Source organism: Streptomyces sp. NPDC002328 (assembly GCF_042890065.1).
Classification (GTDB): domain Bacteria; phylum Actinomycetota; class Actinomycetes; order Streptomycetales; family Streptomycetaceae; genus Streptomyces.
In genome coordinates this window covers 57,672-172,039 of record NZ_JBIARQ010000010.1, presented here as the reverse complement: position 1 = coordinate 172,039, position 114,368 = coordinate 57,672, and the positions used below count along the sequence as shown (strand labels likewise).

General features: G+C 72.0%; 96 protein-coding genes, 5 tRNA genes and 3 pseudogenes (2 of these 104 cut by a window edge). 31 read left to right on the top strand and 73 right to left on the bottom strand.

What is annotated here, in order from left to right; genetic code table 11:
• The 4 genes from ACFYX4_RS24765 to ACFYX4_RS24750 form a co-directional block, all read right to left on the bottom strand.
• A protein-coding gene (locus tag ACFYX4_RS24765; protein ID WP_389337282.1) for a sugar porter family MFS transporter crosses the window boundary here: on the bottom strand, window positions 1–664 show its 5' portion. Its footprint begins 755 nt before the window's first position; only the first 664 of its 1,419 coding nucleotides appear in the window; it begins with the start codon at window positions 662–664; its stop codon lies off the left edge, out of view.
• Between the two features lie 206 nt (window positions 665–870).
• On the bottom strand, window positions 871–4,473 hold the full coding sequence (gene smc, locus ACFYX4_RS24760) for a chromosome segregation protein SMC (RefSeq protein WP_389337279.1): 3,603 nt from the start codon (window positions 4,471–4,473) through the stop codon (window positions 871–873).
• Window positions 4,474–4,725: 252 nt separating this feature from the next.
• Complete coding sequence (locus tag ACFYX4_RS24755; RefSeq protein WP_073491170.1) at window positions 4,726–4,929, bottom strand: hypothetical protein; 204 nt, start codon at window positions 4,927–4,929, stop codon at window positions 4,726–4,728.
• A 379-nt stretch (window positions 4,930–5,308) separates the two neighbouring features.
• The gene (locus ACFYX4_RS24750) at window positions 5,309–5,590 is read right to left on the bottom strand and encodes an acylphosphatase (RefSeq protein WP_389337276.1); all 282 of its coding nucleotides are present in this window, start codon (window positions 5,588–5,590) and stop codon (window positions 5,309–5,311) included.
• A 186-nt stretch (window positions 5,591–5,776) separates the two neighbouring features.
• On the opposite strand from ACFYX4_RS24750, the gene ACFYX4_RS24745 reads away from it, so the two are divergent.
• A complete protein-coding gene (locus ACFYX4_RS24745) occupies window positions 5,777–6,928 on the top strand; it encodes a CAP domain-containing protein (protein ID WP_389337273.1) in 1,152 nt (383 codons plus the stop codon).
• 66 nt (window positions 6,929–6,994) lie between these two features.
• The gene (locus tag ACFYX4_RS24740) at window positions 6,995–7,396 is read left to right on the top strand and encodes a winged helix-turn-helix transcriptional regulator (RefSeq protein WP_389337270.1); all 402 of its coding nucleotides are present in this window, start codon (window positions 6,995–6,997) and stop codon (window positions 7,394–7,396) included.
• Here ACFYX4_RS24740 and mutM read toward each other — a convergent pair.
• From mutM to recG, 8 genes are all read right to left on the bottom strand, one after another.
• Window positions 7,369–8,229, bottom strand: coding sequence for a bifunctional DNA-formamidopyrimidine glycosylase/DNA-(apurinic or apyrimidinic site) lyase (gene mutM / locus ACFYX4_RS24735; RefSeq protein WP_389337267.1), 861 nt, complete (start codon window positions 8,227–8,229; stop codon window positions 7,369–7,371). The genes ACFYX4_RS24740 and mutM overlap by 28 nt on opposite strands.
• A gap of 78 nt (window positions 8,230–8,307) precedes the next feature.
• Complete coding sequence (gene rnc, locus ACFYX4_RS24730) at window positions 8,308–9,135, bottom strand: ribonuclease III (protein ID WP_389337264.1); 828 nt, start codon at window positions 9,133–9,135, stop codon at window positions 8,308–8,310.
• A gap of 19 nt (window positions 9,136–9,154) precedes the next feature.
• Window positions 9,155–9,328, bottom strand: coding sequence for a 50S ribosomal protein L32 (rpmF, locus tag ACFYX4_RS24725; RefSeq protein WP_003951102.1), 174 nt, complete (start codon window positions 9,326–9,328; stop codon window positions 9,155–9,157).
• Window positions 9,329–9,330: 2 nt separating this feature from the next.
• Window positions 9,331–9,993 carry a YceD family protein gene (locus ACFYX4_RS24720; protein ID WP_389337261.1) on the bottom strand — a complete coding sequence of 221 codons (663 nt, stop codon included), beginning with the start codon at window positions 9,991–9,993 and terminating at the stop codon, window positions 9,331–9,333.
• A 164-nt stretch (window positions 9,994–10,157) separates the two neighbouring features.
• Window positions 10,158–11,306, bottom strand: coding sequence for a cell division initiation protein (locus ACFYX4_RS24715; protein WP_389337258.1), 1,149 nt, complete (start codon window positions 11,304–11,306; stop codon window positions 10,158–10,160).
• A 99-nt stretch (window positions 11,307–11,405) separates the two neighbouring features.
• Window positions 11,406–11,885, bottom strand: a complete 480-nt coding sequence (gene coaD, locus ACFYX4_RS24710) for a pantetheine-phosphate adenylyltransferase (protein ID WP_389337608.1) — start codon at window positions 11,883–11,885, stop codon at window positions 11,406–11,408.
• A gap of 26 nt (window positions 11,886–11,911) precedes the next feature.
• Window positions 11,912–12,568, bottom strand: a complete 657-nt coding sequence (rsmD, locus tag ACFYX4_RS24705; protein WP_389337605.1) for a 16S rRNA (guanine(966)-N(2))-methyltransferase RsmD — start codon at window positions 12,566–12,568, stop codon at window positions 11,912–11,914.
• Complete coding sequence (recG, locus tag ACFYX4_RS24700; protein WP_389337255.1) at window positions 12,565–14,766, bottom strand: ATP-dependent DNA helicase RecG; 2,202 nt, start codon at window positions 14,764–14,766, stop codon at window positions 12,565–12,567. Before recG ends, rsmD begins: the two co-directional genes overlap by 4 nt.
• Before the next feature lie 167 nt (window positions 14,767–14,933).
• Here recG and ACFYX4_RS24695 point away from each other — a divergent pair, with 167 nt between their 5' ends.
• Together ACFYX4_RS24695 and ACFYX4_RS24690 are read left to right on the top strand one after the other, a co-directional pair.
• Complete coding sequence (locus ACFYX4_RS24695) at window positions 14,934–16,805, top strand: HSP90 family protein (RefSeq protein ID WP_389337252.1); 1,872 nt, start codon at window positions 14,934–14,936, stop codon at window positions 16,803–16,805.
• Window positions 16,805–19,867 (top strand): tetratricopeptide repeat protein, encoded by a 3,063-nt coding sequence (locus tag ACFYX4_RS24690; RefSeq protein WP_389337249.1) that lies wholly within the window; start codon window positions 16,805–16,807, stop codon window positions 19,865–19,867. Before ACFYX4_RS24695 ends, ACFYX4_RS24690 begins: the two co-directional genes overlap by 1 nt.
• Before the next feature lie 27 nt (window positions 19,868–19,894).
• Here the strand turns inward: ACFYX4_RS24690 and ACFYX4_RS24685 are convergent, their stop codons facing one another.
• Window positions 19,895–21,655 carry a DAK2 domain-containing protein gene (locus ACFYX4_RS24685; protein WP_389337246.1) on the bottom strand — a complete coding sequence of 587 codons (1,761 nt, stop codon included), beginning with the start codon at window positions 21,653–21,655 and terminating at the stop codon, window positions 19,895–19,897.
• A gap of 256 nt (window positions 21,656–21,911) precedes the next feature.
• On the opposite strand from ACFYX4_RS24685, the gene rpmB reads away from it, so the two are divergent.
• Window positions 21,912–22,097 carry a 50S ribosomal protein L28 gene (gene rpmB, locus ACFYX4_RS24680; RefSeq protein WP_003993230.1) on the top strand — a complete coding sequence of 62 codons (186 nt, stop codon included), beginning with the start codon at window positions 21,912–21,914 and terminating at the stop codon, window positions 22,095–22,097.
• Window positions 22,098–22,218: 121 nt separating this feature from the next.
• Here rpmB and thiD read toward each other — a convergent pair whose 3' ends face one another.
• A complete protein-coding gene (gene thiD / locus ACFYX4_RS24675) occupies window positions 22,219–23,025 on the bottom strand; it encodes a bifunctional hydroxymethylpyrimidine kinase/phosphomethylpyrimidine kinase (protein ID WP_389337243.1) in 807 nt (268 codons plus the stop codon).
• Entirely contained in the window at window positions 23,022–23,987 is a 966-nt protein-coding gene (locus tag ACFYX4_RS24670) for a thiamine-phosphate kinase (protein WP_389337240.1), read from the bottom strand. The genes thiD and ACFYX4_RS24670 overlap by 4 nt, the downstream gene beginning before the upstream one ends.
• Before the next feature lie 229 nt (window positions 23,988–24,216).
• Between ACFYX4_RS24670 and ACFYX4_RS24665 the strand changes: the two genes are divergently transcribed.
• Together ACFYX4_RS24665 and ACFYX4_RS24660 are read left to right on the top strand one after the other, a co-directional pair.
• Complete coding sequence (locus tag ACFYX4_RS24665) at window positions 24,217–24,450, top strand: Lrp/AsnC family transcriptional regulator (protein ID WP_389337237.1); 234 nt, start codon at window positions 24,217–24,219, stop codon at window positions 24,448–24,450.
• Between the two features lie 20 nt (window positions 24,451–24,470).
• Complete coding sequence (locus ACFYX4_RS24660; protein WP_389337234.1) at window positions 24,471–24,953, top strand: DUF3515 domain-containing protein; 483 nt, start codon at window positions 24,471–24,473, stop codon at window positions 24,951–24,953.
• A 16-nt stretch (window positions 24,954–24,969) separates the two neighbouring features.
• Here the strand turns inward: ACFYX4_RS24660 and ACFYX4_RS24655 are convergent, their stop codons facing one another.
• The 3 genes and pseudogenes from ACFYX4_RS24655 to ACFYX4_RS24645 all read right to left on the bottom strand — a co-directional run.
• Complete coding sequence (locus ACFYX4_RS24655) at window positions 24,970–26,127, bottom strand: D-alanine--D-alanine ligase family protein (protein WP_389337230.1); 1,158 nt, start codon at window positions 26,125–26,127, stop codon at window positions 24,970–24,972.
• 58 nt (window positions 26,128–26,185) lie between these two features.
• Window positions 26,186–27,196, bottom strand: coding sequence for an NAD(P)H-dependent glycerol-3-phosphate dehydrogenase (locus ACFYX4_RS24650; RefSeq protein ID WP_389337227.1), 1,011 nt, complete (start codon window positions 27,194–27,196; stop codon window positions 26,186–26,188).
• A 191-nt stretch (window positions 27,197–27,387) separates the two neighbouring features.
• Window positions 27,388–28,158: pseudogene (locus ACFYX4_RS24645) on the bottom strand (lysophospholipid acyltransferase family protein); the annotation flags it as partial.
• Between the two features lie 156 nt (window positions 28,159–28,314).
• Between ACFYX4_RS24645 and cofC the strand changes: the two are divergent.
• Window positions 28,315–28,953 (top strand): 2-phospho-L-lactate guanylyltransferase, encoded by a 639-nt coding sequence (gene cofC / locus ACFYX4_RS24640; RefSeq protein WP_389337224.1) that lies wholly within the window; start codon window positions 28,315–28,317, stop codon window positions 28,951–28,953.
• A gap of 9 nt (window positions 28,954–28,962) precedes the next feature.
• Entirely contained in the window at window positions 28,963–29,166 is a 204-nt protein-coding gene (locus ACFYX4_RS24635) for a hypothetical protein (protein ID WP_389337221.1), read from the top strand.
• A 130-nt stretch (window positions 29,167–29,296) separates the two neighbouring features.
• On the opposite strand, the gene ACFYX4_RS24630 is transcribed toward ACFYX4_RS24635, so the two are convergent.
• The 4 genes from ACFYX4_RS24630 to leuC all read right to left on the bottom strand — a co-directional run bounded on the left by ACFYX4_RS24630 (window position 29,297) and on the right by leuC (window position 32,625).
• Entirely contained in the window at window positions 29,297–29,950 is a 654-nt protein-coding gene (locus ACFYX4_RS24630; RefSeq protein WP_389337218.1) for an HU family DNA-binding protein, read from the bottom strand.
• A 137-nt stretch (window positions 29,951–30,087) separates the two neighbouring features.
• A complete protein-coding gene (locus tag ACFYX4_RS24625; protein WP_389337215.1) occupies window positions 30,088–30,318 on the bottom strand; it encodes a hypothetical protein in 231 nt (76 codons plus the stop codon).
• Window positions 30,319–30,594: 276 nt separating this feature from the next.
• Window positions 30,595–31,188 carry a 3-isopropylmalate dehydratase small subunit gene (gene leuD, locus ACFYX4_RS24620; RefSeq protein WP_389337212.1) on the bottom strand — a complete coding sequence of 198 codons (594 nt, stop codon included), beginning with the start codon at window positions 31,186–31,188 and terminating at the stop codon, window positions 30,595–30,597.
• A gap of 6 nt (window positions 31,189–31,194) precedes the next feature.
• Complete coding sequence (gene leuC / locus ACFYX4_RS24615) at window positions 31,195–32,625, bottom strand: 3-isopropylmalate dehydratase large subunit (protein ID WP_389337209.1); 1,431 nt, start codon at window positions 32,623–32,625, stop codon at window positions 31,195–31,197.
• Between the two features lie 189 nt (window positions 32,626–32,814).
• Between leuC and ndgR the strand changes: the two genes are divergently transcribed.
• Window positions 32,815–33,531 (top strand): IclR family transcriptional regulator NdgR, encoded by a 717-nt coding sequence (gene ndgR, locus ACFYX4_RS24610; protein WP_015036427.1) that lies wholly within the window; start codon window positions 32,815–32,817, stop codon window positions 33,529–33,531.
• Between the two features lie 198 nt (window positions 33,532–33,729).
• Here the strand turns inward: ndgR and ACFYX4_RS24605 are convergent.
• From ACFYX4_RS24605 to ACFYX4_RS24565, 9 genes are all read right to left on the bottom strand, one after another.
• Window positions 33,730–33,802 (bottom strand) — tRNA-Glu (locus tag ACFYX4_RS24605).
• Window positions 33,803–33,830: 28 nt separating this feature from the next.
• Window positions 33,831–33,902, bottom strand: a tRNA-Gln gene (locus tag ACFYX4_RS24600).
• A 20-nt stretch (window positions 33,903–33,922) separates the two neighbouring features.
• A tRNA-Glu gene (locus ACFYX4_RS24595) sits at window positions 33,923–33,995 on the bottom strand.
• A gap of 62 nt (window positions 33,996–34,057) precedes the next feature.
• Window positions 34,058–34,130: transfer RNA gene (locus tag ACFYX4_RS24590), tRNA-Glu, on the bottom strand.
• Between the two features lie 42 nt (window positions 34,131–34,172).
• Window positions 34,173–34,244 (bottom strand) — tRNA-Gln (locus ACFYX4_RS24585).
• Window positions 34,245–34,334: 90 nt separating this feature from the next.
• The gene (locus tag ACFYX4_RS24580) at window positions 34,335–35,066 is read right to left on the bottom strand and encodes an HAD family hydrolase (RefSeq protein ID WP_389337205.1); all 732 of its coding nucleotides are present in this window, start codon (window positions 35,064–35,066) and stop codon (window positions 34,335–34,337) included.
• A 97-nt stretch (window positions 35,067–35,163) separates the two neighbouring features.
• Window positions 35,164–36,648: a glutamate--tRNA ligase gene (gltX, locus tag ACFYX4_RS24575; RefSeq protein ID WP_389337202.1), complete on the bottom strand. Its 1,485-nt coding sequence runs from the start codon at window positions 36,646–36,648 to the stop codon at window positions 35,164–35,166.
• Window positions 36,641–37,426, bottom strand: coding sequence for a fumarylacetoacetate hydrolase family protein (locus tag ACFYX4_RS24570; RefSeq protein ID WP_389337199.1), 786 nt, complete (start codon window positions 37,424–37,426; stop codon window positions 36,641–36,643). The genes gltX and ACFYX4_RS24570 overlap by 8 nt, the downstream gene beginning before the upstream one ends.
• Window positions 37,427–37,567: 141 nt before the next feature.
• Window positions 37,568–37,747 (bottom strand): hypothetical protein, encoded by a 180-nt coding sequence (locus ACFYX4_RS24565; protein WP_389337196.1) that lies wholly within the window; start codon window positions 37,745–37,747, stop codon window positions 37,568–37,570.
• A gap of 626 nt (window positions 37,748–38,373) precedes the next feature.
• Between ACFYX4_RS24565 and ACFYX4_RS24560 the strand changes: the two genes are divergently transcribed.
• The 8 genes from ACFYX4_RS24560 (at window position 38,374) to ACFYX4_RS24525 (ending at window position 49,045) form a co-directional block, all read left to right on the top strand.
• Entirely contained in the window at window positions 38,374–42,183 is a 3,810-nt protein-coding gene (locus tag ACFYX4_RS24560; protein ID WP_389337193.1) for a nitrate- and nitrite sensing domain-containing protein, read from the top strand.
• Window positions 42,184–42,192: 9 nt separating this feature from the next.
• Window positions 42,193–42,606 carry a roadblock/LC7 domain-containing protein gene (locus tag ACFYX4_RS24555; RefSeq protein WP_130443512.1) on the top strand — a complete coding sequence of 138 codons (414 nt, stop codon included), beginning with the start codon at window positions 42,193–42,195 and terminating at the stop codon, window positions 42,604–42,606.
• A gap of 113 nt (window positions 42,607–42,719) precedes the next feature.
• Complete coding sequence (locus ACFYX4_RS24550; RefSeq protein ID WP_358797525.1) at window positions 42,720–43,118, top strand: DUF742 domain-containing protein; 399 nt, start codon at window positions 42,720–42,722, stop codon at window positions 43,116–43,118.
• The gene (locus tag ACFYX4_RS24545; protein ID WP_132855910.1) at window positions 43,099–43,674 is read left to right on the top strand and encodes an ATP/GTP-binding protein; all 576 of its coding nucleotides are present in this window, start codon (window positions 43,099–43,101) and stop codon (window positions 43,672–43,674) included. Before ACFYX4_RS24550 ends, ACFYX4_RS24545 begins: the two co-directional genes overlap by 20 nt.
• 374 nt (window positions 43,675–44,048) lie before the next feature.
• Entirely contained in the window at window positions 44,049–47,378 is a 3,330-nt protein-coding gene (locus ACFYX4_RS24540; protein WP_389337188.1) for a nitrate- and nitrite sensing domain-containing protein, read from the top strand.
• Between the two features lie 10 nt (window positions 47,379–47,388).
• Window positions 47,389–47,802 (top strand): roadblock/LC7 domain-containing protein, encoded by a 414-nt coding sequence (locus ACFYX4_RS24535; protein ID WP_030948713.1) that lies wholly within the window; start codon window positions 47,389–47,391, stop codon window positions 47,800–47,802.
• Window positions 47,803–47,898: 96 nt separating this feature from the next.
• Window positions 47,899–48,483, top strand: a complete 585-nt coding sequence (locus ACFYX4_RS24530; RefSeq protein ID WP_389337184.1) for a DUF742 domain-containing protein — start codon at window positions 47,899–47,901, stop codon at window positions 48,481–48,483.
• Window positions 48,464–49,045, top strand: a complete 582-nt coding sequence (locus tag ACFYX4_RS24525; protein ID WP_026248371.1) for an ATP/GTP-binding protein — start codon at window positions 48,464–48,466, stop codon at window positions 49,043–49,045. Before ACFYX4_RS24530 ends, ACFYX4_RS24525 begins: the two co-directional genes overlap by 20 nt.
• A gap of 147 nt (window positions 49,046–49,192) precedes the next feature.
• Here the strand turns inward: ACFYX4_RS24525 and ACFYX4_RS24520 are convergent, their stop codons facing one another.
• Window positions 49,193–49,387: an acyl-CoA carboxylase subunit epsilon gene (locus ACFYX4_RS24520; RefSeq protein WP_389337181.1), complete on the bottom strand. Its 195-nt coding sequence runs from the start codon at window positions 49,385–49,387 to the stop codon at window positions 49,193–49,195.
• Window positions 49,388–49,444: 57 nt separating this feature from the next.
• Window positions 49,445–51,037: an acyl-CoA carboxylase subunit beta gene (locus ACFYX4_RS24515; RefSeq protein WP_389337178.1), complete on the bottom strand. Its 1,593-nt coding sequence runs from the start codon at window positions 51,035–51,037 to the stop codon at window positions 49,445–49,447.
• 306 nt (window positions 51,038–51,343) lie between these two features.
• Between ACFYX4_RS24515 and ACFYX4_RS24510 the strand changes: the two genes are divergently transcribed.
• Both ACFYX4_RS24510 and ACFYX4_RS24505 read left to right on the top strand, forming a co-directional pair.
• Window positions 51,344–51,895, top strand: coding sequence for a YceI family protein (locus ACFYX4_RS24510; RefSeq protein ID WP_389337175.1), 552 nt, complete (start codon window positions 51,344–51,346; stop codon window positions 51,893–51,895).
• Between the two features lie 235 nt (window positions 51,896–52,130).
• Window positions 52,131–52,913, top strand: coding sequence for a S1 family peptidase (locus ACFYX4_RS24505; RefSeq protein WP_389337172.1), 783 nt, complete (start codon window positions 52,131–52,133; stop codon window positions 52,911–52,913).
• Between the two features lie 119 nt (window positions 52,914–53,032).
• Here the strand turns inward: ACFYX4_RS24505 and ACFYX4_RS24500 are convergent, their stop codons facing one another.
• The 5 genes from ACFYX4_RS24500 to ACFYX4_RS24480 all read right to left on the bottom strand — a co-directional run bounded on the left by ACFYX4_RS24500 (window position 53,033) and on the right by ACFYX4_RS24480 (window position 62,279).
• A complete protein-coding gene (locus tag ACFYX4_RS24500; RefSeq protein ID WP_389337169.1) occupies window positions 53,033–54,409 on the bottom strand; it encodes a hypothetical protein in 1,377 nt (458 codons plus the stop codon).
• 88 nt (window positions 54,410–54,497) lie between these two features.
• Window positions 54,498–57,524, bottom strand: a complete 3,027-nt coding sequence (locus tag ACFYX4_RS24495) for a glycoside hydrolase family 3 N-terminal domain-containing protein (protein WP_389337166.1) — start codon at window positions 57,522–57,524, stop codon at window positions 54,498–54,500.
• 379 nt (window positions 57,525–57,903) lie between these two features.
• Window positions 57,904–59,538: a citramalate synthase gene (gene cimA, locus ACFYX4_RS24490; RefSeq protein ID WP_389337163.1), complete on the bottom strand. Its 1,635-nt coding sequence runs from the start codon at window positions 59,536–59,538 to the stop codon at window positions 57,904–57,906.
• A gap of 352 nt (window positions 59,539–59,890) precedes the next feature.
• Window positions 59,891–60,979 (bottom strand): branched-chain amino acid aminotransferase, encoded by a 1,089-nt coding sequence (locus ACFYX4_RS24485; protein ID WP_389337158.1) that lies wholly within the window; start codon window positions 60,977–60,979, stop codon window positions 59,891–59,893.
• A gap of 256 nt (window positions 60,980–61,235) precedes the next feature.
• Complete coding sequence (locus ACFYX4_RS24480; protein ID WP_389337155.1) at window positions 61,236–62,279, bottom strand: 3-isopropylmalate dehydrogenase; 1,044 nt, start codon at window positions 62,277–62,279, stop codon at window positions 61,236–61,238.
• 129 nt (window positions 62,280–62,408) lie between these two features.
• Between ACFYX4_RS24480 and ACFYX4_RS24475 the strand changes: the two genes are divergently transcribed.
• Complete coding sequence (locus tag ACFYX4_RS24475) at window positions 62,409–64,010, top strand: purple acid phosphatase family protein (RefSeq protein WP_389337152.1); 1,602 nt, start codon at window positions 62,409–62,411, stop codon at window positions 64,008–64,010.
• An 80-nt stretch (window positions 64,011–64,090) separates the two neighbouring features.
• On the opposite strand, the gene ACFYX4_RS24470 is transcribed toward ACFYX4_RS24475, so the two are convergent.
• Complete coding sequence (locus ACFYX4_RS24470; RefSeq protein WP_015493350.1) at window positions 64,091–64,222, bottom strand: hypothetical protein; 132 nt, start codon at window positions 64,220–64,222, stop codon at window positions 64,091–64,093.
• Between the two features lie 224 nt (window positions 64,223–64,446).
• On the bottom strand, window positions 64,447–65,352 hold the full coding sequence (locus tag ACFYX4_RS24465; RefSeq protein ID WP_389337148.1) for a LysR family transcriptional regulator: 906 nt from the start codon (window positions 65,350–65,352) through the stop codon (window positions 64,447–64,449).
• Between the two features lie 102 nt (window positions 65,353–65,454).
• Here ACFYX4_RS24465 and ACFYX4_RS24460 point away from each other — a divergent pair, with 102 nt between their 5' ends.
• Complete coding sequence (locus tag ACFYX4_RS24460; RefSeq protein ID WP_389337145.1) at window positions 65,455–66,450, top strand: zinc-binding dehydrogenase; 996 nt, start codon at window positions 65,455–65,457, stop codon at window positions 66,448–66,450.
• Between the two features lie 73 nt (window positions 66,451–66,523).
• Here ACFYX4_RS24460 and pruA read toward each other — a convergent pair whose 3' ends face one another.
• Together pruA and ACFYX4_RS24450 are read right to left on the bottom strand one after the other, a co-directional pair.
• Window positions 66,524–68,155 carry an L-glutamate gamma-semialdehyde dehydrogenase gene (pruA, locus tag ACFYX4_RS24455; RefSeq protein WP_389337142.1) on the bottom strand — a complete coding sequence of 544 codons (1,632 nt, stop codon included), beginning with the start codon at window positions 68,153–68,155 and terminating at the stop codon, window positions 66,524–66,526.
• A 49-nt stretch (window positions 68,156–68,204) separates the two neighbouring features.
• Window positions 68,205–69,131, bottom strand: a complete 927-nt coding sequence (locus ACFYX4_RS24450) for a proline dehydrogenase family protein (RefSeq protein ID WP_389337139.1) — start codon at window positions 69,129–69,131, stop codon at window positions 68,205–68,207.
• Window positions 69,132–69,273: 142 nt separating this feature from the next.
• Between ACFYX4_RS24450 and ACFYX4_RS24445 the strand changes: the two are divergent.
• Together ACFYX4_RS24445 and ACFYX4_RS24440 are read left to right on the top strand one after the other, a co-directional pair.
• Window positions 69,274–70,239, top strand: a pseudogene (locus ACFYX4_RS24445) (PucR family transcriptional regulator); the annotation flags it as partial.
• A 474-nt stretch (window positions 70,240–70,713) separates the two neighbouring features.
• Window positions 70,714–71,127 (top strand): annotated as a pseudogene (locus ACFYX4_RS24440) (PucR family transcriptional regulator); the annotation flags it as partial.
• 4 nt (window positions 71,128–71,131) lie between these two features.
• Here the strand turns inward: ACFYX4_RS24440 and ACFYX4_RS24435 are convergent.
• Window positions 71,132–71,740, bottom strand: a complete 609-nt coding sequence (locus ACFYX4_RS24435) for a TetR/AcrR family transcriptional regulator (RefSeq protein WP_389337136.1) — start codon at window positions 71,738–71,740, stop codon at window positions 71,132–71,134.
• 124 nt (window positions 71,741–71,864) lie between these two features.
• Here ACFYX4_RS24435 and ACFYX4_RS24430 point away from each other — a divergent pair, with 124 nt between their 5' ends.
• A complete protein-coding gene (locus ACFYX4_RS24430; protein ID WP_389337133.1) occupies window positions 71,865–73,388 on the top strand; it encodes an MFS transporter in 1,524 nt (507 codons plus the stop codon).
• Between the two features lie 107 nt (window positions 73,389–73,495).
• On the opposite strand, the gene serA is transcribed toward ACFYX4_RS24430, so the two are convergent.
• From serA to ACFYX4_RS24400, 6 genes are all read right to left on the bottom strand, one after another.
• Window positions 73,496–75,085 carry a phosphoglycerate dehydrogenase gene (gene serA, locus ACFYX4_RS24425; protein WP_389337130.1) on the bottom strand — a complete coding sequence of 530 codons (1,590 nt, stop codon included), beginning with the start codon at window positions 75,083–75,085 and terminating at the stop codon, window positions 73,496–73,498.
• Between the two features lie 286 nt (window positions 75,086–75,371).
• A complete protein-coding gene (gene ilvC / locus ACFYX4_RS24420; RefSeq protein ID WP_389337127.1) occupies window positions 75,372–76,370 on the bottom strand; it encodes a ketol-acid reductoisomerase in 999 nt (332 codons plus the stop codon).
• A 116-nt stretch (window positions 76,371–76,486) separates the two neighbouring features.
• On the bottom strand, window positions 76,487–77,011 hold the full coding sequence (gene ilvN, locus ACFYX4_RS24415) for an acetolactate synthase small subunit (protein ID WP_389337124.1): 525 nt from the start codon (window positions 77,009–77,011) through the stop codon (window positions 76,487–76,489).
• A 20-nt stretch (window positions 77,012–77,031) separates the two neighbouring features.
• A complete protein-coding gene (locus ACFYX4_RS24410) occupies window positions 77,032–78,879 on the bottom strand; it encodes an acetolactate synthase large subunit (RefSeq protein ID WP_389337121.1) in 1,848 nt (615 codons plus the stop codon).
• Window positions 78,880–79,112: 233 nt separating this feature from the next.
• The gene (locus tag ACFYX4_RS24405) at window positions 79,113–82,211 is read right to left on the bottom strand and encodes a putative bifunctional diguanylate cyclase/phosphodiesterase (protein ID WP_389337118.1); all 3,099 of its coding nucleotides are present in this window, start codon (window positions 82,209–82,211) and stop codon (window positions 79,113–79,115) included.
• A gap of 482 nt (window positions 82,212–82,693) precedes the next feature.
• Complete coding sequence (locus ACFYX4_RS24400) at window positions 82,694–83,671, bottom strand: 2-hydroxyacid dehydrogenase (protein WP_389337115.1); 978 nt, start codon at window positions 83,669–83,671, stop codon at window positions 82,694–82,696.
• Between the two features lie 76 nt (window positions 83,672–83,747).
• On the opposite strand from ACFYX4_RS24400, the gene ACFYX4_RS24395 reads away from it, so the two are divergent.
• Window positions 83,748–84,746 (top strand): aldo/keto reductase, encoded by a 999-nt coding sequence (locus ACFYX4_RS24395; RefSeq protein ID WP_389337112.1) that lies wholly within the window; start codon window positions 83,748–83,750, stop codon window positions 84,744–84,746.
• 143 nt (window positions 84,747–84,889) lie between these two features.
• A complete protein-coding gene (locus tag ACFYX4_RS24390; RefSeq protein WP_389337602.1) occupies window positions 84,890–86,029 on the top strand; it encodes a PQQ-dependent sugar dehydrogenase in 1,140 nt (379 codons plus the stop codon).
• Window positions 86,030–86,039: 10 nt separating this feature from the next.
• Here the strand turns inward: ACFYX4_RS24390 and ACFYX4_RS24385 are convergent, their stop codons facing one another.
• The 16 genes from ACFYX4_RS24385 to ACFYX4_RS24310 all read right to left on the bottom strand — a co-directional run bounded on the left by ACFYX4_RS24385 (window position 86,040) and on the right by ACFYX4_RS24310 (window position 105,002).
• Window positions 86,040–86,291: a DUF6191 domain-containing protein gene (locus ACFYX4_RS24385; protein WP_389337109.1), complete on the bottom strand. Its 252-nt coding sequence runs from the start codon at window positions 86,289–86,291 to the stop codon at window positions 86,040–86,042.
• 59 nt (window positions 86,292–86,350) lie between these two features.
• Window positions 86,351–89,404: an AAA family ATPase gene (locus ACFYX4_RS24380; protein ID WP_389337106.1), complete on the bottom strand. Its 3,054-nt coding sequence runs from the start codon at window positions 89,402–89,404 to the stop codon at window positions 86,351–86,353.
• A 101-nt stretch (window positions 89,405–89,505) separates the two neighbouring features.
• Window positions 89,506–89,748, bottom strand: coding sequence for a hypothetical protein (locus ACFYX4_RS24375; RefSeq protein ID WP_389337103.1), 243 nt, complete (start codon window positions 89,746–89,748; stop codon window positions 89,506–89,508).
• Between the two features lie 216 nt (window positions 89,749–89,964).
• On the bottom strand, window positions 89,965–90,540 hold the full coding sequence (locus ACFYX4_RS24370) for a hypothetical protein (RefSeq protein ID WP_389337100.1): 576 nt from the start codon (window positions 90,538–90,540) through the stop codon (window positions 89,965–89,967).
• A 35-nt stretch (window positions 90,541–90,575) separates the two neighbouring features.
• Window positions 90,576–91,151 (bottom strand): GNAT family N-acetyltransferase, encoded by a 576-nt coding sequence (locus tag ACFYX4_RS24365; RefSeq protein ID WP_389337097.1) that lies wholly within the window; start codon window positions 91,149–91,151, stop codon window positions 90,576–90,578.
• Entirely contained in the window at window positions 91,129–93,357 is a 2,229-nt protein-coding gene (locus ACFYX4_RS24360) for an MMPL family transporter (protein ID WP_389337093.1), read from the bottom strand. Before ACFYX4_RS24360 ends, ACFYX4_RS24365 begins: the two co-directional genes overlap by 23 nt.
• 207 nt (window positions 93,358–93,564) lie before the next feature.
• Entirely contained in the window at window positions 93,565–93,891 is a 327-nt protein-coding gene (locus tag ACFYX4_RS24355; RefSeq protein ID WP_389337090.1) for a hypothetical protein, read from the bottom strand.
• 134 nt (window positions 93,892–94,025) lie between these two features.
• Window positions 94,026–95,540 (bottom strand): Asp-tRNA(Asn)/Glu-tRNA(Gln) amidotransferase subunit GatB, encoded by a 1,515-nt coding sequence (gene gatB, locus ACFYX4_RS24350; protein WP_389337087.1) that lies wholly within the window; start codon window positions 95,538–95,540, stop codon window positions 94,026–94,028.
• A 15-nt stretch (window positions 95,541–95,555) separates the two neighbouring features.
• Window positions 95,556–95,795, bottom strand: coding sequence for a hypothetical protein (locus tag ACFYX4_RS24345; protein WP_389337084.1), 240 nt, complete (start codon window positions 95,793–95,795; stop codon window positions 95,556–95,558).
• Window positions 95,792–97,294, bottom strand: coding sequence for an Asp-tRNA(Asn)/Glu-tRNA(Gln) amidotransferase subunit GatA (gatA, locus tag ACFYX4_RS24340; protein WP_389337081.1), 1,503 nt, complete (start codon window positions 97,292–97,294; stop codon window positions 95,792–95,794). The genes ACFYX4_RS24345 and gatA overlap by 4 nt, the downstream gene beginning before the upstream one ends.
• Window positions 97,295–97,299: 5 nt before the next feature.
• Window positions 97,300–97,596, bottom strand: coding sequence for an Asp-tRNA(Asn)/Glu-tRNA(Gln) amidotransferase subunit GatC (gene gatC / locus ACFYX4_RS24335; RefSeq protein WP_018531282.1), 297 nt, complete (start codon window positions 97,594–97,596; stop codon window positions 97,300–97,302).
• A gap of 287 nt (window positions 97,597–97,883) precedes the next feature.
• Window positions 97,884–100,181: a putative bifunctional diguanylate cyclase/phosphodiesterase gene (locus ACFYX4_RS24330; protein WP_389337078.1), complete on the bottom strand. Its 2,298-nt coding sequence runs from the start codon at window positions 100,179–100,181 to the stop codon at window positions 97,884–97,886.
• Between the two features lie 293 nt (window positions 100,182–100,474).
• A complete protein-coding gene (gene ligA / locus ACFYX4_RS24325) occupies window positions 100,475–102,667 on the bottom strand; it encodes an NAD-dependent DNA ligase LigA (RefSeq protein WP_389337075.1) in 2,193 nt (730 codons plus the stop codon).
• A gap of 15 nt (window positions 102,668–102,682) precedes the next feature.
• Window positions 102,683–103,684, bottom strand: a complete 1,002-nt coding sequence (locus tag ACFYX4_RS24320) for a methionine synthase (protein ID WP_389337072.1) — start codon at window positions 103,682–103,684, stop codon at window positions 102,683–102,685.
• 61 nt (window positions 103,685–103,745) lie between these two features.
• Window positions 103,746–104,444, bottom strand: coding sequence for an SDR family oxidoreductase (locus tag ACFYX4_RS24315; RefSeq protein ID WP_389337069.1), 699 nt, complete (start codon window positions 104,442–104,444; stop codon window positions 103,746–103,748).
• 18 nt (window positions 104,445–104,462) lie between these two features.
• On the bottom strand, window positions 104,463–105,002 hold the full coding sequence (locus ACFYX4_RS24310; protein ID WP_389337066.1) for a TIGR00730 family Rossman fold protein: 540 nt from the start codon (window positions 105,000–105,002) through the stop codon (window positions 104,463–104,465).
• Between the two features lie 50 nt (window positions 105,003–105,052).
• Between ACFYX4_RS24310 and ACFYX4_RS24305 the strand changes: the two genes are divergently transcribed.
• Together ACFYX4_RS24305 and ACFYX4_RS24300 are read left to right on the top strand one after the other, a co-directional pair.
• The gene (locus ACFYX4_RS24305) at window positions 105,053–105,385 is read left to right on the top strand and encodes a DUF427 domain-containing protein (RefSeq protein WP_389337063.1); all 333 of its coding nucleotides are present in this window, start codon (window positions 105,053–105,055) and stop codon (window positions 105,383–105,385) included.
• A 38-nt stretch (window positions 105,386–105,423) separates the two neighbouring features.
• Window positions 105,424–106,206: an alpha/beta fold hydrolase gene (locus tag ACFYX4_RS24300; RefSeq protein WP_389337060.1), complete on the top strand. Its 783-nt coding sequence runs from the start codon at window positions 105,424–105,426 to the stop codon at window positions 106,204–106,206.
• A 32-nt stretch (window positions 106,207–106,238) separates the two neighbouring features.
• Here the strand turns inward: ACFYX4_RS24300 and mnmA are convergent, their stop codons facing one another.
• Window positions 106,239–107,366: a tRNA 2-thiouridine(34) synthase MnmA gene (gene mnmA, locus ACFYX4_RS24295; protein WP_389337057.1), complete on the bottom strand. Its 1,128-nt coding sequence runs from the start codon at window positions 107,364–107,366 to the stop codon at window positions 106,239–106,241.
• A gap of 143 nt (window positions 107,367–107,509) precedes the next feature.
• On the opposite strand from mnmA, the gene ACFYX4_RS24290 reads away from it, so the two are divergent.
• A complete protein-coding gene (locus ACFYX4_RS24290) occupies window positions 107,510–108,169 on the top strand; it encodes an N-acetylmuramoyl-L-alanine amidase (RefSeq protein ID WP_389337054.1) in 660 nt (219 codons plus the stop codon).
• Between the two features lie 24 nt (window positions 108,170–108,193).
• Here ACFYX4_RS24290 and ACFYX4_RS24285 read toward each other — a convergent pair whose 3' ends face one another.
• The 3 genes from ACFYX4_RS24285 to ACFYX4_RS24275 form a co-directional block, all read right to left on the bottom strand.
• The gene (locus ACFYX4_RS24285; protein ID WP_389337051.1) at window positions 108,194–109,363 is read right to left on the bottom strand and encodes a cysteine desulfurase family protein; all 1,170 of its coding nucleotides are present in this window, start codon (window positions 109,361–109,363) and stop codon (window positions 108,194–108,196) included.
• A gap of 218 nt (window positions 109,364–109,581) precedes the next feature.
• Window positions 109,582–109,848: a DUF4190 domain-containing protein gene (locus ACFYX4_RS24280; protein ID WP_389337048.1), complete on the bottom strand. Its 267-nt coding sequence runs from the start codon at window positions 109,846–109,848 to the stop codon at window positions 109,582–109,584.
• A 21-nt stretch (window positions 109,849–109,869) separates the two neighbouring features.
• Complete coding sequence (locus ACFYX4_RS24275) at window positions 109,870–110,037, bottom strand: hypothetical protein (RefSeq protein ID WP_389337045.1); 168 nt, start codon at window positions 110,035–110,037, stop codon at window positions 109,870–109,872.
• A gap of 121 nt (window positions 110,038–110,158) precedes the next feature.
• Between ACFYX4_RS24275 and ACFYX4_RS24270 the strand changes: the two genes are divergently transcribed.
• Window positions 110,159–110,845, top strand: coding sequence for a TetR family transcriptional regulator (locus ACFYX4_RS24270; RefSeq protein WP_389337042.1), 687 nt, complete (start codon window positions 110,159–110,161; stop codon window positions 110,843–110,845).
• A gap of 93 nt (window positions 110,846–110,938) precedes the next feature.
• On the opposite strand, the gene ACFYX4_RS24265 is transcribed toward ACFYX4_RS24270, so the two are convergent.
• From ACFYX4_RS24265 to ACFYX4_RS24250, 4 genes are all read right to left on the bottom strand, one after another.
• Window positions 110,939–111,364 carry a hypothetical protein gene (locus tag ACFYX4_RS24265; protein ID WP_389337039.1) on the bottom strand — a complete coding sequence of 142 codons (426 nt, stop codon included), beginning with the start codon at window positions 111,362–111,364 and terminating at the stop codon, window positions 110,939–110,941.
• A 247-nt stretch (window positions 111,365–111,611) separates the two neighbouring features.
• Window positions 111,612–112,469 carry a thioesterase family protein gene (locus ACFYX4_RS24260; protein ID WP_389337036.1) on the bottom strand — a complete coding sequence of 286 codons (858 nt, stop codon included), beginning with the start codon at window positions 112,467–112,469 and terminating at the stop codon, window positions 111,612–111,614.
• Window positions 112,470–112,589: 120 nt separating this feature from the next.
• Window positions 112,590–113,246, bottom strand: a complete 657-nt coding sequence (locus ACFYX4_RS24255) for a trimeric intracellular cation channel family protein (protein ID WP_389337033.1) — start codon at window positions 113,244–113,246, stop codon at window positions 112,590–112,592.
• A gap of 63 nt (window positions 113,247–113,309) precedes the next feature.
• Window positions 113,310–114,368 carry the 3' portion of an ABC transporter ATP-binding protein gene (locus ACFYX4_RS24250; RefSeq protein ID WP_389337030.1) on the bottom strand. 216 nt of this gene lie beyond the right edge of the window, so only the last 1,059 of its 1,275 coding nucleotides appear in the window; the start codon falls outside the window, past its right edge; the stop codon is at window positions 113,310–113,312.

Sequence of the window (114,368 nt, the reverse complement as noted above, 5' to 3'; positions counted from 1 at the left end):
CGACGGAGATCAGGAAGCGCGGGGACTCGGGGATGGCGAAGGAGAGCAGGCCGTACAGGACGGCCGGGACGACCATGACGCCGAGCATGACCTGCCAGGCCTCCAGGCCCATCAGCTCACCGCGCTGGTCGCCGCCGGCAGCGTTCAGCAGACCCCAGTTGACCAGCTGCGACACGGCGATGCCGACGACGATCGCGGCCTGCTGGAAGGAGCCGAGCCGGCCGCGGTAGGCGGGCGGGGCGACCTCGGCGATGTAGGCCGGGCCGATGACGGAGGCCATGCCGATGGCGAAGCCGCCGACGACGCGCCAGAAGGCGAGGTCCCACAGCGAGAAGGGCAGGGCCGAGCCGACGGCGCTCACCGTGAACAGGGCGGCGGCGATCTGCATGCAGCGGATGCGGCCGATGCGGTCGGCTATGCGGCCGGCGGTCGCTGCGCCGACGGCGCAGCCGATCAGGGCGACGGCGATGACCTGGGCCAGAGCCGCGGAGCCGATGTCGTAGCGGTCGCGGACGGCTTCGACGGCGCCGTTGATCACGGAGCTGTCGTAGCCGAAGAGGAAGCCGCCCATGGCGGCCGCCGCGGCGATGAAGATGACGTGCCCGAGATGATCGGGATGAGCCGTTGCGGCTCCTGACTTGGGTGCCTGCGCTGTGCTGGTCACGTTCAACTCCTCGGGCCACCAGCAACGCTGCCGGTGTGGGTCAGCCCTTCGAGGTAGGCGGTACCTGAAGGTAAAAGCAACGTTGCCGAGACTATGCCTTCAAGTATCGAAGTCAACACCTGCACGTGTGTGAGAAAAGAGGCACGAGTGAAGGAGGTATGTTCAATACTTGAAGGGGAAGGGGGTGGCCGCCTTCGATCTTTCGATCAGCGGAGCCGCTGCGAGATCACCTTGGACACGCCGTCACCCTGCATGGAGACGCCGTAGAGCGCGTCGGCGACCTCCATCGTGCGCTTCTGATGCGTGATCACGATCAGCTGCGAGGACTCCTGGAGCTCCTCCATGATCCGGATCAGCCGCTGGAGGTTGGTGTCGTCGAGCGCGGCCTCGACCTCGTCCATGACATAGAACGGACTGGGCCGTGCCTTGAAGATCGACACCAGCATCGCGACGGCCGTCAGCGACCGCTCCCCGCCGGACAGCAGCGACAGCCGCTTGACCTTCTTGCCCGGCGGCCGGGCCTCGACGTCCACGCCCGTGGTGAGCATGTTGTCGGGGTCGGTCAGGATCAGCCGCCCCTCGCCACCGGGGAACAGCCGGCTGAACACGCCCTCGAACTCACGGGCGGTGTCGCGGAACGCCTCGGTGAAGACCTGCTCGACCCGCTCGTCGACCTCCTTCACCACCTGAAGCAGGTCGGCCCGGGTCTTCTTCAGGTCCTCCAGCTGCTCACTGAGGAACTGGTGGCGCTCCTCCAGCGCGGCGAACTCCTCCAGGGCCAGCGGGTTCACCTTGCCGAGCTGCTGGTACGCCCGTTCCGCGGCCTTCAGCCGCTTCTCCTGCTCGGCCCGTGCGAAGGGGCGGGGCCGGTTGCGCGGGTGCTCGGGGTCCTCGGGCAGCTGCTCGCCCTCGGCGGGGGGCGAGGGCGGGACGAGCTGATGCGGTCCGTACTCGGACACGAGCCCTGCCGGTTCGACACCGAGCTCCTCCAGCGCCTTGGTCTCCAGCTGCTCGATCCGCAGCCGCTTCTCCGCTCCTAGTACCTCGCCTCGGTGGACTGAATCCGTCAACTTGTCGAGTTCCGCCTTGAGATCGCGTCCGGCGGTACGGGCGGCGGCCAGTTCCCGCTCGCGCAGCGCCTTGGCGGCCTCGGCCGCGACGCGCTCCTCGTCGGCCCGCCGCAGCGACACCTCGACGTGCGCCAGCAGTTGCCGGGCACCGGAGGCGACGGCCTCCGCGACGGCGGCCTCGTGCCGCAGCCGCGCCCGCCGCTGCTCGGCACGCGCGCGTGCCTCACGCTCCGCGCGGGCCGCCCGGTCCAGCGAGTCGGCCCGCCCGGCCAGCCCCTTGACCCGCTCCTCGTGCGTACGGACCTGGAGGCGCGCCTCCATCTCGGTCTGCCGCGCGTTGGCCCCGTCGGCGGCGAGCCGGTCCCGGGCGTAGGTGTCCGGCTCCTCCTCCACGGGCATCTCCTCGGCCACGGCCAGCCGCTCGGCCAGTTCCTCGGCCTCCTCCACGGCCCGGTCGAGCGCCTCCTGCGCGCGGGCCGCCGCCGCGGTGGACCGCTCGGCCTCCCCCGCGGCGCCCCGCGCCTGTCCCGCGAGCCGGCCCAACTGCTGGGCCACGCCCGACTTCTCCCGTTCGGCGGCCCGCCGCCGCTCCCCCGCCTCCTCGACGAGTGCCGCGCACCGCCCGCGCCGCTCCGCGGCCGTGTGCTGCGCCTCGGTCAGCTCCTCGCACCGCACCGCCAGCTCCTCCAGCTCGGCGGCGGCCTCGTCCACGGAGGCCTGCACCTCCAGCAGACTGGGCGCCCCGGCCGACCCGCCGTGCGCGAAGTACGCCCCGAGCAGGTCGCCTTCGGCGGTGACGGCGGTCAGGCCGGGCCGCGACGCGACCAGATCCTCGGCGTCCTCGAGCGTCCCGACGACCACGATCCCCTTCAGCAGCCGCCGCACGGCGGGCATCAGCTCGAGCGGCGCCCGGACGAGATCGGCGGCGAAGGAAAGCCCGCTGCCGGAGCCGGCGGATCCGGAGGTGACGACGCCGGCCGATTCCGACGCGTCCCCGGCCTCTCCCGGCAGGTCCTCCGGTGCGCCCGTCAGCAGCAGGGACGCTCGGCCGGCGTCCTGTTTGCGCAGGAGGCGGATGGCGTCGGCCGCCGCGGACGGGGTGGTGACGGCGAGGGCGTCGGCGGCGGCGCCGAAGGCCGCGGCGAGGGCGACCTCGTGGCCGGGGGTGACGGTGAGGAGTTCCGCTGCGGGGCCGAGCAGACCGGTGAGGCGGTCCCGCGCGTCGAGCAGCGCGCCCGTGCCGTCCTTGCGGCGCAGGCCCATCGCGAGGGCCTCGTGGCGGGCCTGGGTCGCGGCCCGTCTGCGTTCGGCGGCGGTGGACGCCTCGCGGGCGGCGGTCAGGGCGGCCTCCGCCTCGGCGAGCTGTCTTCTCGCCGCCTCGTGCCGCTCGGCGAGTTCGGCGTCCTCGGCGTCGAGGCCGTCGACCTCGGCCTTCAGCGCCTCGTACTCCTCCTGGGCGGCGACGGCCCGGTCGCGGGCCTCGTCCCGGGCGGAGGCCAGGCGGTCGATCTCGGCCTGGGCGGAGGCGGCGCGCGAGCGGGCCGCGTTGACCTGGCCGTGCAGCCGGGCGAGGCCCTCACGCCGGTCGGCGATCGCGCGGGCGGCGTCCTTCAGCCGCCGTTCCTCGACGGCGAGCTCGCGCTCCAGGTCGGCACGGTGGGCGACGGTGTCGTCGAGTGCCCGCTGGGCCGCTTCCAGGGCGGCCTCCAGTTCGGCTTCCTGTTCGCGGACGCGGGCGGCCTCGCGCTCCATGTCCTCGGGGTCGCGGCCGCGCCGCTCCTCGGGGGGAGCTGAGGTGGCGCTCTTCACGCGCGCGTCGGCCAGCGAGATCGTGCCGCGGACGCGTTCGGCGAGCTGGGACAGCTCGTACCAGGTCTGCTGGGCGCGCTGGAGGCGGGGGGTGAGCCGGCGGACCTCGTCCTCGAGGAGCGCCTCCCGCTGGAGGGCCTTCCTCAGCTCCTGCTCTGCCGCTTCCTTGCGTTCCTTCAGCGCGGCCTCGTCGGCGACCTCGGCGCTCAGGGCCTCCCGCAGCCGGACGAGGTCGTCGGCGAGGAGGCGGAGGCGGGCGTCGCGCAGGTCGGCCTGGATGACGGCGGCCCTGCGCGCGACCGCGGCCTGCCGGCCGAGCGGCTTGAGCTGGCGGCGCAGTTCGTCCGTCAGGTCCTGCACGCGCGCGAGGTTGGCCTGCATGGCGTCCAGTTTCCTGAGCGCCTTCTCCTTGCGCTTGCGGTGCTTGAGGACGCCCGCCGCCTCCTCGATGAAGGCGCGGCGGCCCATGGGGTCGGCGTGCAGGACGGAGTCGAGCTGGCCCTGGCCGACGATGACGTGCATCTCGCGGCCGATGCCGGAGTCGGACAGCAGGTCCTGGATGTCGAGGAGCCGGCAGGTGTCGCCGTTGATCTGGTATTCGCTGCCGCCGTTGCGGAACATGATCCGCGTGATGGTGACCTCGGCGTACTCGATGGGCAGGGCCCCGTCGGAGTTGTCGATGGTCAGGGACACCTCGGCGCGGCCCAGCGGGGGGCGGCCGGTGGTGCCGGCGAAGATGACGTCCTCCATCTTGCCGCCGCGCAGCGACTTGGCGCCCTGCTCGCCCATGACCCAGCTGAGCGCGTCCACGACGTTGGACTTGCCCGAGCCGTTCGGTCCGACGACGCACGTGATGCCCGGCTCGAAGCGGAGTGTGGTCGCCGAGGCGAAAGACTTGAACCCTCGGAGGGTCAGGGCCTTGAGGTGCACGGCGCTGGACTCTACCTTCCGGGGGTGTCCCGCTCGATGAACCCGCGGTTTCACCCATGAACGCGCAGGGCACACCATTCGTTAAAGAGACTGAAAGGATGCGCGGGGGAACGAAACGGGCGGGGCGGGGAGCGGGGGAAGAAAGAAGGGACGCCGAGGCGTCCCTTGCAACTTCTGACAACTTTAGCGGTCCGACGCGGTTGGAATGTGCCGCCCAACCACTGCGCCTGCTGTCGTGGAGCGGTGCAGTGATCAGGTGAGCGCAGGCTCCGCCTGGTGTGCGTCGATGCTCTCCATGAACCTGTCGTGAGAAGCGGCAGCCGTGAGTGCGTCGTTCTCGGCCTGGATTCGTCCGAGTTCGTTTTCCAGGTCCTGGACGCGCTGCTGGAGCCGTCGCATCTCGGCGAGGAGTCGCGGGTCGGAGCCGCCGACGTAACCGAGAAGCGCCTTTGCCATGATGGATGGTCCTCCACACTGAGTGACCGACCGAAGCGGTGGTGGGTCGTGAGGGATTCGCACCCGCGGTGTTGACCGGATCTTGTTCTTACTGCCGTTCATCCATGCCAAACAGCTAGGTGCGCGGGGTGCTTTCAGCGTCTCACCAAAAAGTTTGACGGTCAACACGATCACGCCCCGTATTGGCGGGCAACCCTGGGGTGCGCGGCCGGAAACGGCGGCGCAGCGACTCCCGCGGGCCCTCAGGGCGTGGCGATCATCCTTGCGTGCGGAGCCTGCCAGAGCAAGCGATTCTTGGCAACCACCTGCTTCTTTTCACTTCGGGCAGATGCCGGTGGCACCTCCTCGCGCTTTCCGCGGCCGTCCGGGCGCGGAGACGTCAGCGGATCGCGAAGCCGTCGTAGCCGCCGCGAGGTGTGTCCCATATCTCTGTGACTCCGTCCACGCGCCCGGGCGTGTCGTCACTCAGAAGCCACTCCAGCAACCCTTCGCAGCGTTCGCGTGTCCCCTCCGCGACGACTTGAACCCGTCCGTCGGCCAAATTGAGAGCAAAGCCACTCACGCTCCCGATCTCCAGGGCCTTGGCCCGGGTGAACCAGCGGAAACCCACGCCCTGGACGTGTCCGCGCACCCAGGCGACCAGCCGTACATCCTCGCTCATGGGGCCATCTAACCGGGCAATGTCACTCGGGACACTCCCTCCCCATGCGTCATGCGGTACCGTCCCCACCCAACGAATCTCATAGGAAACTCACTCGTTCGAGTGAGTGAGGTTGACCAAGAGGAGTCATGCGCCACCGGGCGCGGGTCGACCGAGGGACACCGTTCGGATGAGGAAGGCCAGGACATGGGACGCCACCGACGCTCCGCCGCCGGCCGCGCCGCCACGGGCCGCGCCACGGGGGTCGCTCACACCGACGGCTCGCACCCGGCCGGCCGCGACGCGCAGGATCGTTACGCCGACGACGACGCCACGCTGGGCATCGCGCCGTACCTGAACCCGGCGGCGTACGCCGACTCCGTCGCCAGGAGCCAGGACTACCTGTTCGCGACGGACGACGACCACGGCCGGTCGGCCGACGACACCGCGGTCCTCACGGCGGACGGCTTCACCCCCGACGGTTCCGGCTCGACCGGACCGGGGCGGGGCGGTTCGGGCCGGCGCCGCAAGCGCAGGGCCGTGACACCGGTCAAGACGGGCCTGCTGGGCGTGTCCGCGGCGGTCGCCCTCGGCACGGTCGCGGTGGCGACGGGCGTCGTGCCCGGCCTCGACAACTACAAGCTGGGCGGGGGCGGCGGCGCCTCGGACAAGGTGACGGCCGCGGACACGCCGACCAACTCGGCCTCGGAGCTCGGCGGCACGTCCGGCTCCGCCGACGCCGACCGCGGCAACTCCTCGACCAGCCGCGATTCCGGCCGCTCGACCTCTCCTTCGGCGTCGGCATCGGCCCCGGCCTCGCCGTCCGCCTCGCCCACCCCGTCGGCCTCGAAGACGTCGCCGAGCACGGCGCCCACCACCGAGAAGCCGAAGGTCACCCCGACGAAGGAGGCCGAGCGGGCCCCGTCGAGGACGGCCACCTCGTCCCCGGGCAGGAAGAGCGCCGCGGTGACCGTGTCCGCGGAGGCGCAGGCGGCGGCCGAGGTGGTGCGGCTCGTCAACGAGGAGCGCTCTAAGGTCGGGTGCAGCCCCGTCTCCTCGAACAGCTCCCTGGCCGCCCTCGCCCAGGCCTACAGCGAGGACATGGCCGCGCGCGGCTTCTTCGACCACACCGACCCGGACGGCGCCAGCCCCTGGGACCGCGCCGCGAAGGCGGGCATAACCGACCTCGGCGGCGAGAACATAGCCCGCGGCCAGGCCGACGCCGCGGCGGTCATGGAGGCCTGGATGAACAGCACCGGCCACCGCGCGAACATACTGAACTGCGACTTCAAGACCCTGGGCGTCGGCGTCCACTTCGGTTCCGGCGGCCCCTGGTGGACGCAGAACTTCGGCTACTAGTCCGGGACACTAACTCAAGGTTAGTGCAATCTGTAGGTTAGCGCTGTGTTCGCGTACGCTTGAGGGATGGACGGCATCCCGGAGCGCACCCCCGAGCAGGAGCTCCCGTACGACGTGTTCGCCAAGGCCTGCCCCTCGCGGGGCACGCTGGAACACATCACGGGCCGCTGGGGCGCGCTCACGCTCGGGGCGCTGCGGGAGGGATCCCTGCGGTTCAACGCGCTGCGCCGCCGGGTGGACGGCGTGAGCGAGAAGATGCTGTCCCAGACCCTGCACGCGCTGGAGCGCGACGGCCTGGTCCACCGCGAGGCGCAGCCCACCAACCCGCCCCGCGTCGACTACGAACTGACCCCCCTGGGCCACGAGGTCGCCGAACGGCTGCTGGGCCTCATCCACCTGGTGGAGGGGCGGATGGACGACGTCCTCGCGGCCCGCGAGCGCTACGACACCACGCGCGGCGGCCTCTGACACCTGGGGCAGAAGTAGCTGGACCGGTTCATCCACGGCCGCCGGCTCATCGGCGTGCCGCAGTGCCGGCACGGCAGCCCCTCCCGCCCGTAGGCGTCGAGCGACCGGTCGAAGTAGCCCGACTCCCCGTTGACGTTGACGTACAGGCTGTCGAAGCTGGTGCCGCCGACGGCCAGAGCGGCGTTCATCACGTCCCGGACATGGCCGAGGAGTTCGGCGGTGCGGGGGCGGGTGAGGGCCGCGGTCGGGCGGTCGTAGTGGATGCGGGAGCGCCACAGGGCCTCGTCCGCGTAGATGTTGCCGACGCCGCTGATCAGCGACTGGTCGAGCAGGGCCCGTTTCACGGTGGTCCGCTTGCGGCGCAGCGCCTGCTGGAAGGCCTCGTCGTCGAACAGCGGGTCGAGGGGGTCGCGGGCGATGTGCGCGATGACGTCGGGCAGCCCGTCGGGGGTCGTCTCGTGCAGCGACAGACCGCCGAAGGTGCGCTGGTCGACGAAGCGGAGTTCGGTGGCCTGGGCGTCGCCGAAGCGGACGCGGACGCGCAGGTGCTTCTCGTCGGGCGAGCCCTGCGGCTGCACCAGCAGCTGACCGCTCATCCCGAGGTGCGCCAGGATCGCCTGGGGCGTGTCCTCCAGCGGCAGCCACAGATACTTGCCGCGCCGGCTCGGCACACCGAGGCGGTGGCCCTTCAGCCGGTGCGCGAAGTCGTCGGCGCCGGCCATGTGACGGCGTACGGCGCGTGGATGCAGCACCTCGGTCTCGGCGACGGTCCGGTGGGCGACCCACCGTTCCAGGCCGCGCCGGACGACCTCGACCTCGGGCAACTCGGGCATGACAACCCCCGTAGAACCGGTGTACGAGCCGAGCGCCCGCCCCCTCGCCGGGGGCGGGCGCTCGTTCTCGGTGATGGGTCAGGCGGAGGCGGATTCGGCGTCCGCGCTGCCGTCGACGGCCTGAACGGCCTGGACGGCGGCCTGGGCCGCTTTGGCTCGCTCGTCCGCGGCGGCCCGGATGGACCGCCAGGCGGACTCGGCGGCCTGCTGCTCCGCCTCCTTCTTGCTGCGGCCGGTGCCGGTGCCGTACGAGACGCCTCCGACGCGGGCGGCAGCAGTGAAGGTCTTCTCGTGGTCGGGGCCGGTCTCCGTGACCAGGTACTCGGGCACGCCGAGTCCTTCGGTCGCGGTGAGCTCCTGGAGGCTGGTCTTCCAGTCCAGGCCGGCTCCGAGGTTCGAGGACTTCTCGATGAGCGGGTCGAACAGGCGGTGCACCAGTTCGGAGGCCGCTTCGAGGCCCCGGTCGAGATAGACCGCGCCGATCACCGCTTCCAGGGTGTCGGCGAGGATGGACGCCTTGTCCCGGCCGCCCGTGCCCTCTTCACCGCGGCCCAGCCGGATGAAGGAGCCCAGGTCGAGACCGCGACCGACCTCCGCCAGCGCACGTGAGTTGACCACCGCGGCCCGCAGCTTGGCCAGTTGGCCTTCGGGCAGGTCGGGGTGGGTGCGGTACAGCGTGTCCGTGACGACGAGGCCGAGCACGGAGTCCCCGAGGAACTCCAGCCGCTCGTTCGTCGGCAGGCCGCCGTTCTCGTACGCGTAGGAACGGTGGGTCAGCGCTCGCACCAGAAGGGCGGACTCGACGTGGTAGCCGAGCCGCCCTTCCAGAAGCGTGTGGGACGAGGCCGTGGTGTCCGCCGGACCACCCCCGCGCTGGCGGGGACTCGTTGTCTTGGCGTCAGACATGAAGCCTCTCACCAGCCGCTCAGACCTCGAGGACCTGGCGCTTGTTGTAGGTGCCGCAAGACGGGCACGCGATGTGCTGCTGCTTGGGCTCGTGGCAGCGCTCGCACGCAACCAGGGTGGGGACCGCAGCCTTCCACTGCGACCGGCGGTGGCGCGTGTTGCTGCGCGACATCTTCCGCTTCGGAACAGCCACGGCTACTTCTCCTGCTTCTCGGCGGCGCGCGCGGAAACGTGCGCTTCGCCGCTCATCTCGTCCTTCTCGCCGTCTTCGAGTGAACCGGCGAGTCCCTGCAATGCCGCCCAACGGATGTCGACGGCGTCATGGTGGTGGTCCGGGTCGTCCGCCAGCCGGGCTCCGCAGTCGGAGCACAGGCCGGGGCAGTCGTCCTGGCACACCGGCTGCATCGGCAGTGCGAGCACCACCGCGTCACGCAGCACGGGTTCGAGGTCGAACAGGCCGTCCTCGAGGAAGAGCCTGTCCTCGTCTTCTGCGGATCCCTCGGCGTCGTCGGCCGGTTCCGCCTTCACGCGGCCCCGGTCGTCGGCGTCAGGGTACGAGAACATCTCCTGGAAGTCCGTGTCGAGCTCCAGCTCGGCCGGCTCCAGACACCTTACGCACTCCCCCTCGGCCCGCGCACGGGCGGTGCCCGTGACGAGCACCCCCTCCATGACGGATTCGAGGCGGAGCTCCAGCTCCACCGGCGCGCCTTCCGGCACTCCGATGACCCCCTGGATCCCGAGGTCCTTGGGGGCGTCGATCTCGCGGGTCAGGCGCTGGAGCGCGCCAGGACGCCGCCCCAGCTCGTGCGTGTCGAACACGAGAGGGTTGCGGTGGTCGAGGCGGGCGTTGGAAGCCATTCCTGCTTTCGATCTTTCCGAGCTGTGGGGTGTGCCGCCCTCCGGTGTTCCGGGCAGCGGTGATCGCGGACGGATACGCAGTCAGTGACGCGCACACGCGACCGAAGAGCCAGGATACTGGAGCTTTCGCCCACAGCCCAATCGGGTGCTCTTCGCCCCTCGCGTCACAGGCCGCGGCCCTGTTCGTAGGCGCGCAACTGCTCGGCGCTGATCATGCCGGTGTCGAACAGGCTGGTCTCGTCGAGGGCGTACGCCTGGGAGTCCTGCCCGGACTGCTGGGGCTGCTGCTGCGGGGCCTGCTGGGGCTGGTGCTGTTGCTGGGCGGCCTGGTTCGGGTCGTACGACGGCTGGTGGGACTGGTGGGGCTGGTGGGCGTCGTAGCCCTGGTACGCGTAGGGGTCGGCCTGCTGGTAGCCGTAGGGGTCCTGCTGGTCGCCGCCGTAGGCCGGCTGGGGCTGGTAGCCGCCGTAGGGGTCCTGCTGCGCGTAGCCGTACGCCGGCTGCGGCTCCTGCTGGTCGTACTGCGGCTGCTGCGGCTGCTGCGGCTGCTGTGACTGCTGCTGCTGTGCGCGCAGCTCGGCCGGGGCGTCCTGCGCCGCGAGGGCGGCGAGGTCGGCGAGGTAGTCCGCGTCGGAGGAGTGCTGGAAGGTCGTGGTGTCGTCGGCGAGGGCGCCGAGGTCGTCGGAGGCGATCCGGCCGTGCAGCTTCTGCCGGCCGCGCCCGACCGCCTGCAAGGTCTTGGCCAGGACCGCTTCGAACGCGCCCAGCTTGACGTCCACGTAGGCGTCGGCGTCGCGGCGCAGGGTCTCCGGGTCGTGGCTGCGCTCGGGTGCGTCTTCGTCCTCGTAGCCGTTTTCGTCCGTGCCCGGACCGGTGCCGAGCAGCTTCTCCCGGCCGCGGCCGACGGAGCCGAGGGTCTTGGTGAGGACGACCTCGAAGTTGGCGAGCTTGGAGTCGACGTAGTCGTCGGCCTCCGCGCGGATGTCCTCGGCGTCCTTGCGTGCCTCGGCGAGGATGCGGTCGGCCTCGGCCTGGGAGCGGCGGGCGATCTCGGTGTCGGAGACCAGGGAGCCGCGTTCGGCGTGCGCGGTCTCGATGATCCGCTCGGCCTCCCGGCGGGCCTGCTCGACCATCTGCTCGCGCCCGCCGATCAGCTCCTGGGCCTGGGCGAGGGAGTCGGGCAGCGCCGCGCGCACCTCTTCCAGCAGGGCGAGCAGGTCCGCGCGGTTGACCACGCACGAGGCCGACATCGGCATCGACCGGGCACTGGAGACCGCCGTGACGATCTCGTCGAGCTTCTTCTGCACGTCCACCGGTTGCTCGCCACTCTCTACAGCTGTGTTGGAGACGGACGGGACGACTGTACGGCCATGGGGTGGCCGCCGGACACCGAGTGACGGGCCGTCAGGCTCTCAGTCCTTGCGCAGGCGCTCGGTGAGCGCCTCGTAGACGATCGGCGGGACCAGGTGGGAGACGTCGCCGCCCCAGGTCGCGACCTCCTTGACCAGGGAGGACGACAGGAAGCTGTAGGTGGGGTTGGTGGGGACGAAGAGGGTCTCGACACCGGAGAGGCCGATGTTCATCTGGGCCATCTGCAACTCGTAGTCGAAGTCGCTGACCGCGCGCAGGCCCTTGACGATGGCGGGGATCTCGCGCTGCTTGCAGAAGTCGACGAGGAGGCCGTGGAACGCCTCCACCCTGACGTTCGCGTACTCGGCGGTGACGCGGCGGATCAGGTCGATCCGCTCATCGATCTCGAACAGGCCCTTCTTGGACTTGTTGATCATCACCGCGACGTACACCTCGTCGTACAGACGGGAGGCACGGGAGATGATGTCGAGATGTCCGTTGGTGATCGGGTCGAACGACCCGGGACAGACGGCGCGGCGCACTTGTGATCCCTCGCTCTCCGGTCCGGTCATCGTGCGTCTTCGCACGTAGAGGCGGCGCGACCGTACCAAAACGTTCCCTCGCCGTAACGACGGGACCGGAGTGCTTCGAAGCCGTCCGGCCAGTCGAAAGTACCGCCCCTGGTGCTGCGCTCCACGGTGACCAGCGCTTCGGCCGCGAGCCAGCCCCGCGTGCGGAGTGTGAGCAGGATCTCCCGAAGATCGTCGTCGGTGACGGCGTACGGGGGGTCCAGGAAGACGAGTTCGTACGGCGCGGAGGGCTCCGCCTGGATGACCTGGTGGGCCTTGCCCGCGCGGACCTCGGCGCCAGGGAGGGCGAGGTTCCGCACGTTCTCCCTGATGATGCGGGCGGCTTTCGCGTCGGCCTCGACGAGGAGGGTGTGGCCGGCGCCGCGGGAGAGGGCCTCCAGGCCCACGGCGCCCGATCCGGCGTAGAGGTCGAGGACGCGTTCGCCGGCCAGGGGGCCGCCGAGCAGGGACTGCCAGGTGGAGAAGAGACCTTCGCGTGCGCGGTCGGAAGTGGGGCGGGTGCCGGTCCCTGGCGGGACGGCCAGGCGACGTCCGCCGGCCGTGCCGGCGATCACGCGGGTCATCTTCGGTCCTTGTTCGAGGGTGGTTACGGAACCAGTCTGGCAGCAGGTTCCTGACGGGGCGCTTCCGTTCAGCCCTTTTCCAGGTACTGCTCCCTCTCCTCGTCCAGAAGGGCGTCCAGCGCCGTCCGCAGAGCCGGAAGCCGTTTCAGCTCCGGATCCGCCGCAACCACCGTCACCGCCTCCTGTCTGGCCTCGGCGATGACCTCCTCGTCCTCGATCACGGCCAGGACGCGCAGCGAGCTGCGGGCGCCGGACTGGGCCTGGCCGAGGACGTCGCCCTCGCGGCGCTGTTCGAGGTCGATGCGGGAGAGCTCGAAGCCGTCGAGGGTGGAGGCGACGGCGTTCAGGCGCTGGCGGGCGGCGCTGGCCTCGGGCATCTCGGTGACCAGGAGGCAGAGACCGGCGGCGGAGCCGCGGCCGACGCGCCCGCGCAGCTGGTGCAGCTGGGAGACGCCGAAGCGGTCGGCGTCCATGATCACCATCGCGGTGGCGTTCGGGACGTTGACGCCGACCTCGATGACGGTGGTGGCGACCAGGACGTGGGTCTCGCCGGCGGCGAAGCGGCGCATGACCGCGTCCTTGTCGTCGGGATGCATCCGGCCGTGCAGGACCTCGACCCGGAGTCCCTGGAGCGGGCCCTTGGCGAGCTGGTCGGCCACGTCGAGGACGGCGAGCGGGGGCCGTTTCTCGGCCTCGTCCTCGGCGGACTTCTTCTGCTTCTTCGGGTCGTCCTCCTCGTCGCCGATGCGGGGGCAGACGACGTACGCCTGATGGCCGTTGCCGACCTCTTCGCGGACCCGCTCCCACGCGCGGGCGAGGAAGTGGGGCTTGTCGGCGGCCGGGACGACATGGCTGGCGATGGGCGAGCGGCCGGCCGGGAGCTGGTCGAGGACGGACGTCTCCAGGTCGCCGAAGACCGTCATGGCCACCGTGCGCGGGATGGGCGTGGCGGTCATGACGAGGAGATGCGGGGGCTGCTTGCCCTTGCCGCGCAGGGCGTCGCGCTGTTCGACGCCGAAGCGGTGCTGTTCGTCGACCACGACCAGCCCGAGGTCGTGGAACTGGACCCGGTCCTCGATCAACGCGTGGGTGCCGATGACGATCCCGGCCTCGCCGGTGACCAGGTCGAGCAGCGCCTGCCGGCGCGCGGCCGCGCCCATGGAGCCGGTGAGCAGCACGACCTTGGTGGCGTCCTCGGCTCCGCCGAGCATTCCGCCCTCGGCGAGTTCGCCCATCATCTCGACGACGGAGCGGTGGTGCTGCTGGGCGAGGACCTCGGTGGGCGCGAGCATGGCGGCCTGTCCTCCGGCGTCGACGACGGCGAGCATGGCGCGCAGGGCCACCATCGTCTTGCCCGATCCGACCTCGCCCTGGAGGAGCCGGTGCATCGGATGCTCGGTCGCCAGGTCGTCGAAGATCTCCTTGGAGACCTTCTGCTGGCCCTCGGTGAGGGTGAAGGGCAGGCGGGCGTCGAAGGCGGTCAGGAGGCCGTCCGGCCCGGGCCTGCGGGCGATGGCCGGGAGTTGGGCGTCGGCGTGCCGGCGGCGGGCCAGGGCCACCTGGAGGACGAAGGCCTCGTCCCACTTCAGGCGGGTGTGGGCGGCGGCGATGTCCGCCTTGGTGTGCGGGCGGTGGATCTTGAGGAGGGCCTCGGGCAGGGAGACCAGCTCGCGGCCCTCGCGGAGGGTGTCCGGCAGGGGGTCGACGGCTTCCTGGGCGCTGGGCAGCACCGTCTGGATCGCCTTGCCGATCTTCCAGGACTCCAGTTTGGCGGTGGCCGGGTAGATCGGAATCAGGGCGCCCGCCCAGGTCTCCACCGACTCGTCGCTGTCCGCGCGCAGCAGTTCGTAGGCCGGGTGGGCGAGTTGGAGGCGGCGGTTGAACAGGGAGACCTTGCCCGCGAACATCGCGCGGGTGCCCGGCAGGAGATCCTTGTGGGGCTTGTGGACGCCGTTGCCGAAGAAGACCAGCTGGAGCCGTCCGCTGCCGTCCGTGATGGTGACTTCGAGGCGCTGGCCCTTGCCGCGGGGGGCCTTGGCGGAGGCGAAGGTGTGCAGCCGGGCGTCGGCGACCTGCGCGACCACCGTGACGTGCTCGTCCATGGGGAGGTCGGCGAGGTGCGTGAGCTGGCCGCGCTCCTCGTACCGGCGGGGGTAGTGGTGCAGGAGATCGCCGACGGTGTGCAGGCCGAGGTGCTCGGCCATCACCTTCGCGGTCGGTGGGCCGAGCACCTTTTTCAGTGGTTCGTCGAGTGCGGGCACGAGATCCATTGCACACCACCGCACTGACATTGACGTATACGTGTCCCGAAACCCCTGGTCAGACGGCTCGTTCGGGCTCTAGGATGGCGCGCTCCGGCCATCTCCCCGCGGTCACCGCCCCACCGGGACCGCCCGACCCCGCGCCGTCGACGTCCCCCACCCGCGGCGCAGCAGCGATGGACTCCCAGACCTCACAGTCATCCCAGGCATCCCCGTCACCTCACACGTTCCAGGTCGACCTGCGCGGTCTGGTGGACCTGCTCTCCCATCACCTCTACTCCAGTCCCAGGGTCTATCTGCGCGAGCTGCTCCAGAACGCCGTGGACGCCATCACCGCCCGGCGGGCCGAGGAGCCCGACGCACCGGCGCGGGTGCGGCTGTTCGCGTCGGACGGGACTCTGCGCGTGGAGGATTCGGGCGTCGGGCTCACCGAGGCCGACGTGCACGACCTGCTGGCCACCATCGGCCGCAGCTCCAAGCGGGCGGAGGGGCTCCAGGAGGCCCGCTCCGACTTCCTCGGGCAGTTCGGCATCGGGCTGCTCGCCTGTTTCGTGGTCGCCGAGCGGATCCGCGTGGTCAGCCGCAGCTCCCGTACGCCCGGCGCGCCGCCGGTGGAGTGGACGGCCCGCGACGACGGTTCGTACACCGTGCGGACGCTGCCCGACGAGGAGCGTCCGGAGCCCGGCACCACCGTGCACCTGGTGGCGCGGGCCGGTGCCGCGGAGTGGCTCTCCGAGCAGCGGGTGCTCCAACTGGCGCGGGACTTCGGCTCGCTGCTGCCCTACGACGTGCGGGTCGGCGAGGAGGCGGTCACCGATCTGCCGGCGCCCTGGGACCGGCCGTACCCCTCCCCCGCCAACCGGCGGGTGGCGCTGGCCCGGCACTGCCATGAGCTGTTCGGTTTCACGCCGCTCGACTCGATCGAGCTGAACGTGCCGCTGGCGGGGATCCGCGGGGTGGCGTACGTGCTGCCGGCGGCGGTCAGTCCGGCCCAGCGGGCCGGTCACCGTGTGCACCTGAAGGGCATGCTGCTGACCGAGCGGGCCGAACAGCTGCTGCCCGACTGGGCGTTCTTCGTGCGCTGTGTGCTGGACACGGACAGTCTGCGGCCGACGGCCTCGCGCGAGTCGCTGTACGAGGACGAGACGCTGGCGGCCGTGCGGGACGCGCTGGGCGAGCGGATCCGCGCGTGGCTGACGGGTCTCGCCGCCGGCGATCCGGAGCGCCTCGCGGCCTTCCTGGCCGTGCACCACCTGGGCGTGAAGTCCCTCGCGCGGCACGACCGGGAGATGCTGCGCACGATGCTGCCGTGGCTGCCCTTCGAGACGTCCGACGGGCGGCTGTCGCTGGAGGAGTTCGCGCAGCGGCACCCGGTCGTGCACTTCACGCGGACGGTGGAGGAGTACCGGCAGGTCGCGCCGATCGCGTCCGCGCAGGGCGTCGGAGTGATCAACGGCGGTTACACGTACGACGCCGAGCTGGTCGAGGCGCTGCCGTCGGTGCGGCCGGGGACGGTCGTCGCCGAGCTGGACGCGGACACCGTGACCGCGCATCTGGACGCGGTGGATTCGGCGGAGGAGCTGGCCCTGTCGGGCTTCCTGGCGGCCGCGCGGGCCAAGCTCGACCCGCTCGGCTGTGACGTCGTCCTGCGGGCCTTCCATCCGCTGTCCGTACCCGCGCTGCACCTGGACGACCGGTCGGCGCGGCACGAGCAGGCGCGGGCGGAGGCCGAGTCGCAGGCCGACGACCTGTGGGCGGGGATCCTGGGCTCGCTGCGGGGCAGCGCCCCCCGCGCGCGTCTGGTGCTGAACCATCTCAACCCGCTGGTGCGGCGCATCAGTTCGCTGCGGGACGCCGAGCTGATCGGGACGGCGACGGAGTCGCTGTACGGGCAGGCGCTGCTGATGGCGCAGCGCCCGCTCAGGCCCGCGGACTCCGCGCTGTTGAACCGTGCGTTCATCGGGCTGCTGGAGTGGGCCACACATGGGGAGTCCGCGCGCGGGGATTCCGCGCGCGGGGAGTCGGCTCAGGGGGAGGACGGCTGCTGATGACCGGGATCACGGACTTCGACTCGCTCCGCCGGGCGATGGCGGAGAACTCGGAGCAGCCGGAGGGTCCGGCGCGCAACGCGCGCGCGGAGCAGCTGCTCGTGGAGGCCGAGAGGCTGAACGTCCCGCTCGCCGTGATCGAGGCGCTCGGACACCAGTTGAAGGTCTACAACTACAGCTCCGAGAAGGACAAGATGTTCGTCCCGTTCGCGCGGCTGCTGCGCATGTGGGACGAGCGGCCCGGGGACTTCGACGAGTACGAGGCGCACTCGCTGCACTGGGTCTTCAAGTGGGTGTCGGCCGGCATGCTCGACCAGCCGCACGTGCCGCTGGCGTCGGTGGAGAAGTGGCTGGGCGAGATGGAGCACCGCTACCGGCTCGCCGGGCACTCCGAGCGGGCCGTGCGCGGCGCGGAGTTCAGCGTGGCCGCGCATGTCGGGGACGTGCCGCGGGCGGAGCGGGCGTTCGCCGCCTGGCTGGCCGCCGACCGGGACAGCATGGCCGACTGCCACGCGTGCGAGCTGCACGGGCAGGGCTGGTGGCAGGCGGAGCGGGGCCGGGACGAGGAGGCGCTGGAGCTGTGGGCTCCGGTGCTGGAGGGCGCGTACACGTGCGCGCACGAGCCGCACACGGTGCTGGCCTCGTCATTGGTGCCGCTGCTGCGGCTGGGCCGGCCGGAGGAGGCGCGCGCCCACCATCTGCGGGGTTTCCGGCTGGTGCGGGCGATGGAGAGCATGCGGGGCGCGTACGCGGACCACGTGGAGTTCTGCGCGCTGACCGGGAACGAGGCGCGGGGCCTGGAGCTGCTCGCGGAGCGGCCGGCGTACTTCACCGACGCGGGGCATCCGCGCAGCAGGCTGGAGTTCCTGAGCGTGGTGGCGCTGCTCATGGAGCGGCTGTCCGGGCGGGGCCTGGGCGGTCAGCAGGTGCCCGGTCCGGCCGGGCGGGCGTGGACGGCGGCGGCTCTCGCGGCCCACGCGCGCGAGGAGGCGCTGGCGCTGGCCGCGCGTTTCGACGAGCGCAACGGCACGTCGTACGTGAGTGAGCGGGCACGCGCGCGTATGGCGCAGGAATCGCTCCTGGAGCGGCTGCCGTTGGGCGTGCGGACGGTACGCCCGCCGACGGCGACGGTCGCGCCCGCGGCGGCTGCTCCGGCCCCGGCTGCGGACGCTGCTGCGGGCGGCGGTCCGGAGGGCGTCGAGGCGGACCTGTCCGCGCTGCTCGCCGAGGCGCGGCGGCTGTCGGACTCGCTCCGGCCGCACGCCATGGAGGCGTGGGCGGCGGTGGCGCGGGCCGCGGAGGGGGCCGCGCTGGAACCGCGCGACCGCGCGGAGATCGCCGACCACGAGGCGATGGCGCTCGGCCCGGAGGGCGCGGAGACGTTCGAGCGGGCCGCGGAGCTGTACGCGGAGGCGGGCGACCCCGGGGAGTCCCTGGCGGCACGCGCGCGTGCGGCGTACGTCCGCGCGCTCGCCGGGAACGTCGACGCGGCGCTCGCGGCCGTCGCCGACCCCTACGACCGGGTCCTCGCGCTGTACGCCGACGGCGGCACGGAGGTGCCGCAGGCGGCGGGCGTGCTGATGGGCCGCGCGCGCATCCTGATGCGGCTGGTCCAGGAGGCGGACGAGGCGGACGCGGACGTCCTGACGGAGGCCGAGGCGGCCGTACGGGAGCTGCTGGCGCTCGTCGACGGGCGGGCCGGCGACGACGTGCGGCTCGCCGCGCGGGTCGCCGAGGGGCACGCGATGCTCGCGGAGCTGGCCGCCCGGTCGGGGGACGCGCGCACGGGCGCGGAGCTGTTCGCGCGGGCGGCGGCGGAGTTCACCGAGGCGGGCCTGCCCTGGTTCGCCGTGGAGTACGAGGCCCGGCTCGCCGGTCTCGCGCACCACCTGGGCGACCTGGTGGAGGCGGAGCGGGCGCTGCGGGCGGCGCTGGAGCACGGCGGCGCGTATCTGGAGCCGGTCGGGCGGGCGCAGCTGCATCTCCAGCTCGCCGAGGTCGTCGGGGGCCGGGGAGAGGCCGCGGAGGCCGCCGCACACGCCCTGGAGGCGGCGCACTGGGCCGACGAGGCGGGCGAGGGCCCGACGCTCGGGGCGTGGGCGCGGCACCAGCTGGGCGGGTTCCTGGTCCGGCAGGGCAGCTGGGCCGAGGCGGCGGAGGTGCTGGAGTCGGCGCTCGCGGACCTGAGCCCCGAGACGCACGGCGACGGCGCGGTCGTCCAGACGCAGTGGTGGCTCGGCGACTGCCTGAGCGAGCTCGGCGAGCACCGGTCCAGCGCCGAACGCCGGCTCCAGGCGGCCGAGATCGCCCGGCACTGGCCCGAGCAGCACGACCACGCCACCCTCGCGCACCTGGCGGCCGAGTCCCTCGGTCACGCGGGGCTGCCCGAGGAGGCGGACCGGTCCTACGCGCGCGCGGGCGAGCTGTGGCGCTCCCTGGGCAACGTCCACGGCCTCGTCCGCTCCTTGCGCGCACGCGCGTGGCTGGCGCTGCGCACCGAGCGGGGCGTCGACGCGGCGCGGGAGCTGATGACGAGGGCCATCGAGGAGTGCGCGGACGCGCTGGAGGCGCTGGACCCGCCCGCCGGCCTCGGCACGGCGGACGGGGCGAACGGGGCGGACGGGGCGGACGGGGCGGACGGGGCGGGCACGGTGGACGACGAGGAGGAGGCGCGGCTGCGGCTCGTCTTCGAACTCGGCCACACCCACCGCCAGTTCGGTGATCTGCTGGCCCGCTCGGTCTCCGAGGACGCCGACGACGACTCCATCCGGGACGCGCTGGAGGAGGCCCTGTCGCACATGGCGAAGGCGGTCGCCGTGTTCGTCCCCCTGGGGGAGGACGCCCGGCACGCCCGCACCGGCGCCGAACTGGCCGCGGGCTGGCTGGAGAACGACCTCGGCCGCCCGCGGCAGGCGGCGGCACGCGCGCGTGCGGTGCTGCGGACCTACGCCGGGGACGACCTCGACGGGCGGGAGGACGGGGCCGACGGCGACGAGACGGTACGCGCGCGTCGGGCCGAGGCGGAGCAGCTGATCCAGGTCACGACGGAGCAGGCCGGCTGAGGGGACCCCTGAACCGCCGGCAGGGGCTCACTCCACGCCGATCAGCAGCAGCGCGCCTTGCCGTCCGCCCCGGTACACCACCGTGTCGACGGCGAGGTACGCCTCCCGCACCCGTGCCTCCAGGCGCTCGGCGACGCCGTCGGGCGCCTCGTCGCCGAGCACGAGGGTGACCAGCTCCCCGCCCGCGGCCAGCATGCGGTTCAGGACGGTCTCGGCGGTGGCGGTGACGTCGGCGCCGATGACGGCCACGTCGCCGTCGATCAGGCCGAGCACGTCGCCGGCCTGGCAGATGCCGGCCATGGTCCACGACTGGCGTTCGGCGACGGCGACCTCGGCGTAGCGGGTGGCGCCGGCCGCCGACGTCATCGAGACGACGTCCTCGTCGAAGCGGCGCTCCGGCTGGTGGACGGCGAGCGCGGCGATCCCCTGGACCGCGGAGCGGGTCGGGATGAGGGCGACCCTGATGCCCTCCGTGCGGGCCTGCTCGGCCGCCGCCGCCGCGGTGTGGCGCAGGTCGGCGTCGTTGGGCAGCAGCACGACCTCGCGCGCGTGGGCCCGCCGTACGGCGTCGACGAGCTCTCCGCTGGCGGGCGGCTCCCCGGGGCGGGCGAGGACCGTCGTCGCGCCCGCCTCGGCGTACAGCCCGGCCAGGCCCTCGCCGGGCACGACCGCGACGACCGCCCGCTCGACGCGCTCACGGGGCGGACGCTCGCCTCCGCGCGCGTGGACGTCGTCGACGCCGAAGTGCGTGATGCGGATCCGGTAGGGGCGGCCGGCCTCCACGCCCGCCTCCACGGCCGCGCCGGCGTCGTCCACGTGCACGTGGACGTTCCACAGCCCGTCGCCGCCGACGACGACGAGGGAGTCCCCCAGGGCGTCGAGCCGCCGCCGCAGCCGGTCCACGGCCGCGTCCTCGGCCTCCAGCAGGTAGATGACCTCGAAGGCGGGGCCGCCGCTGTCGCTGCCGTCCGCGCAGATCTCGGAGCCCGGGGAGTGCGCGGCCTCCGGAGCATCTGTGACGGACGCGACCCCGCCCGGAGCGTCCTGCGCCGCCACGCGCGTGTGCGGGGCGAGCCCGTTGCGCGTGGGCGGCGCCGGGGCCTCGCCCGTGAGCGTCTCCACCAGGGCCGCGAGCACCGCGACCAGTCCCCGGCCGCCCGCGTCGACCACCCCGGCGCGCTCCAGGACGGCCAGCTGGCCCGGGGTCACGGCGAGTGACGCGCACGCCCCCCGGTAGGCCGCCCTGGCCACGGCCCCGCAGTCCCCCTCGGCCGCTCCGGCCGCGTCGGCCGCCCCCGCCGCCACGGACAGGACCGTGCCCTCGACCGGGTGGGCCACGGCCCGGCGGGCGGAGTCGGCGGCGTGCCGCAGCGCCAGGCGCAGCCCGTCGGCGTCCGTGTGAGGCCGCTCACCCTCGACGGCGAGCACCTGCGCCATGCCGCGCAGCAGCTGCGCCAGGATCGTCCCGGAGTTCCCGCGCGCGCCTATGAGCGCGCCGTGCGCCATCGCGCGCACCGCGTCCGCGAGCGAGGGACCGCCGTCGGACGTCCCGCTCCCGCCGCCGACCTCGTGCCCGGCGCCGACCTCGTGCCCGGCGAACACCGCCTCCACGGCGGTCACCGCGGACTCGACGGTCAGATAGAGGTTGGTGCCGGTGTCCCCGTCCGCGACCGGGTAGACGTTGATCGCGTCGATCTCCTCACGCGCCCGCCCCAGCGCGCCCAGCGCCAGGCCGCACCAGGTGCGGACCGCGAGAGCATCGAGGAATGTCTGCGGCACCTGCGGCACCTGGGCCTCCTTGAGCTGCTGGACTGGGACGCAGCGTAGACCTTGGACGGGTGTCCGCCGGAAGCAGGCCGGGGCGGGGCCCCTGAGCAGCCATGGTAGTTTCGTTGTACTGGCGCAGTCGTTGTATGCTGCTCCGGTTGCCCGATCCGTATCGGGCCATCCCCTGGCACCGCCACTCAGATCTCTGATCCCACCGATCTTGATCCCGGCATGCCGGGATCAACCGTAAGTGCATCTGAAGTCTTTGGAGTGACCCGTGGCTGCCAACTGCGACGTCTGCGGCAAGGGGCCGGGCTTCGGCAACAACATCTCGCACTCGCACCGCCGTACGTCCCGTCGCTGGAACCCGAACATCCAGCGTGTGCGTACCGTGGTCGGCGGGACGCCGAAGCGCGTGAACGCTTGCACCTCGTGCATCAAGGCCGGCAAGGTCTCGCGCTGACGCTCAGCTGAGCGCGCGGCCACTGCCGGTTCGCTGCATGAAGCCGGTCCACCTCCGGGTGGACCGGCTTCTTGCTGTACGCGCTCAGATCCCCCGGGACGCGCTCAGATCCCCCGGGCGCTCAGATCCCCCGGGCGAGACCCCAGCCGTGGTCCACCGGCCCGATCCCCCCGCCCAGCGCGAACCCGGCGGCGATCGCCCCGGTGACGTACTCCTTGGCCGCCGCCACCGCCTCCGGGACGGACTGCCCCTTGGCGAGCTGTGACGCGATCGCGGAGGCGAGGGTGCACCCCGTGCCGTGCGTGTGCCGGTTGTCGTAGCGAGGTGCGCGCAGCCAGTGCTCGACGCTCCCGTCGGTGAGCAAGTCGACCGCCGCGCCCGGAAGATGGCCGCCCTTGACGAGCACCCACCGCGGCCCGTACGCCAGCACGGCGTCCGCCGCCTCACGCAACTGCTCCTCCGACTCGACCCGTACGCCCGTCAGTTGGGCCACCTCGTCGAGGTTGGGCGTGGCGACGGTCGCGACCGGCAGCAGCTTCGTGCGGACGGAGTCCAGCGCCGAGGCCGCCAGCAGCGGGTCCCCGTGCTTGGAGACGCCGACCGGGTCGACGACGGCCGGAGCGTCCGTGCCGGCGAGCAACTCGGCGACCGTCTCGACGAGTTCGGCGGAGGCGAGCATCCCCGTCTTCACGGCCTGGACGCCGATGTCGTCCACCACGCTGCGGTACTGGGCCCGCACCGCCTCCACCGGCAGCTCCCAAGCGCCCTGCACGCCCAGGGAGTTCTGGGCGGTGACGGCGGTGAGCACGCTCATGCCGTGCACGCCGAGCGCGAGCATCGTCTTCAGGTCGGCCTGGATTCCCGCCCCGCCCCCGGAGTCGGAGCCGGCGACCGTCAGCACCCGGGCGGGCGCGGCGGGCGCGCTCATGACTCCAGGTCCCCGAAGTGGTCCCAGCCGCCCTTGCTGGTCCAGGGCGCCCCGTCGACCGTCACCTGGGGCAGGGCCGACGGGTTGAGGACCTCGCCGATCACCTTCCAGCGGGCCGGCAGCTTCACGTCCGGCGGGAAGGTCGCCACGATCGCGTGGTCCTCTCCCCCGGTCAGCACCCACTGGATGGGGTCGACGCCGACGGCCTGGCCGATGTCGTTCATCTGCGAGGGGATGTCGATCGCGCCGGAGCGGATGTCGATGCGGACCTTGCTGGCCTCCGCGATGTGCCCGAGGTCGGCGATCAGTCCGTCGCTCACGTCGCACATCGCGGTCGCGCCCAGTCCGGCCGCCGCCGGGCCCGCGTGGTACGGCGGCTCGGGACGGCGGTGCGCCTCGACGAAGGCGCGGGGCGAGCGGAAGCCCCGGGAGAGGATCGCGTACCCGGCGGCGGACCAGCCCAGCCAGCCGGTCACCGCGACCAGGTCGCCGGGCTGCGCGCCGGCCCGCGTGATGGGCTCCTGGTTGCGCAGATCGCCGAGCGCGGTGATCGACACCATGATGGTGTCGCCGCGGACGACGTCGCCGCCGACCACGGAGGCGCCGGCGACCTGGCACTCGTCGCGCAGGCCGTCCATCAGCTCGGTGGGCCAGGTGACGGGCAGTTCGGCGGGCACGACGAGGCCGAGCAGCAGGGCCGTCGGGACGGCGCCCATCGCCGCGATGTCGGCGAGGTTCTGCGCGGCGGCCTTGCGGCCGACGTCGTAGGCGGTGGACCAGTCCCGCCGGAAGTGCCGCCCCTCCAGCAGGATGTCCGTGCTGGCCACGACCCGCCGGTCGGGGGCGGCGACCACGGCGGCGTCGTCGCCGGGGCCCACCCGGACCCCCGCGGAGGTCGTGAGACGGGAGGTGAGCTCCCTGATGAGCCCGAACTCCCCGAGCTCACCAACAGTGCCCTTCATTGCCCTTTCGCCCCTTCTGATGCTGTCCATGCCCGGTCGCGTGCTGCTGTCCATGCCCGGTCGCGCGTCACCAGTGTCCTCGATACGGTCGAGGTGACCGCCGACTTCTGTCGTGCCCGCACCCCGGCGCGCGGCCGCGGTCCCCGTAGGTCTCCCCGCGGCGAGCGGCGACGCGATACCGTGGCGTTCCTTTTCCCCACATGATCCTCGTGGCCGCCCTGGAGGTTCCGTGGTACAGGCGTACATCCTGATCCAGACGGAAGTCGGTAAAGCGTCGACCGTCGCCGAGTCGATCGGCAAGATCCCCGGCGTCGTCCAGGCAGAGGACGTGACCGGTCCCTACGACGTGATCGTGCGGGCCCAGGCCGACACCGTCGACGACCTCGGCCGACTGGTGGTCGCCAAGGTCCAGCAAGTGGACGGGATCACCCGCACCCTGACCTGCCCGGTCGTGCATCTGTAGCCCCCGTCTACGCTTGGCCGGTGAATCTTTTCCGTCGCCGGCGCAAGTGTCTGCCCGCCCTCGTTCTGCTCTGTGCCGCCGTGGGCTGCTCATCGGCAGACGACAACGCGTCGGCGGCGGTTCCCAGTCCCGCGGCGAAGACCGCGAACCTGTGCCGGAACCTGGACGCGGCACTGCCGTCGAAGGTGGACGGACAGGGCCGCCGGGATCCCGAGCCCGCCTCCGCGCTGACCGCGGGCTGGGGGGACCCGGCGATCATACTGCGCTGCGGTGTGGCACGGCCCGCCGAGATGAGCGATACGCAGGCCGACTCGGGGGAGGTGGACGGCGTGGGGTGGCTGATGGTGAAGCAGGACGACGGCGGGTACCGGTGCACGACCTCGCTGCGTCAGGCGTACGTCGAGGTGACGCTGCCCGCGGCCCTCGCCGAGGACGGCGCCGCGCCGTTGATCGATCTGGCGCCGGCCATCAAGAAGGCGATCCCCGAGGGGATCGCCGACTGACCGGGGCCGCGACGGCTCAGCGCAGGCCCGTGGAGCGGCGCAGCGCCGCCTGCACCAGGCGGTCGACCAGCTCGGGGTAGCTGATGCCGCTCGCCTGCCACATCTGCGGGTACATGGAGATCGGCGTGAAGCCGGGCATGGTGTTGATCTCGTTGATCACGAACTCGCCGTCCTCGGTGAGGAAGAAGTCCGCGCGCACCAGCCCCTCGCAGGAGGCGGCGTCGAAGGCGTCCACCGCGAGCCGCTGGACCTCGGCGGTCTCCTCGGGGGTCAGCGGGGCCGGCACGATCCCGGGCGTCGAGTCGATGTACTTGGCCTCGAAGTCGTAGTACGCGTGCGCGTCCGGCGGCGGGATCTCGGCCGGCGCGGAGGCGCGCGGGCCGTCCTCGAACTCCAGCACCCCGCACTCGATCTCGCGGCCCCTGAGCGCCGCCTCGACGAGGATCTTCGGGTCGTGGCTCTGGGCCTCGGCGATCGCCTCGTCCAGCCCGGACAGGTCGTCGACCTTGGTGATGCCGATCGACGAGCCCGCGCGCGCGGGCTTCACGAAGAGCGGCCAGCCGTGCTCGCCCGCGAAGTCGATGATCTTCTTGCGGGCCGCGGACTGGTCCTGCTCCCACTCGCGCGGGCGGATCACCACGTACGGGCCGACCTTGAGCCCGAAGGAGGTGAACACCCGCTTCATGTACTCCTTGTCCTGGCCGACGGCCGAGGCGAGCACGCCCGAGCCGACGTACGGGACGCCGGAGAGCTCCAGCAGACCCTGGAGCGTGCCGTCCTCGCCATAGGGGCCGTGCAGCACCGGGAAGACGACGTCGACCTCGCCGAGCGCCTTGGGCACCGATCCGGGCTCGCTGTAGACGACTTCGCGGTTGGCCGGGTCGACGGGGAGGATCACGCCGCCCTCGGCCGACTCGGCGAGTTCCTCCACGCTGGGCGTGCGGCGCTCGGTGATCGCCATGCGTTCGGGCGCGTCGGCGGTGAGCGCCCAGCGGCCGTCCCGGGTGATGCCGATCGGCAGGACCTCGTACTTGGTCCGGTCGATGGCCTTGAGGACGGCGCCGGCGGTGACCACGGAGATCCCGTGTTCGGAGCTGCGCCCGCCGAACACGACGGCCACGCGCGGCTTGCGGGCGGGCTGCTCGGGGCTCTGGGGGAGGTTCTCGGTGCTCATATCGGGTTGAGGGTACCCGGTGGTAGGGCGCGGAGTCAGCGTCGACTCGGGGGGTCGCTCAGCGTCGTTCGGGCTTCGCGCTGCGCGACATCAGCTCCTTGAGGGCGACCACCGGAGGCTTCCCCTCGTGCACGATGTCGACGACCGTCTCGGTGATCGGCATGTCGACGCCGTGCCTGCGGGCCAGATCCGCCACGGACTCACAGGACTTGACGCCCTCGGCGGTCTGCTTGGTGACCGCGATGGTCTCCTGAAGGGTCATGCCCTTGCCGAGGTTGGTGCCGAAGGTGTGGTTGCGGGACAGCGGCGAGGAGCAGGTCGCCACCAGGTCGCCGAGACCGGCGAGTCCGGAGAAGGTGAGCGGGTCCGCGCCCATCGCCAGGCCCAGCCGCGTGGTCTCGGCGAGGCCGCGGGTGATGAGGGAGCCCTTGGCGTTGTCGCCGAGGCCCATGCCGTCCGCGATGCCGACGGCGAGCCCGATGACGTTCTTCACCGCGCCGCCCAGCTCGCAGCCGACCACGTCGGTGTTGGTGTAGGGGCGGAAGTACGGCGTGTGGCAGGCGGTCTGGAGGCGCTGCGCCACGGGCTCGTCGGTGCAGGCGACCACGGCCGCCGCCGGCATCCGGGAGGCGATCTCCCGCGCGAGGTTGGGCCCGGTGACGACGGCGACGCGCTCGGGCGCCACCTTGGCGACGTCCTCGATCACCTCGCTCATCCGCATGGTCGTCCCGAGTTCGACGCCCTTCATCAGCGAGACGAGGACGGTGTGCCGGGCCAGCAGCGGGCGCCACTCGGCGAGGTTGGCGCGCAGGGTCTGCGAGGGGATCGCGAGGACGGTGAAGTCGGCGTCGCGCGCGGCCTCGGCGGGGTCGGCGGTGGCGCGCAGGTTCTCGGGGAGTTCGACGCCGGGGAGGTAGTCGGGGTTGGTGCGGGTGGAGTTGACCGCGTCGGCGAGTTCGGCGCGGCGCGCCCACAGCGTCACCTCGCAGCCCGCGTCGGCGAGGACGCGCCCGAAGGCGGTGCCCCAGGATCCGGTGCCGAACACGGCCGCCTTGACGGGCTTGCTCACGTGCCGTTCTCCCCTTCTCGGACGGTCGGCCGACCGGTCTGCGTCGGTGCCTGTGCGCGCGGCTGCGGTTGGGCGCGCTGCTGCTGTGCGCGCGGCTGCGGTTGCGCGTGGGTGTGCGTCTGGGCGCGGGTCTGCACCCATGTCTGTGCCGGAGTCTGTGACGGAGGCTGGACCGGCGTCTGCGGCTGCGCCGGCGGTTGCGATTGCTCCTGCGACTGCGCCTCGTTCTGCTCCTGCGTCCGGCGTCGCTGCTCGATCCGCTCCCGGCGCGGGTCGTAGGGCGTGGCGGGCGCCTTCTCGCCGCGGATCTCCTCCAGCTGGCGGGTGACGGCGGCCATGATGACCTCCGTCGCCTCCTTCAGCAGCTCGGGGGTCATCTCCTCGTCGTAGAACCGCGCCAGGTCGACGGGCGGGCCCGCGAGGACGTGGTGCGTCTTGCGCGGAAGGAGGTGGGGCTTCTTGGCGTAGGGCGGCAGGAGTTCGTTGGCGCCCCACTGCGCGACGGGGATCACCGGGCACCTGGTCTGGAGGGCGACGCGCGCGGCACCGGTCTTGGCGGTCATCGGCCAGCCGTCCGGGTCGCGGGTCAGGGTGCCCTCGGGATAGAAGGCGACGCACTCGCCGCGCTCCACGGCGTCGATGGCGGCGCGGAAGGCGCTCAAGGCGTCGGTGCTCTCGCGGTATACGGGGATCTGTCCGGTGCCGCGCATCGCGGCGCCGACGAACCCCTTCTTGAAAAGCCCGCTCTTGGCCAGGAATCGCGGCACTCGTCCGGTGTTGTACTGATAGTGCGCGTATGCGAAGGGATCGACGTGCGAATTGTGGTTCACCGCGGTGATGAATCCGCCCTCTGCCGGAATGTGCTCCATTCCGCGCCAGTCCCGCTTGATCAGCACCACCAGCGGCGGTTTGCAGAGGACCGCAGCGAAGCGGTACCAGAACCCGATTCTGCGGCGGGGCACGCGGACACCTTCCTCTAGGACTTCCCTACGACGCCCGGGGGCCGCACAAGTGTCGCCCCGGGCCGCCCGTCTGTCGAGAACACCGTACGCCCCGACCGAGGTCGCGCCCGAGGGGCCGGGTGACAATGGCGGCGACGAGAGAGGGACGGTACACCGGTGCAGTGGAGCTTGGTCATACCTCTGAAGCCCTTGGCGCTGGCCAAGAGCAGGCTCGCGGACACCGCGGCCGACGAGCTGCGCCCGGGACTCGCCCTCGCCTTCGCCCAGGACACGGTGGCGGCGGCGCTGGCCTGCCCCGCGGTGCGGGATGTGGCAGTCGTCACGGACGACGCCCTGGCCGGGCGCGAACTGGCGGCGCTGGGCGCCCGCGTCGTCGCCGACGAGCCGGGCACCGGTCTCAACGGGGCTCTGGCGCACGGGGCCGCCGCGGTGCGGGCGGTCCGTCCCGAAAGCGCGCTCGCGGCGCTGAACGCCGATCTGCCGGCACTGCGTCCAGCGGAATTGGCCCGGGTCCTGGGCGCGGCCGGGGAATTCCCGCGTGCTTTTCTTCCGGACGCCGCCGCAATCGGGACGACCCTTCTCGCGGTGATCGCCGGCCGTGAATTGCTTCCCGCATTCGGTCCGGATTCCCGGGTGCGCCACCGTTCTTCCGGAGCCGCGGAACTCCTTCTCGACGCGGTGGATTCCGTCCGCCAGGACGTCGACACCGGGGAGGATCTGCGAGCCGCTCTGGCGCTGGGGGTGGGGCCGCGCACGGCCGCGGCGACCGCGCGGCTGCTGATCCCCGGGCAGTAGGCTGCCGTCATGCAGGCCACCGCATACACGTACGACCCCGGCAGCCGCAGCGGACAGGTGCTGCTGGACGACGGCACTCCGGTTCCCTTCGACGCGTCGGCGTTCGACGCGGGCGGGTTGAGGCTGCTGCGGCCCGGACAGCGGGTGCGGATCGAGACCGAGGGCGAGGGGGACGCGCGGCGGGTCACGCTCGTGACCCTCCAGACCTTCTGAGGTCAAGACCTTCCGAGGACACCCGACGCCCGGTGCGGGCGCGGCCCTTCGAGGGCGCGGGTCGTCCGGACACGCCGCGGGCCGGGCTCCGAGAGGGAGTCCGGCCCGGCGCGTGAGTGCCCCTGAACCCTTACGCCTGGCGGGCGGTGGTGGTCTTCTTGGCGGTGGTCTTGCGCGCGGTCGACTTCTTGGCGGGGGCCTTGGTGGCGGTCGCCTTCTTCGCCGGGGCCTTCTTGGCCGTCGTCTTCTTCGCGGTGGCCGTCTTCGCGGCGCCGGTCTTCTTCGCCGCGGCGGCGGTCTTGCCGGCCGTCTTCTTCGCGGTCGCCTTCTTCGCGGTGGCGGAGGTCTTCTTCGCCGCCGTCGTCTTCTTCGCGGTGGTGGTCTTCTTCGCGGCCGCCTTGGTGGTGGCCTTCTTCGCGGCGGCCTTCTTGACCGTCGCCGTCGCGCCGCCGCTCAGGCTGCCCTTGGGGGCCTTCTTGACGGCGACCTCGCCGCCGCGCGGGAGCTTCTTCGAGCCGCTCACCAGGTCCTTGAAGCCCTGGCCGGCGCGGAAGCGCGGCACGGACGTCTTCTTGACCCGAACCCGCTCGCCCGTCTGGGGGTTGCGGGCGTAACGCGCCGGACGGTCGACCTTCTCGAACGAACCGAAGCCGGTGACCGAGACCCGGTCTCCGGCGACGGTCGCGCGCACGATGGCGTCCAGGACCGCGTCGACCGCCTCGGCGGCCTGCTGGCGGCCTCCCAGCTTGTCGGCAATCGCTTCTACGAGCTGCGCCTTGTTCACGTCTTCCCCTTCGGAGACATCGCCAGAACGAAAGTGTTCAAGCTTTTTCGCACGTTAGGCAGATATATACCGCAAATCAAACACGAAACGGGCTAATCACCCTTGTGCCGCAACGAACTCGGCTGCTCCGGAGGCGATCAGCGATCCTCTTCAGGCATTCGCCCCTGATCGAGGTCCGCCATGAACCGCCCCAGCCGCCTTGTCGCGTCGGCGAGATCGTGCTTGGCCGCGGCCGTTATGACCAGCAGCTTCCGGGTCAGCGCCATCCGTACGCCCTCCGGGACTTGCAGTGCGCGCACTCTTGCGTGCGCTTCCTTGAGTTGGTTCGCGACCGCCGTATAGAGCTCGAGTTGGCCGTCGTGTTCCATGCACAGATTGTGCCATCTGGGGCGAGTTGTCGCCCGCCCAGGGGGCAACTGCTGCCTCGGACGGCCGCCCGGGCATCCGTGGAGATCGCGTCCACACTCCTCGCGTACCCCGGCAACCACCGCCGTAACGTGGGAAGTTGGGAGGAACCGCGAAGGTTCGCCGAGCGCGACGGGTTCGGAAACGGCCGTACCCCCGATCGGTCCGATCGGGGGTACGGAGGGGTTTCGCGGTGGCCGGATCTCGACCACGCCCGCACTACGGGCGGGACCTGCGGGTCAGACCTTGAGCGTCCGCGGCTTGTACGACGGGCGCTTGGCCTCGTAGGCGGCGATGTCGCCCTCGTTCTGGAGGGTGATGGAGATGTCGTCCAGCCCGTTCAGCAGCCGCCAGCGGGAGTTCTCGTCGAGCTCGAAGGAGGCGGTGATGCCCTCGGCGCGGACCTCACGCGTCTCAAGGTCCACCGTGACCTCAGCGGTCGCGTCGTTCTCGGTGAGCTCCCACAGCGCGTCCACGATCTTCTGCTCCAGGACGACCGTGAGCAGGCCGTTCTTCAGCGAGTTGCCGCGGAAGATGTCGGCGAAGCGGGAGGAGATCACGGCCTTGAAGCCGTAGTTCTGGAGCGCCCACACCGCGTGCTCGCGGGAGGAGCCGGTGCCGAAGTCGGGGCCGGCGACCAGGACGGTCGCGCCCTGCCGCTCGGGCCGGTTGAGGACGAACGACTCGTCCTTGCGCCAGGCCTCGAACAGCCCGTCCTCGAACCCGTCCCTGGTCACCTTCTTGAGCCAGTGAGCAGGGATGATCTGGTCGGTGTCGACGTTGGAGCGGCGCAGCGGGACGGCCCGGCCGGTGTGCGTGGTGAATGCTTCCATGACTGATCAGACTCCAGCGGGCGTGGCGGTGGCGGCGTCGGACAGGTCGGCCGGGGAGGCCAGGTGGCCCAGGACCGCGGTGGCCGCCGCGACCTGCGGCGACACCAGGTGCGTACGACCGCCCTTGCCCTGCCGGCCCTCGAAGTTGCGGTTGGAGGTGGACGCGGAGCGCTCACCCGGGGCCAGCTGGTCGGGGTTCATGCCGAGGCACATCGAGCAGCCCGCGTGCCGCCACTCGGCGCCGGCCTCCTTGAAGACGATGTCCAGGCCCTCGGAGACGGCCTGGAGGCCCACGCGCGCGGAGCCCGGAACGACCAGCATCCGTACGCCGTCGGCGACTTTGCGGCCCCGGACGATGTCGGCGGCGGCCCGCAGGTCCTCGATACGGCCGTTGGTGCAGGAACCTACGAAGACGGTGTCCACGCCGATGGAGCGCAGCGGCTGCCCGGCCTCCAACCCCATGTATTCCAGGGCCTTTTCGGCGGCGTAGCGCTCCGAAGCGTCTTCGTACGAAGCGGGGTCGGGGACGTCCGCCGAAAGCGGCGCGCCCTGGCCGGGGTTGGTGCCCCAGGTGACGAACGGGGAGAGTTCGGCGGCCTGGATGACGACCTCGGCGTCGAACTCGGCGTCCTCGTCGGTCTTCAGCGTCTTCCAGTACGCGACGGCCGCGTCCCAGTCCTCGCCCTCGGGGGCGTGCGGGCGGCCCTTGAGGTACGCGAAGGTGGTCTCGTCCGGGGCGATCATGCCGGCGCGGGCGCCCGCCTCGATGGACATGTTGCAGATGGTCATCCGCGCCTCCATCGAGAGCTTCTCGATGGCGGGGCCGCGGTACTCCAGGACATAGCCCTGGCCGCCGCCGGTGCCGATGCGGGCGATGATCGCCAGGATGAGGTCCTTGGCGGTGACGCCGTCGGGCAGTTCGCCGTCGACCGTGATGGCCATGGTCTTCGGGCGGGACATCGGCAGCGTCTGGGTGGCCAGCACATGCTCGACCTGCGAGGTGCCGATGCCGAAGGCCAGTCCGCCGAAGGCGCCGTGGGTGGAGGTGTGGGAGTCGCCGCAGACGACGGTCATGCCCGGCTGCGTCAGCCCCAGCTGCGGGCCGACGACGTGGACGACGCCCTGCTCGACGTCGCCCAGCGGGTGCAGCCGGACGCCGAACTCCGCGCAGTTCTTGCGCAGGGTCTCCAGCTGGGCGCGGGAGACCGGGTCGGCGATGGGCTTGTCGATGTCGAGGGTCGGGGTGTTGTGGTCCTCGGTGGCGATGGTGAGGTCGAGGCGGCGCACCGGGCGGCCGTTCTGGCGCAGTCCGTCGAAGGCCTGCGGGCTGGTCACCTCGTGCAGCAGGTGCAGATCGATGAAGAGGAGGTCGGGCTCGCCCTCGGCGCGCCGGACGACGTGGTCGTCCCAGACCTTCTCCGCGAGTGTCCTACCCATCGCTTTCCCTCCGGCCGGCAAGAGTCGCACCGGCCCAACTAGAGATCTTGTGGAGGCGGCGCCCTCGCCCCAGTTCCCGGGCACCCGCCACCGGGCCCGTTGGTCTGCGGGCCGCTGTGTCTCCAAGGGTTGCGCGTCTCACGGGAAAATGAACTTGCGTTTCACAGAGTGAGACGGGAATATCGTTTCATGGACAACAGTAGCGGCGTCGGCGTTCTGGACAAGGCAGCCCTTGTCCTGAGCGCTCTGGAGTCCGGTCCGGCCACCCTCGCGGGCTTGGTCGCGGCGACCGGACTGGCACGGCCCACGGCCCACCGGCTGGCCGTGGCTCTCGAACACCACCGCATGGTGGCGCGTGACATGCAGGGCCGGTTCATCCTCGGCCCGAGGCTGGCCGAACTGGCCGCCGCGGCGGGCGAGGACCGCCTTCTCGCGACCGCCGGCCCGGTGCTCACCCACCTTCGTGATGTGACGGGCGAGAGCGCGCAGCTCTACCGCCGCCAGGGCGACATGCGCATCTGCGTCGCCGCGGCGGAGCGCCTGTCCGGCCTTCGGGACACGGTCCCGGTCGGCTCGACGCTCACGATGAAGGCGGGCTCTTCGGCTCAGATCCTGATGGCCTGGGAGGAGCCCGAGCGCCTCCACCGCGGCCTCCAGGGCGCCCGCTTCACAGCGACGGCCCTGTCGGGCGTACGGCGCCGGGGCTGGGCCCAGTCCATCGGCGAGCGGGAGCCGGGTGTCGCGTCCGTCTCCGCGCCGGTGCGCGGCCCGTCGAACCGGGTCGTGGCCGCGGTCTCGGTGTCCGGCCCCATCGAGCGTCTGACACGCCACCCCGGCCGGATGCACGCCCAGGCCGTGATCGACGCGGCGGCCCGCCTCTCCGAGGCCCTGCGCCGCACCGGCTGACCGATCAAGCAACCTCAGGGCCGGCCTCAACGCCGCGGCAGGCCCTGACCACTCCCACGGAGCGACCCCTCCCACGGAGCAGAGCCGGGCCGAGCCGGGCCGCGACACCCGCCGTACGACACGACGCGGGCACAACGAAAATGGCCCCCCACCTCAGCGCATCGGCCGAGACGAAGAGCCATCGTCTGGTATTTCTTGTACCCCCGACCGGATTCGAACCGGCGCTACCGCCTTGAGAGGGCGGCGTGCTAGGCCGCTACACAACGGGGGCCTGGACACTGCGTTTCCGCAGGTCCGAGCTGGTCTACCTGGACTCGAACCAAGACTAACTGAACCAGAATCAGTCGTGCTGCCAATTACACCATAGACCAATGTGGTTTAGACCAGTCCGTACCCCCGACCGGATTCGAACCGGCGCTACCGCCTTGAGAGGGCGGCGTGCTAGGCCGCTACACAACGGGGGCCCTAGCGATCCTGCGTCAAGACTGGCGGGAGCTACCCTGACCATCCTCGCGGGAAGGATCTGTACCCCCGACCGGATTCGAACCGGCGCTACTGCCTTGAGAGGGCAGCGTGCTAGGCCGCTACACAACGGGGGCTTTGTGGAGTCGATCTCCACGGTTGCAGATGAGCTCTGCGAGCTGGCCTACCTGGACTCGAACCAAGACTAACTGAACCAGAATCAGTCGTGCTGCCAATTACACCATAGGCCACTGGAACGCCGATCCCGGAGGGATCTTGTTCTAGTTCGCTCCCCCGGTTTCCGGCCTTTCGGCCCGCTCCCCGGCGGCGCAGGAAGAACATTACCCGAAGGTGGACTGCGCTCCAAAACGGGTATCCGCGCCGAGGATCGCGGGGAGTTCGGACAGGCCGGCGATCCGGTGCCGTCCGGAGGGGAGTTCGACGGTGGCCGTGCCGCCGCGGCGGTCGACCCACACGGAGAGCAGTCCGGCGTCGGCGGAGCCCTGGCCGTCGATCTCCGGGTGGTCGCCGACGTACGCCACCTGGTGCGGGGGCAGCGAGAGCGCCTCGCAGGCCGCGAGGAAGGCGGCGGCCTGCGGTTTGGCGACGCCCAGCTCGGCCGCGCACAGGATCGCCTCGAAGCGGTCGTGGACGCCGAGGACGCGCAGCTTGCGATCCTGGACGTGGATGCTGGAGTTGGAGAGCACCGCGTGCCGGTGGCTGGTGGCGAGCGCGTCCAGGACGGGCAGCACATCGGGGAAGAGCGTCCAGACGGCCTCGTAGTGAGCCATGTAACGCCGGAACCAGTCGTCGGCCTCCGCGTCGGTCAGCTCCCGGTCCAGGAAGACCCGGACGCGTTCGCGGCGCTGGCCCTCGAAGGTGACGTCGCCCGCCTCGAAGCGCCGCCACTGCTGCTCGGTGACCTCCCGCCACCGGACGATGGCGGCCTCCGGCGTGGAGTACGCGGCCAGGAGCCCCTCGGCGTCCAGATGCCGGCGCATACCCTCGCGGTCCGCGCTCGAGTAGTCGAAGAGAGTGTCGTCAACGTCCCACACCACGGCGCGAATGCTCATGCCCCGACGGTATCGCGGGCCGGCACGGTGTGTGTGTGAACGAACGCCGAAGGGCGGCAGCCGGGTGTCCGGCTGCCGCCCCTCACGCGTGTGTGCGTTACGGCGTCAGCTTCGTCAGGGCCGCGTCGATGCGGGTCAGGGTCTTCTCCTTGCCCAGGATCTCCAGGGACTCGAAGAGGGGCAGGCCGACCGTGCGGCCGGTGACGGCGACGCGGACCGGGGCCTGGGCCTTGCCGAGCTTGAGGCCGTGGGCCTCGCCGGCCGCCAGGACCGCTTCCTTGAGGGACTCGGCGGACGTCCAGTCGGCCGACTCCAGCTTCTCGCGGGCCGTGGTGAGCAGCGCGTCCGCGCCCTCCTTCATCGCCTTCGCCCAGCTCGCCTCGTCGAAGACGGGCTCGGGGAGGAAGAGGAAGTCGACGTTGTCGGTGATCTCGGAGAGGACCTTCAGACGGGTCTGCGCGTGCGGCGCGATCGCCTGCCAGCGGCTCTCGTCGAAGTCCTCCGGCGCCCAGGTCGCGAACGGGGCCTTCAGCCACGGGCGGCAGCGCTCGGTGAAGTCCTTCACCTCGAGCAGCCGGATGTGGTCGGCGTTGATCGCCTCGCACTTCTTCAGGTCGAAGCGGGCCGGGTTCGGGTTGACGTCGGTGACGTCGAAGGCCGCGACCATCTCCGGCGTGCTGAACACGTCCTGGTCGGCGGAGAGCGACCAGCCCAGCAGCGAGAGGTAGTTGAGCAGCCCCTCGGGAAGGAAGCCGCGCTCCCGGTAGAGGTTCAGGCTCGACTGCGGGTCGCGCTTGGAGAGCTTCTTGTTGCCCTCGCCCATCACGTACGGCAGATGCCCGAAGGCGGGGATCTCCTTGGCGACGCCCAGTTCGATCAGCGCCTTGTACAGGGCGATCTGGCGCGGGGTGGAGGAGAGCAGGTCCTCGCCGCGCAGGACGTGGGTGATCTCCATGAGGGCGTCGTCGACCGGGTTGACGAGCGTGTAGAGGGGGGCGCCGTTGGCGCGGACGATGCCGTAGTCCGGGACGTTCTCCGGGGTGAAGGTCAGCTCGCCGCGGACCAGGTCCGTGAAGGTGATCGTCTCGTCGGGCATCCGGAAGCGGACGATGGGGGCGCGGCCCTGGGCCTCGTACTCCGCCACCTGCTCGGAGGTCAGCTCGCGGCAGTGGCCGTCGTAGCCGGACGGCTTGCCGGCGGCGCGGGCGGCCTCGCGGCGGGTGTCCAGCTCCTCCTGGGAGCAGTAGCAGCGGTAGGCGTGGCCGGCGTCCAGGAGCCTGGCGGCGACGTCCTTGTAGAGGTCCATGCGCTGCGACTGGCGGTACGGCGCGTGCGGGCCGCCGACCTCGGGGCCCTCGTCCCAGTCGAAGCCGAGCCAGCGCATCGAGTCGAGCAGCTGCTCGTAGGACTCCTCGGAGTCGCGGGCGGCGTCGGTGTCCTCGATGCGGAAGACCAGCGTGCCCTGGTGGTGCCTGGCGAACGCCCAGTTGAACAGGGCGGTGCGGACCAGGCCCACATGGGGGTTGCCGGTGGGCGAGGGACAGAATCGGACGCGTACGGGGGAGGCGGGTGCGCTAGCCACGCTTGACAACCTTGTTGGTGAGAGTGCCGATGCCTTCGATGGTGACGGCGACCTCGTCGCCGACAGCCAGGGGGCCGACCCCTGCCGGGGTGCCCGTGAGGATCACGTCGCCGGGGAGCAGCGTCATGGCCTCGGTGATGTTGACGATCAGATCCTCGATGGAGTGGATCATCTCGCTGGTGCGGCCGAGCTGGCGCTGTTGGCCGTTCACCGTGAGCTGGACCGTGAGGTCGGACGCGGTCTTGAGGTCCAGGCCGGTCTCCACCCAGGGGCCGAGCGGGCAGGAGCTGTCGAAGCCCTTGGCCCTGGCCCACTGCTTCTCGCGCCGCTGGACGTCGCGTGCGGTGACGTCGTTGGCGCAGGTGTAGCCGAGGACGACGTCCGCCACGCGTTCGCGCGGGACCTCGCGGCACATGCGGCCGATGACGACGGCGAGCTCGGCCTCGTGGTGCAGTTCCTGGGAGAACGACGGGTACTGGATGTCGTCGCCGGGGCCGATCACGGAGGTCGACGGCTTGAAGAAGGCGAACGGGGTGTCGGGCACCTCGTGGCCGAGTTCGCGCGCGTGCTCGGCGTAGTTGCGGCCGAAGGCCACGACCTTGTTCGGCAGCACGGGCGGAAGCAGCCGGACCTTGCTCAGCGGCACCCGGGTGCCGGAGAGCTCGTGTTCCGCGAACGGGATGCCCTTGATGATGTTCAGGACGAGCTCGTCCGGCTTGTCGCCTTCGACCGCGCCGAAGGCGACGTTCCCGTCGATGGAGAACCTGGCGATGCGCACGGGTTGGTTGGCCCCTTGCTGAGCTGGCGGGAGTCTGACGGTCCAGGCTAACGCGGAAGGGCGCCCCCGGTCGGGGACGCCCTTGACATCCGATGCCCTGCGTGGGCTGCCGCCTTGAGCATCCGGCGGCCGGCGCGCGTACTACTCCGCGGAGGCGGCGAACGCCGCGACGGGTACCTCGTTGAGGATGGTGCGCTTGGGGTTGGCAGTCTGGGCCGGGAGTTCGACGGCGTGCTCCGGCTGTTCGGGGAGCCGCAGCTCGTCGGCGTCCGTGAGGTGCGCCAGCGTGGTGCGCCGCGGGTTTGCGATCTTGTGGAACATCGGCGCGAGCTTCATCGTCTTCACTGGTGTACGTAGCCCTGTTCTGCTCGGGCGCCGGGAGGGGCGGCAACGGGCCCCCGCGCGGGCGCGGCTTGTCGGATTTGCCATATCTGTAAAGACTCAGGCTAAACACGCGATTCCCGGTGAACGCGTGAAGGTCTCATGATCGGCGTGTGAGTTTGCTCACGAATCCTCACCCAATTCGGTCAATTCAGGCCCACCCCCCTGCGTAAAGAAACGGACATTGCCTCACTGAAGCGTGCATTCCGCTCCTGATCATGGCGACTGGGACACGTCCCGCACCCCAGAGCTTCGCCCCTCTTTGTCCGCATTGCGAGAGAACACTTTCTACATGCGGTAATTCACCCCTCACGGACTGTCACTCATGTCACAGCCCGGCCAACAAGCCTTGTTGGAGATCCGGCACTGTGCTGGAATCTCACGGACCGCCGCGGAATCGAGCCGGCGCGCAGGGGCGCACAGCAGCGCCGAGCGGCGGCGAGACAGGGGGAGCCAGCGCCGGTCAATCACGACCGTTAGAGGGGCGCATTCAGGGCACCCCTCAACACACCGACACCGTCCTTCCGTTCACGCGGGGGGCGCCTGGTCCAGAGGTTGCGACGCTAGTGCAGGGACGTTTCAAGAGGGATGGCAGCGCTTCGGCGGAGCCGGAGCCGCACGGCGGGACTGGCCCCATGGCCGGCAGCTCCTCGCCCCAGCACGCCCAGAACCCGGGCCCGGCCTCCGGCGACGGCGGTGAGCGCCCCGGGCGCCCCGGCGCGTCCGCGGCATCGTCGTCGGGATCGACGGGCCCCCTTCCCCAGACCCCGACCGTGAAGCCCTCGGCCGCCTCCCCCGGCCCCGGCTCCCGCGTGGCCCTGCGCAACTGGCGCATCTCCACGCGTCTGGTCGCGCTGCTCACCCTGCCCGTGGTCGCGGCCACGACGCTGGGCACGCTGCGCATCAACCAGTCCATGGAGGACATCCAGCAGCTCGACAACATGCGGCTGCTGACGGACATGACCAAGCAGGCCACCGAGCTGGCCAGCCGCCTCCAGGAGGAGCGCGACAAGTCCGCCGGTCCCCTCGCCCACGGCGCGAAGGAGACGGACGCGACGGTCAAGGGCGTCCGCGAGAAGACCGACCAGACGCTGACCGCGTTCAGCGACGCCTCCGAGGAGATCGACGCCTCCAGCTCGGAGGGCAACCTCCAGGGCGTCCGCGACAGCCTCGTGGGTCTCCTGGGCGACCTCGGCAACCTCGCCAAGATCCGCAAGTCGGCCTACGACGACCAGCAGAACTCCACCCAGACGGTGGAGGGCTACCACCGCCTCATCACCTCGCTGCTCGACCTGTCGCAGGACATGGCGCAGGCCACCAGCAACCCGGAGATGATCCAGCGCACGCGCGCCCTGGCCGCCTTCTCCTCCGCCAAGGAGTACGCCTCCGTCCAGCGCGCCGTCCTGTCGGCCGCGCTCCCGGCGAGCAACACCCAGCTCGGCAAGCTCAACGAGAACGACCGGCAGTACGCCGACGCCGCCCTCCAGAACCAGGACTCCGAGCTCGCGAGTTTCCGCAGCATCTACGGCGACGACGGCGCCGAGGAGCTGCTGGAGCCCATCGAGCAGGGCAGCCCGACCATCGAGGACGCCGACACCTACGCCACCCGCGCCCTCAGCTCGGCCTCCGGCCTCAGCTCGCTGGACAGGCGGTCGTACCAGGACTGGTTCGACGCCAGCACCACCAAGATCCAGCAGATGAAGAACATCGAGACCACGCTGCTGGAGCAGATGGAGCAGAAGGCCCGTGAGCTGCGGGCCGAGTCGGAGCAGGAGGCGATCGTCTCCGGTGCGCTGATCCTGCTGGTCCTCGGTGTGTCGCTGGTCGGCGCGTTCGTCGTCGCCCGCTCCATGATCCGCTCGCTGCGCCGCCTCCAGGAGACCGCCACCAAGGTCGCCCAGGACCGCCTGCCCGAGCTGGTCAAGCAGCTGTCCGAGTCCGACCCGCAGGACGTCGACACGTCCGTGGAGTCGGTCGGTGTGCACTCCCGGGACGAGATCGGCCAGGTGGCCGCGGCCTTCGACGACGTGCACCGCGAGGCGGTCCGCCTCGCCGCCGAGCAGGCCCTGCTGCGGGGCAACGTCAACGCGATGTTCACCAACCTCTCGCGCCGCTCCCAGGGCCTCATCCAGCGTCAGCTCTCGCTCATCTCCGAACTGGAGTCCCGCGAGGCCGACCCGGACCAGCTGTCCTCCCTCTTCAAGCTCGACCACCTCGCGACCCGCATGCGCCGTAACGGTGAGAACCTCCTCGTCCTCGCCGGTGAAGAGCCCGGCCGCCGCTGGACCCGCCCGGTCCCGCTGGTCGACGTGCTGCGCGCCGCCGCCTCCGAGGTGGAGCAGTACGAGCGCATCGAGCTGGCCTCCGTGCCGACGACCGAGGTCGCCGGCCGCGTGGTCAACGACCTCGTGCACCTGCTCGCCGAGCTGCTGGAGAACGCCACCTCGTTCTCCTCCCCGCAGACCAAGGTCAAGGTCACCGGTCACGCGCTGCCCGACGGCCGCGTCCTGATCGAGATCCACGACACCGGCATCGGCCTCTCCCCCGAGGACCTCGCCGCGATCAACGAGCGGCTCGCCTCGCCGCCCACCGTGGACGTCTCCGTCTCCCGACGCATGGGCCTCTTCGTGGTCGGTCGTCTGTCGCAGCGGCACGGCATCCGCATCCAGCTGCGCCCGTCCGACTCCGGCGGCACGACCGCGCTGGTCATGCTGCCCGTCGACGTCGCCCAGGGCGGCAAGAAGCCGCAGCCCAAGCCCGGTCAGGGCGGCACCTCCGGCGGTCCCGCCGCCGCGCAGGCCGCCGCGGGCGCCGCTGCTGCCCGCCGTCAGGGCGGTCAGCAGGGCGGCGCGCTCGGCGGAGCCCCCGCCGGCGGCGGCGCCCTCGGCGCCGGTCCCGGCGGCGGCGGCCGGCTGCCCGCCGGTCAGGGTCCCCGGGCCGCGCTGCCCGGCCGTGACGGCGGTGGCCGTCCCGGCGCCCCGCGCGGACCGCAGTCCCCCGGCTCGCCCCAGCAGGGCCGCCCGGCTCCGGCCGGCGCCGGCTTCGGCGGGCAGGCCCCGGGCGCCCCGCAGGGTCTCCAGGCGGCCGGTCCCGGCGCGCCCTCCCAGGGCCAGGACCTGTTCGGCGGCGGACGTCCGCCGTCCGCGCAGCGCCCCCAGGACAACCGCTCCGAGCAGGGCGGCCGCGGCCGTCAGCCGCAGCTGCCGCCGCGCGGCGGTCCGCGCGCCGAGCTGCCGGGCGGCAACCCGCAGCCGCGCGGCACGAGCGGCACCAACTGGGCCGACGAGACCCCCCGGTCCCCGATGGCGCGCACCCCGCTGGACGCCCCGCGCGGCCACGACGAGCCGGACGCCGCGCAGACCGCGCAGATGCCGCGCATCGACGACCGCCAGGGTCCCGGCTCCACCGCCGAGATACCGGCGATCCCCCGGATCGAGGAGCGCCAGGGACCGGCCGGTCCCGCCGACTTCGCGCGTCCCGGCGCGGGCGGCCAGCCCACGGGTCAGTTCCCGGCGGTCAACGGCAGCCAGGGAACGGGCCGTTACCCGGCCGTCAACGGCGGCCAGGACACGGGACAGTTCCCGGCCCCGGACGCGGGCGGCCAGCAGGACGGCTACGTCCGCTCGGACGTCTTCGGCGCCCCGGGCGGCCAGAACACCCCGGCGGGCCCGGGCGGGTTCGCCGCTCCGCAGGCCCCGCAGGCCTACGACAACGGCTCCACCGGTCAGTTCGCCTCGCCCGGCTACGACAACTCCACCAGGCAGCACTCCCTGCCCGGCCGCCAGGACCCCGCGTCCACGGGCCAGTTCCAGCGGCCCCAGAACGGCAACGGCGGCAACGGCTACGGCGCCCCACAGCAGCAGCCGGTCCCGCCGCGTCCCGCCACGCGCCCCGAGCCGGAGGCGCTGCCGCCGGCCGCCGGCCCGGGTGACGGCCGTACCCCGCTCTACGACACCCTGGAGACCAACTGGTTCCACGGTCAGGGCGGCGGCAACGGCAACGGCTCGGCCCCGGCGCCGCAGCAACAGCAGCCGCAGGCTCCGGCTGCTCCCCAGCGTCCCGCGGCCACGGCCGCCACGACCTCCTCGTGGCGCACCTCGCCGAACGACGAACTCGTCCGTCAGGCCGAGCGCGTCCGGCAGCCGGCCGCGGGCGGCGTCACCACGTCCGGCCTGCCGCGCCGGGTGCCGCGGGCGAACCTCGTCCCGGGCACGGCACAGCAGCAACAGCACCAAACCGGTCCGCAGGTCTCGCGTGCGCCTGACGACGTACGCGGACGGCTGACCAATCTTCGTCGGGGCATCGCGCAGGGTCGTCAAGCCGGCAACGGCTCGGCCGGCAGTTTCCCGAGCCCCACTCACCAGCAGGAGCGTTAGTTGAGCCAGATGAGCCAGGCGGCCCAGAATCTGAACTGGTTGATCACCAACTTCGTGGACAACACCCCCGGGGTGTCCCACACCGTCGTCGTGTCCGCCGACGGGCTTCTGCTCGCGATGTCCGAGGGCTTCCCGCGCGACCGTGCCGACCAGCTCGCGGCCGTCGCGTCGGGGCTCACCTCGCTCACGGCCGGCGCCTCCCGGATCTTCGAGGGCGGCCGGGTATCCCAGACGGTCGTCGAGATGGAGCGAGGGTTCCTCTTCCTCATGTCCGTCTCGGACGGCTCGTCCCTCGCCGTCCTCGCGCACCCCGAGTGCGACATCGGCCTCGTCGGCTACGAGATGGCACTCCTCGTGGACCGGGCGGGCGCGGTGCTCACGCCCGACCTGCGTGCCGAGCTCCAAGGCAGTCTGCTCCACTGACCGTCCCCGGTACCACCCCCCTCACGAAATCACCGTCCGGCCGACACTTTCCCCCCACCGGCCTCGACGGACGGCACGACTGACCGAGACATGCTGTCCCGCCCGGAGGATTCATGACCCCGCCCACCGCCTCTCATGATCCGTACGCGGAGCCGTACGGGGACGAGGGCGACCAGCCGCTGGTGCGTCCTTACGCGATGACCGGCGGCCGGACCCGGCCGCGCTACCAGCTCGCCATCGAGGCGCTGATCAGCACCACGGCCGACCCGGCAGCGCTCATGGGGCTGCTCCCCGAGCACCAGCGCATCTGCCACCTCACCCGTGAGGTGAAGTCGGTCGCGGAGGTCTCGGCGCTCCTGGCCATGCCGCTGGGCGTGGCGCGGATCCTCGTCGCGGACCTCGCCGAGGCCGGACTGGTGGCCATCCACCAGCCGGGCGGCGACGAGAACAACGGCGGCGCACCTGACGTGACGCTGCTCGAAAGGGTGCTCAGTGGACTTCGCAAGCTCTGACGGGGGCCGGGCCACCACCTCCGCGAAGATCGTGGTGGCGGGCGGCTTCGGCGTGGGCAAGACCACGTTCGTGGGCGCCGTCTCCGAGATCAACCCGCTGCGCACGGAGGCCGTGATGACGTCCGCGAGCGCGGGCATCGACGACCTCACCCACACCGGGGACAAGACCACCACCACGGTGGCCATGGACTTCGGCCGTATCACGCTCGACCAGGACCTGATCCTCTACCTGTTCGGCACTCCGGGCCAGGACCGGTTCTGGTTCATGTGGGACGACCTGGTGCGCGGCGCCATCGGCGCGGTGGTGCTGGTGGACACGCGCCGGCTGGCGGACTGCTTCCCGGCGGTGGACTACTTCGAGAACAGCGGCCTGCCGTTCGTCGTCGCCCTCAACGGCTTCGACGGGCAGCAGCCGTACCAGCCGGAGGAGGTGCGCGAGGCCTTGCAGATCGGGCCCGACACCCCCATCATCACGACGGACGCCCGGCACCGTGCGGACGCCAAGAGCGCGCTGATCACGCTCGTGGAACACGCGCTGATGGCGCGCCTTCGGTAGCGCGTGCTCCGGCGACGCGTACAGCGGTCGTCGTAGACGAACCGGAGCCGGCTGTGGCCTTTGACACGGCCGGCTCCGGTGTTCATAACGTTTCGGCAGAGGAATCGGGTGGTACGGCCACGCGTCGCGTTCGCTCGGTCTCGCTGCGCACACGACGGCCCCGTCTTTTGGCGGGGCTCGCTCTTTATGACCGTTTTATCTGGGGCTTACATCACAAGGATTCGGCTCTCCCCGATGTTTGGAAGAGCGCAGGCCGTCGTGCTGGAATGCCTGAACTGCCCAATAGTCAATGACGTACTCATGGTCGATGACTGACCGGGCTTGAGACACTGCGGCACGACGTAGGTGCCGACCGCCGAGAGGTTGTTGGTCGAGTGAGGCGAAGCAAGAAAAGTCCCGAGCCGGCGGCGCGGGGCAACTTCACCCCGCCGCCGCGCGGAGCGGCGACCGCCCCTGTTCCCGGCTCGGAGCCGACGGCCGCACCCGCCAAGAGCGGCGGTCGTCTCTCCCCGCGCAACTGGCGTGTGCCGACCCGTCTGAACGCGATCCTGCTCATACCCGTGGTGGTCGGCCTCGTCATGGGCGGCTTCCAGGTGAAGGGCTCGATCGACACCTGGCAGGAGGCGCGCGACGCGGAGAAGGTCGCGAAGATCGTGGCCGCCTCGGGCGAGTACGCCGAAGCGCTCCTCGTCGAGCGGGACGTGTCCGCGGAGCCGCTCCTTCAGAACAAGAAGGACAGCCAGGTCGTCAAGGACGCCCGCGCCGTCACCGACCAGAAGGCCAAGGCCTTCCACGCCGAGGTCGTCGGCATGCCGGACAAGGCGGGCCTCCAGCGCCGGCTGAAGCTGGTGAAGGAAGCGGAGCCGACCCTCACGAAGGTGCGCGCGGCCGCCTACACCGCGGCACTGGACCCGGTGAAGACCGAAGAGGGCTACGTCGCCGTCGAGCACCTGCTCATGGAGTTCTCCAACGAGCTGGGCCTGGGCACCGGCAACATCACCGCCTACGGCCGCACGGTCTACGCGATCGCCCTGGCCAAGGGCGCCGAGTCGCTCCAGCGCGCGATCGGCATGCACCTGCTGGTCCGGCCGAGCCCCGACGAGAAGACCCTCGCCCAGCAGGTCACCGCGTTCACGTCGTACGCCTACCTCGAGAACGTCGCTCTCCAGGAGTACGTCTCCGGCGGCACCACGCAGGACGCGGCCCGGCTGACCCAGGTCCTCCAGCAGAAGCAGGCCGAGGGCCAGAAGCTGGCCGCCGACGCCCAGGCGAAGGCTGAGGCCGCGGGTCAGGACTACGTCGCCGCGCCCGCCATGAAGGACATGATCACGGCGATCGGCAGCGGCCAGAAGCCCGCCGATCTCGCCGATCAGGGCGTCACCGCCCAGGCCTGGATGACGGCCGCCACCCTCAAGTTCCAGGCCTACAGCCAGGTCGAGAAGGAACTGATCGACCGGGCCGTGACCGACGCCGGAGACATCGCCTCCGACGCCCGCCAGGACGCCATCGTCAACGGCACCATCGTCATCGTGGCCCTGCTCGCCGCGTTCATCATCGCCTCGCTCATGGCCCGGCAGATGAGCCAGTCCATGCGCCAGCTGCGCAACGCCGCCTTCGGCATCGCCGAGCAGCGCCTGCCGATGCTGGTCGACCAGCTCTCGCGCACCGACCCCGGCCGGGTCGACACCCGGGTCGCCCCGATCCCGATCACCACCACCGACGAGATCGGCGAAGTCGCCCGCGCCTTCGACCAGGTCCACCGCGAGGCCGTCCGGCTCGCCGCCGAGCAGGCCCTCCTCCGTGGCAACATCAACGCGATCTTCACCAACCTCTCGCGCCGCAACCAGTCGCTGATCGAGGGCCAGCTGACCCTGATCACCGACCTGGAGAACAACGAGGCCGACCCGGACCAGCTGGAGAACCTCTTCCGCCTGGACCACCTCGCGACCCGTATGCGCCGCAACGGCGAGAACCTCCTCGTCCTCGCCGGCGAGGAGCCCGGCCGCCGCTGGGACCAGCCGGTCCCGCTGGTCGACGTGCTGCGCGCCGCCTCCTCCGAGGTGGAGCAGTACGAGCGCATCGAGCTGTCCGGCGTCCCGGAGGCCGAGATCCACGGCCGTGCCGTGACCGACCTCGTGCACCTGCTCGCCGAGCTGCTGGAGAACGCGACGACGTTCTCCTCCCCGCAGACCAAGGTTCGCGTCACGGCCACCCGTCTCCCCGACGGTCGGGTCATGATCGAGATCCATGACAAGGGCATCGGCCTGACCGCCGAGGACTTCGCGGACATCAACCACAAGCTGGCCAACCCGCCGACCGTGGACGCCGCGATCTCGCAGCGCATGGGCCTGTTCGTGGTCGGCCGGCTGTCCGACCGGCACGGCATCCGCGTCCAGCTGCGCCCCTCGGGCGAGCAGGCCGGCACCACCTCGCTGGTCATGCTGCCGGACGCGATCACGCACGGCGGCGGCGGCGAGCAGCCCGCCGAGCGCGACGAGTTCACCGTGTCGCAGATCATCCCGGAGCAGAACCACCCGGGCGAGAACTTCAACAACGGCCTGCCGATGCGCACCGCGGCCGAACTCGGCTTCGACGACAGCCGCTACACCGAGGTCCCCGACGATCTGCGCGACCTGGATCCCGTAGGCCGCTCCCTGATACGCGAGGAGCGCCGGGCGGCCCTGGAGTCCCAGTCGCACGGCCAGCCCGAGCAGCCGCAGCAGCGGTCCCCCGAGGCGCCCGCCTACGGCGAGAGCTTCGACCAGACGCAGCAGCAGCCGGCCTACGACGCCGACCGGGGCGGCTTCGCCGGAGCGCAGAACGGCTACGACGCCGGCGCGGCCGGAGCCACCGGGTACGCTGAGCAGCCCGGCGCCTACGACCAGCAGACGCCGTACGGCGAGCAGCAGCGCCCGGCGTACGAGGACCCGTACCTCTCGTCGAACGGCGACGCCTCGCGGGGTGACGGCTTCTCCGCCGCGGGCGACGGCTTCTCCACGAACGGCGGTGTGCCGCAGAACGGCGCGTACGCGCAGAACGGCGGCTACCCGGACCCCGCGTATGCGGAGCCGGGCCAGGAGGAGCGCTCCTCGTCCCGCGCCGCCGCCACGGACGGCTACGGGTCCTACGAGGAGCAGCCCTACCAGGACGACTGGCCGCAGCAGAGCGGATACCAGAACGGCTACCCGGACCAGTACGCTCCGGAAGCGGAATCAGCGCAGGTCGCTGACGCGGGTGAGCAGGACCGCGTAGGCTTCGACCGTCCGGGACCGGCCGCCTCCTCCGCTCACGTCATGACCGACGCCGGGCTGCCCCGCCGCGGATCCATCACGGCGGCGAACGGTTCGAACGGTTCTCGGCCCGTGAGCCAGGAAGCGCCGGCCTCCACCTCGGAGAGCAACGGCGGCGACGACAGCTGGCGTTCGGCGAACGACGCGCGCTGGCAGCAGGCCGCCCAGCTCCGGAAGCCCAAGGCGGGCGGGGTCACCTCCTCGGGTCTGCCGCGACGGGTGCCCAAGGCCAACCTGGTCGAGGGCACCGCCGAGAGCACCCCCCAGGGAGGCCCCCAGGTCTCCCGAGCCCCGGAGGACGTCCGAGGCAGGTTGAGCAACCTGCGTCGCGGCGTTCAGCGCGGGCGTAACGCAGGCAGTGAAACGAACGGCCAGGGCCTCGGTCCTGACAGCACCTACAACCAGGAGCGTTAGTGTGAGCCCGATGAGCCAGGCGGCACAGAACCTGAACTGGTTGATCACCAACTTCGTGGACAACACCCCGGGGGTGTCCCACACGGTGGTGGTCTCCGCCGACGGACTCCTTCTGGCGATGTCCGAAGGCTTCCCCCGCGACCGCGCCGACCAGCTCGCGGCCGTCGCCTCCGGTCTGACGTCACTGACGGCAGGCGCCTCGCGGATCTTCGAGGGCGGCAGCGTGAACCAGACGGTTGTGGAGATGGAGCGGGGATTCCTGTTCCTGATGTCCATCTCCGACGGTTCCTCGCTCGCGGTTCTCGCGCACCCCGAGGCGGACATCGGCCTCATCGGGTACGAGATGGCCCTTCTGGTGGACCGTGCCGGCACGGTTCTGACGCCCGACCTTCGTGCGGAGCTCCAAGGGAGCCTTCTCAACTAACAGCAGGACGGTGCGTTTTGGCGTCCCGAGGCCGTAGTGTTTCGGGACGCGGCTTCCACGTGATGGGTGCCAGGCACAGTCGGAGGAGGAGAGAAAGTGGCAACACCCCCAGGCGGTTCACATTCGGGCAACTGGTCGTACGGCCCTGCCCAGGGCCAAGGCGACGGTTCCCAGAACCCGAACCGTTACAACTTCCCCTCCGCCCCGAGCCAGCAGCGGCCGTACTCGCCCCAGGGCCCGCAGGGTCCCGGGCCGTCCCCGTACGACCAGCCGCACGCGCCTCGCATCCAGCCCGTGCAGCCGCAGCGCCGCCCCGAGCCGGCGCCCGCCGGGGCGTCGAACAACCCCCTGGTGCGTCCGTACGCCATGACCGGCGGCCGGACGCGCCCGCGCTACCAGCTCGCCATCGAGGCGCTGGTGCACACCACTGCGCAGCCGCACCAGATGCAGGGCCAGTTGCCCGAGCATCAGCGGATCTGCAACCTGTGCCGTGAGATCAAGTCGGTGGCCGAGATCTCGGCCCTCCTGACCATCCCTCTCGGCGTGGCCAGGATCCTCGTCGCCGACTTGGCGGAGGCGGGACTGGTCGCCATCCATCAGCCCGGCGGCGACGAAAGCGCCGGCGGCCAGCCAGACGTGACACTGCTCGAAAGGGTGCTCAGTGGACTTCGCAAGCTCTAGCGGCGGTCCTTCCCGCTCCACCACCTCAGCGAAGATCGTGGTGGCGGGTGGCTTCGGCGTGGGCAAGACCACGTTCGTCGGGGCCGTCTCGGAGATCAACCCGCTGCGTACCGAGGCCGTCATGACGTCTGCTTCGGCAGGCATCGACGACCTCACCCACACCGGAGACAAGACCACCACCACGGTGGCCATGGACTTCGGCCGTATCACCCTGGACCAGGACCTGATCCTGTACCTCTTCGGTACGCCCGGCCAGGACCGCTTCTGGTTCATGTGGGACGACCTGGTGCGCGGCGCCATCGGCGCGATCGTGCTCGTGGACACCCGCCGTCTCGCCGACTGCTTCCCCGCGGTCGACTACTTCGAGAACTCGGGCCTCCCCTTCGTGATCGCCCTCAACGGCTTCGACGGCAACCAGCCGTACAACCCGGACGAGGTCCGCGAGGCGCTCCAGATCGGGCCGGACACGCCGATCATCACGACGGACGCCCGTCATCGCGCCGACGCCAAGTCCGCGCTGATCACTCTCGTGGAGCACGCGTTGATGGCTCGACTCCGGTAGGACGACTCCTCCCGCCGCCGCGGCGCGCAGCCACGGCGGCGGGGGTCGGCGGTGCCGATCCGGCCGCAGCCTGCCGCCCACACGCAGAAGGGCCCCTCCTCGACGGAGGGGCCCTTCTCGGTGTACAGGCGGCTGAAGCGCCGCAGGCTACCGCCAGCTGTGGGGGGCGCGGAAGCCGTTCTCGCGCTCCAGGCGGCGCCAGCCGGCCCTGGGGCGGCCGCGGTGGGTCGGGGTGGGCTCGGCAGTCCGGGCGGCGGCTCGGGCCAGGAGGATCGCGGTGATGGCCGCGACCTCCTCGGGCTCGGCGTGGCCCTTCTCGACGCGGATGTCAGGCGGGTTCATGGATGTCAGTCTCCGTGAGAGAGGTTTCCGCTGTGGTGTCGCGGAGCGTCCGCTGGGTTACTGCGGGGGGTTGCCGTGCTTGCGCGACGGCAGGTCGGCGTGCTTGGACTGGAGCATCGCCAGCGACCGGACGAGCACCTCGCGGGTCTCGGCGGGGTCGATGACGTCGTCGACCAGGCCGCGCTCGGCCGCGTAGTACGGGTGCATCAGCTCGGACTTGTACTCCTTGACCATGCGGGCCCGCATGGCCTCGGGGTCCTCGGCGTCGGCGATCTGACGGCGGAAGATGACGTTGGCGGCGCCCTCGGCGCCCATGACGGCGATCTCGTTGGTCGGCCAGGCGAACGTGAGGTCGGCGCCGATGGACTGGCTGTCCATCACGATGTAGGCGCCTCCGTACGCCTTGCGCAGGATCAGGGAGATCCGGGGCACGGTCGCGTTGCAGTAGGCGTAGAGGAGCTTCGCGCCGTGGCGGATGATTCCACCGTGCTCCTGGTCGACGCCGGGCAGGAAGCCGGGGACGTCCAGAAGAGTGACGATCGGGATGTTGAAGGCGTCGCACATCTGCACGAAGCGGGCGGCCTTCTCGCTGGCCTCGATGTCGAGGACGCCGGCGAGGCTCTGCGGCTGGTTGGCGACGATGCCGACCACCTGGCCGTCGAGACGGGCCAGCGCGCAGATGATGTTGCGGGCCCAGCGCTCGTGGACCTCCAGGTACTCGCCGTCGTCGACGATCTCCTCGATGACCTTGGCCATGTCGTACGGGCGGTTGCCGTCCGCCGGGACCAGGTCGAGCAGGGCCTCGCCGCGCCGCTCGGCCGGGTCGGAGCACTCGGTGCGGGGCGGGTTCTCGCGGTTGTTCTGCGGGAGGAGGGAGAGGAGGTAGCGGACCTCCGCGATGCAGGTCTCCTCGTCGTCGTAGGCGAAGTGGCAGACGCCGGAGGTCTCGGCGTGCACGTCCGCGCCGCCGAGGCCGTTCTGGGTGATCTCCTCGCCGGTGACCGCCTTGACGACGTCCGGGCCGGTGATGAACATCTGCGAGGTGTCGCGGACCATGAAGACGAAGTCGGTCAGGGCGGGGCTGTAGGCCGCGCCGCCCGCGCACGGGCCGAGCATCACCGAGATCTGCGGGATGACGCCGGACGCCTTGGTGTTGCGCTGGAAGATGCCGCCGTAACCGGCGAGGGCGGAGACGCCCTCCTGGATGCGGGCGCCGGCGCCGTCGTTGAGGGAGACCAGCGGGGCGCCGGCCGCGATGGCCATGTCCATGATCTTGTGGATCTTCGTGGCGTGGGCCTCGCCCAGCGCGCCGCCGAAGATGCGGAAGTCGTGGGCGTAGACGAAGACCGTGCGGCCCTCCACCGTGCCCCAGCCGGTGATCACACCGTCCGTGTACGGCTTCTTGGCCTCCAGGCCGAACCCGGTCGCCCGGTGCCGGCGCAGCTGCTCGACCTCCTGGAAGGACCCGGAGTCCAGGAGCAGCTCGATGCGCTCCCGCGCGGTCAGCTTGCCCTTGGCGTGCTGCGCCGCCGTCGCCTTCTCGCCCGGTCCGGCCAGTGCCTGCGCACGGATCTCGTGCAGCTCGGCCACGCGCCCGCGCGCGTCCGTGGGCTCGGTCGGCTCACCCGTCTGCTCTTCCAAAACGGTCATGTAGCGACCTTACGAAGAGCACCAAGCAAAGGGAGACGTCGACTCCGTACAGTCTCCGACCCGTTTTCCTGGTACCACTGAACAGAACCAGGGCGGCTCGCAGGCGTTCCGACTGCTCAGAGGGCCCGGCGGTTGTAGGGGTCGCACAAAGCGGGGCGGTGAGACGCGCAGCACATCCCTCGGCGCGTCGACTGACCCATCGGAGTGACCCGGAATAGGTCTACACTCCCTCACGTTGGACTGGTTGAACATTCAACGGAAGGTCTCGACCACTCGGACTTTCCGCTCCAGCTTCCGGAGGACCCCATGAACGCCCAGCTCTCCACCCTGACCGGCGACTACACCATCGACCCCGCGCACTCGACGATCGGCTTCGTCGTCCGGCACGCCATGGTCACCAACGTCAAGGGCAAATTCAACGACTTCACCGGCACCCTGCACCTCGACGGCGACGACCCCTCACGCTCCTCCGCCGCGATCGACGTCACGATGGAGAGCATCGACACCGGCTCCGCCGACCGCGACGGGCACCTGAAGAGCGCCGACTTCTTCAAGACCGACGAGTTCCCGACGATGACCTTTCGCTCCACCCACGCGGAGGCCGTCGGCGGCGAGGACTACCGCATCACCGGCGACCTGACCATCCTCGGCGTCACCAAGCCGCTCACCATCGACCTGGAGTTCAACGGCTCCGCCAAGGACCCCTTCGGCAACGAGCGCGTCGGCTTCGAGGGCAAGGCACAGCTGCTGCGCTCCGAGTGGGGGCTGACCTGGAACGCGGCGCTGGAGACGGGCGGCGTCCTGGTCTCCGACAAGATCAAGCTCAACTTCGACATGTCGGCGATCAAGAACGCGTGACGTGCCGATCGGCCCGCCGCCCCCGCCGTCACGTCCGGCGGGGTCGGCCGTGGCCGAATCGGCCCTCTTGTGCGAGGGGTTGGGGCGTTCCCATAATCCAGCAACAGATTTGACCTGCCCATGCCAGCAAATGGGCACTTCTTCGTGGCCACTGTTGTCATGTGCGCGTCAGTTCCGTGTCCTGGTTCCACCCGGCACCACCGCCCCAGGTCAACCCCCCACGGAAGGCATCACGTTGAAGAGACTCCTCACGGCGTTCAAGAGATTCGCGGTCCTCGGCGCCGCCGCCCTCGCGATCGCCAGCCTTCAGCCCGTCTCGGCCGCACAGGCCGCCCCCTCCCCCGTCGTCGGCGGAACCCGTGCTGCTCAGGGCGAGTTCCCGTTCATGGTCCGGCTCTCCATGGGCTGCGGCGGCGCGCTCTACACCCAGCAGATCGTGCTCACGGCGGCTCACTGCGTGGGCTCGACCGGCGCCAACACCGGCATCACCGCCACCGCCGGCGTCGTGGACCTCCAGTCCACCTCCGGCCGCGTCCAGGTGCGCTCCACGTACGTGTACCGGGCGCCCGGCTACAACGGCAACGGCAAGGACTGGGCCCTCATCAAGCTCGCCCAGCCGATCAACCTGCCGACGCTGAAGATCGCGACGACCACGCAGTACAACACCGGCACCTTCACGGTCGCCGGCTGGGGCGCAGCCAGCGAGGGCGGGTCGCAGCAGCGCTACCTGCTCAAGGCCACCGTGCCGTTCGTGAGCGACGCGACCTGTCGCACGTACAGCGGCTACAGCGGTCTGATCAACAGCGACGAGATCTGCGCCGGTTACACGGCCGGCGGCGTCGACACCTGCCAGGGCGACTCCGGCGGCCCGATGTTCCGCCGCGACGCCGCGAACGCCTGGATCCAGGTCGGCATCGTCAGCTGGGGCATCGGCTGCGCCCGGCCCAACGCGCCCGGCGTCTACTCCGAGGTCTCCACCTTCGCCTCGGCCATCGCCTCCGCGGCCGCTTCCCTCTGACGCGGTTCTCCCCTCCCACGGGCCCGGCGCGTCCTGCGCCGGGCTCGTTCCCGCGTTCCCGCGTTCCCGGGGCTCGGGCTGGGGGCTGGGGGCACGCCCCGGATCGGGCACCCCCCGGCTCAGAAGCCTCCGCCGAAGTCGCCGCCGCCTCCGCCGCCGCCGAAGTCGCCCCCGCCGCCGAAGCCGCCGAAGTCACCGGTGTCGAAGTCCGCGCCGGAGACGTCTCCTCCCTCGTAGCCGCCGAAGTCGCCGTACCCCGAGCCGTAGTCGGCCGCGTACGACGGCGTCGCCATCATGCCGCCGAGCAGGGTGCCGACGAGCAGGCCGGGCAGGATGCCGCCGCCGAAGTAACCGCCCGCCCAGGGGCCGTAGGCCGGGCCCGCCTCCCAGTAGGGGCGGCGGCCGTGGTCGGTGTCGACCTCGCGGATCACCGGGTCGCGGCCGTCGGCCAGCCGGGTGCGGTCCGCCGCGCAGACCGGGACCTCGCGCGGGGAGCCGCCGGGCGGCGTCCAGGACGCGTCGGCGACCGAGGGGCCGTGCCGGGGGTCGAAGAAGCAGGGCGGGCGGCGCTCGGGCAGCGGACCGCCGGAGCGGCGGGCGGCGAGCCGGGCCAGGGAGAACCGGCCGTCCTCCAGGGCCTCGGTGACGCCGCGCACGTCCTCCGGCATCGTCGCCGCCGCCATGGCCGCCTTCGCCTTCTCGTAGGCGTCGAGGGCGACCTCGTAGTCGGCGCGCATCGCGTCGTCGGCGTCGGGGGCGGCCGGGTGGAAGTCGAGGCGGTCGAGTTCCTCGCCGAAGGCCGTGATGTCCTCGTCGACGACGACCCGCAGCCGGTCGAGGGCGGCCCGCTGCTCCTCGTCGTGCCGCCGACGGTTGTGCCGGACGACGGTGTACGCGCCCGCGCCGCCGGCCACCAGGACCGCGCCCGCCGCGATCAGCGCGCTGGTGGAGACCCCGCCGCCGCCTGAAGAAGAGGTCCAGCTCGCGGGGGCCGAGCCGCCCATGCGGGCCATCGCGCGGTCGGTGAAGTCGTCGAGCTGGACGCGGGCGTCGCTCTCGCCCCGGACGCTGGTGACGAGGTTGCGCACGGCCGTTTTCGACAGGACCGAGGAGTCGGCGCGGGCGTCGAAGCGGTCACCGAGGCGGACGGCGTACAGGCCGGTCACGCCGGTGGCGGTGCGCAGGTCGGTGAAAAGGTTCTCGGTCGGGTAGCCGGCCGGGAGGACCGCGACGAACACCGGTTTGTCGGCGTCCTCGATCCTCTTCTGGAGCGCGTTGGCGTCCGACGGGGAGAGCTGGTCGGACGCCTCCGGATCGACGTAGACGGGGCTTTCGCGCAGCGCCTCGGCGATCGCCGACACGCTGGTGACGGCGGGGGCCGTGGGGGCGGGTGCGGCGGACGCGCGTGGGGCGCCCGCCGCCAGGAGGGTCAGGGCGGCGAGCGCCAGCGCGATCAGCAGTCCGGCGAAGCCTCGGGTCGGTGGTGCGACCTTCATACTTCGAAGCTACCCGAACTGGAATCAATTAGGGCATATGGGTGACTCGGGACTTCGTCCCCCGCTGTGCCTTCCCCTGTACCTGCCGCTATGCCTTCCGGTAGGCCTCCGTCAGCTTGCGCACGGCCTCCGCGTAGCGTCCGGTCAGCAGCAGATGGTCGGCGGCGGCGAAGGGGGCCGCCACGGCCGCCGTGATGTCCTGGCCCACCTTCTGCTGGACGATCAGCCGGGCCCGGGTGACCAGCGCCCGCCCGGCACCGTCCGCGCCCTTGCGCTCGGCCTCCCGGGCCGCGACGCCGAGGGCGCGCAGCGTGGCCTCGCCGCCGGCCGGGATCCTGGTGAGCGTCGTCAGCCCCCAGCCGTACGGGAACTGCGGGTCGTACACCGCGTCGCCGACGTTGATCGGCAGCTGCGCCTCGGACTTCGGCCAGGTGACGGGGAGCTGCCCGGTGAACGGCCGCCTGCCGTACAGCACGTCGGCCACGCCGTCGCCCTCCGTGCCCGGCAGCCAGGACGCGACCAGGGCGTCGACGGCGTCGAGCCGGTCGCCGACGAGCTGCGGGCGTCCGGAGACGATCAGCACCGCGCATCTCATCGCCGCGCACACCCGGTCGACGGCCGCGCGGTCGGCGGCGGACAGCTCCAGGTCGTGCCCGTTGCCGACGTCGCCGACGCCCTCGGCGTACGGCGTCTCCCCGACGACGACCACGCCCACGTCGTGACCCGCCGTCGGGGCGGAGGCGTCCTCGCTGTACGTGAGGTCGCCGCCCGCCGCGCGCATGCCCTCCAGGATCGTGGTGCCGGGGGTGATGTCGCCGGAGGAGCCCTGCCAGGTGACCGTCCAGCCGCCGGTCTGGTTGCCGATGTCGTCGGCGTTGGAGCCGGCGACGTAGACCTTCTGGGACTTCTTCAGGGGCAGCAGGCCGCCCGCGTTCTTCAGCAGCACCTGGGACTCGGCGGCGGCGCGGCGGGCCACCGCGCGGTGCTCGGCGGAGCCGATGCCGGCCGCGCCGCGGGTGTCCGCGTACGGCTTCTCGAAGAGGCCGAGGCGGAACTTCTGGGTGAGGATCCGGGAGACGGCGTCGTCGACGCGCCGCTCGCCGACCCGGCCCGCCCGCACCTCGTCGACGAGGGCGGTCCGGAAGTCGCGGTAGGCGTACGGGACCATGATCATGTCGAGTCCGGCGTTGACGGAGGTTCGCACGTCGCTCGCGTAGTCGCCGGGGAGCTGGTCGATGGCCGCCCAGTCGCTGACGACGAAGCCGTCGAAGCCCAGGCGGCCCTTGAGGACGCCGTTGATCATGTCGGCGCGGGCGTGCATCTTGACCGGGCCCCGGCCGTCGCCGGCGACGTCGAGCGAGGAGTACGACGGCATGACCGAGCCGACCCCGCGGTCGACGGCCTCCCTGTACGGCGCGAGGTGGACGGCCTCCAGCTCCTTGCGGTCGACCTTCGTCACGCCCTGGTCGATGGTGTAGCTGCCGGTGGTGGAGGAGCCGTACGCGGTGCCGCCGTCGGCGACGAAGTGCTTGGCGGTGGCGAGGACCTTGTCGGCGTCCTTGAGGTCGCTGCCGTCGGGGGCGCCCTGGAGGCCCTGGATGACCGTCTCCATGGCCTCGACCAGGGCCGGGTCCTCGCCGAAGGCCTCGTAGGAGCGGCCCCAGCGTTCGTCGCGGGTGACGCAGAGGCAGGGCGCGAAGTCCCAGGGGACGCCGGTGGCGCGGACCTCGGCGGCGGTCACCGCGCCTGTCTTGTAAGCGAGTTGGGGATCGCGGCTCGCGCCGATGCCGATGTTGTGCGGCATGACGGTGGCGCCGACGAGGTTGTTGTGGCCGTGGACGGCGTCCACGCCGTAGATCAGCGGGATCTGGAAGCGGGTCGCCCGGGTGCGGAGCTGGAAGGCGTCGATCATCTTCGCCCAGGCTTCGGGGGTGTTGGGCGTCGGGGTGGAGCCGCCGCCGGACAGGAGCGAGCCGAGGTCGTACGCGGCGATGTCGCCCGGGGCGGTGAGCGCGCCGCGCTCCGCCTGGGTCATCTGGCCGGCCTTCTCCTCCAGGGACATCCGGGAGAGCAGGTCGGCGACGCGCTTCCGCACGGGCAACTTGGCGTCCAGGTAAGGCAGTCCATGGGCGTCGACGACGATCTGCGGTGACTCGGCGGGGGGTTTGGCGCCGGTGACGGTCAGCTTCAGGGGGACGGTCTCGGCGGGCTCGGCCGCCTTGTCCTTGAGGGTGGGCACCCGGACGGTCCTGGTGGCGCCGGACGCGGTGCCCGCCGGGAAGGTGACGGCGCCGGTGACCGGGGTGTAGTCCTTGCCGGGCTCGGCGGTGCCGCCCGTCGTCTCGTAGGCGACGGTCACCGGGGCGTCGGTCGGGGCGGGGCCGGTGGTGGCGAGGGTGAGCGTCACCGTGGCCGTGCCGCCCTCGCGGGTCGGGTGGACGACGGCGTCGGTGAGGACGGAGACCCTGCGCGACTGGTCGGCCCTGCCGTACAGCTCGACGCCGTCCATGGCGAAGTCGCCGCGGGCGCCGGGCGGGAGGGTGACGGCGTAGCCCCACATCCCGGTGAGGCCGAGGATCTGGTCGATGCCGCCGACGGGTTGGTAGTCGGTGCGGTACGTGAAGTCGGTGAAGGGGATCTCGATCCGCTTCCAGCCGGTGAAGTCGTCGGCGAAGGAGGTCGTCCAGAGTTCGGAGGCCTCGCCGTGGGCGCCGCCGTCCTTGATCTCGACGGCGATCCGCTTGCCGTTGTTCCGGCCCTCCCACCAGAAGCGGAGGCCCTGGTGGGCGGACCAGTCGTGGGCGGGCTCGGTCGCGGCGTAGTCGTGGGTGAAGCCGCCCCAGCCGCTGATGTCGTACGTGCCGGTGAGGACCTGCTCGCCCTCGGGGGCGTCGGGGCGGGCGGTCAGCTGGAGGGCGGGCGGGTCGTCGGCGTCGCTGCCCCAGGTGAAGATGCCTTCGGCGGGCTGGGACGCGAAGGGGACCTCGCCTTCGAAGCGGTCGACGGCGGTGGGGGCCGGGGTTCCCGGTGGCGGGTCGTCGGCCGCGCGGGACGCGGTGAGGGGGAGCAGGGTGGCAAGGACGGTGGCGGAGACGAGCAGGGCGGATCTGCGCATGGACCTTCCCTCGGCTCTCGGGGTCACTCGGGACGCGCACGTTCACTCAGGGCTTAGATCACGTCGTGAGTGAACTGGCGCAAGCGAAGCCCGTCAAGATGCCCCGCCCGGCCGACGCGGCCCCGCCAGAGGGCTCCGCCCCCTGGACCCCCGGCCCTGCGCCCACCCACCACCCGACTCGGTGGGCTACAAGGTCCCGTGCAGGGGGGGCAGGTCGTCCGGGTCGGTGGGCGAAGGCCCGCGGGGTGAGGGCTGGGCCTCGCCCGAGGCAGCCCCGCACCCTCGGGCGAGGCCGGGGGGAGCCCCCGGCCCGGCAGGGGCCCAAAGGGCGGCCCCCGGGCTGGGACGGGCCCCCGTGGGCCGCACCCCAGCCCGCGGGTTACTTCGGGAAGCCGTCCGTCGAAGGTTCCGCTGGTTCCACTCCCGCTCGGAGCAGGCCGTAGGTGTAGGCGTCCTCCAGGGACTGCCAGGAGGCGGCGATCACGTTTTCGGCTACGCCCACCGTGGACCACTCCCCCGCGCCGTCCGTCGTGGAGATCAGGACGCGGGTCGTGGACTGGGTGCCGTGGACGCCCTCCAGGATGCGGACCTTGTAGTCGACCAGGTCGAGCTTGGCGAGCTGCGGGTAGATCTTCTCCAGGGCCACGCGCAGCGCGCGGTCGAGGGCGTTGACCGGGCCGTTGCCCTCCGCCGTGGCGACGATGCGCTCGCCCTTGGCCCACAGCTTGACCGTGGCCTCGTTGGCGTGGGTGCCGTCGGGGCGGTCCTCGACGATGGCGCGCCAGGACTCGACGTCGAAGTACTTCAGCGGCTTGCCCTCGACCTCCGCGCGCAGCAGGAGTTCGAAGGAGGCGTCGGCCGCCTCGTAGGTGTAGCCCTTGAGCTCGCGTTCCTTGACCCGCTCGACGACCCGGCCGACCAGCTCGCGGTCGCCGCCGAGGTCGACGCCCAGCTCCTTGCCCTTGAGCTCGATCGAGGCGCGGCCCGCCATGTCGGAAACCAGCATCCGCATGGTGTTGCCGACCAGTTCGGGGTCGATGTGCTGGTACAGGTCCGGGTCGACCTTGATCGCGGAGGCGTGCAGGCCCGCCTTGTGGGCGAACGCGGAGACGCCCACGTACGGCTGGTGGGTGGAGGGCGTGAGGTTGACGACCTCGGCGATCGCGTGCGAGATCCGGGTCATCTCGCGCAGCCGGCCCTCGGGCAGGACCTGCTTGCCGTACTTCAGTTCCAGGGCGGCGACGACCGGGAACAGGTTGGCGTTGCCGACGCGTTCGCCGTACCCGTTCGCCGTGCACTGCACGTGGGTCGCGCCCGCGTCCACCGCGGCGAGCGTGTTGGCCACCGCGCAGCCGGTGTCGTCCTGGGCGTGGATGCCGAGGCGGGCGCCGGTGTCGGCGAGGACGGTGGAGACCACCGCCTGGATCTGCGCCGGGAGCATGCCGCCGTTGGTGTCACACAGGATGACGACGTCCGCGCCGGCCTCCGAGGCGGTCCGTACGACCGCCTTGGCGTAGGCGGGGTTCGCGCGGTAGCCGTCGAAGAAGTGCTCGCAGTCGACGAAGACCCGGCGGCCCTGCCGGGTGAGGTAGGAGACGGTGTCCCGGACCATCTCCAGGTTCTCGTCGAGCGTGGTGCGCAGGGCGAGTTCCACATGGCGGTCGTGGGACTTGGCGACGAGGGTGATGACGTCCGCGCCCGACTCCAGGAGCGCCTTGACCTGCGGGTCCTCCGACGCCTTGCCCCCGGCGCGGCGCGTCGCGCCGAAGGCGACCAGCTGGGCGTTGCGGAACGCGATCTCCTGCTGGGCGCGGGCGAAGAACTCGGTGTCCCGGGGGTTCGCGCCGGGCCAGCCGCCCTCGATGAAGCCGACGCCGAAGTCGTCCAGGTGCCGTGCGATCGCGAGCTTGTCGGCGACGGTGAGGTTGATGCCCTCGCGCTGGGCGCCGTCGCGCAGTGTGGTGTCGAAGACGTGGAACGAGTCGTCGAGCTCGCTGGTTGCCGTCTCGGTCATGGTCTCAAGGCTCCTGTTGTGGATCTTCGGTCTTACCGGAATGACCGGCTCCACCGTCCCCCCATGGGTCCCTCGCACTCTCGTTCCCGGCTGAAGGTGGGCCAGGAAAACGAAAAACCTCTCGCGGGTGCGAGAGGTCTGCGCGCGGGTCGAGGACGACGATGGCCACCCGTACCTGGTCGTACGTGGCGGTCACTGCGGACCGGCGCGCCTGCTGCCAATAATCGTGGCGAACGAGAACACGGGGGCAGTCTGGCACAAGCCGCCCCCGCGCTCACCGACCGTCTCAGAATGCGGTCGCTCGGGTGGAATGCCTGGTTCGCGTTCCGGGACCTGATCCGGAAGACAGGCTCTAGCCCAGCTCGTGCATCCAGCCGTGCTTGTCCTCGGCCGTCCCCCGCTGGATGTCCAGCAGGGCCTGGCGGAGCTTCATGGTGATCTCGCCGGGGCGGCCGTCGGACTGCTTCCATTCGGCGCCGGTGCGCTTGACCGTGCCGACCGGGGTGATGACCGCAGCGGTGCCGCAGGCGAAGACCTCGGTCAGGGCGCCGCTCTCGGCGTCGCGCTGCCACTGGTCGACGGAGACGCGGCCCTCCTCGGCCCGGTAGCCGAGGTCGCGGGCGACGGACAGGAGGCTGTCGCGGGTGACGCCCTCCAGGATGGAGCCGGTCAGGGACGGCGTGACGATCCGGTCGCCGTAGACGAAGTAGAGGTTCATGCCGCCCAGTTCCTCCACCCAGGTGCGCTCGACCGCGTCGAGGTAGCAGACCTGGGCGCAGCCGTGGGCCGCGGCCTCGGCCTGGGCGAGCAGGGAGGCGGCGTAGTTGCCGCCCGTCTTGGCGTCGCCCATGCCGCCGGGGACGGCGCGGACGTAGTCCTCGGAGACCCAGATGGAGACGGGCTCGACGCCGCCCGGGAAGTAGGCGCCGGCCGGGGAGGCGATGACGATGAAGAGGTACTCGTTGGCGGGCTTGACGCCCAGCCCGACCTCGGTCGCGATCATGAAGGGGCGCAGGTAGAGGGACTGCTCGCCGCCGTGCGCGGGCACCCAGTCCTTGTCCTGGGCGACCAGCGCGTCGCACGCCGCGACGAACGTCTCGACCGGCAGCTCGGGCATGGCGAGACGACGGGCGGAGCGCTGGAAGCGCAGGGCGTTCTGGTCGGGGCGGAAGGTGGCCACCGAGCCGTCGGGGCGGCGGTAGGCCTTGAGGCCCTCGAAGATCTCCTGGGCGTAGTGCAGGACGTTGGTGGCCGGGTCGAGGGGGATCGGCGCGTACGGAACGAGCTGGCCGTCGTGCCAGCCGCGGCCCTCGGTCCACTTGATCGTGACCATGTGGTCGGTGAAGTGGCGGCCGAAGCCGGGGGCGGCGAGGATCGCCTCCCGCTCGGCGTCGGCGAGCGGGTGCGCGGAGGGCTTGAGCTCGATCGTGGGCGTCGTCATGAGTAGTTGTCCTTCACCGTTGTAGTGACGGGCCGCCGCTCACGCCCGGCACGGCCGATGGCCAGTGCTAGGACGTCCGAGCATTCCCTCATTCCGCGGCTCCGCGTTCGATTATCTCAAGCGGGGTGCCACGGAAGAAAACGGCGTGAAACGCGACCCTGGGGATGATGGTGTCACCCGGCGGCGGACATGCGGAAGCCGCCGGGTGCGGTTGCGACCCGGCGGCTTCGTGCAGCGGTGTGCGGCGCGGCCCGGGTCAGCCCGCTACGCGTACGGCGAGCGCGTCGCCGATCTCGGAGGTGGAGCGGGCGGGCTTGCCGGTGCGCTCGGCGAGGTCGGCGGAGACGGCGTCCTCGATGCGGCCGGCCTCGGCGTCGAGGCCGAGGTGGCGCAGCAGGAGGGCGACGGACAGGACGGTGGCGGTGGGGTCGGCCTTGCCCTGGCCGGCGATGTCCGGGGCCGAGCCGTGGACCGGCTCGAACATGGACGGGAACTCTCCGGACGGGTTGATGTTGCCGGAGGCGGCCACGCCGATGCCGCCGGAGACGGCCGCGGCGAGGTCGGTGATGATGTCGCCGAAGAGGTTGTCGGTGACGATGACGTCGAACCGGGCCGGGTCGGTGACCAGGTAGATGGTGGCCGCGTCGACGTGGATGTAGTCGGTGGTGACCTCGGGGAACTCCTCGGCCACCTTGTTGAAGACGTTCGTCCACAGGTGACCGGCGAAGGTCAGCACGTTGTTCTTGTGGACGAGGGTGAGCTTCTTGCGCGGGCGGGCCTGGGCGCGGGCGAACGCGTCGCGGACCACGCGCTCGACACCGAAGGCCGTGTTGACGGAGACCTCGGTGGCGACCTCGTGCTCGGTGCCCTTGCGGATGGTGCCGCCGTTGCCGGTGTACGGGCCCTCGGTGCCCTCGCGGACGACGACGAAGTCGATCTCGGGCTGACCGGCGAGCGGGGTGGCGACGCCGGGGAGCAGCTTCGACGGACGCAGGTTGACGTGGTGGTCGAAGGCGAAGCGGAGCTTGAGCAGGAAGCCGCGCTCCAGCACGCCGGACGGGACGCTCGGGTCGCCGATCGCGCCGAGCAGGATCGCGTCGTGCCGCTTGAGGGCGTCGAGGTCGGCGTCGGTGAGGGTCTCACCGGTGGCGTGGTAGCGCTGGGCGCCGAAGTCGTACGCCTTGGTCTCCAGCTTCACATCCTGCGGGAGGACGGCGGAGAGGACCTTGAGGCCTTCGGCCACGACTTCCTGGCCGATGCCGTCACCGGGGATCACTGCGAGATCGATGCTGCGAGACATGCGGGCACCCTACTCCTCGTCCCATGGGATGACACAGCTTGTCCGTCATGCGGACATCGGGTGTCGGACCGTCAGCTGATTTCACCCGTTCGCCGGACGGCTGTCGGGGCGCGAGGGGAGGGTGGGGCGATGGAGACACCGGACGTCGGCATTCCGCCCCGGCTCGCGGAGCGGATGAGCATGGCGGAGCAGTACGAGTACCTGCGCGACACGAGGCGGACCGGGCCGTCCCGGCGTCGGGCGCTGGCGACGGCCGGGGCGGTCGCGGGCGGGGCGGTCGCGGGCGGGGCGGTCGCGGGCGGGCTGCTCACCGGCTGCTCGTCCGCCGCGGACGCGTCCCGGCCGGGGCGGTCGCCGTCCTCCGCCGGCCATGTCCCGGGCTCGGCCGTCGTCCCGTTCGGCCGTCATCTCTCCTTCGGCGCGGACCCGCGGACGCGGATGCGGATCTCCTGGCAGGTCCCGGCCGCGGCGCGCCGCCCGTACATCCGGCTCGGCGCGCGCCCCGACGCGCTCGGCGGGAAGGTCGCGGCGGAGGTGCGCGCCCTGCACACCCCGGGGGTGGAGGGCGTGCGCCGGGCCGTGGAGCAGTACTACGTGCACGCGGCGCTGGACGAACTGCTGCCGGGCACGACGTACTACTACGGCGTCGGCCACGACGGCTTCGACCCGGCCGCCCCGGAGCACCGCGCCACGATCGCGTCCTTCCGCACCGCGCCGGCCCGCCCGGAACGGTTCGTGTTCACCGCCTTCGGCGACCAGGGCGTCGGCCGGGGCGCGGCGGCCGTCAACCGGCTGCTGGTCCGGGAGCGGCCCGCGTTCCATCTGCACGCGGGCGACATCTGCTACGCGGACGGCGCCGGGGCGGGCGGGAGGCCGGCCGGCTACGACCCGACGGTCTGGGACGCGTTCCTGCGGCAGAGCGAGCCGGTGGCGCGGTCGGCGCCGTGGCTGGTGACGACCGGCAACCACGACATGGAGGCCTGGTACTCCGCCGACGGCTACGGCGGCCACCTCGCCCGCTTCTCCCTCCCCGACAGCGGCTTCGCCCCGCGCACGACGCCCGGCGCGTACTCCTTCACGTACGGCAACGTCGGCGTGGTGGCGCTGGACGCGAACGACGTGTCGTACGAGATCCCGGCGAACCTCGGGCAGTCGGGCGGGCGGCAGACGGTGTGGCTGCGGCGGACGCTCGGCACACTGCGGGCGGCGGACGGCGTGGACTTCGTCGTCGTCTTCTTCCACCACTGCGTCCACTCGACCTCGTCGCACGCCTCCGACGGTGGGGTGCGCGCGGCGTGGCTGCCGCTGTTCGAGGAGTTCCGGGTGGACCTGGTGATCAACGGCCACAACCACGTGTACGAGCGGACCGACGCCGTGAAGGGCGGCGCGGTCGGCCGGGCGGTGCCGGTCGGCGGCTCGACCGATCCCGCGCGGGACGGGACCGTGTACGTGACGGCGGGCGGCGGCGGCCGGGGGCTGTACGGGTTCCCGGCGGGCGTGCCGGAGAGCTACGAGGGCCGGGTCACCGCCCACCGGGCCGTCGACACCTTCCGGTGGACGAGCTCCCGGGAGCGGGCGGCGGAGACGGTGGAGTGGTCGCGGGTGCGCTACCGCGGCTTCTCGTATCTCGCGGTGGAGGCGGTCGCCGGCCCGTCGCCCCGGCTGACGGTGTCGGCGCGGGCCGCGGACGGTGCGCGCGTCGACCGTTTCGAGGTGCGGCGCGGAGCCTGAGGTCCCGCTCGGGCTCCGCGTCGCGCCCCCGCGGGTGCGGCTCCCGGTTCTGATCCGGGATCAGGAGGGCGCGGCCGGCCTCAGTGGCCCGTCTCGCCGCCGTTGTCGCGGCGGTCCAGGGCGCGCTGGAGGGCGGCGGCGGCGTTCTTGCGGTCGGACTCGCTCGTCCGGGAGACGTGGCGGACTCGGCGGCGGACGGTCGTCTCGGCCATGGGAAATCGACTCCTTCGAAGTGCGGGGAGCACGGAAGAGGGGGGGTACGAGACGCCGGATGGGCGGGGAGCGCCGGCCGCAGGGGTTGCCTGCACGGGGCCTGGCTCACGTCCGCCATTCGCTGGATCGAGCGAGACGTTCGGCTCCTACAAAGCTAAGCGAGGACGGCGCGACTGTCTCCACAATTACTCGGACTTCCTACTATCTGAGACAGCGCCTTGGCTCACACCCCGCTGAGCTGCGGTTTCGCCATCGTGCGCGCAGCGCGCAACTCCCGCACGAGCGCCCGGACAACCGCGGTCGCCGCGAGTTCTGGCGTGGTGACGTAGCCGACCCGGCGGGTGGGACGCTCCGGCCCGAGATCGGTGATCTCGACGGCGGGCGGCGCCCCGGTGAGGGAGAGCGCGGGCATGACGGCCATGCCGAGACCGCCGGCCACCAGGGACAGCACCGCCCCGTCGTCCTCGGCGCGCACGGTCGCGGCCGGGATCCAGTCCTGGGCGGACCACCAACTCCGGGTGTAGGAGGAGCAGTTCTCCCGCCAGTCGACCAACGGCAGCGAACGCGGCCGGGGATGACCCGCCGGGTGCACGAGCGCGTACGGCTCCTCCAGGAGCACGTCCCCGACCAGCCCCGGCGGGACCGCGGCGCTGGTGCCGACGGTGGCGATCCCGAGGTCGGCCCGCCCCTCGGCCACCTCCCCCGCGGCGCCGGGCCCGATCTCCCGGACGACCGTCACGGTGGCCTCGATCCCGGGGTGCCGGGCGGCCAGCCGCTCCAGGACGGGCGGCAGGAGGTACAGGGCCGCGCTGCGGAACGCGGCGATGCGCAGCGGTCCTGCGGCCTCTCCCGCGTCCGTCGCTCCGCGCGTCTCGACGACCAGTGCCTCCAGCATCCGCAGCACCCGCCGCGCGTGCGCGACGGCCCGCTCCCCCGCCGGCGTCGGCCGGGCCCCGTACCGCCCCCGCTCGAACAGCACCACGCCCAGCTTGCGTTCGACGCCGCGCACGGCGTGCGAGACGGACGACTGGGTGGTCCCGAGGCGCACCGCGGCGGCCGAGAACCCCTCTTCCTCCGCCACCGCCACCACGGTCCGCAACTCCTGCGGCGCGAGATCGACCGCGCTCATGAACGCCCCCAACTGCCCCTATGAGAGCGGCTCATGGGTCCGCCCGTTCCATGAACGCAACCCCCTGCCCACCGCCCGCATTCCTGCCTAGCGTCCGGTGCCATGACCCGCACCGCGCTCACCGTGCACCAGATCGCCCGCCCGGCCGGCTTCCCCGCCCCCGGCGACTTCCGCTTCGCCGAGTCGGCCGTGCCCGACCCGGCCCCCGGCACGGCCCTGGTCGAGAACCTCTACTGGTCCGTCGACCCCTACCACCGCGAGATGATGGACGGCGACTTCGCCCTGCACACCCCGCTGGAGGGCCGCACCCTCGGCCGGATCGTCGCCTCCCGCACGGCCGCGCTGCCCGAGGGCGAGATCGTCTTCCACCGCCACGGCTGGCGCACGCACTCCGTGGTGCGCCCCGAGGAGACCCGACGCCTCCCGCACCACGAGGGAGTGCCCCTGTCCGCCTACCTGAGCCTGCTCGGCGGCACGGGGCTGACGGCGTACGTCGGCCTGACCCGGATCGCCCGGCTGCGCGAAGGCGAGGACCTGTTCGTCTCCGCCGCCGCCGGCGGAGTCGGCACCGCCACCGCACGGTTCGCCCGGCTGCTCGGCGCGGGCCGGCTCATCGGCAGCGCCGGCTCGGCGGCGAAGGCGGCCCACCTCACGCGCCACGTCGGCTACGACGAGGCCTTCGACTACCACCGCGGCCCGGTGTCCCGGCTCCTCGCGGACGCCGCCCCCGACGGCGTCGACGTGTTCGTCGACAACGTCGGCGGCGAGCACCTCGGCGCGGGCATCGGCGCCCTGCGCCCACGCGGGCGGGTGGTGCGGGTCGGCACGGTCGGCCAGTACAACACCCCGGACGCGCCGCCCGTCGTCTTCGACCACGCCGACGTGGTGGAGAAGAGCCTGCGCATCGAGGGCTTCCTCGTCCGCGACTACCAGGAACTCCAGGAGGAGCTGTACGAGTTCGCCGTACCGCCGCTGATCAGCGGGGCGCTCGCGCTCGACGAGACGGTGGTGGACGGGTTCGAGCGGATCGTCGAGGCGTTCCTGCTGATGCTGCGCGGCGGCAACACGGGGAAGATCCTGGTGCGGGCGACCGGCTGACGCTCACCCCTGTTCCGCACGCCGAACGGGCCAAGTCCGTTGCGGACCTGGCCCGTTCGGGGTTCAAGGGCGCTCAGCCCATGTGCGGGTAGGTGTAGTCGGTCGGCGGGACCAGGGTCTCCTTGATGGCGCGGGTCAGGGTCCAGCGCGTCAGGTTCTGGGGGGCGCCGGCCTTGTCGTTGGTGCCGGAGGCACGGCCGCCGCCGAAGGGCTGCTGGCCGACGACGGCGCCGGTCGACTTGTCGTTGATGTAGAAGTTGCCGGCGGCGTAGCGCAGCTTGTCCATCGTGTACGCGGCGGCGGCGCGGTCGCCGGCGACGACCGAGCCGGTCAGCGCGTAGGCGGAGACCGACTCCATCTGCTCCAGCATCTCGTCGTACTTCTCGTCGTCGTAGACGTGCACGGCGAGGATCGGGCCGAAGTACTCGGTGGTGAACACCTCGTTCTCCGGGTCGGTGCACTCGATGACCGTCGGGCGGACGAACCAGCCGGTGGCGTCGTCGTAGCTGCCGCCGGCGACGATCGTGCAGGACGGGTCGGACTTGGCGCGGTCGATGGCGGCCTTGTTCTTGGCGAAGGCGCGCTCGTCGATGACGGCGCCGACGAAGTTGGACAGGTCGGTGACGTCGCCCATGGTGATGTAGTCGACCTCGGCGGCGAACTCCTCGCGGAAGCCGTCGTTCCACAGGGACGCCGGGATGTAGGCGCGGGAGGTCGCCGAACACTTCTGGCCCTGGTACTCGAAGGCGCCGCGGGTCAGGGCGGTCTTGAGGATGGCGCGGTCGGCGCTCGGGTGCGCGACGACGAAGTCCTTGCCGCCGGTCTCGCCGACCAGACGCGGGTAGGAGCGGTAGTTCTCGATGTTGGCGCCGACCGTCTTCCACAGGTACTGGAAGGTCTTGGTCGAGCCGGTGAAGTGGATGCCGGCGAGGTCGCGGTGGTTGAGGGCGACCTCGGAGACCTCGATGCCGTCGCCGGTGACGAGGTTGATGACGCCCTTGGGCAGACCCGCCTCCTCCAGCAACCGCATGAGCAGCACGGCGGCGTGGGTCTGCGTCGGGGACGGCTTCCAGACGACGACGTTGCCCATCAGCGCGGGGGCGGTGGGCAGGTTGCCCGCGATCGCCGTGAAGTTGAACGGCGTGATCGCGTAGACGAAGCCCTCCAGCGGGCGGTGGTCCAGACGGTTCCACACGCCCGGGGAGTTCGCCGGGGGCTGCTCGGCGAGGATCTGGCGGGCGTAATGGACGTTGAAGCGCCAGAAGTCGACCAGCTCGCAGGGGGTGTCGATCTCGGCCTGCTGGGCGGTCTTGGACTGGCCGAGCATGGTGGAGGCGGCCAGCGTCTCGCGCCAGGGTCCGGCCAGCAGCTCGGCGGCGCGCAGGATGATCGCGGCGCGGTCGTCGAAGGCCATCGCGCGCCAGGCGGGCGCGGCGGCGAGGGCCGCGTCGACGGCGTCCTGCGCGTCCTGCTTGGTGGCGTTGCGGTAGGTGCCGAGGACGGCCTTGTGGTTGTGCGGCTGCACCACCTGGAAGGCGTCGCCGCCGCCCATCCGCTTCTCGCCGCCGATCGTGCACGGCAGGTCGACCGGGTTCTCGGCCAGCTCCTTGAGCTTGACCTCCAGCCGGGCCCGCTCGGGCGAGCCGGGGGCGTAGCCGTGCACCGGCTCGTTGACGGGGGTGGGGACCTGGGTCACAGCGTCCATGGGTTCCGTAACTCCTTACTGAGCGGTGTTGCGAGCGGGGTGGTGCGGGCTAGCCCTTGGTGATCATGCTGCGGGCGAAGAAGCGCAGGTTCGCCGGCTTCTCCGCGAGGCGGCGCATGAAGTAGCCGTACCAGTCGGTGCCGTAGGCGGTGTAGACGCGCATGCGGTGGCCCTCGGCGGCGAGCCGCAGGTGCTCCTCGCCGCGGATGCCGTACAGCATCTGGAACTCGTACTCGTCGAGCTTGCGGCCCGCGCGCCGGGCCAGCTCCTGGGCGATGGAGATCAGACGCGGGTCGTGCGACCCGATCATCGGGTACCCCTCGCCCTCCATCAGCGTCCGCAGCACGCGCACGTACGCCTTGTCGATCTCGTGCTTCTGCTGGTAGGCGACCTCGGCGGGCTCCTTGTACGCGCCCTTCACGAGCCGTACGCGGCTGCCGTCGGCGGCGAGACGGCGGGCGTCGGCCTCGGTGCGGAAGAGGTAGGCCTGGATGACGCAGCCGGTCTGCGGGAAGTCCTTCCGCAGTTCCTCGTGGATGGCGAACATCGAGTCGAGGGTGGTGTGGTCCTCGGCGTCGAGGGTGACGGTGGTGCCGATGGCGGCGGCGGCCTCGACGACCGGGCGGACGTTGGCGAGCGCGAGCTCGTGGCCGCCGGGGAGCGCCTGGCCGAACATCGACAGCTTGACGGACATCTCGACGCGCTCGCCGAGCTCCAGCTCCGCGAGCCGGCCGATCAGCGCCAGGTAGGCGTCCCGGGCGGCGGCGGCCTGCTCGGGGGTGGTGATGTCCTCGCCGACGACGTCCATCGTCAGCTCCAGGCCCAGGGCGGTGAGGTCCTCGATGATCGGGACGACGTCGTCGACGGTCTCGCCCGGGATGAAGCGGTCGACGACCTGCTTGGTCACCGGGGCCGCCGAGATCAGGCGTCGCATCCGGTCGCTGCGCGACGCGGCGAGAATCACGGGACCCAGCACGGGGCACCTCCACATACCAACCCACACGAGGCTGTTCCCGACGATTCGGGAACAGCACGGAGAACCACCGTGAAACCTAAGGATCCCTCCGATCGTCGGCCATCGACAGCTGTCACGCATCCGTGCCGCAGATCTCAGACAGATGTATGAAGGGTTCCGGCCGGTGCGGGAGAATGACCGAGTGACGTCGGATTTCAGGGACCGGGACCGGGACTTCAGGGGCGACTACCAGGAACTGGTCGACGAGCTGTCGGAGCTGCTCGGCGCCCCGGCGACGCTGGAGAACCGCGACTTCGAGCTGATCGCCTTCGGCGCGTACGACAGCGACGACGAGCTGGACGCGGCCGCCCTGGACCCCGTGCGCACCCGTTCGATCCTGACCCGGCGCTCGACGGCGGCGGTGCGGGCATGGTTCGAGGGCTTCGGCATCACCCGGGCGACCGGCCCGGTCCGCATCCCCCCGACCCCCGAGGCGGGCGTCCACCGGGGCCGCGTCTGCCTCCCCGTGCGCCATCGGGGCGTGGTCCTCGGCTACGTCTGGCTGCTGGAGGGCGAACCCGGCCCCTCGGACGCCCAGTTGGCCGCCGCGATGGGCGTCACCGCCCGCATCGGCGCGCTGCTCGCCGACGAGGCACAGCACGGCGCCGACCTCACCCGCGAACTGCGGGCGGTGCTGACCGCCGAGCGGGGCTGGCAGCGGGACATGGCGGTGGCGGAACTGCGCACCGCCCTCGGCCCCCGCGCCGACGGCCCCCACACGGTGGTCTGCGTGGCTCCCTGGCCCTCCCCCGACCCGTCCGACGCCCCGTCCCTGCGCACCCTCCCGGGAGCGGAGGCCCTGTGCACGGCCCCCTGGGGCGCGACAGGCCAGTGCCTGGCAGTCCTGGTCCGCCTCCGCTCGACACACACCCTGACGCCGGCGAGCGGGGTGGCGGGGCGGTTGTTGGAGCGGGTGGGGGGTGCGGGGGGTGCGGCGAGTGCGGGTGCTGCCGGGCCCTGGGCCGGTGCCGGGGGTGCGGCGGGGGCGGGCGGCGCGGGGGCCGCCGGAACCTGGGGCGGTGCGGGCGGTGCGGCGGCGGGCGGCGCGGCGGCCAGCGGGTCCTGGGGCGGCGGTGCGGCGGCGGGCGGCTCGGCGGCCGGCGGGTCCTGGAGCGGCGGTGCGGCGGGAGCGGGCGACGGGCGGGGGGCGGCCGGGGGCGCGGCGAGGGGGGCCGAGGATCGGGGTGCCGGCGGCGGAACGGGCCCGAAGGGGGCCGACCGCGCTGCCGGAGCGGGCGCAAAGGGGGCCGACGGTCGCGGTGCCGGTGGCGGAGCCGGCACGAAAGGGGCCCGCCCCGCCGCAGCGGGCGCAAAGGGGGCCGACCGCGCCGCCGGAGCGCCGACACAGGGGGCCGACGGTCGCGGGGCCGGTGGCGGAGCCGGCACGAAAGGGGCCCGCCCCGCCGCAGCGGGCGCAAAGGGGGCCGACCGCGCTGCCGGAGCGCCGACGCAGGGGGCCGACGTTCGGGCCGCCGGTAAGACGGGCGACGTTCGGGCTGTCGGCAAGGCGGGCGACGCGCGGGGCGTCGGCAAGGCGGGCGACGCGCGGGTGGCTGTCGGGATCGCCGGTGGGCGGGTCGGTCTCGCGGAGTTGGGGACCGCCTGGCAGGAGGCGTCGGCCTCGGCGCGGGCGGTGCTGGCCGAGCCCCGGCTCGGCCCGGTCGCCGAGTGGGCGTCCATCGGCCCGTACCGTCTGCTGACCGCGCTCCTCCCGGAGGCCGCCCACGACCCGACGGTCCGCGAGCTGCTGACCCCGGCGCACCGCGAACTCGCCCACACCGCCGAGACCTACCTGGACTGCGCGGGCCAGGCCGGCCGCACGGCGGCGGAACTGGGCATCCACCGCCAGACGCTGTACTACCGGCTGTCACGCGTGGAACAGCTGACGGGCCTGGACCTCGACGACGGCGAGGACCGCCTGCTGCTGCACATGGCACTGAAGGCGCGCCGCCTGTGAGCAGCTAGGAACCCCCGCCCTCCCCGGCCCCGGCCCCCCGCACCCCCGAGATCACCCTCCGCAGCCCCTCCGCCAGCTGTTCGCCCCCGGGGGCGGTTCGCGGGTCGAAGGTCCACTGGGCGATGAGGCCCGTCATCAGGGTCACGTAGAACATGCCGAGGGTGTCCGCCTCCTCGTCCGAGACGTCCTCCTCGCGTCCGCCCATGAGCAGCGGGACAAGGCCGCGCCCGGCTTCCCGCTGGGCCCGCGCCAGGTGGTCGCGGAGCTCGGGCAGCTGGTCGCCCATGACCAGGATCTCCATGCTGAGGCGCCAGATCGAGCCGGGCTCCCGCATGGTGTCCACGATGTTCGACCACACCGCCTGGAACCGTTCGAGAGAGCCCGGCTCCCCGGCGAGCCCGTCCTCGGGGCTCCCCTCGAAGGAGTCGCCCACCGTCTCGACCAGCGCCACGTACGCCTGCGCCAGCAGCGCGTCCTTCGAGCCGTAGTGGTAGCCGATCGAGGCCAGGTTGGCCCCCGACTCCTTGACGACGTCGCGCGCCGTCGTCCGCGCGAACCCCTTCTCCAGCAGGCAGCGCTTGGCGCCTTCGAGCAGATCCTCACGGTGTCCCATGCGATCACATGGTAGCCGCCGATCCATACAAGCGTCCCATACGGCTGTCCCATACGTCTGTCCCATACGGCCGTTCTATACAACCGTCATATACAAACGTTTAAAACGCTCGTACAGTCCTCCCATGACACAACCCGCCCCTGCCCGCGCCGGCCGTCGTGAGTGGACCGCCCTCGCCGTGCTGATGCTGCCGCTGCTCCTCGTCTCCATGGACGTCTCCGTCCTCTACTTCGCGCTCCCGGCGATCAGCGCCGACCTGGAGCCCAGCGGCACCCAGGTGCTGTGGATCTTCGACATCTACGGGTTCGTCCTCGCCGGCCTGCTCATGACGATGGGCTCGCTGGGCGACCGCATCGGCCGTCGTCGGCTGCTGCTGGCCGGGGCGGCGGCCTTCGGCCTCGCCTCGCTGGTCGCGGCGTACGCAGACGGCGCGGCGACCCTGATCGCGGCCCGCGCGATGCTCGGCGTCGGCGGCGCGACGCTCATGCCGTCGACGATGGCCATGATCCGCACGATCTTCACGGACCCCGGTCAGCGGGCGAAGGCCATCGCGGTCTGGTCCGGCGTGATGACCGCGGGCGTGGCCCTCGGCTCGGTGCTGAGCGGGGTGCTGGTGGAATTCTTCTGGTGGGGCTCGGTCTTCCTGGTGAACCTGCCGGCGATGGCGCTGCTGCTCGTCCTCGGGCCGATCCTGCTGCCCGAGTCGCGCAGCCCGGACCCGGGCCGTTTCGACTGGCCCGGCGTCCCGCTGTCGATGGCCGCGGTGCTGCCCGCCGTCTACGGCCTGAAGGAGATTCCGTCGGAGGGCTGGAACGTCCGCTACGTCGTCTCGATCACGGTCGGTCTGCTCTTCGCCGCGCTCTTCGTCCACCGCCAGCGCACGGCGTCCGCCCCGATGATCCCGCCAGCCCTGTTCCGCGGGCGCGGCTTCGCCCCGGCGGTGGGGCTGAACCTGCTCGCCGCGTTCGGGATGATGGGCTCGGTCTTCTTCACCACGCAGTACCTTCAGTCGGTGCTCGGCAAGAGCGCGCTGGAGGCGGCCCTCTGGGCGCTGCTCCCGTCGGTGCCGATCGGGTTCGCCGCCCCGCTGGCGACCTGGCTGGTGCGGAGCGGTGTGCCGCGCGTCCACGTGGTGACGGCGGGCTTCGTGATCGCCGCGAGCGGCTACGGGATGCTGGCCCTCATCGACCGGGACGCGTTGTGGCTGCTGCTGGCGGGGTGCGGGGTGCTGGCGTCCGGCATCGTGATGGTGATGTCCCAGATCATGGACCTCGCCCTGGGCGCGGCGCCGGTGGAACGGGCGGGCGCCGCGTCCTCACTGATGGAGACCGGGACGGAGTTCGGCGGCGCCCTCGGCATGGCGGTGCTCGGCTCGATCGGCACGGCGGTCTACCGCCACGAGATGCCGGCGTCGGCCCCGGCTCCGGCGCGGGAGACGCTGGGCGGCGCGCTGGCGGTCGCCGACCGGTTCCCCGGCCTGGCGCCGGTGGCCCGGGAGGCGTTCACCGACGGGATGCGGGCGGCGGCGCTCGCGGGCGCGGTGGTCCTGGCGGCAGCGGGAGCACTGGCGGCGGCCACTCTGCGCCGAGCGCAGACACGGGAGCACACAAAAACGCCGGACGAGCAGTGCAGCCCGTCCGGCGTTTGAGGACGAGGCCCGTTCAGGGCCGAAGCGGGGGCCCGGGGGCGGCAGCCCCCGGGGACGGTCACCGCAAAGAACGGTCACCGGGACCCGACGGCCACCGACCTCCCCGGTCAGACCAGGTTCACCGCACGCGCAGACGTCGCGCCGATCTCCTCCGCGACCTCCGCCAGCACCACGGAGGACACCGTGTCGTCCACCGTCAGCACGGCCAGCGCCTCGCCGCCCGCCGCGGCGCGGGCGACCTGCATGCCGGCGATGTTGATGCCGGCCTCGCCGAGGATGCGGCCGACGGTGCCGACGACGCCCGGACGGTCCTCGTAGCGCAGGACGACCATGTGGTCGGCGAGGGCGAGGTCCACGTCGTAGTCGCCGACCGCGACGATCTTCTGGAGGTGCTTCGGACCGGCCAGCGTGCCGGAGACCGACACCTCCTCGCCGCTGCCGAGCGTGCCGCGCACGGTGACGACGTTGCGGTGGTCGGCCGACTCCGAGCTGGTCGTCAGCCGCACCTCGACGCCGCGCTCCTGGGCGAACAGCGGGGCGTTGACGTACGACACCGTCTCGTCGACGACGTCCTCGAAGACGCCCTTGAGGGCGGACAGCTCCAGCACCTTCACATCGTGCTGGGTGATCTCGCCGTACACCTCGACGTCGAGGCGGACCGCGACCTCGCCCGCGAGCGCGGTGAAGATGCGGCCGAGGCGCTCGGCGAGCGGCAGGCCCGGCTTGACGTCCTCGGCGATGACGCCGCCCTGGACGTTCACCGCGTCCGGCACCAGCTCGCCGGCGAGGGCGAGACGGACCGACTTCGCGACGGCGATGCCGGCCTTCTCCTGGGCCTCGTCCGTGGACGCGCCGAGGTGCGGGGTGGCGACGACCTGGTCGAACTCGAACAGCGGCGAGTCGGTGCAGGGCTCCTTGGCGTACACGTCGAGGCCGGCGCCGGCGACCCGGCCCTCCTTGAGCGCCGAGTACAGCGCCTCCTCGTCGACGATCCCGCCGCGCGCGGCGTTGACGACGCGCACGCTCGGCTTGACCTTGCGCAGCGCCTCGTCGCCGATGAGACCGACCGTCTCGGGGGTCTTCGGCAGGTGGACGGTGATGAAGTCGGAGACCTCCAGCAGCTCGTCCAGCGACAGCACCTTCACGCCCATCTGCGCGGCTCGCGCGGGCTGCACGTAGGGGTCGTAGGCGACGACCTTCATGCCGAAGGCGGACATCCGCTGGGCGACGAGCGCGCCGATGCGGCCGAGGCCGACCACGCCGAGGGTCTTCTCGGCGAGCTCCACGCCCGTGTACTTGCTGCGCTTCCACTCGGCGTTCTTCAGCGCGGCGTTGGCCTGCGGGATGTTGCGGGCGGTGGCGAGGATCAGACCGCAGGCCAGCTCGGCGGCGGTCACGATGTTGGAGGTCGGGGCGTTGACGACCATCACCCCGGCCTTGGTGGCGGCGGAGACGTCGACGTTGTCCAGGCCGACGCCGGCGCGCGCCACGACCTTCAGCTTCTTCGCGGCGGCGATCGCCTCGGCGTCCACCTTGGTGGCGGAGCGGATCAGGATGGCGTCGACGTCGGCGATGGCCGGGAGCAGTTCGGCCCGGTCCGCTCCGTTGCAGTGCCGGATCTCGAAGTCCGGGCCGAGCGCGTCCACGGTCGCGGGCGACAGCTCTTCAGCGATGAGTACGACGGGTTTCGAGCTCACGTGAGTCCTCACAAATCCAATGCGTGCGGACGGCCGTCCCGACGGCCGCAGGCGGAGGAGGGGAGCGGCACCTCGGTGTCGCTTTGCCGCGTGGAAGACGCACGACGCTGTGGGCCTGACGCGTATGTAGTGCAGCAGTCTAGTGCCGCGGCAAAGGTCGTCTTGCGCCTCTGCGGAAGGATCACCCGTCCGTGGCCGGACGGGGTGGACAACACCGTCTCCTACGACGTTACCCGGGGTTCGCCGAAAGGGCCGGAGCGATCCGCTCCGGCCCCGGCGGTGAGGCTTACGCCTCCTCGTCGACCCAGCTCATCAGCTTGCGCAGCTGCTTGCCGGTGGTCTCCAGCAGGTGCTCGGAGTCCTGGTTCTTGTACTCGTTGTACTTCTTCAGGCCGCCGTGGTACTCGTCCATCCACTGCTGGGCGAAGGTGCCGTCCTGGATCTCGGCGAGGACCTTCTTCATCTCGGCCTTGGTGGCGTCGGTGATGACGCGCGGGCCGGTGACGTAGTCGCCCCACTCGGCGGTCTCGGAGACGGACCAGCGCATCTTCTCCAGGCCGCCCTCGTACATGAGGTCCACGATCAGCTTCAGCTCGTGCAGGCACTCGAAGTAGGCGATCTCCGGCTGGTAGCCGGCCTCGACCAGGGTCTCGAAGCCCGCCTTGACCAGCGCCGAGGTGCCGCCGCACAGCACGGCCTGCTCACCGAACAGGTCGGTCTCGGTCTCCTCGGTGAAGGTCGTCTTGATGACGCCGGCGCGGGTGCCGCCGATCGCCTTCGCGTACGACAGGGCCAGGTCGAAGGCGCTGCCCGTGGCGTCCTGTTCGACGGCGGCGATCGCGGGGACGCCGCGGCCCTCCTCGTACTGGCGGCGGACCAGGTGGCCCGGACCCTTCGGGGCGACCAGGGCGACGTCCACGCCGGCCGGGGGCTTGATGAAGCCGAAGCGGATGTTGAAGCCGTGGGCGAAGAACAGCGCGTCGCCGTCGCTCAGGTTCGGGGCGATCGACTCCTCGTAGACCTGGGCCTGGATCGGGTCCGGGATCAGGATCATGATGACGTCGGCCTCGGTGGCGGCCTCGGCCGGGGTCACCACGCGCAGGCCCTGCTCCTCGGCCTTCGCCTTGGACTTGGAGCCCTCGTGCAGACCGACCCGCACGTCGACACCGGAGTCACGGAGCGACAGGGCGTGGGCGTGGCCCTGGCTGCCGTATCCGATGACGGCGACCTTGCGGCCCTGGATGATGGACAGGTCGGCGTCGGCGTCGTAGAACAGCTCGGCCACTTGGGTTCTCTCCTTGGGTGCTGGTGTTGCGTCCCACCGTATGACGGCGGGCGGAAGGGAAGTCTCGGGGTCTCGGTATACGGGCGGCCGGTGTCACCCGGCCGCCCGTACCGGCGTTACGCCGAACGGTCGAGTGCGCGCAGGGACCGGTCCGTGATCGAACGGGCGCCGCGGCCGATCGCGATCGTGCCGGACTGGACCAGCTCCTTGATGCCGTACGGCTCCAGCATCTTGAGCATGGCGGACAGCTTGTCGCTGCTCCCGGTGGCCTCGATGGTCACGGCCTCCGGGGAGACGTCCACGGTCTTGGCGCGGAACAGCTGGACGATCTCGACGATCTGGGAGCGCGTCTCGTTGTCGGCGCGCACCTTCACCAGAACGAGTTCACGGTGGACGGCCTGGGCCGGCTCCAGTTCGACGATCTTCAGCACCTCGACGAGCTTGTTGAGCTGCTTGGTGACCTGCTCCAGCGGCAGGGCGTCGACGCTCACCACGATCGTGATGCGGGAGATGTCGGCGTGCTCGGTGACGCCGACCGCGAGGGAGTCGATGTTGAAGCCGCGGCGGGAGAACAGGGCGGCGATCCGGGCCAGGATGCCCGGCTTGTTCTCCACCAGGACGGAGAGCGTGTGCTTGGACATTTCTCTTTCGTCTCTCTCGCTCAGTCGTCTTCGTTGTCGCCGAAGTCGGGGCGGACGTCCCGGGCGGCCATGATCTCGTCGTTGGAGGTGCCGGCGGCGACCATCGGCCACACCATCGCGTCCTCGTGGACGATGAAGTCGACGACGACCGGGCGGTCGTTGACCGAGTTCGCCTCCTCGATGACCTTGTCGAGGTCGTCCGGGGACTCGCAGCGGATCGCGTAGCAGCCCATGGCCTCCGACAGCTTGACGAAGTCGGGGACGCGGGTGCCGCGGGCGTCCGGGTTGACGTCGTTCGGGCCGGAGTGCAGCACCGTGTTGGAGTAGCGCTGGTTGTAGAACAGGGTCTGCCACTGGCGGACCATGCCGAGCGCGCCGTTGTTGATGACCGCGACCTTGATCGGGATGCCGTTCAGGGCGCAGGTGGTGAGCTCCTGGTTGGTCATCTGGAAGCAGCCGTCGCCGTCGATCGCCCAGACGGTCTTCGACGGGGCGCCCGCCTTCGCGCCCATCGCGGCCGGCACCGCGTAGCCCATCGTCCCGGCGCCGCCGGAGTTCAGCCAGGTGGCGGGCTTCTCGTACTGGATGAAGTGGGCGGCCCACATCTGGTGCTGGCCGACGCCCGCGGCGAAGATCGTGCCCTCGGGGGCGAGCTGTCCGATGCGCTCGATGACGTGCTGCGGGGAGAGCGAGCCGTCCTCGGGCTGGTCGTAGCCGAGCGGGTAGGTGTCGCGCCAGCGGGACAGGTCCTTCCACCAGGTGCCGTAGTCGCCCTGGTTGCCCTCGCTGTGCTCCTTCTGGACGGCTTGGATCAGGTCCGCGATGACCTCGCGCGCGTCCCCGACGATCGGCACGTCGGCGGCGCGGTTCTTGCCGATCTCCGCCGGGTCGATGTCCGCGTGGACGATCTTGGCGTACGGGGCGAAGCTGTCGAGCTTGCCGGTGACGCGGTCGTCGAAGCGGGCGCCGAGGGCGACGATCAGGTCGGCCTTCTGGAGACCGGTGACGGCGGCCACCGAGCCGTGCATGCCGGGCATGCCCAGGTGCTGCGGGTGGCTGTCGGGGAACGCGCCCAGCGCCATCAGCGTGGTGGTGACCGGCGCGCCGGTCAGCTCGGCGAGGACCTTCAGCTCGGCGGTGGCGCCGGCCTTGAGGACGCCGCCGCCGACGTAGAGGATCGGCCGCTTGGCGGCGGTGATCAGCTTGGCGGCCTCGCGGATCTGCTTGGCGTGCGGCTTGGTGACGGGCCGGTAGCCGGGCAGGTCCATGGTGGGCGGCCAGGAGAACGTCGTCCGCGCCTGGAGTGCGTCCTTGGCGATGTCGACCAGGACGGGCCCCGGGCGGCCGGTGGAGGCGATGTGGAACGCCTGCGCGATGACCCGCGGGATGTCCTCGGCCTTGGTGACGAGGAAGTTGTGCTTGGTGATCGGCATGGTGATGCCGACGATGTCCGCCTCCTGGAAGGCGTCGGTGCCGATCGCCTTGGAGGCGACCTGGCCGGTGATCGCGACCAGCGGCACGGAGTCCATGTGGGCGTCCGCGATCGGGGTCACCAGGTTGGTGGCGCCGGGACCGGAGGTGGCCATGCAGACGCCGACCCTGCCCGTGGCCTGCGCGTAGCCGGTGGCCGCGTGGCCGGCGCCCTGCTCGTGACGGACCAGGACGTGGCGCACCCGGGTCGAGTCCATCAGCGGGTCGTAGGCGGGAAGGATCGCACCGCCGGGAATGCCGAACACCGTGTCGGCCCCGACCTCCTCGAGAGAGCGGATGAGGGACTGCGCGCCCGTGACGTTCTCGACGGGAGCGGAGTGTCCTCCGGATCGGGGCCGCGGCTGCGGGTGACTGGCCCCGGTGGCCTGCTCGGTCATCGGCATTCTCTTCTCGATGCTGAGGGTTTTAGCGTGTTTTGTACGGAGTGCGACTGCTGCCTGTGCAACAAAAAACCCCTCGTGCCAAAAGGCAAGCGAGGGGAGCGCGCCGGGTGGGGTCGCTGGGAGTTCCGGGTCTGTCCGGAGCGTCACCAGCTTCAGCCGACGCGCTTTCCAAGTACGAGAATTCGGGTGCGCATGGCACTGACCCTCCCCCCGGCGCGCACCGACTGTCAAGTGGGTGGGACATGAGTCTCATTATGTGAGCGTACCGGCGTCCCGCCCAGGACCGTGGTGACGCCGCCGGTGAACGTCGGCGGGCCGCCGATCGCGAACATCGGTTCGACGGGTCCGTGCGGCACCGGGTAGTCGCCGCGGCCGAGCGCCCGGCGCAGCCGGTACTCGTCGAGCGGCCCCGAGAACGCCATGCCCTGGCCGTGGGTGCAGCCCATCGCGCGCAGGGCGACGACCTGTTCGGGCAGGTCCACGCCGTCGGCCACGGACTGGAGTCCGAGGTCGCCCGCGATCCGCAGCAGCCCGCTGGTGATCTTGTGCAGCCGCGCGGACTCGACGACTCCCTCGACCAGCCCGCGGTCGAGCTTGAGCACGTCGACGGGCAGCCGGCGCAGGGCCGTTATGGCCACACAGCCGCCGAAGCCGTCCAGGGCGATCCGCACACCGAGTCTGCGCAGCGCGCCCAAGCGGCGTTCCAGGTCGTCCAGCGGCACCCGGGAGTCGATGTCGGCCAGCTCGATCACCAGCGATCCGGACGGCAGTCCGTGCCGGGTCAGCAGGGCCTCGACGGAGCCCAGCGGCATCGACCGGTCCAGCAGCCGCCGGGCGCCCACCCGGACGACCACCGGCAGGTTCAGTCCGCTCGCGGCCCGGTCGGCGGCCTGGGCCACGGCCTCCTCCAGCATCCAGCGGCCCAGCTCGGCGGTCTTGTCGCCGTCCTCCGCCACCCGCAGGAACTCCGCGGGCGTGAACAGCACGCCTTGCGAGGACCGCCAGCGGGCCTGCGCGGCGACCGACGCGATCCGGCCGTCCTCCAGCCGCACCACCGGCTGGTGCAGCAGCGTGAACTCGCCGTCGTGCAGGGCGGCCCGCAGCCGCGTGGCCAGCTCCGCCTTGCGTACGACGTCCTGCTGCATCTGCGGCTTGTACAGCTCGACCCGGCCCTTGCCGCCCGCCTTCGCCCGGTACATGGCGAGGTCGGCGTTGCGCAGCAGTTCCCCGGCGCCGAGTCCGGGTTCGGCGAAGGCTACGCCGATGGACGCGGCCACCCGGACCTCGTTGCCGTCGATGAGGTAGGGCTGCGAGAGCGTGATCCTGAGGCGGTCGGCGAGGTCCACGATGTGGCGCTCGCGCGCGCTGCGGTCGCGGGTGCCGTCCCCGACGATGAGCGCCGCGAACTCGTCGCCGCCCAGCCGGGAGGCCGTGTCGCCCTGGCGGACGGCATCCTGGAGCCTGCGGGCGGCCTGGACGAGCAGTTCGTCCCCGGCCTGGTGGCCGATGGTGTCGTTGACGGCCTTGAAGCCGTCGAGGTCGATGAAGAGGACGGCCGTGTTGCGCAGCGCGGGGCCCCGGTCGGAGCTGCGGCGGCCGGAGAGCGCCTGCTGGACGCGGCGGGTGAACAGCGCCCGGTTGGGCAGGTCGGTGAGCGGGTCGTGCTCGGCGTTGTGCTGGAGCTGTGCCTGGAGGCGCACGCGTTCGGTCACGTCCCGGCTGTTGAAGATCAGGCCGCCGTGATGGCGGTTGACGGTCGACTCGACGTTGAGCCAGCCCCCGTCGCCGGAGCGGAACCGGCACTCGATGCGGGTGGTGGGCTCCTCCTGGGGGCTGGCGGCGAGGAAGCGGCGCACCTCGTGCACCACGCAGCCCAGGTCCCCCGGATGGATGAGATGGGCCAGTTCGGTGCCGACCAGGTCCTCCGCGGGCCGTCCGTAGACGCCGGCGGCGGCCGGGGAGACATAGCGCAGGATGCCGCTGGGCGCGGCGATCATGATGACGTCGCTGGAGCCCTGGACCAGGGAACGGAAGTGGTTCTCCTTCTGGGCCAGTTCCTGGGTGAGGGTGATGTTGTCGAGCAGCATGATGCCCTGGCGGACCACGAGGGCGAGCACGACGGTGCCGCCGGTCAGCAGGACGACCCGGTCGACGCTGCGGCCGTTGAGGACGTTGTAGAGGATCCCCAGGGTGCAGACGGCGGCGGCGAGGTAGGGCGTGAGGGCGGCGAGGGAGCCGGTGATGGGGCGGGTGGCCGGGTACCGGCTGTGGTCGCCCGGTGCACTGGGCTTGGCCGGAGTGGAGGAGTGCGCCGGAGTGGAGGAGTGCGTCGGCGAGGAGGAGTGCGTCGACGCGGGGAGCTGGGTCGGCGCGGGGAGTTGGGCCGGCGGGTGCGGCTGGGCCGGGGCGGCGGCGGTGCGCCGGCCGGGCAGGTGCTCGTGCACCACGCGTGTGTGCCCGTCCTCGCCGCGCCGGTGCTGCCGGCCGGCGGCCCAGGGGGCGTACGCGAGGAGCAGGGAGCCCGCGAACCAGCCCGCGTCGAGGAGTTGGCCCGAGCGGTAGGAGTGGTGCAGCAGCGGTGAGGTGAACAGGGCGTCGCACATGACGGTCAGCGCGAGCGCGCCGACGGCGGTGTTGACCGCCGTGCGGTTGACCGGCGAGCGCCGGAAGTGCAGCACCAGCACCATGCTGACCAGGGCGATGTCGAGCAGCGGGTAGGCGAGGGAGAGCGCCGCGTGGGCCACGCTCGGTCCGTCGAGCTGCGCGGCCTGGGCGAGCGCGAGGCTCCAGGACAGCGTGAGCAGCGAGCCGGCGATCAGCCAGGCGTCGAGCGCCAGGCAGACCCAGCCCGCCTTGGTGACGGGCCGGGCGGCGAGCACCAGCAGCCCCACGATCGCGGGCGGCGCGAAGCACAGGAAGAACAGGTCGGCGTAGCTGGGGCTGGGCACGGGCCGGTTCAGCACGACCTCGTACCAGCCCCAGACCAGGTTGCCCAGGGCCGCCATCGTCGAGGAGAGCGCGAACAGCAGCCAGGCGGGTCGAAAGCGGACGCGGCGGTTGCGCGCGTAGAGGAAGCAGGACACCGCGGCGGTGCCCGCAGCGGCGGCGAGGCCGAAGTCGCCCATGATCAGGGCGGTGTGGTCCGAACCCCAGCCGAACGCGGAGCCGACGGCGTATCCCGCGCACACCAGGGCCAGCACCAGTTGACGGACCGCTCCCGGTCCGGGGCCGCCGGCGGACGGCGGCTTCGGCAGCGACGTCCCCGCCATCGGCTGGGCGCGCAGCGCTCCGTCGAGGAGGGTCGTGGAGGTCGGCGGCGAGCTCACCGGGGCCTCCCGGTCCGCGCCGCTCCCGGTCCCTGCGGGGCCTGGTGCGCGGGGCGCGCCGCGTGCGCCGAGGGCGCTGTGCGGAGGTGGTGGCTGCGGTGGTGACGACAGCGGTGCCGGTGACTGTGGTGGTGCCAGTGGTGGTGACAGTGGTGCCGGCTGTCGCGCCGGGTCGGGTGCCCGGTCGCGCCGCCGCGTCGTCGGCGCGTAGCCGCGCGGCAGGGCCGCCGGCGGCGGCTCCGCCGCGTCGGATCGTTCGTCCATTGGCCGTGCATCGCCCGTCGCCCCCCTCACAGTCTGAAATGTCCGTCCCCGGCGCCGAACGGTGCGCGGCGCAGCCCCTGTCGGGACGATACACCAGTCTCGTCACTCAGGGACATAGTTCCTCTACGCTCAGTGACGATCAGCGGCAACGCGCGCACGTACCGCGTCCGGAGGACTGCGGAGGGTGCCCTAAGCGGATTACGCGCGTGCCATGGCCGTCATGCCTCGTCCGTGGCGCCCGTCGTAAGGATCACGTTGCGCAGCGGCTCCCGGTTCACGAAACGGCCCAACTGGTCCACCAGGAGTCGCTTGGCGCGCGGCAGGAACGCGGAGGTGGGTCCGCCGACGTGCGGGCTGATCAGGACGCCGGGCGCCTGCCACAGGGGGTGGCCCGGGGGCAGCGGTTCGGGGTCGGTGACGTCCAACGCGGCGGTGAGGCGGCCGGTCTCCACCTCGGCGAGCAGGGCCTTGGTGTCGACGACCGCGCCCCGGGCCACGTTGACGAGGAGCGCGCCGTCCTTCATGCGGGCGAGGAACTCGGCGTCCACCAGGCCCCGGGTGGTCTCGTTCAGGGGCGTCGAGAGGATCACGACGTCCGCCTCGGGGAGCAGGGCGGGCAGCTCGGTGAAGGGGTGCACCGGGCCGCGCGCCGTGGTGCGCTCGGAGCGCGCGACGCGCGCCACCCGCGCCACCTCGAAGGGCACGAGCCGGTCCTCGATCGCCTCACCGATGGCCCCGTAGCCGACGACGAGCACGTTCTTGTCGGCGAGCGCCGGATGGAACTCGCTGCGCCAGCGGCCCTGTTCCTGTGCGCGGACGAACTGCGGGACGCCGCGCAGGGAGGCGAGGGTCAGGGTGAGCGCGAGCTCCGCGGTGCTCGCCTCGTGCACCCCGCGCGCGTTGCACAGCCGCACTCCCGGCACGAGGTCCGACAGCCGCGCGGTGACGTCGTCGACGCCCGCGGTGAGGGTCTGCACGACCTGGAGACGGCTCATCTCGCGCAGCGGGCGCACCTTCACCGGCTGGCGCTTCATGTAGGGCACCACGTACAGGACGCAGTTCGCGGGGTCGCCGGGGAACTCCTGGTCGCCGGCCTCGCCGCCGTCCCAGAAAAGGTAGTCGGGGCCCTCGGGGAGCCCGTCGATCTCGTCGGGCGGGATGGGCAGCCATACGTCGCGGGGTGTGTCCGTGGTCATGGTCACGAGGCTATGTGCTGCACGCGCGCGTGCAGAGGTTAGGTTGGTGGGCCGGGACAGGGAGGATCACGAGCAGGTGGAGCGCAGGACGATCGGCGCGGCGGCGCTCGCGGTGGGGGCCGTCGGACTCGGGTGCATGCCGATGAGCTGGGCTTACAGCGGGTCGCGGCAGCGGGGCGACGAGTCGCTGAGGGCATTGCACCGGGCGCTGGACCTGGGCGTCTCCCTTCTGGACACGGCCGACATGTACGGCCCGTTCACCAACGAGCTGTTGGTGGGGCGGGTGTTGAAGGAGCGGCGCGGGGACGCGTTCGTGTCGACCAAGGTCGGTCTGCTGGTCGGGGAGCAGCACGTGGTGGCCAACGGCCGCCCGGGATACGTGAGACGGGCCTGCGACGCCTCGCTGCGGCGGCTCCAGACGGACGTCATCGATCTCTACCAGCTGCACCGCGCGGACCCCGAGGTCCCCGTGGAGGAGACCTGGGGGGCGATGGCGGAACTCGTACAGGCAGGCAAGGTGCGGGCGTTGGGGCTGTGCGCGGTGGGCGCGCGGGGCGGCCGGCGGTCGGGCGGGCGGCTGTACGACGCGACGATCCGGCAGTTGCGGCGGGTGCAGCAGGTGTTCCCGGTGAGCGCGGTGGAGGCGGAGCTGTCGGTGTGGTCGCCGGAGGCGCTGGACGCGCTGCTGCCGTGGTGCGGGGAGCGCGGGGTGGGCTTTCTGGCGGCGATGCCGCTGGGGAACGGTTTCCTCACCGGGACGCTGACCCCGGGGCAGGGCTTCGAGCACGACGACATGCGGGCCCGGCATCCCCGGTTCACCGCCGAGATGACGGCGGCGAACCAGCCGATCGTCGCCGGTCTGCGCCGGGTGGCCGCTCGGCACGGCGAGGCGGTGACGGCGGCGCAGGTGGCGCTGGCGTGGGTGCTGGCGCAGGGCCGGCACGTGGTCCCGGTGCCGGGGGCCAAGCAGGAGCGGTGGGTGACGGAGAACGCCGGGGCGTGCGGGCTGCGGCTGACCCCTCAGGACGTCGCCGAGATTTCGGCGCTGCCCGCGGCGCAGGGTTCGTGGGACTGAGTCCGCTCGGACCGCGGTTCGTTCGCATCGGGTTTCGTTGATCGGGAACTCGGGGGGCACGAGCGGTGTATGACAGGTAGAACCTGCCGTTGGACCGCCGCGTCGAAGGGACCAAGATCGTGCATCGTCGAGCAGTGACGGCCGTGGCGGCCGCGAGTGCGCTCCTGTTGGCGGCCGGCTGTTCCTCCGACGGCGGAGGAACAGCCGGCGGCGCGGCGAGCCCCTCCGCCGCCCCCACGTCCGCGCCGGCCTCGTCCGCGCAGTCCGCCGCCGAGGCGACGCCGCCCGCGAAGGGCACGGTGAAGGTGGTGCGCACGGTCGCCGAGGGCCTGAACAGCCCCTGGGGTCTCGCCCCGCTGCCCGAGGGGGGTCTACTGGTCGCCTCCCGCGACGAGGGGACGATCACGCGGGTCGACGAGACGACGGGCAAGAAGACCCTGCTCGGCGAGGTGCCGGGGGTCTCGGCGGCCGGCGAGGGCGGTCTGCTCGGCCTGGCCCTCTCCCCCGACTACGCCTCGGACCACATGGTCTACGCGTACTTCACCTCCGCCTCGGACAACCGCGTCGTCCGCATGCGGTACGACGCGGCGCGGCCCACGGGCGAGCAGCTGGGCGCGCCCGACACGGTGTTCAAGGGCATCCCCAAGGGCATGATCCACAACGGCGGCCGGATCGCCTTCGGCCCGGACCGGATGCTCTACGCGGCCACCGGCGAGGCCGGCGAGCAGGGCCTGTCCCAGGACAAGGAGTCCCTGGGCGGCAAGATCCTGCGGCTGACCCCGGAGGGCGAACCGGCGCCGGGCAACCCGTTCCCGGACTCCGCGGTGTACTCGTACGGCCACCGCAATGTGCAGGGCCTCGCCTGGGACTCCAAGCAGCGGCTGTTCGCGGCGGAGTTCGGCCAGAAGACGTGGGACGAGCTGAACGCGATCACGCCGGGCGGCAACTACGGCTGGCCGGAGGTCGAGGGGAAGTCGGACGACGCGGCGTACGTCAACCCGATCGACCAGTGGGACACCGACGACGCCTCCCCCAGCGGGATCGCCTACGCCGAGGGCTCGGTGTGGATGGCGGGCCTGAAGGGGAAGCGGCTGTGGCGCGTTCCGCTGAAGGGCACGGAGGCGTCGGCGGACTCCCAGGCGTTCCTGGAGGGCGAGTACGGCCGGCTGCGCACGGTGGTCGCGGCGGGCGGCGACAAGCTGTGGGTCACGACGAGCAACACGGACGGCCGGGGCGCGCCCGAGGAGGGCGACGACCGAATACTGGAGCTCCAGGTGAGCTGAGCCCCGCCGCTCAGGAGTCGGCCTCGGCGGGCGGCCTGGTACGCGGCTCGGCAGGCTGCCCGGTGCGCGGCTCGGCGGGCTGCCCGGTGGCCTGGTCGGTCTCCTCGGGCGGGCGGACGACGACCTTGCCGGAGGCGAGGTCTATCGGCCCGCGCCCGGGGTCGGCGTCGCCGACGTCCTCGCGGGTCAGCTCCAGGCGGTTCTGCTCGTCGCGGGTGTGCTTGCGGCCGGGCGCGAACAGTTCCTCGAACATGTTGAACACAGCGCCTCCCCGGCCGGTTCCTCACAGCGTACGCCTCGGGGGTCCTCGCACCGGGCCCGTCAGCCGACGGACGGCGACGGGAGCGTCTCGGCCGGGAACAGCCCCAGCCGGTGCGCCACCGCCGCCGCCTCGCCGCGTCCGGAGACCCCGAGCTTGCCGAGGATGTTGGAGACGTGGACGCTCGCCGTCTTCGGGGAGATGAAGAGCTCCTCGGCGATCTGGCGGTTGGTGCGACCGGCGGAGACCAGGCGCAGCACATCGCGTTCGCGGTCGGTGAGGCCGAGGGCGCGGACGGGGTCCTGCGGGGTGCCGGCCGGGCCGACGGTCAGGGCGAGGCGACCGCGCTGGGCGAGCCGGGCGACCGCGTCGGCGAGCGGCCGGGCGCCGAGGTGTTCGGCCACGGCGTGGGCGAGGCGGAGCAGTTCGGCCGCGCGGTCGCGTTCGTCGTCGCCGCCGGCGGTGAGGAGCGCCTCGGCCTGGCGGTAGCGGGTGCGGGCGAGGTCGTAGGGACGCTCCAGCGTCTCGAAGGCGGTGACCGCCTCGCTCCAGTCCTCGGGCCGGGCCCGGCCCTCGGCGCGCAGGAGCTCGGCGCGCAGCCACTGTGCGTGGGCCTGCCAGACGGGGACGATCGCGGCGAGCTGGCGGGCGGCCTCGCGGATGCGGTCGAGGAGTGCGGCGCGGCCCTGCTCGGCGGCGGGCAGCGTGCGGGCGTCGCCCTCGGCGGCCGCGGCGGTGAGCAGCAGGGGCCAGGCGTAGCGCTGGGCGCCGGGCGGGAAGCCCCGGTCGAGGACGCGGGTGAGGTGGGCGCGGGCGTCCAGGACACGGCCCTCGGCGGCGGCGAGGCCGACGGCGAGGCGGGCGAGGGGTATCTCGTGCTGGGGCGAGCGGTCGAGCGAGCCGAAGCAGTCGCGGGCCGCGTCCAGTCGGCGGTGTGCTTCGGCCAGGTCGCCTCGGCAGGCAGCGAGTTCGGCGCGCAGGGCGGCGTGGAAGCCCTGGATGGCGACGCCGATGCCGATCCGTCCGGCGACGGCGCAGGCGCGCTCGGCCTCGTCCCAACGCCCCAGGGACAGCAGGGATTCGGCGAGGTTGGCTTGTATCCACGCCTCGTTCTCGGGCAGTTGACGCCGCTGTGCGAAGGCCACGCCCTCCGCGATGATCGGCAGGGCCTCGCCGGAGCGGCCGACGGCCTCCAGTTCGCTGGGCAGGTTGACGTAGACGTTCAGCGCCACGGCCGAGACGTCCTCGGCCAGCGCGCTCTCCTTGACCTCGTACAGCTCCGTGAGACCGGCCTCGACATGACCGGCGTCGACCATGAGGACGCCGAGGGTCTGGCGGGCGTTGAGCTCGATCTCGCGGGCGCCGATCATGCGGGCGTACTCCACGGCGTGTTCGCCGGCCGAGTAGGCGTCGGGTCCCGGGGCGTGCAGCAGCGACCAGTTGGCCATGTGGGTGAGGACTTCGGCGTGCACCTCGCTGGGCGGCAGGCCGCGCACCAGGTCCTGGGCGGTGGCCAGTTCCTCACGTCCGGTGCCCCGGCCGAGGGAGCGCACCAGCCGGGAGCGCTGCACCCAGAACCAGGCGGCGCGCAGCGGGTCGTCCTCGTCCTCCAGCAGGCGCAGCGCCCGCTTGGTGATCTTCAGGGCGCGTTCGCGGTCCCCGCCGAGGCGGCCCGCGTCGGCGGCCTCGGCCATGAGGTCGAGATAGTGCAGCGGGACGTCGGCGGGGTCGCAGCCGCGGAGCGCGAGGACCTCGGTGTAGTCGGCGGGGCGCAGCCGGTTCCTGACGTCCTCGGGGGCGCTCTCCCACAGCTCCATCGCCCTTTCCAGGAGACGGAGTTGCTCGCAGTAGGCGTGGCGGGAGCGGGCGGCGGCGGAGGCGTCGAGGACGGCGGGCAGGGCCTTGGCCGGGTCGCGGGCGTGGTACCAGTAGCTGGCCAGCCGCATGACGCGCTCGTCGGCGGGGACGAGCGTCGGGTCGGCCTGGAGGGCTTCGGCGTAGCGGCGGTTGAGGCGGGAGCGTTCGCCGGGCAGCAGGTCGTCGCTGACGGCCTCGCGGACGAGGGAGTGGCGGAAGCGGTAGCCGTCCCCGGCGGACGTGGCGAGCAGGAGGTTGGCGCCGACGGCGGCGCGCAGTGCCTCGATGAGGTCGTCCTCGGCGAGCCGGGCGACGGCGGCGAGCAGTCGGTGCTCGACGGTGGAGCCGCCCTCGGCGACGATCCTGGCGACGGTCTGGGCGCGCTCGGGCAGCGCCTCGACGCGGACGAGGAGCAGGTCGCGCAGGGAGTCGGTGAGGCCGGTGCAGCTGCCCTCGTGGGCGGCGACGGCGAGTTCCTCGACGAAGAAGGCGTTGCCGTCGGAGCGTTCGAAGATGTCGTCGACCTGGTCCGGGTCTGGTTCCTGGGCGAGGATGCCGGCGATCTGGCGGCCGACCTCCTCGCGGGTGAGCCGGGCGAGTTCGAGGCGGCGGACGGTGCGCAGCCGGTCGAGTTCGGCGATCAGGGGGCGCAGCGGATGGCGGCGGTGGATGTCGTCGGAGCGGTAGGTGGCGAGGACGACGAGGCGTCCGGTGCGCAGGGTGCGCAGGAGGTAGGAGAGGAGGTGGCGGGTGGAGGCGTCGGCCCAGTGGAGGTCCTCCAGGGCGACGACGACGGTGCGGTCGGCGGCGACGCGTTCCAGGAGACGGGCGGTGAGTTCGAAGAGGCGGGCCATGCCCTCCTCGTCGTGCCGGCCGGCTCCGGTCTCCCCCAACTCGGGCAGCAGCCGGGCGAGTTCCTCCTCCTGGCCGGCCGCCGCGGCGGCGAGTTCGCCGGGCAGGGCGCGGCGCAGGGCGCGCAGGGCGGTGGAGAACGGGGCGAACGGCAGCCCGTCGGCGCCGATCTCGACGCAGCCGCCGAGCGCGACGACCGCGCCGGGGCGGCCGGCGGCGGCGCGCCCGGCCGCGGTGGCGAACTCCTCGACGAGTCTGGTCTTGCCCACCCCCGCCTCGCCGCCGATCAGCAGTGCCTGCGGCTCTCCCGTTGCGGCGCGGGAGAGCGCGTCGTTCAGGACGTCCAACTCGTCGGCACGGCCCACGAAGACGGGGCTGACGGACTTGTTCTCCACGGGGGCGAGCATCGCACAGGGCCGCCGGGCGGCCCCAGTGGATATCGCCGCCGCGGTGCGTCTTCGCGGATCCCGCGGGGGCGGGTCCGCGACCCCGGCCCGCGCGCCGCCGCTCACGTGGTCCGGGCGGACCGCGGCCGGCGCGGACGGCCGGTATCGGATGCGCTCGCCCCGGCGGCGCCGGCGGGGTCGCCGGCCTCGCGGCGGGCAGTGGCCTCACGGCGGTCGGCGGCCTCGCGGCGGGCGGCGCGACGGGCGCGGACGGCCTCACGGGCCAGCCGCTCGTCCTCGGCCCGTCGGAGCAGCTCGGCGGAGCGGGCCTGCTGGTGGACCTGCTGGTACGCGTGCTCGTACATGGTGTGTCCCCCTGGGAGAGCCGGTGATCGCGGCTCGTTCGCCGCGATGCCTCGACTCTCGTCCGCCAGGCGGGTCCACCGCATCGGGAGAGTTCCGCATCTTCGGGCCGGGGAGGGGGCCTTAGACGCGCCTGAGGGGCCCCGGGCCGGCCGTAAGGTGCTCACGGCGCGGGCCTGAGGCCCCTCGTGCGACGCTCGGTCGAACCGGCGCGGCGCTCAGCTCGCGGACGGCAGTCCGAGCAGGACGTCGGTGTACTTGAGGACGGCCAGCAGCAGGCCGATCACGCCGAGCGAGACGCCCGCCCAGGCGACCGACTTGATCCAGGGCGCCTGCGGCCTGCCGGGCGCGCCGAAGGCGGGCCGGGCGAGGACGACGACGCCGACCACGAGCGCGGTCAGGGCGAACACGCCGCCCCACAGGGCGGTGGCCTGCCAGGCGTCGCCGTAGCCTTCCTTGATCATCTTGGCCACGCTGGAGGACTGCGTGCTCTGGAGCTGGCCCATGAGGGACTCGCGCGCCGAGGCCACCGTGCCGACCCAGCTGCCGGTGAGCGACACGATGCCCAGTCCGGCGGACACGACGGCGCCGGCGCCCTGGCCGACGCCGGAGGGGCCCTCCTCCACCGCCTCGGCCTCGAGCTCCTCGACCTCGTCCACCTCGGTCTCCGCGACCACGTCCGGCGCGTCTGTCGCCTCGCCCTTCGTGGCGTCCACCGTCGTCTCCTCGTCGCGCTTCGCCTGTGCGGCCGCGCCCGTCGTGGCGGCGGCCTCGTCTTCAGTCCTGGTTGCCATGTCCCGCACCGTACGGACGCTGTATGAGAGGTTTCTTAACGCCCGCTGTGAGCGGTGCGCGCGCGTGCGGCGCGCCACTCGGGGGCCAGCACGGACCAGGTTTCGAGGTCGTGCCGCACCCCACGATAGGGGTAGGCCTCCCGCTGCACCCCGTCCCGGCTCATCCCCAGCCGCCGGGCCACGTTCAGGCTGGCCTCGTTGCCCGCGGAGGCGACCCACTCGACGCGGTGCATCCCGCGCTGCTCGACGGCGAAGTCGATCAGCACCCGCATGGCCCGGGTGACCAGTCCGCGTCCGGTGCCGGCCGGCTCCAGCCAGCAGCCGACCTCGCAGTTGCCCTGCTCGGCGTCGAAGTTCAGGAAGAGCACGCCGCCCACGAGCCGGCCCTCCAGCCACAGGCCGTGCAGGGAGCCGGTGTCGGCGGCGCGCATGTCGGCGTACCGCTGGAGCGCCTCACGGGCGCCGGCCACATCGGTGGCCTTCGAGCCGAAGGGGACGAACCGGTTGATGAACTCCCGGCCGCGTTCGAGGTGGGCGAGGAACTCCTCGGCGTGCCAGGGCTCCAGGGGGCGCAGTTCCGCTCCGTCGTCACCCAGCGATATCGCGTACATCCGGCTGCCGCTCCTCTTCGAGACCGTCCACGACCTCGGTGAGCCTCTCATGGGCGGCGCGGGCCTCGGGCGGCTCGATGCTGATGCGGGGCAGGCGGCGGTCGAGCCAGCGGGGCAGCCACCAGTTGGCGCTGCCGAGCAGGTGCATGAGGGCGGGGACGAGGAGGGTGCGCAGGACGAAGGCGTCGAGGGCGACGGCGGCGGCCAGCGCGATGCCGAACATGGCGATCACGCGGTCGCCGCTGAGGACGAAGGCGAGGAAGACCGAGATCATGATGACCGCGGCGGAGTTGATCACCCGGCTGGTCTCGGCGAGGCCGACGCGCACGGCCCGCCGGTTGTCGCCGGTCTCCAGCCACTCCTCGTACATCCGGCTGACCAGGAAGACCTGGTAGTCCATGGAGAGCCCGAAGAGGACCGACACCATGATCACGGGCAGGAAGGGCTCGATCGGGCCGGCCCGGCCGAGCCCCAGCGGCTCGCTCCCCCAGCCCCACTGGAAGACGGCGACGACGATGCCGAAGGCGGCGGCGACGGCGGCCACGTTCATCGCGGCGGCCTTCAGCGGTATGCCGACGGACCGGAAGGCGAGCAGGAGCAGCAGACAGCCGAGGCCGATGACGACGCCGACGAACAGGGGCAGTTTGCCGACGATGACCCCGGCGAAGTCGTCGTAGCCGGCGGTCACCCCGCCGACCTGCACGTCGAGCGAGGTCCCGCGTTCGGCGCGGGGCAGCACCTCGTCGCGCAGCCGGTCGACGAGTTCGCTGGTGAGCTGCGACTGCGGGGCGGCCTCCGGCACGACCACGAGGTACGCGGTGTCGCCGGCGGTGCTGTACCTGGCGGGCGTCACCGCGGCGACGCCCTCGGTGGCGCGCAGGGCGGCGTCGAGGTTGTCGAGGGCGAGCCGGTCCTCGCCGCCGCCGACGTGCGTCACGAGGGTGAGCGGGCCGTTGACGCCGGGGCCGAAGCCGTCGGCGAGGAGGTCGTAGGCCTGGCGGGTGGTGGCGGTCTCCGGGCCGTTGCCCTGGTCGGAGGTGCCCAGGCGCAGGGAGAGCGTGGGCAGGGCGAGGACGGCGACGACGGCGAGGGCGAGCGTCCCGAGCAGCTTGGGATGGCGTTCGACGAACGCCGACCAGCGGGCGGCGAAGCCGGTCGGCAGCTCCGGCTCTGGCCCGTGCTCGGCGAGCCGGCGCCGTTCCCGGCGGCTGAGGGCGCGCGGGCCGATGAGGGAGAGCAGCGCGGGCAGCAGGGTCACGGAGGCCGCGACGGTCAGCACGACGGTCAGGGAGGCGGCCACCGCCACGCCGTTGAGGAAGTTCAGCCGCAGGATCAGCATGCCCAGCAGGGCTATGCACACGGTGGCGCCCGCGAAGACGACCGCGCGTCCCGTGGTCGCCACGGCGTCGACGGCGGCCTCGGCGACCGGCAGCCCGCGCTTCAGTCCGCGCCGGTGCCGGGTGACGATGAACAGGGCGTAGTCGATGCCGACGCCGAGCCCGATGAGCATGCCGAGCATGGGCGCGAAGTCGGCGACGGTCATGGCGTGTCCGAGCAGCACGATCCCGGCGTACGCGGTGCCGACGCCGACCAGGGCGGTGGCGATGGGCAGCAGTGAGGCGGCGAGCGAGCCGAAGGCGAGGAAGAGCACGACGGCGGCGACGACGACGCCGACGGCCTCGGCGAGATGGCCCCCGGAGGACTCGGTGAGCGCGACGGCCCGGCCGCCCAGCTCCACCTGGAGCCCGTCGCCGCGCGCCGACTTCGCGGTGTCGACGACGGCCCGCGCCTGCGCCTCGTCGATGTCCTCGGCCCGGTCGGCGAAGGCGACCGCGGCGTAAGCGGTCCGCCCGTCCTCGCTGATCTGGGCGGCGCCCCGGTCGCCGTAGGGGCTGGTCACGGAGGCCACGCCGGGCAGGCCCGCGATCCGCTCCAGGGTGCGCGTCATGGTCTGTTCGACGTCGGCGGCGCGCACAGTGCCCGACGCGGTGCGCCAGACGACGGTGTCGCTGTCGCCGCCGAGGCCGGGAAAGCCCTCCGCGAGGAGACGGGTCGCGCGTCCGGATTCGGTGCCGGGGACCTCGTAGTCGTTGGAGTAGGCGGAACCGGCGAGCACGGCGGCCGCGCCGGCCGCGCCGAGGGTGAGCAGCCAGATCAGGACCGCGACGAGGCGGCGTCGTACACACCACTGCGCGAGGGCTGCCACGTTCGTGCTCCCGGGGTGAATTGTGGATCTTTGACCGGGAGTCGTACTCGAACTGAACAGCCCGCAAAGAACGCATGTGCAAGAAGCGATGCATGGTCACTCTCGCAGGCGGGCGTGATCGTTTGCCGCGTTCGCGGGGCGGCTCACAGGAGTGGGAGACAGATCACAGGACAATAACGCCGCAGGTGTCAGGCTTCGTCACCGTGGTCAGTCGGACTGGTCACCCACCGCCATGATCATCACTCCGGCGATCAGCAGCCACAGCGCGCGCCGGGTGCGGCCCCGGGAGCCCAGGAACGCGGCGAGCGCGCAGACGGCGGCGCCGAGGGCGTACGCGGCGGGGACCAGGGCGGGGGCGGAGCCGGTCAGACGCAGCAGCGCCGCCGCGACGCCGGCCAGGGCGAGCAGTGCGCCGGTGCCGGTCGCCGTCCAGCGGGCCCGCCGGGCGTCCTCGATGCCGTACTCCTCGTCCTCGTCGGTCTCTGTGCCGTCCTGGACGTCGCCCTGCCTGTCGGAGTCGGTTCGTGCACTCATGGCGGGCGAGCGTAGCGCCTCCGGTTGTGGGGCGGCGCAGGGGGGACGGGCGGAGACGGCGCAGGGGGACGCATCGAGACCGATGCGTCCCCCCTCACTCCGAATGCCGTGAAGGCACGCCGGAACGCCGTGAATCAGCCTTCGTCGACGCCGAGCTGCTGAAGGATCAGCTCCTTGACGCGGGCCGCGTCGGCCTGGCCGCGGGTGGCCTTCATGACCGCGCCGACCAGGGCGCCCGCCGCCGCCACCTTGCCGCCGCGGATCTTGTCCGCGATGGCCGGGTTGCCGGCGATGGCCTCCTCGACGGCGGCGGTGAGCGCGCCCTCGTCGGAGACGACCTTCAGACCGCGCTTGTCGACGACCTCGTCCGGGCCGCCCTCGCCCGCGAGGACGCCCTCGATGACCTGGCGGGCGAGCTTGTCGTTCAGGTCGCCCTTCGTGACCAGCTCGGTGACCCGGGCCACCTGCGCCGGCGTGATGGCCAGTTCGTCGAGCGCCTTGCCCGACTCGTTGGCGCTGCGGGCGAGTTCGCCCATCCACCACTTGCGGGCGGAGGCCGCGTCGGCGCCCGCGTCGATCGTCGCGACGATCAGGTCCAGGGCGCCGGCGTTGAGGATCGCCTGCATGTCGACGGCGGAGACGCCCCACTCGCCGAGGAGGCGGTTGCGGCGGACCAGCGGCAGCTCCGGCAGCCCGCCGCGGATCTCCTCGACCCACGCGCGGGACGGCGCGACGGGCACCAGGTCGGGCTCGGGGAAGTACCGGTAGTCCTCGGCCTCCTCCTTCACCCGGCCCGAGGTCGTCGACCCCGTGTCCTCGTGGAAGTGCCGGGTCTCCTGCACGATCAGGCCGCCGGTCGACAGCACCGCCGCGTGCCGCTGGATCTCGAAGCGGGCCGCGCGCTCCACGGACCGCAGCGAGTTCACGTTCTTCGTCTCGGACCGCGTGCCGAACTTCTCGGTGCCGTTCGGGCGCAGCGAGAGGTTCACGTCGCAGCGCATCTGGCCCATCTCCATCCGGGCCTCGGAGACGCCGAGTGCGCGGATGACCTCGCGCAGCTCACGGACGTACGCCTTCGCCACCTCGGGAGCGCGCTCGCCGGCGCCGACGATCGGCTTGGTGACGATCTCGATGAGCGGGATGCCGGCGCGGTTGTAGTCGAGCAGCGAGTGGGACGCGCCGTGGATACGGCCGGTGGCGCCGCCGACGTGGGTCGACTTGCCGGTGTCCTCCTCCATGTGGGCGCGCTCGATCTCCACGCGGAAGACCTCGCCGTCCTCCAGCTGCACGTCGAGGTAGCCGTTGAAGGCGATCGGCTCGTCGTACTGGGAGGTCTGGAAGTTCTTCGGCATGTCCGGATAGAAGTAGTTCTTCCGGGCGAAGCGGCACCACTCGGCGATCTCGCAGTTCAGCGCGAGACCGATCTTGATCGCGGACTCGACGCCGGTCGCGTTGACGACGGGCAGCGCGCCGGGCAGGCCGAGGCAGACCGGGCAGGTCTGCGTGTTGGCGTCCTGGCCGAGGGCGGTCGAACAGCCGCAGAACATCTTGGTCTTGGTGCCGAGTTCGACATGGACCTCAAGGCCCATGACGGGGTCGTACGACGCCAGCGCGTCCTCGTACGACACCAGGTCGGTCGTGGTGGTCACGGTGAACTTTCCCTCTCAGCCCAGCAGGACGTCGTCGTCGCCCAGCCGCTTCAGCTCGCGGTACAGGACGGCGAGGCCGGTGACGATGGCGGCGGCGGACACGGTGGCGTCGATCACGACCAGCACGTCGTTGTCGGCGCGGGCCTTCTTGAGCCGCTTGGCGACGCCGAACGCGCCGAACGCGGTGGCGGCCATGGACAGGTACAGACCGGACTTGGACTTGTTGAAGCTCTTGGCCTTGGTCAGTGCGCTCACAGCGACGGAGCCTCCTCGAGAAGCGGGTGCCCCCACCTTTCCACGAAGGCGGCCTCGACGGCGGCGCCGACCTTGTACAGCCGGTCGTCCTTCAGCGCCGGGGCGATGATCTGGAGGCCGACGGGGAGGTTGTCCTCCGGGGCCAGGCCGCAGGGCAGCGACATGGCCGCGTTGCCCGCCAGGTTGGTGGGGATGGTGCACAGGTCGGCGAGGTACATCGCCATCGGGTCGTCGGCGCGCTCGCCGATCGGGAAGGCGGTGGTGGGCGTGGTCGGCGAGACGATCACGTCGACCTGCTCGAAGGCCTTCTCGAAGTCGCGCGTGATGAGCGTGCGGACCTTCTGCGCGGAGCCGTAGTAGGCGTCGTAGTAGCCGGAGCTCAGGGCGTAGGTGCCGAGCATGATGCGGCGCTTCACCTCGGGGCCGAAGCCGGCCTCACGGGTGAGGGAGGTGACCTCCTCGGCGGAGTGGTTCCCGTCGTCGCCGGTGCGCAGGCCGTAGCGGAGCCCGTCGAAGCGGGCGAGGTTGCTGGAGCACTCGGACGGAGCGATGAGGTAGTACGCCGACAGGGCGAGGTCGAAGGACGGACAGTCCAGCTCGACGATCTCGGCGCCCAGCTCCTTCAGCAGCGCGACGGACTCGTCGAACCGCTGGATGACGCCGGCCTGGTAGCCCTCGCCGCGGAACTGCTTGACCACGCCGACGCGCATGCCGGCGACGCTGCCGTTGCGGGCGGCCTCGACGACGGGCGGGACGGGCGCGTCGATCGACGTCGAGTCGAGCGGGTCGTGCCCGGCGATGACCTCGTGCAGCAGCGCGGCGTCCAGGACCGTGCGGGCGCAGGGCCCACCCTGGTCGAGGCTGCTGCTGAACGCCACCATGCCGTACCGGGACACCGCGCCGTACGTCGGCTTCACGCCGACCGTGCCGGTGACGGAGGCGGGCTGGCGGATGGAGCCGCCGGTGTCGGTGCCGATGGCGAGCGGGGCCTCGTAGGAGGCGAGGGCCGCGGAGGAGCCGCCGCCGGAGCCGCCGGGGATGCGGGTGAGGTCCCAGGGGTTGCCGGTGGGGCCGTAGGCGCTGTTCTCGGTGCTCGACCCCATGGCGAACTCGTCCATGTTGGTCTTGCCGAGGATGACGACGTCGGCGGCCTTCAGCCGCTTGGTGAGCGTCGCGTCGTACGGCGGGATCCAGCCTTCGAGGATCTTGGAGCCGACGGTGGTCGGGATGCCCTCGGTGGTGAAGATGTCCTTGAGCGCGAGGGGGACGCCGGCGAGCGGGCCGAGCTTCTCGCCCCGGGCCCGCTTCTCGTCGACGGCGCGGGCCTGCGCGAGGGCGCCCTCGCGGTCGACGTGCAGGAAGGCGTGCACCTTCTCGTCGACGGCCTCGATCCGGGCGAGGTGGGCCTCGGTGACCTCGACGGCGGTGAGCTCGCCGGAGGCGATCCTCGCGGCGATCTCGGCGGCGGTGAGCTTGATGATGTTGACGTTGTCCGTCATGGCGGTTAGTCCTCCCCCAGGATCTGCGGCACCTTGAAACGCTGCTGCTCCTGGGCCGGGGCGCCGGAGAGCGCCTGCTCGGGGGTGAGCGACGGACGGACCTCGTCCGCGCGCATGACGTTCGTCAGCGGGAGCGGGTGCGAGGTCGGCGGTACGTCTTGGTCGGCGACCTCGCTGACGCGGGCGACCGCGCCGATGATGTCGTCCAGCTGTCCCGCGAAGTGGTCGAGCTCTTCGGGCTTCAGCTCCAGACGCGCCAGCCGGGCGAGGTGGGCGACCTCCTCGCGCGTGATGCCAGGCATGCAGCGTTCCTCTGGGGTGAGTGTGTGTGGTTTGGAGCCAATCCTAGGGGGCGGGCCCGGATACACGTTAAACGGCCGGGGGCGGGTGAGGGGGGCTCCGCGGGTTTCGCCGGGTGCGGGTGAGTGGGGGTGCGCGGGTTTCGCCGGGTGCGGGTGAGTGGGGGCTGGTCGCGCAGTTCCCCGCGCCCCTGGGGTGGGGGTGGCGGGCCGGGGTGCCCAGACCCCGGGGGTGCAGGGGGCGCAGCCCCCGCCGGGGGTCGGGGCGGAGCCCCGAGGACCTCCCCCTCTCACCCAACCGAGTCGGGCGGGCGGGTGGGCGAAAGGGGTGCAACCCCCAGCGGGTAGTCTTCCGCCGCCGGGAGGGCGGCAGCCGGCCGCTGCCAGCCGCGAGACCCCCGCGCGCGGAGCCACGCCGTCGTCTCCTCCGGAGGCATCGCCGCCGCGACCAGCCACCCCTGCACCGCGTCACAGCCGAGATCCCGCAACCGCTCCCACGTCTCGTCGTCCTCGACGCCCTCCGCGACGACGAGGAGGCCGAGCGAGTGGGCGAGGTCGACCGTGCAGCGGACGATCTCCGCGTCCTCGTTGTCCACGGCGAGCCGCGCCACGAACGAGCGGTCGATCTTGAGCTCGCTGACCGGCAGCCGCCGCAGATGGACCAGCGAGGAGTACCCGGTGCCGAAGTCGTCCAGGGACATCTTCACGCCGTGCCCGGTCAGCCCGTTGAGGGTGTCGGCGGCACGCTGTGGGTCCTCCAGGAGGACGTGTTCCGTTATCTCCAGCTGAAGCGCCCCCGCGGGCACCCCGTGCCGGGCCAACCGGGCGGCGACGGAGCCGGCGAAGCCGGGGGTGTGGACGTCGCGCGGGGAGACGTTCACCGCGACCGGCACGTACAGCCCCTGGGACCGCCACACGGCGACCTGCCCGAGCGCCGTCTCCAGCACGTACTCGGTGAGGTGCGGCATCAGCCCGGAGGACTCGGCGATCGCTATGAACTCGTCCGGCGGCACCTTCCCCCGCTCGGGGTGCACCCACCGCACCAGCGCCTCCAGCCCGGCGACCTGCCCGTCGAAGCGGACCTTGGGCTGGTAGTGCAGCTGCACCTCGTGCGCGTCGAGCGCGCGCCGCAGATCGCCCAGGAGGCCGAGCCGGTCCGGGGTGTTGGAGTCCCGCTTGGACTCGTAGACCTCGACGCCCGTACGGTCCCGCTTGGCCTGGTACATCGCCACATCGGCCCGCCGCAGCAGCCCTTCCGCGTCGACGGCGTGGTCGGGGAAGACGGCGACCCCGGCGCTGGCCTCCAGCACGAGGGTGAGCCCGTCGAGGTCGAGGGGGGAGCTGAGGGCGGAGACGAGCCCGCGGGCGACCCGGGTCGCGGACGTCGTGGAGTCGGCGACGGGCAGTAAGACGGCGAACTCGTCACCGCCGAGCCGGGCGACCTCGGCCCCGCGGGGCAGCGCGAGCCGCAGCCGGTCGGCGATCTGGAGGAGGAGCCGGTCCCCGGCGAGATGACCGAGGGTGTCGTTCACCGAGCGGAAGCGGTCGAGGTCGATGAGCATCAGCGCGGCCCGCGCGCCGATGCGTTCGGCGTCGTCGAGGGCGGTCCAGATGCGTTCCCCGAGCCACTGGCGGTTGGGCAGCCCGGTCAGCGGGTCGCGCAACTGCTCCTCGGCGCGGGCGCGGGCCATCCACAGGGTGGAGTCGAGGGCGATGAGCGGGATGGCGAACAGCGGCAGCAGAATCGGTTCGGCCACGGCCACCACGCACACCAGCGGGGCGATCCCGAGCAGCGCGACCGTGACCAGGCCCTGCCGGACGAGGGCCGTACGGGCGACGGTGGGCAGCCCGCCGGAGCGGGGCGCGTGCAGGTACCACAGCAGGACGCGGGTGACCGAGAGGTAGGCGACGGCGACCAGCACCACCTGGGGCGCGGTGTAGAGGGTCCAGGCGTCGGGGGCCCAGGGGCGCTCGACGGAGGGCACGCGCCCGCAGGCCGCCAGGAGCAGCGCGGCGAAGCCGATGCCGAGGATGTCCACCGCGCCGTGCAGGACGCCCTGCCGCCAGCGGTGGCGGCGGGCTATGCCGACGAGGACCACGACGGTGAGGCTGACCAGGCCGGCCGGCACCCAGCCGTAGAGCAGCAGGACGGCGAGGGTGAGGGCGGCGCCGGATCCGGTGCCGCCCCACCAGCGGGCCCGGCCGAGCATGACCAGATGGCCGACGATGACGCCGGTCAGCACGGCCAGCGACCAGCCGGTCGTGCCGGACGGGAAGAGCGCGTGGTGGCCGCTCCAGGCGCGGTAGAAGCCGGCGCCGAGGGCGAATCCGGCCGCCGCGACGATCGCCGCGGGCAGCGCGGGCCAGGACTGCTGCCGTTCGGATTCGCCGTCGGGCAGGCCGGGAGCGGTCCCGACGGTCGGTGGGACGGGGGCGCGGCGGTCCAGGGGGGCGTGCGGCGCCCCGGTGCGCGTCCGCGCGCCCGGGGGCGGCTCTGACCACGCCACCCACCGGCTGCCCCACCAGACGCCGGTGACCCGGCGCCGGCGCAGCCCTGAGTCGGGGGCGGCGCTCTCGGTCGGTTCCATTCCCGTCCCTCTCACAGCCGGCGGTGCCCACGCCCCGCGGCACGATGCCCGACAACCCTCGGGCGGCGCCGCGTCGGAAAGCCCTTCGCCCCGGTCCCGACGGCCCGTCGGGTTTCACGGGGATGCGCCGACCGCAGCGGGGCACGGCAGGCGCACACCTCAACAGTAGGCCGCATAAGGCTTTTACGGGCAGCGGTCGTCGACGGTTGCCCGAATGCGACCCGGCCACCCGTATGCATCTGGTATGCGCCGATCGGGTGGTCTTCAACCGCGCTTCCGGCCTCCGGCGCCCGCTACTCCTCGACCGGGAGAGCCGCTTCGGCCGCCGCCTCCGGGCCCTGTTCGAGGAGGACGGTGAAGCCGTCCTCGTTCAGGACGGGGACCTTGAGCTGCATCGCCTTGTCGTATTTCGAGCCGGGACTGTCACCCACGACGACGAACGACGTCTTCTTCGACACCGAGCCGGTCACCTTCGCACCGCGGCTTTGCAGGGCGTCCTTCGCGCCGTCCCTGGTGAAGTGCTCCAGGGTGCCGGTGACGACGACGGTGAGGCCTTCGAGGGGGCGCGGCCCCTGGTCCTCCCCGGAGCCCTCCTCCTCCATGCGCACTCCGGCGGCCTTCCACTTGCGCAGGATCTCCTGGTGCCACTCCTCGGCGAACCACTCCTTGAGGGAGGCGGCGATGGTCGGGCCGACGCCTTCGGTGTTCGCCAGCTCCTCCTCGCTCGCCTGCTGGATGCGCTCGACGGAGCGGAACTCCCGTGCGAGCGCCTCGGCGGCGACCGGCCCCACGTGCCGGATCGACAGGCCGGTGAGGACGCGCGCCAGCGGGCGTTCCTTGGCGGCCGCGATGTTCTCCAGCATGGCGACCGCGTTCTTGCGCGGCTCGCCCTGCTGGTTGGCGAAGACCGTGGCGATCTTCTCCTCGCCCGTCTTCGGGTCGCGCTTGGGCAGCCCGCTGTCCTGGTCCAGGACGTACGCCCGGATCGGCAGCAGCCGCTCGATGGTGAGGTCGAACAGGTCCCCCTCGTCGGCCAGCGGCGGGTCCTCGGGCTCCAGCGGCCGGGTGAGGGCCGCCGCGGCGACGTACCCGAAGTGCTCGATGTCCAGGGCCTTGCGGCCGGTCAGGTAGAACAGCCGCTCGCGCAACTGGGCCGGGCAGGTACGGGCGTTGGGGCAGCGCAGGTCGACGTCCGCCTCCTTCATGGGCCGCAGCGCCGTCCCGCACTCGGGGCACTCGGACGGCATCACGAACTCCCGCTCGCTGCCGTCGCGCAGGTCCGCCACCGGGCCGAGGATCTCCGGGATGACGTCACCGGCCTTGCGCAGCACCACCGTGTCCCCGATGAGGACGCCCTTGGCCTTGACGACGTCCTGGTTGTGCAGCGTCGCGAACTCGACCTCGGAGCCGGCCACCGTCACCGGCTCGACCTGCGCGTACGGCGTCACCCGGCCCGTACGGCCCACGCCCACCCGGATGTTGACGAGCTTGGTGTTGACCTCCTCCGGCGCGTACTTGTACGCGATCGCCCAGCGCGGCGCGCGCGAGGTGGAGCCGAGCCGCCCCTGGAGGGGGATCTCGTCGAGCTTGACGACGACCCCGTCGATCTCGTGCTCCACCGAGTGGCGGTTCTCGCCGTAGTACGCGATGAACTCCCGTACGCCGTCGAGTCCGTCGACCACCTTGTTGTGCGCGGAGGTGGGCAGGCCCCAGGACTTCAGGAGGTCGTAGGCCTCGGAGAGGCGGGTGAGCCCCTCGTAGCCCTCCAGGGCGCCGATGCCGTGCACCACCATGTGCAGGGGGCGGGTGGCGGTGACGCGCGGGTCCTTCTGGCGCAGCGAACCCGCCGCCGCGTTGCGCGGGTTGGCGAAGGGCTTGTCGCCGGCCGCGACGAGGCGGGCGTTGAGCTCCTCGAACTTCTCCATCGGGAAGTAGACCTCGCCGCGGATCTCCACGAGCGTGGGCACGCCGTCCCCGGAGAGCCGCTCCGGGATCTCGGCGATGGTGCGCACGTTGGGCGTGATGTCCTCGCCGGTGCGGCCGTCGCCGCGGGTCGCCGCGCGCGTGAGGCGGCCGTTCTCATACGTGAGGTTGACGGCGAGGCCGTCGACCTTCAGCTCGCACAAGAAGTGGTACACGGACGCGCCCACGTCCTTGTGCACGCGCTCCGCCCAGGCGGCCAGCTCCAGATCGTCGAAGGCGTTGTCCAGGGAGAGCATGCGCTCGCGGTGCTGGACGGCGGTGAACTCCGTGGCGTACGCGCCCGCGACCTTCTGGGTCGGCGAATCGGGCGTGCGCAGTTCCGGGTACGTCTCCTCCAGCGCCTCCAGGGAGCGCAGGAGCCGGTCGAACTCCGCGTCGCTGATGACGGGAGCGTCCTTCACGTAGTAGCGGAAGCGGTGCTCCTCGATCTGCTCAGCGAGCTGCGCGTGCTGCTCCCGTGCCTCGCTGGGCACCGTCGTCTCCGCTTGCCTGTCGCCGGCCACCGTGTTGTCCTCCCGTTACTCTGGGTTGTCCGCGAGGGATCTCGCCGCCCGGACGCAGTGGGCGAGCGCCTGCCGCGCGTACGCGGGGGAAGCCCCCGCGAGGCCGCACGCCGGCGTGACCGTGACGGTTTGCGCGAGCAGCCCCGGTCGCAGCCCCAGCCTGCGCCACAACGTCCTGACACCCATGACGCTACCGGCAGGGTCTGACAATGCCGTGTCCGTGCCGGGCACGACACCGGCGAAGAGCCGGGTGCCCGCTTCCACCGCCTCGCCGATCGCGTCGTCGTCACGCTCGGTGAGCAGGGAGAAGTCGAAGGAGACCGCCGCCGCACCGGCCCGGCGCAGCAGGGCGAACGGCACGTCCGGCGCGCACGAGTGGACCACGACGGGGCCGTCCCCGTGCACCCCCATGACGTCCCGGAGCGTGGCCTCGACGAGCTGCCGGTCCACGGCGCGGTGGGTGCGGTAGCCGCTCGCGCTGCGCACCTGGCCCCGCAGGACGGCGGTGAGGGAGGGCTCGTCGAGCTGGAGCACGAGCCGGGCGCCGGGGATGCGGCGGCGCACCTCGGCGAGGTGCAGGCGCAGGCCCTCCGTAAGGGAGGCGGCGAGGTCCCGTACCGCGCCGGGGTCGGAGAGGGCGGCCTCGCCGTTCCGCAGCTCCAGGGCGGCGGCGAGGGTCCAGGGGCCGACTGCCTGGACCTTCAGCGGGCCCTCGTAGCCCTGCGTGAACTCCTCCAGCGCGTCGAGGTCCTCCCCCAGCCATGACCTGGCCCGTCTGGTGTCCCGGCCCGGGTGGTCCCCCATGCGCCAGCCGCTGGGCTCCACGCGCGCGTAGAGCTCCACCAGGAGGCCCGCGGTACGTCCGATCATGTCGGCGCCGGGGCCTCGTGCGGGGAGCTCGGGGAGGAAGGGGAAGTCCTCGAAGGAGCCGGTGGCCGCCTTCGCGGCCTCCCTGGCGTCGCCGCCGGGCAGTGACCCTACGCCGGTGGCGGAGCCGAAACTCAAATCTGCGTTCACGCGAGAAGCCTACGGAGTCCGGTCCCGCCCCTGAGGGCTCCGCCCCCAGGGACGGAACCCGTCAGCGGCCCGGGCGGACCGTCAGGTCGTTGATCTCCGCGTCCCTCGGCAGGTCGATCGCCGTGAGGATGGTCGACGCCACCGACTCGGGGTCGATCCACCGCTCGGGGTCGTACTCCTTGCCCTCTTGCTGGTGCACCTTGGCCTGCATCGGACTGGCCGTCCGCCCGGGATAGACCGACGTGACGCGGACGCCGTTGGCGTGCTCCTCATGGCGCAGGGAGTCCGCGAGGGCCTTCAGGCCGTGTTTGGAGGCGGCGTAGGCGGACCAGTCGGCGTGGGCGTTCAGCCCCGCCCCGGAGTTCACGAACACCACATGGCCCCGAGCCGTCCGCAACTGCGGAAGGAAGTGCCGCGTCAGCTCCGCGGGCGCGACGAGGTTGACGTTGAGCTGGTGACGCCAGGACTTGGGTGTCAGCTCCCCCACCGGCCCGAGATCGACGACGCCCGCGACGTGCAGCAGGCTGTCCACCCGCTCCGGCAGCGTCTGGTGCGAGAAGGCCCAGGACAGCTTGTCGGGATCGGCGAGGTCGCCGACGAGCGTCCGCGCCCCGGGGAACCGCGCCGCCAGCTCCTTCGCCCGCCCCGCGTCACGCGCGTGCAGCACGAGGTCGTCCCCGCGCGCGTGCAGACGGCGGGCGACGGCCGCACCGATGCCGGAACCCGCTCCGGTGATCACATGAGTAGCCATGCCCGCCATGCTCGCATCACCGCGGGCTCACTCGATGCCCTGGCTCTCTTCCAGGTAGGCCAGCGCTCCCACCGGCTCCTCCGCGAAGAACACCAGGTCGGTCAGCGGCCTCGGCAGGAACCCCTCGTCCTCCATCCGCCGGAACTGCTCCTTCAGCCCGTCGTAGAAGCCGGCGGTGTTCAGCAGGACCACCGGCTTGTCGGTGTGGCCGTGCTTCTTCAGCTCCAGGATCTCGGTGGCCTCGTCCAGCGTCCCGGTCCCGCCTACCATGATCACCACCGCGTCGGCCTTCTCGAGGAGCAGCTTCTTGCGCTCGGCGAGGTCCCGCGCGACGACCATCTCGTCGGCCCCGGGCCGCGTCTTGGCGACGAGGAAGTCCACCGACACCCCGCACAGCCGGCCGCCCGCCTCCTGGACGCCGTCGGCGACCACCTTCATCAGTCCGACGTCGGAACCGCCCCACACAAGGGTGTGACCGCCCTTGCCCAGCAGACGCGCGAACTCGCGCGCGGGGCGGGTGTAGCGGTCGTCGAGGTCGGCGGCGGAGAGGAAGACGCATATACGCATGGCGTCACCGTACGCGGGAAGAACCGGCGGCCCGCGAGCGCTGTCGGAACATGGACCGAGGACACACGATCACGATCGAGCAGGGCGACCGGCGCGTCAGGGTCGTCCACGAAGGGCGGGTGCTGGCCGAGAGCGACCGGCCCCTCGTCCTGAAGGAGACCGGCTGCCCGGTGCGGTACTACCTCCCCGCCGAGGACGTGCGCATGGACCTCCTCACCCCCTCCGACGCCCACACGTACTGCCCGTTCAAGGGCACGGCGTCGTACTGGTCGCTGCCGGACACGCCCGACGGCCCGCCGGGCGTGTGGGCGTATCCGGACCCGAAGCCCGAGGTGGCCGCCATCAGGGACCACCTCTGCTTCTACGAAGTGGAGGTGTCGTAGACCGCTGACCGCCGTGTCGTGCGGCAGTCTGCACAGGCATGGACAAGAAGACCTTTTCGCGCGACGGCACCGAACTCGCGTACACGCGCGCGGGGCAGGGTCCCGCGGTCATCCTGGTCAGCGGGGCGATGTCGACGGGCGGCACGGTGGCGCCCCTGGCCGGGCTCCTCGCCCACCGTTTCACCGCCCTCTGGTACGACCGCCGGGGCCGCGGCGAAAGCGGCGACACGGCGCCGTACGCGGTCGAACGGGAGCTGGAGGACCTGGCCGCGCTGATCGACGCGGCGGGCGGCGAGGCGGCGCTGTACGGCGTCTCCTCGGGCGGTGCGCTGGCGTTGCGGGCGGCGGCGAGCGGGCTGCCGGTGAGCCGGGTGGCGGTGTACGAGACGCCGTTCGCGGACTTCTCCGAGGGCGGCGCGGAGGAGCGCGCCGCCTACACCTCACGGTTGACCGAGGCGCTCGCGGCGGACCGGCGCGGGGACGCGGTCGAGCTGTTCCTGCGGCTGACGGGCCTGGCGGAGGCCGTGATCCAGGGCGCCCGTCAGTCGCCGATGTGGGCCGCGATGGAGGCGATCGCCCCGACCTTGGCGTACGACGACGACGTGATGGGCGACGGGCTGCTGCCCCGGGAGGCGCTGGCCGCGATCGGCGTCCCGGTACTGGCCGTGGCGGGCTCGGAGAGCCCGGCCTGGCTGCGCCGGGCCGTCGAGGCGGTCGCGGAGGCGGCCCCGGACGGCGTCCACCGGACGCTGGAGGGCCAGACGCACATGGTGGATCCGAACGTCCTGGCGCCGGTCCTCACCGAGTTCCTCACGCCCTGAAAGGGACGGGCGGTGGGGAGGCCACCCAGGGGTCACACCGCCGCGGTCGTCGCGCGCGTGGTCGACGCGATCGTCGCCGAGCCCACCACGCGCGTGCCGTCGTACAGCACGATCGCCTGGCCGGGGGCCACACCGCGGACCGGCTCGGTGAAGGCGACCTCCAGGAGGCCGTCGACGAGTTCGGCGCTCACCTCGGTCTCGCCGCCGTGCGCGCGCAGCTGGGCGGTGCAGACGGCGGGGCCGGTGGGGGCGGCGCCGCACCAGCGGGGCTTGACGGCCGTCAGGCCCGTCACGTCCAGGGCGGCCGCGGGGCCGACCGTCACCGTGTTGTCGACCGGCGAGATGTCGAGGACGTAGCGCGGCTTGCCGTCGGCGGCCGGGGTGCCGATCCTGAGCCCCTTGCGCTGGCCGATGGTGAAGCCGTACGCGCCCTCGTGCGTGCCGAGCTTGTTGCCGGACTCGTCGACGATGTCGCCCTCGGCCCTGCCGAGGCGGCGGGCGAGGAAACCCTGGGTGTCGCCGTCGGCGATGAAGCAGATGTCGTGGGAGTCGGGCTTCTTGGCGACCGCGAGGCCGCGCCGCTCGGCCTCGGCGCGGATCTCGTCCTTGGTGGTGACGGTGTCGCCGAGGGGGAACAGCGCGTGGGCGAGCTGCTTCTCGTCGAGGACGCCGAGGACGTAGGACTGGTCCTTGGCCATGTCGGAGGCGCGGTGCAGCTCGCGGCTGCCGTCCTCGCGGACGACGACCTGGGCGTAGTGGCCGGTGCACACCGCGTCGAAGCCCAGCGCGAGCGCCTTGTCGAGGAGCGCGGCGAACTTGATCTTCTCGTTGCAGCGCAGGCAGGGGTTGGGGGTGCGGCCGGCCTCGTACTCGGCGACGAAGTCCTCGACGACGTCCTCGCGGAAGCGGTCGGCGAGGTCCCAGACGTAGAACGGGATGCCGATCACGTCGGCGGCGCGGCGGGCGTCGCGGGAGTCCTCGATGGTGCAACAGCCTCGCGCGCCGGTGCGGAACGACTGCGGGTTCGCGGAGAGCGCGAGGTGGACGCCGGTGACGTCGTGGCCGACTTCCGCGGCGCGGGCGGCGGCGACGGCGGAGTCGACCCCGCCGGACATGGCGGCGAGTACGCGGAGGGGGCGGGGCTGCGAGGTCTCAGTCATAACCCTTCCAGGGTACGGGTCGCCGGGAACCGGATCCCGTGCGTATCCGTTGTGGATCTCGAAGGGCCCGAGAGCGACGCGGTTCGCACGGTGGGGTCGTGGTGGGGGTGAGGATCAGGGATCCAGAGGGGCAGGGCGGGCGCATGGGGGCGAGGAAGAAGGACGGGGACCGGCGGATCGGGCGGCGGGCCCTGCTGGTCGGCGGCCTGGGGGCCGCGGTCGGCACGGCGGCGCTGGCGCGTGACGAGCTGGCCAGGCTGTGGTGGCGGGTGCCGGGCGTGGAGAAGCCCCGGGTGGCGGGCGCGGTCGACTTCACCGGCGCGCAGTGGGTGGCGGCGTCGGACGGGAACTACCGCGGGGCCGACCGGCCGGACGACTACGGGATCGACATGGTGATCGTCCATGTCACGCAAGGGGACTTCGCGAGCGCGGTGAAGGTCTTCCAGGACCCGTCCCACAAGGCGGCGACCCACTACATCGTCCGGCAGGACGGCCGGATCACGCAGATGATCCGCGAGCTGGACGTGGCGTACCACGCGGGCAACCGGTCGTACAACGAGCGGAGCATCGGCATCGAGCACGAGGGGTTCGTGGACCGGCCGCAGGACTTCACCGACGCGATGTACGCGGCGTCGGCGCGGCTGACGGCCGGGATCTGCCGCCGCTACGGCATACCCGTCGACCGCGCGCACATCATCGGGCATGTGGAGGTGCCGGGGACGGACCACACCGATCCCGGCAAGCACTGGGACTGGGACCGGTACATGAAGCTCGTCCGGGAGGCGCACACCGCGTCGGCGTGACCTGCGTGGACGGGATGCGGGGGGCTAGGTGAGTCCTGCCGCGCGGGCGCGTTCCACGGCCGGGCCGATGGCCTTGGCGACGGCCTCCACGTCGGCCTCGGTGGAGGTGTGGCCGAGGGAGAAGCGGAGGGTGCCGCGGGCGAGGTCGGGGTCGGTGCCGGTGGCGAGGAGGACGTGGCTGGGCTGGGCGACGCCGGCGGTGCAGGCGGAGCCGGTGGAGCACTCGATGCCCTGGGCGTCCAGGAGCAGCAGCAGGGAGTCGCCCTCGCAGCCGGGGAAGGTGAAGTGGGCGTTGGCGGGCAGGCGGCCCTCCGGCGCGGGGTCGCCGCCGAGGATCGCGTCCGGGACGGCCGTGCGGACGGCGTCGATCAGGGAGTCGCGCAGGGCGCCGATCTCGCGGGCGAACCACTCGCGTCGCTCGGCGGCGAGACGGCCGGCGACCGCGAAGGAGGCGACGGCGGGGACGTCGAGGGTGCCGGAGCGGACGTGGCGTTCCTGGCCGCCGCCGTGCAACACGGGGACGGGGGTGTACTCGCGGCCGAGGAGGAGGGCGCCGATGCCGTAGGGGCCGCCGACCTTGTGGCCGGAGACCGTCATCGCGGCGAGGCCGGAGGCGGCGAAGTCGACGGGGACCTGGCCGAAGGCCTGGACGGCGTCGGCGTGCAGGGGGACGTCGAACTCGGCGGCGACGTCGGCGAGTTCGCGGACCGGCATGAGGGTGCCGATCTCGTTGTTCGCCCACATGACGGTGGCGAGGGCCACGTCGGCGGGGTCGCGGGCGATCGCCTCGCGCAGGGCGTCCGGGTGGACCCTGCCGTGGGCGTCGACCGGGAGGTACTCGACGGTCGCGCCCTCGTGCTCGCCCAGCCAGTGCACGGCGTCGAGGACGGCGTGGTGCTCGACGGGGCTGGCGAGGACGCGGGTGCGGGCGGGATCGGCGTCCCGGCGGGACCAGTACAGGCCCTTGACGGCGAGGTTGTCGGCCTCGGTGCCGCCGGAGGTGAGGACGACCTCGCTGGGGCGGGCGCCGAGCGCGTCCGCGAGGGTCTCGCGGGACTCCTCGACCGTGCGGCGGGCCTGGCGGCCGGATGCGTGGAGGGACGAGGCATTGCCGGTGACGCCCAGGTGGGCGGTGAGTGCCTCTGCCGCCTCCGGGAGCATGGGGGTGGTCGCGGCGTGGTCGAGGTAAGCCATGGTGAGGCGATTCTACGGGGCGACTCCAGTGGGCCTGGGGCGAGAGTCACCCGGGGTGCCTGTGCGGGCCCTGCGCCCTGCCTGAGCTGCACTTGACGTCACTCGCGCGGCACCCGGCGCTGCCGGCTGTGCCCACCCTCCCCCACTCTCGACTCCGCTCGAGCGGGGGGACCCCATCGCCCTGCGGAACGACTGCCCACAGCGGGAGCGGTAGCAGGTCAGAAGCTCCAGGAGATTGTTGCGTCTGCCTGCATGAAGGCTGCCAGGACCACCAGGTCCGCTATGCCCAGGGTGAGGCCGAGCCAGGCGCGGCCTCGGCGGGTGGTGCCGCGCCAGAGGGCCAGGGAGGCCAGGACGATCGCGATGGGGCCCAGGAAGACGTTCAGGACGAGGAGGCCGACGAGGCCCAGGACGAAGGATGCGACGGCCATGCCGTCGGTGTCGCGGACGCCCGTGCGGCGGGAGGCCGGTGCGGTGAGCTGCATGGTCGTTCTGCTCCTTCCGGATCAGTGGGACGAGGTGTGGTGCCGGCGGCCGTGCCGCTCGCGGAGCGCGAAGATGCCGAGCCAGACGGCGATCACGGCGGCGGCGACCAGGGAGAAGCTGAGCGGCGCGTGGGCCACGGTGCCCAGGACGACGCCGAGCAGCAGAAGTGCGGCGACGAGGAACAGCATGGGATCGAATCCCCCTCCGTAAAGTTTCGGTGAACAGTTGTAGTAACACTTGTTCACTGACTTCCCAGTCTAGCGCGCTTCACAACTTGCAAATCCAGAGAACAGTTGTTAACTGGATGACATGAGTCACACCCTCGGGATCCGACAGGCCCAGAAACAAAAAACCCGGCAGGCGCTCCTGGACGCCGCGCTGAGGCTGCTGGAGGAGCAGAGCCTGAGCAGTCTGGGCCTGCGCGAGGTCACCCGCGCCGTCGGCGTCGCCCCGACCGCCTTCTACCGGCACTTCCGCTCCACGGCGGACCTCGGCGTGGCCCTGGTCGAGGAGGCCCTGGGCAGCCTGCACCCGATGATCAGGACCACCGTGACATCCGCCGAATCCGGCGACGAACGCATCACACGCGCCGTCGAGTTGATTGCCCGTCACGTTCACGCGTACCCCGCGCACGTCCGTTTCATCGCCCGCGAGCGACATGGCGGAGTCCAGCCGGTCCGGGAGGCCATCCGCGAGCAACTCGACCGGTTCGCCGAGGAGGTGAGGGCCGAACTGGCCAAGGACCCCGAGTCGGAGGGCTGGAGCGACGACGACCTGCTGATGCTCTCGCATCTCTACGTCGACCAGATGCTCGTCACGGCGTCGCTGTTCCTGGAGGCCCAGGAACAGGAAGCCGAGGAAGGGCAGGAGGGTCAAGGAGGGCAGGAAGGCCAGGGAGGCCAGGGAGGCCTGGAGACCGTCCGGGAACGTGTCACTCGGCTGGCCACCCGGCAGATGCGGCTCATCAGCATCGGCCGCCGTCACTGGCTCGGCTGAGGCCTCACGCCGGCCCGCACGGGCACACGCGAACGGGCGGCGCACTCGGTATGAGCGCGCCGCCCGTTCGCGTGTGCCCGTGCCGTGGAGAGATCAGCCCTGCTGCTGCGTCTGGCCGGCCTGGCCGCCCTGCCGGCCGCCGCCCGGCCCGCCGCAGCCGCCGCCCTGGCCCCCGCCGGGCCCGCCCTGGCCGCCTCCGCCGGGCCCACCGCTCGGCGCACCCGAGGGCGCGCCCGACGGAGCCCCGGACGGCGCCGCACTCGGCGCGCCGGACGCGCCCGACGCGGCGGCACCGGTCGGAGCGCCCGACGGAGCACCCGAGGGCGCCCCGGAAGGCGCTCCCGACGGAGCGCCGCTCGGCATCCCGGACGGCGCCTGGCACGCCTGCTGCCCGGAGGTGCCGCTGTTGGAGGTGGAGGACGAGGAGTCGCCCGAGCCGCAGGCCACGAGGGCGAGGGGCGAGAGCGCCAACAGCGCCACCGCGGGGGCGAGTCGAGCCGACTTCAGTGCACGCTTCATGGGAACCAGCTCCGGAGAGGATGAGGAACGCTTGCGGCGGGACTCAACCAACGGCGGCTGGGCCTTTCTTGGGGCCTTCCTGTACGCCGTCTGTCAGCCGGGTAAAGCCCGCCCCAAGGGAAGCCTCTGACCTGCCGTTTCTCTCCCGGTGCGGCTCAAGGCGCTGGTACAGCTCCGTGACAGAGGAGCACCGCCCCGGCCTCCACGGACGCCGGCCGCCGGACTCCGGACGCCGGCTCCGCGGACGTCAGACGAGCCGCACCCGCGCCAACTGCCGTGACTGCGCGACCAGTCGGTCCTCGCTGTCCCAGACCTCGGCGTCCTCCTCCAGGAAGCCGCCCGCGAGGTTGCGGGTGGTGATGGAGACCCGGACCGGTCCGGGGGCCGGGCGGGAGCGTACGTGGACGGTGAGTTCGACCGTCGGCACCCAGCCGGCGATGCCGAGGTCGAAGGCGGTGGGCGGCAGGGCGTCCACGGCGAGCAGCAGGGAGAGCGGGTCGGCGTCCCGGCCGTCGGCGAGGCCGAACCAGGCCCGCATCTCGCCCTTGCCGGAGGGCTGTCCGAGCGCCCAGCCGATGGTCGACGGGTCCAGCTTGAGCATCAGCCGCTGGGCGATGGGCTGCTGGTCGGCGTCGGGGGCGGGGGCGGGGCCGTCCTCGGGGCCGAAACACTGGCTGATCGGCGGGATCGCCGGCGGCTTCGCGGACGTGCGGACGTCCTCGGGGAGGGCGTCGAGGTCGCCGTAGGAGGCGAGGACGCGGATGCGTTCGACCTCGCGGCCGTCCTCGTCGTACTGGAAGAGGGACGCCTGACCGGTGGAGAGGGTGCGGCCGACGCGGACCGTGTCCGTGCGCACGACCGCCGGGCCGGGGCGGGAGGCGCTCAGGTAGTGCGCGGAGACGGTGAACGGGTCGCCGTGCGGCAGGGTGTCCGCCAGCGCGCGGCCCAGAACCGCGAGGAGGTAGCCGCCGTTGACGGCGCCGAAGATCGTCCATCCGGCGGAGAGGTCGGTGTCGTAGACGCCGGGTTCGCGCAGGGTGACGGCGGTGTCGCGGTCGAACTCGCTGTCGCCGAGGGTGGCGGGGGCGATGGCTGCTTCAGGCATGCCTGAACCGTACAACAGTTGATTACTAAGCGGTAGCTTTTTAGGTCGCACCCCACACGCCGCACCCCGCACGGCCGATCCCGCACGCCCACCCCGCACACCGGGCCGCCTCCCCTCCCCCTACTCCTCCCGCACCGTCGAGCGCCGGTTCCACGCCCGCGGCGCCCGCCAGTGGAACCGCATCGCGAACAGCCGCAGGACGAACGCGGTGACGGCGGCCCCGCCGCTGGCCCACGGGGTGAGGACGTCGTAGCGGATGAAGAGCACGACCATCGTGGCGCCGACGATCGCCGGGACCGCGTAGAGGTCGCGGTCCCAGCGCAGCAGCGAGGGCACCTCGTTGGCGAGGACGTCGCGCAGCACGCCGCCGCCGACGGCGGTGGCCAGGCCCAGGGCCGCGGAGGCGGTCAGGCCGAGGCCGTAGGCGTACGCCTTCGTCGTGCCCGTGACGCAGAACAGCCCGAGGCCGGCCGCGTCGAAGACGTTCACGCCGATCTGGATGCGCTCCACCTGCGGATGGAGGAAGATCACGAGGAGGGCGGCGAACAGCGGGGTGAGGAAGTACCCCAGATCCGTGAAGGCCGCGGGCGGCACCGCTCCGATGATCACATCGCGGAAGATGCCGCCGCCCAGCGCCGTGACCTCGGCGAGCACGGCGATGCCGAAGACGTCGAAGTTCTTGCGGACGGCCAGCAGCGCGCCCGAGATGGCGAACACGAAGATGCCGATCAGGTCGAGCGTGTGCTGGACGGAGGGGCTGAAGATTTGCTGGAGCACCCTTCCATTCTCACCCAGCACTGAGCCCCCGCCTTACATTGCAAGGCGGGGGCTCGGTGTCGCTTACTTCTCTTTGGAGGGGCTCTCCTCGGAGACAACGGGCTCGGCGGCCTTCTCCGTCTCCGCGGCGGCCTTCTCCGTCTCCGCGGCCGTCTTCTCCGCCTCCGCGGCCGTCTCCTCCGTCAGGGAGGCCACCGCCGCCGACGTCTCCGCCGACTCCGCGAGCACCTCGTCGGCCACCAGCTCCGCCGCCTCCTTCGCGGCGGTCAGCAGAACGGTGTCCTGCGGGGCCTGGTCCGCGAAGTTCTCCGGGTGGTGGCAGGCGACCTGCTGGCCGGGCCGCAGCTCGGTCAGCTTGGGCTCGGTCGTCTTGCAGATCTCCGTCGCCTTCCAGCACCGGGTGTGGAACCGGCAGCCGCTGGGCGGGGAGATCGGCGAGGGCACGTCGCCCTTGAGCAGGATGCGCTCGCTCTTGGCGTCCTTGCGCCGGGGGTCCGGGATCGGCACCGCCGACATCAGCGCCTTGGTGTACGGGTGCATCGGCGTCTTGTACAGCGCGTCGCGGTCGGCCAGCTCGACGATCTTGCCGAGGTACATCACCGCGATGCGGTCCGAGACGTGCCGGACGACCGAGAGGTCGTGCGCGATGATCACGTACGTCAGGCCCAGCTCCTGCTGGAGGTCGTCCAGGAGGTTCACGACCTGCGCCTGGATCGACACGTCCAGCGCGGACACCGGCTCGTCCGCCACCACGAGCCTGGGGTTGAGCGCGAGCGCGCGGGCGATGCCGATGCGCTGGCGCTGACCGCCGGAGAACTCGTGCGGGTAGCGGTTGTAGTGCTCGGGGTTGAGGCCCACGACCGACAGCAGCCGCTGCACTTCCTTCTTGATGCCGCCCTCGGGCGTGACGCCCTGGAGCTTGAAGGGAGCGCCGACGATCGTGCCGATGGTGTGACGCGGGTTCAGCGACGAGTACGGGTCCTGGAAGATCATCTGCACATCGCGGCGCAGCGGGCGCATGCCGCTGACGTTCAGGTGCGTGATGTCCTTGCCCTGGAACTCGACCGTGCCGCCGGTCGGCTCCAGCAGCCGGGTGATCAGCCGGCCCATCGTGGACTTGCC

Bases quoted from the DNA above. Each gene is read 5' to 3' on its own strand.
- ACFYX4_RS24755 (WP_073491170.1), bottom strand. From the start codon at position 4,929: ATGGCAAAGGCGCTTCTCGGTTACGTCGGCGGCTCCGACCCGCGACTC.
- ACFYX4_RS24750 (WP_389337276.1), bottom strand. From the start codon at position 5,590: ATGAGCGAGGATGTACGGCTGGTCGCCTGGGTGCGCGGACACGTCCAG.
- ACFYX4_RS24745 (WP_389337273.1), top strand. From the start codon at position 5,777: ATGGGACGCCACCGACGCTCCGCCGCCGGCCGCGCCGCCACGGGCCGC.
- ACFYX4_RS24740 (WP_389337270.1), top strand. From the start codon at position 6,995: ATGGACGGCATCCCGGAGCGCACCCCCGAGCAGGAGCTCCCGTACGAC.
- mutM (WP_389337267.1), bottom strand. From the start codon at position 8,229: ATGCCCGAGTTGCCCGAGGTCGAGGTCGTCCGGCGCGGCCTGGAACGG.
- rnc (WP_389337264.1), bottom strand. From the start codon at position 9,135: ATGTCTGACGCCAAGACAACGAGTCCCCGCCAGCGCGGGGGTGGTCCG.
- ACFYX4_RS24720 (WP_389337261.1), bottom strand. From the start codon at position 9,993: ATGGCTTCCAACGCCCGCCTCGACCACCGCAACCCTCTCGTGTTCGAC.
- recG (WP_389337255.1), bottom strand. From the start codon at position 14,766: ATGGATCTCGTGCCCGCACTCGACGAACCACTGAAAAAGGTGCTCGGC.
- ACFYX4_RS24695 (WP_389337252.1), top strand. From the start codon at position 14,934: ATGGACTCCCAGACCTCACAGTCATCCCAGGCATCCCCGTCACCTCAC.
- ACFYX4_RS24690 (WP_389337249.1), top strand. From the start codon at position 16,805: ATGACCGGGATCACGGACTTCGACTCGCTCCGCCGGGCGATGGCGGAG.
- thiD (WP_389337243.1), bottom strand. From the start codon at position 23,025: ATGAGCGCGCCCGCCGCGCCCGCCCGGGTGCTGACGGTCGCCGGCTCC.
- ACFYX4_RS24670 (WP_389337240.1), bottom strand. From the start codon at position 23,987: ATGAAGGGCACTGTTGGTGAGCTCGGGGAGTTCGGGCTCATCAGGGAG.
- ACFYX4_RS24655 (WP_389337230.1), bottom strand. From the start codon at position 26,127: ATGAGCACCGAGAACCTCCCCCAGAGCCCCGAGCAGCCCGCCCGCAAG.
- ACFYX4_RS24635 (WP_389337221.1), top strand. From the start codon at position 28,963: ATGCAGGCCACCGCATACACGTACGACCCCGGCAGCCGCAGCGGACAG.
- ACFYX4_RS24625 (WP_389337215.1), bottom strand. From the start codon at position 30,318: ATGGAACACGACGGCCAACTCGAGCTCTATACGGCGGTCGCGAACCAA.
- leuD (WP_389337212.1), bottom strand. From the start codon at position 31,188: ATGGAAGCATTCACCACGCACACCGGCCGGGCCGTCCCGCTGCGCCGC.
- leuC (WP_389337209.1), bottom strand. From the start codon at position 32,625: ATGGGTAGGACACTCGCGGAGAAGGTCTGGGACGACCACGTCGTCCGG.
- ndgR (WP_015036427.1), top strand. From the start codon at position 32,815: ATGGACAACAGTAGCGGCGTCGGCGTTCTGGACAAGGCAGCCCTTGTC.
- ACFYX4_RS24580 (WP_389337205.1), bottom strand. From the start codon at position 35,066: ATGAGCATTCGCGCCGTGGTGTGGGACGTTGACGACACTCTCTTCGAC.
- ACFYX4_RS24565 (WP_389337196.1), bottom strand. From the start codon at position 37,747: ATGTTCCACAAGATCGCAAACCCGCGGCGCACCACGCTGGCGCACCTC.
- ACFYX4_RS24555 (WP_130443512.1), top strand. From the start codon at position 42,193: ATGAGCCAGGCGGCCCAGAATCTGAACTGGTTGATCACCAACTTCGTG.
- ACFYX4_RS24550 (WP_358797525.1), top strand. From the start codon at position 42,720: ATGACCCCGCCCACCGCCTCTCATGATCCGTACGCGGAGCCGTACGGG.
- ACFYX4_RS24535 (WP_030948713.1), top strand. From the start codon at position 47,389: ATGAGCCAGGCGGCACAGAACCTGAACTGGTTGATCACCAACTTCGTG.
- ACFYX4_RS24520 (WP_389337181.1), bottom strand. From the start codon at position 49,387: ATGAACCCGCCTGACATCCGCGTCGAGAAGGGCCACGCCGAGCCCGAG.
- ACFYX4_RS24515 (WP_389337178.1), bottom strand. From the start codon at position 51,037: ATGACCGTTTTGGAAGAGCAGACGGGTGAGCCGACCGAGCCCACGGAC.
- ACFYX4_RS24510 (WP_389337175.1), top strand. From the start codon at position 51,344: ATGAACGCCCAGCTCTCCACCCTGACCGGCGACTACACCATCGACCCC.
- ACFYX4_RS24500 (WP_389337169.1), bottom strand. From the start codon at position 54,409: ATGAAGGTCGCACCACCGACCCGAGGCTTCGCCGGACTGCTGATCGCG.
- ACFYX4_RS24495 (WP_389337166.1), bottom strand. From the start codon at position 57,524: ATGCGCAGATCCGCCCTGCTCGTCTCCGCCACCGTCCTTGCCACCCTG.
- cimA (WP_389337163.1), bottom strand. From the start codon at position 59,538: ATGACCGAGACGGCAACCAGCGAGCTCGACGACTCGTTCCACGTCTTC.
- ACFYX4_RS24485 (WP_389337158.1), bottom strand. From the start codon at position 60,979: ATGACGACGCCCACGATCGAGCTCAAGCCCTCCGCGCACCCGCTCGCC.
- ACFYX4_RS24480 (WP_389337155.1), bottom strand. From the start codon at position 62,279: ATGTCTCGCAGCATCGATCTCGCAGTGATCCCCGGTGACGGCATCGGC.
- ACFYX4_RS24475 (WP_389337152.1), top strand. From the start codon at position 62,409: ATGGAGACACCGGACGTCGGCATTCCGCCCCGGCTCGCGGAGCGGATG.
- ACFYX4_RS24470 (WP_015493350.1), bottom strand. From the start codon at position 64,222: ATGGCCGAGACGACCGTCCGCCGCCGAGTCCGCCACGTCTCCCGGACG.
- ACFYX4_RS24465 (WP_389337148.1), bottom strand. From the start codon at position 65,352: ATGAGCGCGGTCGATCTCGCGCCGCAGGAGTTGCGGACCGTGGTGGCG.
- ACFYX4_RS24460 (WP_389337145.1), top strand. From the start codon at position 65,455: ATGACCCGCACCGCGCTCACCGTGCACCAGATCGCCCGCCCGGCCGGC.
- pruA (WP_389337142.1), bottom strand. From the start codon at position 68,155: ATGGACGCTGTGACCCAGGTCCCCACCCCCGTCAACGAGCCGGTGCAC.
- ACFYX4_RS24435 (WP_389337136.1), bottom strand. From the start codon at position 71,740: ATGGGACACCGTGAGGATCTGCTCGAAGGCGCCAAGCGCTGCCTGCTG.
- ACFYX4_RS24430 (WP_389337133.1), top strand. From the start codon at position 71,865: ATGACACAACCCGCCCCTGCCCGCGCCGGCCGTCGTGAGTGGACCGCC.
- ilvN (WP_389337124.1), bottom strand. From the start codon at position 77,011: ATGTCCAAGCACACGCTCTCCGTCCTGGTGGAGAACAAGCCGGGCATC.
- ACFYX4_RS24410 (WP_389337121.1), bottom strand. From the start codon at position 78,879: ATGACCGAGCAGGCCACCGGGGCCAGTCACCCGCAGCCGCGGCCCCGA.
- ACFYX4_RS24400 (WP_389337115.1), bottom strand. From the start codon at position 83,671: ATGACCACGGACACACCCCGCGACGTATGGCTGCCCATCCCGCCCGAC.
- ACFYX4_RS24380 (WP_389337106.1), bottom strand. From the start codon at position 89,404: ATGCTCGCCCCCGTGGAGAACAAGTCCGTCAGCCCCGTCTTCGTGGGC.
- ACFYX4_RS24375 (WP_389337103.1), bottom strand. From the start codon at position 89,748: ATGTACGAGCACGCGTACCAGCAGGTCCACCAGCAGGCCCGCTCCGCC.
- ACFYX4_RS24370 (WP_389337100.1), bottom strand. From the start codon at position 90,540: ATGGCAACCAGGACTGAAGACGAGGCCGCCGCCACGACGGGCGCGGCC.
- ACFYX4_RS24365 (WP_389337097.1), bottom strand. From the start codon at position 91,151: ATGTACGCGATATCGCTGGGTGACGACGGAGCGGAACTGCGCCCCCTG.
- ACFYX4_RS24355 (WP_389337090.1), bottom strand. From the start codon at position 93,891: ATGAGTGCACGAACCGACTCCGACAGGCAGGGCGACGTCCAGGACGGC.
- gatA (WP_389337081.1), bottom strand. From the start codon at position 97,294: ATGACGGACAACGTCAACATCATCAAGCTCACCGCCGCCGAGATCGCC.
- gatC (WP_018531282.1), bottom strand. From the start codon at position 97,596: ATGCCTGGCATCACGCGCGAGGAGGTCGCCCACCTCGCCCGGCTGGCG.
- ACFYX4_RS24330 (WP_389337078.1), bottom strand. From the start codon at position 100,181: ATGGAACCGACCGAGAGCGCCGCCCCCGACTCAGGGCTGCGCCGGCGC.
- ACFYX4_RS24315 (WP_389337069.1), bottom strand. From the start codon at position 104,444: ATGGCGGGCATGGCTACTCATGTGATCACCGGAGCGGGTTCCGGCATC.
- ACFYX4_RS24310 (WP_389337066.1), bottom strand. From the start codon at position 105,002: ATGCGTATATGCGTCTTCCTCTCCGCCGCCGACCTCGACGACCGCTAC.
- ACFYX4_RS24305 (WP_389337063.1), top strand. From the start codon at position 105,053: ATGGACCGAGGACACACGATCACGATCGAGCAGGGCGACCGGCGCGTC.
- ACFYX4_RS24300 (WP_389337060.1), top strand. From the start codon at position 105,424: ATGGACAAGAAGACCTTTTCGCGCGACGGCACCGAACTCGCGTACACG.
- mnmA (WP_389337057.1), bottom strand. From the start codon at position 107,366: ATGACTGAGACCTCGCAGCCCCGCCCCCTCCGCGTACTCGCCGCCATG.
- ACFYX4_RS24290 (WP_389337054.1), top strand. From the start codon at position 107,510: ATGGGGGCGAGGAAGAAGGACGGGGACCGGCGGATCGGGCGGCGGGCC.
- ACFYX4_RS24285 (WP_389337051.1), bottom strand. From the start codon at position 109,363: ATGGCTTACCTCGACCACGCCGCGACCACCCCCATGCTCCCGGAGGCG.
- ACFYX4_RS24280 (WP_389337048.1), bottom strand. From the start codon at position 109,848: ATGCAGCTCACCGCACCGGCCTCCCGCCGCACGGGCGTCCGCGACACC.
- ACFYX4_RS24275 (WP_389337045.1), bottom strand. From the start codon at position 110,037: ATGCTGTTCCTCGTCGCCGCACTTCTGCTGCTCGGCGTCGTCCTGGGC.
- ACFYX4_RS24270 (WP_389337042.1), top strand. From the start codon at position 110,159: ATGAGTCACACCCTCGGGATCCGACAGGCCCAGAAACAAAAAACCCGG.
- ACFYX4_RS24265 (WP_389337039.1), bottom strand. From the start codon at position 111,364: ATGAAGCGTGCACTGAAGTCGGCTCGACTCGCCCCCGCGGTGGCGCTG.
- ACFYX4_RS24260 (WP_389337036.1), bottom strand. From the start codon at position 112,469: ATGCCTGAAGCAGCCATCGCCCCCGCCACCCTCGGCGACAGCGAGTTC.